This window comes from Nocardia sp. NPDC051929 (assembly GCF_044548645.1).
GTDB classification, from domain to species: Bacteria; Actinomycetota; Actinomycetes; order Mycobacteriales; family Mycobacteriaceae; genus Nocardia; species Nocardia sichangensis.
Genome location: NZ_JBIUCG010000018.1, coordinates 110,370 through 209,947, shown reverse-complemented (window position 1 = coordinate 209,947; position 99,578 = coordinate 110,370). Strand labels below are relative to the sequence as shown.

General features: G+C 68.9%; 87 protein-coding genes and 1 pseudogene (1 of these 88 only partly in view). 33 read left to right on the top strand and 55 right to left on the bottom strand.

What is annotated here, in order from left to right; all coding sequences use genetic code 11:
* Positions 1-418 precede the first annotated feature (418 nt).
* From ACIHAX_RS25325 to ACIHAX_RS25295, 7 genes are all read right to left on the bottom strand, one after another.
* Positions 419-1,654, bottom strand: coding sequence for a cytochrome P450 (locus tag ACIHAX_RS25325; protein WP_364433652.1), 1,236 nt, complete (start codon positions 1,652-1,654; stop codon positions 419-421).
* On the bottom strand, positions 1,651-2,922 hold the full coding sequence (locus ACIHAX_RS25320; RefSeq protein ID WP_364433649.1) for a cytochrome P450: 1,272 nt from the start codon (positions 2,920-2,922) through the stop codon (positions 1,651-1,653). The genes ACIHAX_RS25325 and ACIHAX_RS25320 overlap by 4 nt, the downstream gene beginning before the upstream one ends.
* On the bottom strand, positions 2,919-3,563 hold the full coding sequence (locus ACIHAX_RS25315) for a GTP-binding protein (RefSeq protein WP_397279920.1): 645 nt from the start codon (positions 3,561-3,563) through the stop codon (positions 2,919-2,921). Before ACIHAX_RS25315 ends, ACIHAX_RS25320 begins: the two co-directional genes overlap by 4 nt.
* Positions 3,544-3,909, bottom strand: coding sequence for a DUF742 domain-containing protein (locus ACIHAX_RS25310; protein WP_397279918.1), 366 nt, complete (start codon positions 3,907-3,909; stop codon positions 3,544-3,546). The genes ACIHAX_RS25315 and ACIHAX_RS25310 overlap by 20 nt, the downstream gene beginning before the upstream one ends.
* A complete protein-coding gene (locus ACIHAX_RS25305) occupies positions 3,906-4,322 on the bottom strand; it encodes a roadblock/LC7 domain-containing protein (protein WP_355076477.1) in 417 nt (138 codons plus the stop codon). The genes ACIHAX_RS25310 and ACIHAX_RS25305 overlap by 4 nt, the downstream gene beginning before the upstream one ends.
* Positions 4,319-5,701, bottom strand: a complete 1,383-nt coding sequence (locus ACIHAX_RS25300) for a sensor histidine kinase (RefSeq protein WP_397279916.1) — start codon at positions 5,699-5,701, stop codon at positions 4,319-4,321. Before ACIHAX_RS25300 ends, ACIHAX_RS25305 begins: the two co-directional genes overlap by 4 nt.
* Before the next feature lie 469 nt (positions 5,702-6,170).
* Complete coding sequence (locus ACIHAX_RS25295; RefSeq protein ID WP_355076474.1) at positions 6,171-6,587, bottom strand: hypothetical protein; 417 nt, start codon at positions 6,585-6,587, stop codon at positions 6,171-6,173.
* A gap of 175 nt (positions 6,588-6,762) precedes the next feature.
* Between ACIHAX_RS25295 and ACIHAX_RS25290 the strand changes: the two genes are divergently transcribed.
* Together ACIHAX_RS25290 and ACIHAX_RS25285 are read left to right on the top strand one after the other, a co-directional pair.
* On the top strand, positions 6,763-7,170 hold the full coding sequence (locus ACIHAX_RS25290; protein ID WP_355076705.1) for a TIGR03668 family PPOX class F420-dependent oxidoreductase: 408 nt from the start codon (positions 6,763-6,765) through the stop codon (positions 7,168-7,170).
* Positions 7,171-7,266: 96 nt separating this feature from the next.
* The gene (locus tag ACIHAX_RS25285; protein WP_379252734.1) at positions 7,267-7,698 is read left to right on the top strand and encodes a nitroreductase/quinone reductase family protein; all 432 of its coding nucleotides are present in this window, start codon (positions 7,267-7,269) and stop codon (positions 7,696-7,698) included.
* Positions 7,699-7,723: 25 nt separating this feature from the next.
* Here ACIHAX_RS25285 and ACIHAX_RS25280 read toward each other — a convergent pair whose 3' ends face one another.
* The 6 genes from ACIHAX_RS25280 to pruA all read right to left on the bottom strand — a co-directional run bounded on the left by ACIHAX_RS25280 (position 7,724) and on the right by pruA (position 15,593).
* Positions 7,724-8,941: an MFS transporter gene (locus tag ACIHAX_RS25280; protein ID WP_397279914.1), complete on the bottom strand. Its 1,218-nt coding sequence runs from the start codon at positions 8,939-8,941 to the stop codon at positions 7,724-7,726.
* Positions 8,941-9,582, bottom strand: coding sequence for a GntR family transcriptional regulator (locus ACIHAX_RS25275; RefSeq protein WP_397279912.1), 642 nt, complete (start codon positions 9,580-9,582; stop codon positions 8,941-8,943). Before ACIHAX_RS25275 ends, ACIHAX_RS25280 begins: the two co-directional genes overlap by 1 nt.
* A gap of 281 nt (positions 9,583-9,863) precedes the next feature.
* Positions 9,864-11,273: an amidase gene (locus tag ACIHAX_RS25270; RefSeq protein ID WP_397279910.1), complete on the bottom strand. Its 1,410-nt coding sequence runs from the start codon at positions 11,271-11,273 to the stop codon at positions 9,864-9,866.
* Positions 11,274-11,390: 117 nt separating this feature from the next.
* Complete coding sequence (locus ACIHAX_RS25265; protein WP_355076466.1) at positions 11,391-12,836, bottom strand: amino acid permease; 1,446 nt, start codon at positions 12,834-12,836, stop codon at positions 11,391-11,393.
* Positions 12,837-12,999: 163 nt separating this feature from the next.
* Positions 13,000-13,956 carry a proline dehydrogenase family protein gene (locus ACIHAX_RS25260; RefSeq protein WP_364433635.1) on the bottom strand — a complete coding sequence of 319 codons (957 nt, stop codon included), beginning with the start codon at positions 13,954-13,956 and terminating at the stop codon, positions 13,000-13,002.
* Positions 13,956-15,593, bottom strand: coding sequence for an L-glutamate gamma-semialdehyde dehydrogenase (pruA, locus tag ACIHAX_RS25255; RefSeq protein WP_397279907.1), 1,638 nt, complete (start codon positions 15,591-15,593; stop codon positions 13,956-13,958). The genes ACIHAX_RS25260 and pruA overlap by 1 nt, the downstream gene beginning before the upstream one ends.
* 125 nt (positions 15,594-15,718) lie before the next feature.
* Here pruA and ACIHAX_RS25250 point away from each other — a divergent pair, with 125 nt between their 5' ends.
* The 13 genes from ACIHAX_RS25250 (at position 15,719) to ACIHAX_RS25190 (ending at position 38,636) form a co-directional block, all read left to right on the top strand.
* Positions 15,719-16,966: a PucR family transcriptional regulator gene (locus tag ACIHAX_RS25250; protein WP_397279905.1), complete on the top strand. Its 1,248-nt coding sequence runs from the start codon at positions 15,719-15,721 to the stop codon at positions 16,964-16,966.
* 250 nt (positions 16,967-17,216) lie between these two features.
* Positions 17,217-19,214 carry a serine/threonine-protein kinase gene (locus ACIHAX_RS25245; RefSeq protein ID WP_397279903.1) on the top strand — a complete coding sequence of 666 codons (1,998 nt, stop codon included), beginning with the start codon at positions 17,217-17,219 and terminating at the stop codon, positions 19,212-19,214.
* Positions 19,215-19,458: 244 nt separating this feature from the next.
* Complete coding sequence (locus ACIHAX_RS25240; RefSeq protein ID WP_355076459.1) at positions 19,459-20,391, top strand: LysR substrate-binding domain-containing protein; 933 nt, start codon at positions 19,459-19,461, stop codon at positions 20,389-20,391.
* 97 nt (positions 20,392-20,488) lie between these two features.
* Positions 20,489-22,171: an AMP-dependent synthetase/ligase gene (locus ACIHAX_RS25235; protein WP_364433624.1), complete on the top strand. Its 1,683-nt coding sequence runs from the start codon at positions 20,489-20,491 to the stop codon at positions 22,169-22,171.
* A 95-nt stretch (positions 22,172-22,266) separates the two neighbouring features.
* Positions 22,267-23,526 (top strand): NAD(P)/FAD-dependent oxidoreductase, encoded by a 1,260-nt coding sequence (locus ACIHAX_RS25230; RefSeq protein ID WP_397279899.1) that lies wholly within the window; start codon positions 22,267-22,269, stop codon positions 23,524-23,526.
* Positions 23,523-24,128 carry an SGNH/GDSL hydrolase family protein gene (locus ACIHAX_RS25225; protein WP_364433618.1) on the top strand — a complete coding sequence of 202 codons (606 nt, stop codon included), beginning with the start codon at positions 23,523-23,525 and terminating at the stop codon, positions 24,126-24,128. The genes ACIHAX_RS25230 and ACIHAX_RS25225 overlap by 4 nt, the downstream gene beginning before the upstream one ends.
* A gap of 28 nt (positions 24,129-24,156) precedes the next feature.
* On the top strand, positions 24,157-30,717 hold the full coding sequence (locus ACIHAX_RS25220) for an SDR family NAD(P)-dependent oxidoreductase (protein ID WP_397279897.1): 6,561 nt from the start codon (positions 24,157-24,159) through the stop codon (positions 30,715-30,717).
* Positions 30,714-32,762, top strand: coding sequence for a beta-hydroxydecanoyl-ACP dehydratase (locus ACIHAX_RS25215; protein WP_397279895.1), 2,049 nt, complete (start codon positions 30,714-30,716; stop codon positions 32,760-32,762). Before ACIHAX_RS25220 ends, ACIHAX_RS25215 begins: the two co-directional genes overlap by 4 nt.
* Positions 32,762-34,330 (top strand): PfaD family polyunsaturated fatty acid/polyketide biosynthesis protein, encoded by a 1,569-nt coding sequence (locus ACIHAX_RS25210; RefSeq protein ID WP_397279893.1) that lies wholly within the window; start codon positions 32,762-32,764, stop codon positions 34,328-34,330. The genes ACIHAX_RS25215 and ACIHAX_RS25210 overlap by 1 nt, the downstream gene beginning before the upstream one ends.
* Positions 34,327-36,009, top strand: a complete 1,683-nt coding sequence (gene accA, locus ACIHAX_RS25205; protein WP_364433606.1) for an acetyl-CoA carboxylase carboxyl transferase subunit alpha — start codon at positions 34,327-34,329, stop codon at positions 36,007-36,009. Before ACIHAX_RS25210 ends, accA begins: the two co-directional genes overlap by 4 nt.
* Positions 36,009-36,527 carry a biotin/lipoyl-containing protein gene (locus ACIHAX_RS25200; RefSeq protein ID WP_355076446.1) on the top strand — a complete coding sequence of 173 codons (519 nt, stop codon included), beginning with the start codon at positions 36,009-36,011 and terminating at the stop codon, positions 36,525-36,527. Before accA ends, ACIHAX_RS25200 begins: the two co-directional genes overlap by 1 nt.
* On the top strand, positions 36,524-37,900 hold the full coding sequence (locus ACIHAX_RS25195) for an acetyl/propionyl/methylcrotonyl-CoA carboxylase subunit alpha (RefSeq protein WP_397279890.1): 1,377 nt from the start codon (positions 36,524-36,526) through the stop codon (positions 37,898-37,900). Before ACIHAX_RS25200 ends, ACIHAX_RS25195 begins: the two co-directional genes overlap by 4 nt.
* A 133-nt stretch (positions 37,901-38,033) precedes the next feature.
* Positions 38,034-38,636 (top strand): hypothetical protein, encoded by a 603-nt coding sequence (locus tag ACIHAX_RS25190; RefSeq protein ID WP_355076442.1) that lies wholly within the window; start codon positions 38,034-38,036, stop codon positions 38,634-38,636.
* 112 nt (positions 38,637-38,748) lie between these two features.
* On the opposite strand, the gene ACIHAX_RS25185 is transcribed toward ACIHAX_RS25190, so the two are convergent.
* From ACIHAX_RS25185 to ACIHAX_RS25150, 8 genes are read right to left on the bottom strand one after another with little or no spacing between them, the layout of a single operon-like run.
* The gene (locus tag ACIHAX_RS25185) at positions 38,749-39,561 is read right to left on the bottom strand and encodes a carbohydrate ABC transporter permease (protein WP_397279887.1); all 813 of its coding nucleotides are present in this window, start codon (positions 39,559-39,561) and stop codon (positions 38,749-38,751) included.
* Positions 39,551-40,501, bottom strand: coding sequence for a carbohydrate ABC transporter permease (locus ACIHAX_RS25180; RefSeq protein WP_397279885.1), 951 nt, complete (start codon positions 40,499-40,501; stop codon positions 39,551-39,553). The genes ACIHAX_RS25185 and ACIHAX_RS25180 overlap by 11 nt, the downstream gene beginning before the upstream one ends.
* Before the next feature lie 4 nt (positions 40,502-40,505).
* Positions 40,506-41,363: a metallophosphoesterase gene (locus ACIHAX_RS25175; RefSeq protein WP_364433592.1), complete on the bottom strand. Its 858-nt coding sequence runs from the start codon at positions 41,361-41,363 to the stop codon at positions 40,506-40,508.
* Positions 41,360-42,733 (bottom strand): ABC transporter substrate-binding protein, encoded by a 1,374-nt coding sequence (locus ACIHAX_RS25170; protein ID WP_397279883.1) that lies wholly within the window; start codon positions 42,731-42,733, stop codon positions 41,360-41,362. The genes ACIHAX_RS25175 and ACIHAX_RS25170 overlap by 4 nt, the downstream gene beginning before the upstream one ends.
* 34 nt (positions 42,734-42,767) lie before the next feature.
* Positions 42,768-43,901: an ABC transporter ATP-binding protein gene (locus tag ACIHAX_RS25165; RefSeq protein ID WP_397279881.1), complete on the bottom strand. Its 1,134-nt coding sequence runs from the start codon at positions 43,899-43,901 to the stop codon at positions 42,768-42,770.
* Positions 43,902-43,910: 9 nt separating this feature from the next.
* Positions 43,911-44,804 carry an alpha/beta fold hydrolase gene (locus ACIHAX_RS25160; RefSeq protein ID WP_364433583.1) on the bottom strand — a complete coding sequence of 298 codons (894 nt, stop codon included), beginning with the start codon at positions 44,802-44,804 and terminating at the stop codon, positions 43,911-43,913.
* The gene (locus ACIHAX_RS25155) at positions 44,801-45,325 is read right to left on the bottom strand and encodes a YiiD C-terminal domain-containing protein (RefSeq protein WP_364433580.1); all 525 of its coding nucleotides are present in this window, start codon (positions 45,323-45,325) and stop codon (positions 44,801-44,803) included. The genes ACIHAX_RS25160 and ACIHAX_RS25155 overlap by 4 nt, the downstream gene beginning before the upstream one ends.
* 10 nt (positions 45,326-45,335) lie before the next feature.
* Positions 45,336-46,496, bottom strand: a complete 1,161-nt coding sequence (locus ACIHAX_RS25150; RefSeq protein ID WP_364433577.1) for an acyl-CoA dehydrogenase family protein — start codon at positions 46,494-46,496, stop codon at positions 45,336-45,338.
* Positions 46,497-46,642: 146 nt separating this feature from the next.
* Between ACIHAX_RS25150 and ACIHAX_RS25145 the strand changes: the two genes are divergently transcribed.
* A complete protein-coding gene (locus tag ACIHAX_RS25145) occupies positions 46,643-47,575 on the top strand; it encodes a PDR/VanB family oxidoreductase (protein WP_397279878.1) in 933 nt (310 codons plus the stop codon).
* Between the two features lie 82 nt (positions 47,576-47,657).
* Positions 47,658-48,353: a hypothetical protein gene (locus tag ACIHAX_RS25140; RefSeq protein WP_397279876.1), complete on the top strand. Its 696-nt coding sequence runs from the start codon at positions 47,658-47,660 to the stop codon at positions 48,351-48,353.
* A gap of 154 nt (positions 48,354-48,507) precedes the next feature.
* On the opposite strand, the gene ACIHAX_RS25135 is transcribed toward ACIHAX_RS25140, so the two are convergent.
* On the bottom strand, positions 48,508-48,813 hold the full coding sequence (locus ACIHAX_RS25135) for a hypothetical protein (RefSeq protein WP_397279874.1): 306 nt from the start codon (positions 48,811-48,813) through the stop codon (positions 48,508-48,510).
* A gap of 427 nt (positions 48,814-49,240) precedes the next feature.
* On the opposite strand from ACIHAX_RS25135, the gene ACIHAX_RS25130 reads away from it, so the two are divergent.
* The gene (locus tag ACIHAX_RS25130; protein WP_397279872.1) at positions 49,241-50,200 is read left to right on the top strand and encodes an isochorismatase family protein; all 960 of its coding nucleotides are present in this window, start codon (positions 49,241-49,243) and stop codon (positions 50,198-50,200) included.
* A 142-nt stretch (positions 50,201-50,342) separates the two neighbouring features.
* Here the strand turns inward: ACIHAX_RS25130 and ACIHAX_RS25125 are convergent, their stop codons facing one another.
* The 3 genes from ACIHAX_RS25125 to ACIHAX_RS25115 all read right to left on the bottom strand — a co-directional run bounded on the left by ACIHAX_RS25125 (position 50,343) and on the right by ACIHAX_RS25115 (position 52,957).
* Positions 50,343-51,731: an MFS transporter gene (locus tag ACIHAX_RS25125; RefSeq protein WP_397279870.1), complete on the bottom strand. Its 1,389-nt coding sequence runs from the start codon at positions 51,729-51,731 to the stop codon at positions 50,343-50,345.
* Positions 51,732-51,811: 80 nt separating this feature from the next.
* Positions 51,812-52,483, bottom strand: a complete 672-nt coding sequence (locus ACIHAX_RS25120; RefSeq protein ID WP_397279868.1) for an SGNH/GDSL hydrolase family protein — start codon at positions 52,481-52,483, stop codon at positions 51,812-51,814.
* Between the two features lie 159 nt (positions 52,484-52,642).
* Complete coding sequence (locus ACIHAX_RS25115; RefSeq protein ID WP_364433556.1) at positions 52,643-52,957, bottom strand: hypothetical protein; 315 nt, start codon at positions 52,955-52,957, stop codon at positions 52,643-52,645.
* 749 nt (positions 52,958-53,706) lie between these two features.
* On the opposite strand from ACIHAX_RS25115, the gene ACIHAX_RS25110 reads away from it, so the two are divergent.
* The 3 genes from ACIHAX_RS25110 to ACIHAX_RS25100 all read left to right on the top strand — a co-directional run bounded on the left by ACIHAX_RS25110 (position 53,707) and on the right by ACIHAX_RS25100 (position 56,896).
* Entirely contained in the window at positions 53,707-54,924 is a 1,218-nt protein-coding gene (locus tag ACIHAX_RS25110) for a helix-turn-helix domain-containing protein (RefSeq protein WP_397279865.1), read from the top strand.
* 10 nt (positions 54,925-54,934) lie between these two features.
* Complete coding sequence (locus ACIHAX_RS25105) at positions 54,935-55,654, top strand: 5-formyltetrahydrofolate cyclo-ligase (protein WP_397279863.1); 720 nt, start codon at positions 54,935-54,937, stop codon at positions 55,652-55,654.
* A 111-nt stretch (positions 55,655-55,765) separates the two neighbouring features.
* On the top strand, positions 55,766-56,896 hold the full coding sequence (locus tag ACIHAX_RS25100; RefSeq protein WP_397279861.1) for a helix-turn-helix domain-containing protein: 1,131 nt from the start codon (positions 55,766-55,768) through the stop codon (positions 56,894-56,896).
* Between the two features lie 129 nt (positions 56,897-57,025).
* On the opposite strand, the gene ACIHAX_RS25095 is transcribed toward ACIHAX_RS25100, so the two are convergent.
* The 5 genes and pseudogenes from ACIHAX_RS25095 to ACIHAX_RS25075 form a co-directional block, all read right to left on the bottom strand.
* Positions 57,026-57,247 carry a hypothetical protein gene (locus tag ACIHAX_RS25095; protein WP_397279859.1) on the bottom strand — a complete coding sequence of 74 codons (222 nt, stop codon included), beginning with the start codon at positions 57,245-57,247 and terminating at the stop codon, positions 57,026-57,028.
* 204 nt (positions 57,248-57,451) lie between these two features.
* Positions 57,452-58,060: a hypothetical protein gene (locus ACIHAX_RS25090; protein ID WP_355076409.1), complete on the bottom strand. Its 609-nt coding sequence runs from the start codon at positions 58,058-58,060 to the stop codon at positions 57,452-57,454.
* Between the two features lie 346 nt (positions 58,061-58,406).
* On the bottom strand, positions 58,407-59,009 hold the full coding sequence (locus ACIHAX_RS25085; RefSeq protein WP_397279857.1) for a hypothetical protein: 603 nt from the start codon (positions 59,007-59,009) through the stop codon (positions 58,407-58,409).
* A gap of 182 nt (positions 59,010-59,191) precedes the next feature.
* Positions 59,192-59,626, bottom strand: a complete 435-nt coding sequence (locus ACIHAX_RS25080) for a VOC family protein (RefSeq protein ID WP_355076703.1) — start codon at positions 59,624-59,626, stop codon at positions 59,192-59,194.
* A gap of 161 nt (positions 59,627-59,787) precedes the next feature.
* A pseudogene (locus tag ACIHAX_RS25075) lies at positions 59,788-60,141 on the bottom strand (2-phosphosulfolactate phosphatase); the annotation flags it as partial.
* A gap of 198 nt (positions 60,142-60,339) precedes the next feature.
* Here ACIHAX_RS25075 and ACIHAX_RS25070 point away from each other — a divergent pair.
* Complete coding sequence (locus tag ACIHAX_RS25070; RefSeq protein ID WP_397279855.1) at positions 60,340-61,167, top strand: class I SAM-dependent methyltransferase; 828 nt, start codon at positions 60,340-60,342, stop codon at positions 61,165-61,167.
* 74 nt (positions 61,168-61,241) lie between these two features.
* On the opposite strand, the gene ACIHAX_RS25065 is transcribed toward ACIHAX_RS25070, so the two are convergent.
* Both ACIHAX_RS25065 and ACIHAX_RS25060 read right to left on the bottom strand, forming a co-directional pair.
* On the bottom strand, positions 61,242-61,886 hold the full coding sequence (locus ACIHAX_RS25065) for an alpha/beta fold hydrolase (protein ID WP_397279933.1): 645 nt from the start codon (positions 61,884-61,886) through the stop codon (positions 61,242-61,244).
* Positions 61,792-63,054: a YbfB/YjiJ family MFS transporter gene (locus ACIHAX_RS25060; protein ID WP_397279853.1), complete on the bottom strand. Its 1,263-nt coding sequence runs from the start codon at positions 63,052-63,054 to the stop codon at positions 61,792-61,794. Before ACIHAX_RS25060 ends, ACIHAX_RS25065 begins: the two co-directional genes overlap by 95 nt.
* A gap of 83 nt (positions 63,055-63,137) precedes the next feature.
* Here ACIHAX_RS25060 and ACIHAX_RS25055 point away from each other — a divergent pair, with 83 nt between their 5' ends.
* On the top strand, positions 63,138-63,719 hold the full coding sequence (locus ACIHAX_RS25055; RefSeq protein ID WP_397279851.1) for a TetR/AcrR family transcriptional regulator: 582 nt from the start codon (positions 63,138-63,140) through the stop codon (positions 63,717-63,719).
* 126 nt (positions 63,720-63,845) lie between these two features.
* On the opposite strand, the gene ACIHAX_RS25050 is transcribed toward ACIHAX_RS25055, so the two are convergent.
* Positions 63,846-64,805, bottom strand: coding sequence for a zinc-binding alcohol dehydrogenase family protein (locus ACIHAX_RS25050; RefSeq protein WP_397279849.1), 960 nt, complete (start codon positions 64,803-64,805; stop codon positions 63,846-63,848).
* A gap of 70 nt (positions 64,806-64,875) precedes the next feature.
* On the opposite strand from ACIHAX_RS25050, the gene ACIHAX_RS25045 reads away from it, so the two are divergent.
* Together ACIHAX_RS25045 and ACIHAX_RS25040 are read left to right on the top strand one after the other, a co-directional pair.
* Positions 64,876-65,511: a TetR/AcrR family transcriptional regulator C-terminal domain-containing protein gene (locus tag ACIHAX_RS25045; protein WP_397279847.1), complete on the top strand. Its 636-nt coding sequence runs from the start codon at positions 64,876-64,878 to the stop codon at positions 65,509-65,511.
* A 79-nt stretch (positions 65,512-65,590) separates the two neighbouring features.
* Positions 65,591-67,150, top strand: a complete 1,560-nt coding sequence (locus ACIHAX_RS25040; RefSeq protein WP_364433524.1) for an NAD(P)/FAD-dependent oxidoreductase — start codon at positions 65,591-65,593, stop codon at positions 67,148-67,150.
* On the opposite strand, the gene ACIHAX_RS25035 is transcribed toward ACIHAX_RS25040, so the two are convergent.
* The 5 genes from ACIHAX_RS25035 to ACIHAX_RS25015 all read right to left on the bottom strand — a co-directional run bounded on the left by ACIHAX_RS25035 (position 67,138) and on the right by ACIHAX_RS25015 (position 71,213).
* On the bottom strand, positions 67,138-68,124 hold the full coding sequence (locus tag ACIHAX_RS25035) for a zinc-binding dehydrogenase (protein ID WP_364433521.1): 987 nt from the start codon (positions 68,122-68,124) through the stop codon (positions 67,138-67,140). The two genes, ACIHAX_RS25040 and ACIHAX_RS25035, sit on opposite strands and share 13 nt — an antisense overlap.
* A 16-nt stretch (positions 68,125-68,140) precedes the next feature.
* Positions 68,141-68,563: an organic hydroperoxide resistance protein gene (locus tag ACIHAX_RS25030; protein ID WP_397279844.1), complete on the bottom strand. Its 423-nt coding sequence runs from the start codon at positions 68,561-68,563 to the stop codon at positions 68,141-68,143.
* Between the two features lie 2 nt (positions 68,564-68,565).
* Positions 68,566-69,012 carry a MarR family transcriptional regulator gene (locus tag ACIHAX_RS25025; protein WP_355076391.1) on the bottom strand — a complete coding sequence of 149 codons (447 nt, stop codon included), beginning with the start codon at positions 69,010-69,012 and terminating at the stop codon, positions 68,566-68,568.
* An 81-nt stretch (positions 69,013-69,093) separates the two neighbouring features.
* Complete coding sequence (locus tag ACIHAX_RS25020) at positions 69,094-70,203, bottom strand: PQQ-dependent sugar dehydrogenase (protein WP_355076389.1); 1,110 nt, start codon at positions 70,201-70,203, stop codon at positions 69,094-69,096.
* Between the two features lie 113 nt (positions 70,204-70,316).
* Entirely contained in the window at positions 70,317-71,213 is an 897-nt protein-coding gene (locus ACIHAX_RS25015; protein WP_397279841.1) for a dienelactone hydrolase family protein, read from the bottom strand.
* A gap of 245 nt (positions 71,214-71,458) precedes the next feature.
* Between ACIHAX_RS25015 and ACIHAX_RS25010 the strand changes: the two genes are divergently transcribed.
* Positions 71,459-73,432, top strand: coding sequence for a CocE/NonD family hydrolase (locus ACIHAX_RS25010; RefSeq protein WP_397279931.1), 1,974 nt, complete (start codon positions 71,459-71,461; stop codon positions 73,430-73,432).
* A gap of 3 nt (positions 73,433-73,435) precedes the next feature.
* On the opposite strand, the gene ACIHAX_RS25005 is transcribed toward ACIHAX_RS25010, so the two are convergent.
* Complete coding sequence (locus ACIHAX_RS25005; protein WP_355076384.1) at positions 73,436-74,359, bottom strand: LLM class F420-dependent oxidoreductase; 924 nt, start codon at positions 74,357-74,359, stop codon at positions 73,436-73,438.
* 112 nt (positions 74,360-74,471) lie between these two features.
* The gene (locus ACIHAX_RS25000) at positions 74,472-75,635 is read right to left on the bottom strand and encodes a PucR family transcriptional regulator (RefSeq protein ID WP_397279839.1); all 1,164 of its coding nucleotides are present in this window, start codon (positions 75,633-75,635) and stop codon (positions 74,472-74,474) included.
* 287 nt (positions 75,636-75,922) lie between these two features.
* On the opposite strand from ACIHAX_RS25000, the gene ACIHAX_RS24995 reads away from it, so the two are divergent.
* Positions 75,923-76,465, top strand: a complete 543-nt coding sequence (locus tag ACIHAX_RS24995; RefSeq protein ID WP_397279929.1) for a gluconokinase — start codon at positions 75,923-75,925, stop codon at positions 76,463-76,465.
* On the opposite strand, the gene ACIHAX_RS24990 is transcribed toward ACIHAX_RS24995, so the two are convergent.
* From ACIHAX_RS24990 to ACIHAX_RS24960, 7 genes are all read right to left on the bottom strand, one after another.
* Positions 76,466-77,389, bottom strand: a complete 924-nt coding sequence (locus ACIHAX_RS24990) for a DUF5995 family protein (RefSeq protein ID WP_397279837.1) — start codon at positions 77,387-77,389, stop codon at positions 76,466-76,468.
* A 146-nt stretch (positions 77,390-77,535) separates the two neighbouring features.
* On the bottom strand, positions 77,536-78,330 hold the full coding sequence (locus ACIHAX_RS24985; protein ID WP_355076378.1) for a M50 family metallopeptidase: 795 nt from the start codon (positions 78,328-78,330) through the stop codon (positions 77,536-77,538).
* 152 nt (positions 78,331-78,482) lie between these two features.
* On the bottom strand, positions 78,483-80,195 hold the full coding sequence (locus ACIHAX_RS24980) for a protein kinase (RefSeq protein ID WP_397279834.1): 1,713 nt from the start codon (positions 80,193-80,195) through the stop codon (positions 78,483-78,485).
* A gap of 85 nt (positions 80,196-80,280) precedes the next feature.
* Entirely contained in the window at positions 80,281-81,171 is an 891-nt protein-coding gene (locus tag ACIHAX_RS24975; RefSeq protein WP_364433495.1) for a bile acid:sodium symporter family protein, read from the bottom strand.
* 85 nt (positions 81,172-81,256) lie between these two features.
* On the bottom strand, positions 81,257-82,309 hold the full coding sequence (locus tag ACIHAX_RS24970; protein WP_364433492.1) for a Gfo/Idh/MocA family oxidoreductase: 1,053 nt from the start codon (positions 82,307-82,309) through the stop codon (positions 81,257-81,259).
* A 365-nt stretch (positions 82,310-82,674) separates the two neighbouring features.
* Positions 82,675-83,346 (bottom strand): response regulator, encoded by a 672-nt coding sequence (locus tag ACIHAX_RS24965; RefSeq protein ID WP_397279831.1) that lies wholly within the window; start codon positions 83,344-83,346, stop codon positions 82,675-82,677.
* Positions 83,328-85,010: a sensor histidine kinase gene (locus tag ACIHAX_RS24960; RefSeq protein ID WP_356965338.1), complete on the bottom strand. Its 1,683-nt coding sequence runs from the start codon at positions 85,008-85,010 to the stop codon at positions 83,328-83,330. Before ACIHAX_RS24960 ends, ACIHAX_RS24965 begins: the two co-directional genes overlap by 19 nt.
* A gap of 155 nt (positions 85,011-85,165) precedes the next feature.
* Between ACIHAX_RS24960 and ACIHAX_RS24955 the strand changes: the two genes are divergently transcribed.
* The 4 genes from ACIHAX_RS24955 to ACIHAX_RS24940 all read left to right on the top strand — a co-directional run bounded on the left by ACIHAX_RS24955 (position 85,166) and on the right by ACIHAX_RS24940 (position 89,279).
* A complete protein-coding gene (locus tag ACIHAX_RS24955) occupies positions 85,166-85,972 on the top strand; it encodes an ABC transporter ATP-binding protein (protein ID WP_355076366.1) in 807 nt (268 codons plus the stop codon).
* Positions 85,962-86,849, top strand: coding sequence for an ABC transporter permease (locus ACIHAX_RS24950; protein ID WP_356965336.1), 888 nt, complete (start codon positions 85,962-85,964; stop codon positions 86,847-86,849). The genes ACIHAX_RS24955 and ACIHAX_RS24950 overlap by 11 nt, the downstream gene beginning before the upstream one ends.
* A 2-nt stretch (positions 86,850-86,851) precedes the next feature.
* A complete protein-coding gene (locus tag ACIHAX_RS24945; RefSeq protein WP_356965335.1) occupies positions 86,852-87,901 on the top strand; it encodes an ABC transporter substrate-binding protein in 1,050 nt (349 codons plus the stop codon).
* Positions 87,902-88,067: 166 nt separating this feature from the next.
* On the top strand, positions 88,068-89,279 hold the full coding sequence (locus ACIHAX_RS24940) for a nucleoside transporter C-terminal domain-containing protein (RefSeq protein ID WP_364433478.1): 1,212 nt from the start codon (positions 88,068-88,070) through the stop codon (positions 89,277-89,279).
* Positions 89,280-89,283: 4 nt separating this feature from the next.
* On the opposite strand, the gene ACIHAX_RS24935 is transcribed toward ACIHAX_RS24940, so the two are convergent.
* Positions 89,284-90,039 (bottom strand): siderophore-interacting protein, encoded by a 756-nt coding sequence (locus ACIHAX_RS24935; protein ID WP_355076359.1) that lies wholly within the window; start codon positions 90,037-90,039, stop codon positions 89,284-89,286.
* Between the two features lie 110 nt (positions 90,040-90,149).
* Between ACIHAX_RS24935 and ACIHAX_RS24930 the strand changes: the two genes are divergently transcribed.
* The gene (locus tag ACIHAX_RS24930) at positions 90,150-90,977 is read left to right on the top strand and encodes an NADPH-dependent oxidoreductase (RefSeq protein ID WP_397279827.1); all 828 of its coding nucleotides are present in this window, start codon (positions 90,150-90,152) and stop codon (positions 90,975-90,977) included.
* A 6-nt stretch (positions 90,978-90,983) separates the two neighbouring features.
* Here the strand turns inward: ACIHAX_RS24930 and ACIHAX_RS24925 are convergent, their stop codons facing one another.
* The gene (locus ACIHAX_RS24925) at positions 90,984-91,976 is read right to left on the bottom strand and encodes an LLM class flavin-dependent oxidoreductase (protein ID WP_356965329.1); all 993 of its coding nucleotides are present in this window, start codon (positions 91,974-91,976) and stop codon (positions 90,984-90,986) included.
* A 67-nt stretch (positions 91,977-92,043) separates the two neighbouring features.
* Complete coding sequence (locus tag ACIHAX_RS24920) at positions 92,044-93,228, bottom strand: serine hydrolase (RefSeq protein ID WP_364433472.1); 1,185 nt, start codon at positions 93,226-93,228, stop codon at positions 92,044-92,046.
* A 209-nt stretch (positions 93,229-93,437) separates the two neighbouring features.
* Between ACIHAX_RS24920 and ACIHAX_RS24915 the strand changes: the two genes are divergently transcribed.
* Positions 93,438-94,874: an amino acid permease gene (locus ACIHAX_RS24915; protein WP_355076354.1), complete on the top strand. Its 1,437-nt coding sequence runs from the start codon at positions 93,438-93,440 to the stop codon at positions 94,872-94,874.
* 13 nt (positions 94,875-94,887) lie between these two features.
* Here the strand turns inward: ACIHAX_RS24915 and ACIHAX_RS24910 are convergent, their stop codons facing one another.
* The 5 genes from ACIHAX_RS24910 to ACIHAX_RS24890 all read right to left on the bottom strand — a co-directional run.
* Entirely contained in the window at positions 94,888-95,253 is a 366-nt protein-coding gene (locus ACIHAX_RS24910) for a DUF4345 family protein (RefSeq protein WP_356965325.1), read from the bottom strand.
* 84 nt (positions 95,254-95,337) lie between these two features.
* Positions 95,338-96,747, bottom strand: coding sequence for an MDR family MFS transporter (locus ACIHAX_RS24905; protein ID WP_355076351.1), 1,410 nt, complete (start codon positions 96,745-96,747; stop codon positions 95,338-95,340).
* A gap of 143 nt (positions 96,748-96,890) precedes the next feature.
* Entirely contained in the window at positions 96,891-97,292 is a 402-nt protein-coding gene (locus tag ACIHAX_RS24900) for a DUF779 domain-containing protein (RefSeq protein WP_356965322.1), read from the bottom strand.
* On the bottom strand, positions 97,292-98,809 hold the full coding sequence (locus ACIHAX_RS24895; protein ID WP_397279823.1) for an aldehyde dehydrogenase family protein: 1,518 nt from the start codon (positions 98,807-98,809) through the stop codon (positions 97,292-97,294). The genes ACIHAX_RS24900 and ACIHAX_RS24895 overlap by 1 nt, the downstream gene beginning before the upstream one ends.
* 106 nt (positions 98,810-98,915) lie before the next feature.
* Positions 98,916-99,578, bottom strand: the 3' portion of a protein-coding gene (locus ACIHAX_RS24890) for a transcriptional regulator (protein ID WP_397279821.1). 540 nt of this gene lie beyond the right edge of the window; only the last 663 of its 1,203 coding nucleotides appear in the window; the start codon falls outside the window, past its right edge; the stop codon is at positions 98,916-98,918.

Genomic DNA, 99,578 nt, shown 5'->3' with positions numbered 1-99,578 from the left:
GGTGATGACGCCGCCTGGTCGGGCACCCGGCGTTGTCCGTGGCGGCCCCGGACACGGACCGGAACGCACGCACGGAATAGCCGGCGACCGATAACTTTCCGTGTTCGACCGGGTCACAGCGTTGCCGGATCATCCTGGTTGAGGGTTGGCGATCGGGGTCGCACGCTGGGTTGCGCGGGCAGCAGTGCCCGCCCTTCACCTCCGCTCGTCCCAGTGTTGGGAGTGACTGCCCAAGGCGAGCATTAAGGAGTGCGTAGCAGAGATGTCACCCCGGCGAGTATTGCGACCTCTGCTCGCCGTAGGCCGGGCGACCGCCGCCGGCCCACTGTCGGCAGACCGACGTCCTTCGGCGTGATCCGGCCCTACGGGTGCGGAGTCGCACAGCTGGGCGCGCCGGTGCGAATTCGCCGGTCACGGATCAGTTCCCGAGATAGACCGGAAATGCTTCGAGGTCGTTCTGGGTGAGCACCGGCAGGTTGCGGATCTGTTCGACCGGCACGGCGAAGCGCAGGCCGGGGAAGCGGGCGAACAGGGCGGGCAGCGCGATGCCCGCTTCCATGCGGGCGAGCGCGGCGCCGGGGCAGATATGCGGGCCGTAGCCGAAAGCCAAGTGCCGGTTGGCCGTCGGGCGGGAGACGTCGAAGTCGTCGGCGTCGTCGCCGTGCACGGCGAAGTCCCGGCCGATCGCACGGTAGGACATGACCACACCCTCGCCCTTTTCGATGACGGTATCGCCGACGGCGATGTCCTCGGTGGCGAAACGCATGAGCAGATGGGTCACCGGGCTGTCCCAGCGCAGGGTCTCCTCCACCGTGGCGTCCCAGGTGTGGTCACCGGCGTGGACGGCGCTCAACTGCTCCGGCCGCGCCAGCAGGGCGCGCACGGTGTTGAGGATGAGGCCGATCGTGGTCTCGTGCCCGGCGGCCACCAGCGCCTTCAGGTTGCCGACCACTTCCTCTTCGGTCAACGGCTCGGTGTCGTCGCCGCCGACGATGAAGGCGCTGGTCAGGTCGTCGGTCGGGTCGGCGGTCTTCTTGCGCACCAATTCGGTGAAATACAGGTCCAATTCGTCGATCACCCGCAGCCGCTCGTCCTGCGGCGTCAGCAGCGAGAAGAACGCTTTGTACCAGTCGAGCAGCATCGGATGGTCGGCGCGGTCCACGCCCATCAGCTCACTGATGACCCGCATCGGCAGCGGATAGGCGAACACCGTCTTGAGGTCGACCGCCGCGCCGTCGCGTCCGGCCTCGGCCAGGTCGTCGAGCAGTTCGGCGGTCATCCGCTCGACCGCGGGACGCAGCGCGTCGAGCCTGCGCTTGGTCAGCGCCTGGGTGGTCTTGATCCGCAGCCTGCGGTGCTCGGGACCGTCGACGGTGAACATGGAACGGCCCGCGTCGACCATACCGATCAGCGGCCACTGCCTGGTCACCGCGCCGGACTGCCACAGCGACCAGGCGTTGATGTCCTTGACCAGCCTGGTGTCGACGAGCAGCTGCCTGGCCAGCGCGTGCCGGGTGACGGTCCAAGCGGGCACGCCGAGCAACTCGATCCGGGTGAGCGGACCCGCGGCGCGCAGCCTGCTGGTCTCTCCGCCCAGGTCGCCGACCATCGGATCGATGACAAGGGCTGCTGCGTGTGGGCATTCTCTGCTCACGGGGTACCTCCGACGGCGCGAACGGGTGTGAAGCGGACGGGCAGGGATGTCATGCCGCGCAGGAAGGCCGACGGTCGCCGGACCAGGTTCTGGGCGGGCACCGCGAGATCGAGGTCGGGCAGCCGGTCGAGCAGCACCTCGATGCCGGTGCGCGCGACGACCTCGGCGATCTCCTGCGCGGGAAACGGGCAGCGGTATTCGCCGTAGCTGAACGCGAAGTGCGCGCTGTTGCCCGAGTGCGCCGGCTCGGCGCCGTCGGAAACATGCTGGCGCACATGGGGATCGGCGTTGGCCGCGGCCAGGCCGAGCAGCAGCATGTCACCGGCCCGGATGACCTTGTCGCCGAGCCGCGTGTCGCGGGCTGCCCACCGTCCGGCGAGGATCTGGGTCGGCGTGTCCTCCCACAGCACTTCGTTCATCGCCTGTCCCACGCTGTGTCGCCCGCCGCCGAGCGCCGCGGCGAACCGGTCGTCGGTGAGCATCAGCCGCACCGAGTTCCCGATCCAGTCGGCCGTGGGCAGGTATCCGGCGGCGGTGACCGCCATCAGGTCCAGGACGTATTCCTCGTCGGAGAACGGACCGGGATGCGCCAGCATCCAGGACACCAAATCGGCGCCTCGCGCGACTTTCTTGGTCGCGAGCAACCGCCCCATGTGCTCGGCGAACTGCTGATGCGCGGCTTGGGCGTCGGCCCCGCCGTCGGCGAGCGTCTTCATCGTCCACGCCAGCCGCGGTCCGTCCGCGTCGGGGAAGCCGAGGATCCGCGCCAGGGCCAGCACCGGCAGCGGTTCGGCGAAATCGGCGACCAGCTCCGCTTCGCCCCTGCCGCAGAACGCGTCGATCAGGCGGTCGGCCAGGTCCTCGCAGGTGCGGCGCAATTCGAAGGTGTCGACCGTCTCCAACGCCGGTTCCACCATCGCCACGTGCCTGCGGTGCTCCGCGCCCGCGGTGAAATAGATCGACGGCATCGGCTGCCCGACCATCGGCAGCAAGGGCCAGTCCGGCGGGATGTTCGGCCACTGGTTCCACCGCCCGACATCGCGGGGGAACAACTCGGGATCGTTGGTCACCTGATGCAATTCGCGGTAGCCGATGACCAGCCACGCGGGGACGCCGCCGGGCAGCTCCACGGCGACCACCGGTCCGTGCTCCCGGCGCATCTCGTGATAGAGCTGATGCGGGTCGGTATGGAAACGCGGTCCGCTCAACGTGACCGGTGCGGTGCGGACGGGGCAGCTGTCGGTGGAACTCGGCGCGGGCGTGGTCATGACGCGGCCTCCGGAGTCGGGAACAAGGGGCGCCGGGCCGCCGGGGACGGCGCGCGGGAATAGAGGTGCTCGACGAGGGTGATGAGGACGCCCTTGCCGGACTCGCGGGAGCGGGCGTCGCAGTCGATCACCGGCACGTACCGATCCAGGTCGAGCGCGTCGCGGACCTCGTCGGGGCGGTGGCCCTCGCCGAAGTCGTTGCAGGCGACGACGAACGGCGTCTTCTGGTGTTCCAGCCGGTCGACCGCGTACCAGGAATCCGCGATCCGGTGCGGGTCGACCAGCACGATCGCGCCGAGCGCGCCGGTGAACAGCCGATCCCAGAGGAACCGGAACCGCTGTTGTCCCGGTGCGCCGAACAGGTACAGCACGTGCTCGTCGTCGATGGTGATGCGCCCGAAGTCGAAGGCGACGGTCGTCGTCGATTTGCCCGGCGCGCCACCGGGATCGTCGATCTCCAGCCCCTCGTCGGTCATGATCGCCTCGGTATCGAGCGGCCGGATCTCGCTGACCGCGCGGACCATCGTCGTCTTGCCGACGCCGAAACCGCCGACGATGACGACCTTCAGTCCCCGCGTGGTCGCACGGTGCAGGGGCGCGTCCGCGCGGGCGGGACGCGGATCAGAGCTTGCGGAGTCCAACGAGCACCTTCTCGAGCGTCGTGGTGTCGGGCAGGCAGTGCCATGGCGAGTCGGACGGACCGGCCTGCGGAGGACGCACGGTGATCTTGCCCACGTGCAGCAGGTCCGACAGCAGGATGGTCGCGATGCCGACCGGAATCCGCAGCTCGGCCGCGATTTCGACGACGGCGGTCGGAGCTCGGCACAGGTCGAGGATCGCCACGTGCTCGGACTGCATGCCCGGCGTCGGCGCGCACTCGCTGACCACCAGGGTGACCAGATCGAAGGTGTCGGAGTCCGGTTTGCTGCGCCCGCCGGTCAGCGTGTAGAGCCGATCGGGGTCGTCGTCGCGGCCTGGTCTGCTCACGACACGCCCGCTCCCGGGAAGCGCGGCGTGGCCGCCAAGTGTTCGCCGAGCTGTTCCACCAGCTCCCGCATATTGTGGCCGACCAGCCCGGCGTCCGCGTCCTCTGCGGCGACGACCGCGATGTGCGCGCCGAGCCCGGCTTCGACGATGAACAGGATGCCGCCGTAGAACTCCGTCATCGACTGGCGCACCCCGGGCCGGCCGTCGCCGAATTCCACCGACGCGCCGTGCGAGAGGCTCTGAATGCCCGCCGAGATGGCGGCGAGCTGGTCGGCTCCGTCCACGGTGAGTTCGGGCGTGTGGCAGATCTTCAACCCGTCGCTGGACAGCAGCAGAGCGTGCCTGGTGCGCGGTGTGCGGGTGAGCAGCTGTTCCAATAGCCAGCTCAGCTGGGCGGTCTCGGAGGTCGTCATCGTTCGTTCTCCATGGAGACGGAAGGGGCAGGGGGAGTGGTGGTGGCGCTGCCGGTCGTGGGCCCGGACACCGCGCGCTGGAACGCGCCGAGCGAGTCCGGTCGTGCCGGAGGAGGAGTCGGTGCGGCGGCCTCCGGTGCGCCGATGCCCTCGGGATGGACAGCGGCCAGCGTGCTGCCGCGACGCCGCTTGGGCAGCGCTCGGGGCGCGACGGCGGGAGCGTCCAGCGCGGGCGACGGACGCACGGCCTCCGGATCGGCGGATTCGTGGTCGAGCGGCGCGGCCGCGCGAGACCGCTCCCGCGCGACGGGCAGCGTGCCCGTGGTGGTGGACGGCTGCGGCCGTTCCGCGCGGGTGGTGAGGTCTCGCGGGATCACCACGACCACGGCGGTGCCGCCGATGGCGGAAGGCCGATAGGAGACGGTGAGTCCGTGCTTGCGCGCCAGATTGCCCACCACGGCGAGGCCGAGCCTGGTCCCGGTCAGCGAGGACAGGTCGGCTCCGGCCCCGCGGGCGTCCGGCGCGCCTGCCGAGACCGCCGCCTCGGCCCGGCGCAACGCCGACTCGCTCATGACCAATCCGCTGTCCTCGATGGTGATGATCACGCCTGCCGGAACCTCGGCGGCGTAGACGTGCACCTCGGTGGTGGGCGGGGAGAAGTTGCAGGCGTTGTCGAGCAGTTCCGCGAGCGCGTGCATGACGCCTTCCGCGGCGTGACCGGAGACCGCGATGTCGGCGATCGCGCGCAACCGGACTCGCTGATAGCCCGCCACACGTCCCATCGCGCCACGCAGAATCGATTCCATCGCAATGGGTTTGGCCCAGCGGCGGCCGGATCGCGCGCCGCTGAGCACGGCGATGCTGTCGGCGAGCCTGCCCGCCTGGGCGGTGCGGTGATCGAGCTGCAGCAGATCGGCGAGCACGGTGGGGTCGCCGTGGCGGTGCTCCATCTCGCGCAGCTCCGCGAGCATGCTGGTGGTCATCGCCTGCATGCGGCCCGCCGCGCCCGCGAAGGCCGCCATGGCCGCGGCGCGACGACTGTCACTGCTCTTCGCGCGCGCTTCGTATTCGGCGACCGCCGCGCTCGCGGCGGTGATCTCGGCCTCCGCGCCGCTGGCGACGAGCGCTCGGTCGTCCCTGGCCCGGCCCGCGTCCCGCCGGGCGTGCCGGGCCTGCCGACGGAAGTGGACGGCCGCCGTGGTGGCGGCGCACAGGGCGACGGCGGCGGCGGTGGCGCCTGCCGCGAGTGGGATCCGGAATTCGGCGGGCGCGTAGTACACCGCCGCCGTGACGACGGCAGCGGTCGCGACAACGCAGGCCCACAATGTCGCGTACGGCGGTTTCGGATGCCGGACGGCGCCTTCGCCGGGCTCACTCACCGCCGGATTCAACAACTCTGACAAGTTCCGTACTTCCGCACTCGCGCTTGCCGCCGGGAAACGGCACAGCTGCCCCCTTCTGCGTGCCGCGGCACCCCAAATATGCAGACCGACAAGCAGTTTCGAAATATCGCGGCCCGAGCATAGCGGGGTGGGCGGTGCGGCGCCACTCGGGCGTATTTCACGGGAAAGCGGCGCGGGCGGATATTCCGCTGCCGTGTCGATGCTCGGATTACGCTGACGACGCGGCGGAAAGTGCTACACGGCGACGCGCTCGGTGCGAAATGGGAAAATTAACGTTTGCCTAGAATTCACTATCGGTATGCCGGGGCGTCCTGTGTGCGGCCGTATTACCGATGCGATATTGCAAGCTTGGATTATCGACGCGTCATGCGATCGTGTCCGCGAGTGGCGGTGTGGCCGGCCCGCCGGGCTTCCCGGGGGCCGTAGCCGAGCCGCTGTCGTTCGATCAGAGTTGTGCGGTTTGCTCGCACGGGGGCAAGCCGTCGGCCTGGCGGAGCACTTCGGCGACGGACTCCAGGTACAGCAGGGTGCGCAGCGATACGCCGTTCACGGCCTGTCCGAGGCGGCGCAGGGCCGAATTGTCCAGGTGTGCGATCACTTCGGCGTCGCATGCCCGGTCGGGACCGGGATCGAACACGAAATAGTTGGGGTCGAGCCCGAACACGTGGGCCAGCCCGGCGCGGGTCTGCTCCGGGAGCGTGGCGACCTGACCGCGTCGAACTTTCGTCAGGTGACCTGGTTCCAGGTCGTACCCGGCTGCGGTCACCCATGTCTCGACCGTATCGTCGGCGAGCGGGCGCCCGTGCGCACGCTCCCACATCTCGAACGCTAGGTTCAGCCGGGCAGTGATATCGATTTCCACAACCGCCTCCACCTTCTGACGACATAGCCTCTTGACGGGTCACACATTGACTCGACCGTAGCGTGGTAGTAGTCGATCGCCGTGATTTCACGGCAAATGTCCGGTTGCATAGGGGGCGGAACATACTCGATCCCCGATTTCCGGGGACGGCGAGCTCGAGGAGGCGGGTGTGCGGCTGAGTTCCGAGGAGGCGCGCAAACGATTCGCGACCAGTCCGGTCGCACGGTTGGCAACGGTTTCGCCGCAACTGCGCCCGCATTTGGTGCCCATAGTCTTCGCAGTGGCGGGGGAGGTCGTCTACACCAGCGTCGACGCGAAACCGAAGACGACCACGGCGCTGCGCCGCCTGGACAATATCGCGGCCAACCCCGCGGTCGCCGTGCTCGTCGACCGGTACGGCGACGACTGGACCCAGCTGTGGTGGGCTCGCGCCGACGGTGCGGCCCGCATCGCGGACGGCGCCGAGGCGCAGGCGGCGATCGGTCACTTGACCGCGCGTTACTCCCAGTACGAACAGCAGCCGCCACCGGGCCCGGTGATAGCCATCGATGTGGCGCGGTGGTCGGGGTGGTCCGCCCGCTGAGCGAGCCGCGCCGATTCGGGTACAGTCACGATTCGTGATCTCCCGTTGCGGGGGTCGTCGAGCCGAACCACCCGTCGAGCCGATCGTGAGGATCGTATGCCCTCGAATTTCGCGCTGAAGGCCATGAATACGGCGCATCGCGTCCTACTGAAGATCAGCTTCGGGAAACTGGGCAACGACTTCTCCGGCATGCCGTCGCTCGAGCTCACCACCACCGGCCGCAAATCGGGCCGGCCGCACGCGGTGATGCTCACGGCGCCGATCGTCGACGGTGACACCTATGTCGTGGTCGCTTCGCGGGGCGGCGACCCCGTCCACCCGGCGTGGTTCCTGAACCTGCGCGACAACCCGGACGTCGTCGTGTCGGTGCGCAACGGGCCGAAGGTGCCGATGACGGCTCGAGTGGCCACCAGCGAGGAGCGGGCGGCGTTGTGGCCCCGGGTCACCTCCGCGCAGTCGGTCTACGCCGGTTATCAGACGAAGACCACGCGCGAGATTCCGCTCGTCCTGTTGACGCCGAAGAGTTGAGAGCGGCGCGGCGGATCGGTGACCGTCAGGCGCGATAGTCGCGCAGCACCGGACCGAGGCATCCGGCCGCCGCGAGCGCGCCCGCACCGAACATCGCTGGATAGCCGAGACCGAACGTGTCGTGCAGGAACGAAAGCAGGGCCGGGGTGCCGAATCCCAGGTAGCTCGCGGAGTAGAACACGGCTGTCAGCCCGGCCAGATCGTCCGGGCGGGCGATGCGTTCGATCTCCTGCAGCCCGGCCACCAGACCGATGCCGTAACCGGCTCCCAGCACCACGGCGGCGGCCACCGTCGCCCACAGGGTCAACAGACCGGAAGCCGTCGCGGCGAGCGCCATCCCGATCGTGACCGCGATCAGTGCCACCGCCGCCGCCCGCGCGGTGCCGGGCCGGTCGATCCGGCGCGCGACGGACTGGACGGCGAACCCGCAGCCGAGGGCGATGACACAGATCATGGCGGAGAACGCGATCGGCGCCGCGCCGACCCGAGGCGCCATCAGCGCGGGCAGCACCGCGTAGGCCGCCGCGGCGGAGGTGAACAGCCACAACGCGGCAGGCAATGCCACCGTGCGGAAGCGCCGGTGCCCCGCCGCGGGAATGCGCAGGTCGTCGCGGAGGCTCCCCGGATTTCGCCGCCCGGAGACGGTTTCCGGGGTACGCCGGACCCACACGGCGGCGATCAGGCACAGGCCTACGTTGATCAGATACGCCAAGGTGTTCGGCCACGGCGCCCATTGCGCGAGTACACCGGCGCAGCAAGCGCCGATGGCGAAGCCCGCGGTGAGGCTCATCGCGGAGCGGCGCGCGCCCGTGCCCGCGGGTAGCTGCGGACTATAGGGCGGTTGTGCCAGCTCTTTGAGCCAGCTGCCGCCGACCGCCATCGCCAGCCCGAGCGCGATGCCGCACAGCACCCGTCCCGCCGACAGGAGCGGCACCGAAGCGGACCCGACCGCGAGCAGCAGTGAACCTGCCGCGGCGATCAGCGGCGCCGGCCGCAGTAGGGCCCGGCGGCCGTGGCGATCCGACAGCGGGCCGCCGATCAGCAACGCGGGCACGATGCCGAGCACGTAATAGAAAAGCAGCAGGTCGACGGTCGTGGCCGCCAGCCCGTCGCTCTTGTACATCACCAGCAGCGGTGTGAATTCATTTCCGCCCCAAGCGATCGCGAACATCGCGGCGGCGACGCCCGGCCATCGGCTCGAGACGACCCGGTCGCGGGGCGCGGTGACGGTGAGTGTCGCCATCACCGGCCTCGTAGTTCCAGTTGGTGCACGCCGGACAGGTGCTCGACCAGCGCGTCGGCGAACCCGTCGACGTCCGAGGACGCGACGAGGTCGGCCAGCCGCGCGTGCTGCTCGATGATCCGGGTGATGTCGACCGGGCCGCGGTGCAGGGCGACGCTGTTCATCCGGCGCTGGCGTTCCCGCAGCGAGTCGTAGAAACCCGACAGCAGCGGATTGCCACCGGCCAGGACGTAGGTGCGGTGGAAGTCGGTGTCGGCGACCGCGAATCCGTCGAGATCGCCCGCGGCGGCCAGCTCGCGCTGCCGCCGGATCGAGGAACGCAACGCCTCGACCAGCATGCCGGGGTCGTTCGCGGTGGCGCCGCGGACCGCGGCGGTCTCCACCACGTACCTGGCGTGCGCGACGTGCTCGGCCTCGTCGGGCGGGATCGGCGCCACCAGCGCGCCGCGCTTCGGGTACAGCTTCATCCACCCCTCGGTCTCCAGCCGCAGGAACGCCTCGCGCACCGGCGTGCGGGAGGTGCCCAGGTCGGCGGCGATCTCACCCTCGCTGATCAGCTCCCCGCCCGCGAGCGCGCCGGACAGGATGCGCTCCTTCACGGCGCGATAGGCCTGCTCAGCGGATGAATACGTCTTAGACACAAGTTGTATCTTATCCTCGCGTTCGCCAGGAGTTCGCGAGGGGTGGACCGACCGGCCGCGTCCTACCAAGCAGCGATCGCGGAAGGTCCGTGGCGAGCATTGGCATGGCGTACCCGGGCACTGACCGCCCGGCAGGACGCGGCGGCCCCCGCGACAGGTGGCTCCGCTCACCGACCGGGGTGGTGCGGCGGATGTCACGTTCGGACCGGACCGCGCATTCGGGCGCGCCGACGCCGCTGCCGGGAACGGTGGGCCTTCCGGCTCTGGCGACGCCGTGCAGGCTAGCGGTGCGAAAGGGCGACCGGGCGGGGATGCGGGCGTGCCTGCTCGAGTTGCGCGGCGACCGGAAGAATCGTCGTCTCGCCGTTCGTGGGGCCCACCAGCTGCACCGACAGCGGAAGCCCGTCGTCGCCTACGCCCGCGGGCAGCGAGGCGGCGGGGTGACCGGTGACGTTCCACAGCTCGGTGTAGGCGACCATCGGAATCGAGGCGAGCTGGGCTCGTACCGTGTTCGCCCCGTCGAGCACGCCGAGCCGCGGCGGGCGGATCGCGATGGTGGGAGTCAGCAGCAGATCACATTCGGTGAAGACGCGGTCCATCTTGCGCGTCAACGCCTCACCGCGCCGGATCGCCCATTCGACGACCGGCCTGCGCGCCCAGGCGCCGACTGCCATCGTCTGCTTGGTGCGGCGTTCGAGCAGTTCCGGATGATCGATCTCGGCCAGTTCCGCGCGCACGCCGCCGAAGAACTGCGGGAAGAACGCGTGCATGGATTCGGGATAGTGCGGGTCGACCTCGGCCACCGTGTGGCCCAGTTCGGTGAGCAATTTCGCGGTGTCGCGGACGGCGCGCACATACTGCGGATCGAGTTTCACCATCAGGGCGTGCGGTTTGGTGCTGTAGCCGATGCGCAACGGACGGGCCGGTTCGCGCGCCGCCGCCTCGAACGAGGTCGGCGGTTCCGGAGCCCGGAATCGGTCGGTGGGGGTGCTGCCGCGGATGACGTCGTAGACGACGGCGGAGTCCAGCACGCCGCGGGTCAGCGGCCCGGCGGCACCCAACGCCCACCACAGGTGCTTGTTCGGGGACATCGGCACACGCCCGCGTTGCGGCTTGAGACCGAATAATCCGCAGCATGCCGCCGGGATCCGGATCGACCCGCCGCCATCGCCTGCGAGTGCGACGGGCACCAGCCCGGCCGCCACCGCGGCGGCCGACCCGCCGCTCGATCCGCCTGGAGAGCGGCTCGGGTCCCACGGATTGCGGGTGACGCCGAACGTGCTGGACTCGGTGAACGGCCACTGCCCGAATTCCGGCATCGCGGTCTTGCCGACGATGATCGCCCCGGCCGCGCGCAGCCTGCGCACGGCTTCGGCGTCCGCCACGGCGGGCGTGGCATTCGCCCTGGTGCCGAAGGTGGTCACCACACCGGCGACATCGAACTCGTCTTTCACCGCGACCGGCACCCCGTGCAACGGGCCGACCGGCTCGCCCGCCGCGCGCTCGCGATCCCGCTCGACGGCCGCCGCCTTGGCCTCATCCCGCAGGACATGGGTGAACGCGCCGAGATCCGCCGCGGCATCGATTTCGTCGAGCGTCGCCTCGACCAGTTGCTCCGCCGAAAGAGCGCCCTGGGCCAGTAACTCGCGCTGTTCGAGCACACCCGCCGACACGGCCTCGCGCAGGTCCATCCGCCACCGCTCCTTCCGAGCCGCGCGACGTCGCGGCTGTCGCCGATGCCGACGTTTTCGACCGTAAGCAGTCGAGCGACCTTTCCGCAATGGTGTACCCGCCGACGGCCCGCGTGGTCAGGAAGTCGCCGGGCCTTCCGCCGCGGCGGGCCGGGGCCGCTCGAGCCTGGAATGGGTGCGCGAGTAGGTGAAGTAGACGATCAGGCCGACGACCAGCCAGATCACGAAACGCGCCCAGGTCTCCCACGGCAGCGACCAAATCAGATACACCGAGAACCCGATGCCGATCAGCGGCACGACCGGCATGAACGGCAGGCGGAACTCGCGCGGCTCGTCGGGGCGGGTGCGCCGCAGCACGATCACGGCTACGGACACCACGATGAACGCCATCAGGATGCCGATATTGGTCAGTTCGGCCACCACGGTGATGTCCAGCAGACCGGCCATCAGCGCGGCTCCGATGCCGACGATCCAGGTCACTCTGGTGGGCACCTTCCGGACCGGATGGGTCTTGGCGAACCATTCCGGCAGCAGGCCGTCGCGGCTCATGGCGAACCACACGCGGGTGACGCCGAGCATGAAGGTGAGCACCACGGTGACGATGCCGATGATGGCGCCGATCGCGATGATGTTCGCGACGCCCGGCTGCCCGACCGATTCGAACGCGGTGGAGAACCCGCTGGTCGGGCTGATCTCGGTGTACTTCTGCATGCCGGTGAGCACCAGGGTTGCCAGGACGTAGAGGACCATGGCGATGGCCAGTGAATAGATGATCGCCTTCGGCAGATGCTTCTTGCCCTCGGTGGACTCCTCGGCGGCGGTGCTCATCGCGTCGTAGCCGAACACGGCGAAGAAGACGGTGGCCGCGCCCGTCCACACCGCGCCCGTGCCGAACGGGAAGTAGGGGGTGTAGTTCGAGCTGTCGATGTGGAACACGCCGAGCGCGATGATCAGCACGACGAGGGCCACCTTGATGCCGACGGCGACGGTCTCGAACCGGCCGACGCTGCGGATGCCGCGCGAGAGCAGCCAGGCCGTACCGAGGCAGAACAGCATGGCGAACACGTCGACGACGTGGCCGTCACCCGTTCCCGCCGCGCCCAGCATCCAATCCGGCACTGCGATGTCGACCTGTTCCAGCAGGAATTTGAAGTAGCCGGAGACGCCGATGGCCACCACCGCCGCGACCGCGACGTACTCCAGCAGCAGATCCCAGCCGATGAACCAGCCCGCGATCTCGCCGAGCGACACGTATCCGTAGGTGTAGGCGGACCCGGCCTTGGGCACCATCCCGGCGAACTCGGCGTAACACAGCGCGGCGGCGGCGCTGGCCACACCCGCGATGAGGAACGAGATCAACACCGAAGGCCCGGTGACCGAGTGCGCCACCGCGCCCGCCAAGGTGAAGATGCCCGCGCCGATGATGCCGCCGACACCGATCGCGGTGAGCTGCCACAGGCCGAGCGACCGCGACAACTGCTCGTCGGCCGCGGCGGCTTCGTCGTCGACCTCGCCGAGCGGCTTTCGGCGCGTCATCTGGGCGCGTAGGTGAGCGAGGACCATGCTGTTCCTTAAAGCTGTGTTCGTTTTCTCCAGCGCCGACGGCACGTACTCGGTCGAAACCGTGTGTTCCGCCAGTATGGTCGCGTGGCGCCGCAAGTGGCGGCGAAAAGCGCGCCAGTGCTGGTGACTCGGTTCAGTGGGCTTCGTCCGTCCGTGCTCCCGCTCAGCGGTCGCGGAAGGAGCGCAAAAAGAACGCGATGTTGGCGGGGCGCTCGGCCAGCCTGCGCATGAAGTAGCCGTACCACTGGTCTCCGTAGGGCACGTAGACGCGCAGTGTGTGGCCCACTCCGGCCAGGCGCCGCTGTTCGGTGTCGCGGATGCCGTGCAACATCTGGAACTCGAAATCGCCTGATTTCCGGCCGCTTTCCCGCACGTGGCGCAGCGCGGCATCGATCAGCGCCGGGTCGTGCGTGGCGATCATCGGATAGCCCTTGCCTTCCATCAGAACCCGCAGGCACCGGAGATAGGACTCGTCCACGGCGGAACGGCTCTGATAGGCCACCGACGCGGGTTCGCGATAGGCGCCCTTGCACAAGCGGATCCGCGATCCCGGGCCCGCGAAGGTGCGGCAGTCCTCCTCGGTGCGTTTGAGATAGGCCTGCAAGACCGTGCCGAGCCATGGGAAGTCCAAACGCAGCTCGCGCACGATCGCCAGCGTCGCGTCGGTAGTGGTGTGGTCTTCGGCGTCGACGGTCACCCAGACCCCGGCGGACTTCGCCGCCGTGCAGATCTCGTAGGCGTGCTCCCGGGCGATCGCGTATCCGTTCTGCGGGAGCGACTGGCCCAGCGCGGAAAGCTTGAGCGATACCTCCAGCTGCGGCACCGGAGCATCGTTCACGGCCCGCAGTTCCGCCAGCGCCGACAGCAGCCGCAGGTAGTGCACGACGGTGCCGCGGGCGCTGTCGAGATCGGTGGTGTCCTCGCCGAGGTAGTCGATGGTGACCGAGCGGCCGGAGCCGAGCAGCGCCGAGGTCGCGGCGACCGCGTCACCCTCGGTCTCGCCCGCGATGAAACGGTCGACCACCTTCTTGGTGGCCGGGATGCGGGTGATCGCGCGCTCCACGCGCGGGGAGCGGGAGGCCGCCAGCACGGCGGGCCGCAGCAGTCCGGAGAAGGCCATCACAACTCCTGGTGCGGGTAGCGGTGGTCGGTCGCGGGGACGAAGGTTTCCTTGATCGTGCGAGTGGAGGTCCAGCGCAGCAGGTTCTGTGCCGAGCCTGCCTTGTCGTTGGTGCCCGACGCGCGCGACCCGCCGAACGGCTGCTGGCCGACGACCGCGCCGGTGGGTTTGTCGTTGATGTAGAAGTTGCCTGCCGCGAAGCGCAACCGGTCGGCGGCCGTGGCGATCGCCGTGCGATCCCGGGCGATGACCGAGCCGGTCAGGCCGTAGGGCGAACCACGGTCGATCAGGTCGAGCACGGACTCGAACGAGCCACCGACCGAATCGTCGTACACGTGCACGGCCAGGATCGGGCCGAAGTACTCGGTGCGGAACGCCTCGTCGGCCGGGTCGTCGCCGAGCAGGACGGTCGGCTCGACGAAATAGCCGATGCTGTCGTCGGCGTGGCCGCCCGCGGCGATGGTCAGGCTCGGGGTCGCCTTGGCGCGCGCGAGGGCTTCGGTGTTCTTGTCGAAAGCCCGCCGATCGATGAGGGCGCCGCCGAAGTGACCGAAATCGGTGACGTCGCCGTAGCTGAGCCCGGCCACCCGGTCGATGAACTCGCGGCCCATCCGGTCCCACACCGATCGTGGCAGGAAAGCGCGCGAGGCGGCCGAGCACTTCTGGCCCTGGTAGTCGAACGCGCCGCGGATCAGGGCCGTACTCAGTACGTCCGGATCGGCGGAGCTGTGCGCGACGACGAAGTCTTTGCCGCCGGTCTCGCCGACCAGGCGCGGGTAGGAGTCGTAGCGGTCGAGATGCGCCGCGACGGTGCGCCAGAGGTGGCGGAAGGTCGCGGTGGATCCGGTGAAGTGGAGGCCGGCGAGCCGGTGGTCGGCCAGTGCCACCTCCGACACCTCGGGGCCCGCGCCGTGCACCATGTTGATCACGCCTGGCGGCAGCCCCGCCGCCTCGAGCAGCTTCATCGTCCAGTACGCCGCCACCGATTGGGTGAGAGCCGGTTTCCACACCACGGTGTTGCCCATCAGCGCGGGCGCGGTGGGCAGGTTGCCCGCGATGGCGGAGAAGTTGAACGGCGTGATCGCGTAGACGAATCCCTCGAGCGGCCGGTAGTCCATCCGATTCCACACCCCGGGCGCCGAGATCGGCTGATCCGCCAAGATCCGTTGAGCGAAGTGCACATTGAACCGCCAGAAGTCCACCAGCTCGCAGGGGGTGTCGATCTCGGCCTGGTAGGCCGTCTTCGACTGGCCCAGCATCGTTGCGGCGGCGATGGTTTCGCGCCACGGCCCGGCCAGCAGGTCCGCGGCGCGCAGGAAGATCGCGGCGCGCTCGGCGAACGGCAGCGCACGCCACCCCGGTGCCGCGGCGGCGGCCGCCGCGATGGCGTCGCGAACCTCGCCGGGCCCGGCCGTGGTGAGCGTGCCGAGCACGGCGGCGTGCCGGTGCGGCTGCGTCACCGTGACGCGTTCGCCCGAGCCGTGCCGATGCACACCGCCGATGACGTGGGTGACCTCCGTCGGGGTCGCGGCCAGATCGGCCAGCTTCGTCCGCAGGCGCTCGCGTTCCGCCGTGCCCGGCGCGAAGCTGCCCACCGGCTCGTTGACCGGCGGGGGCGGGGACACGACGGCGTCCATGGAACCTCCAGTTGTCAGATGAATTTTTGGTACTGGGAAGTCAACACCGGAAAACTGTCCGGACAATGAGCCTATTGGACAAAGATGAGGCAAATGCGTTGTCGAGTTGGCCGAAGGACGGGAACGTGGGCGGGGATGGTGAGGAAGTCGCCGCGGACATCGACCTGTTCGCGCTGGCGCAGATGATCGCGGACCACGCGGGCGGGATGGTGTCGATCGAGGACCCGCGGTCGCATGTGCTCGCGTACTCGGCGTCCGACGAGACCGCCGACGAGTTGCGTGTGCGATCGATCCTCGGCCGGGAAGGACCGCCGGAGTACCTGAGCCTGCTGCGGCAGTGGGGCGTGCTCGATCGGCTGCGCGACACAGACGAGATCGTCGACGTGCCCGCCCACGACGAGTTGAACATCAAGCGCAGGCTGGCGATCGGGATACGCCGACCCACCGACGCGCGGGCACGCGCTCCGCGCGTGCTCGGCGCGATCTGGCTGCAGCAGGGGGATCGGCCGTTCCATCCGGACGCGGCGGAGATCCTGCGCGGCGCGGCGGCCGTCGCGGGACGCCTGATCTCCCGGAGCCTGGACGCGCCCACCACCGAGGCGCTGCTGATCCGCCGGCTGTTCGGCGCGGGTGCGGCGGTCGACGCCGCGGCAGTGGCGAACGCGCTGCATCTGCCGTCGACCGGTCCGGCCGCGGTGATCGGCTTCGCGCTCGCGTCGGGCGAGCACGCGTCCGGCGCCGACCGGGCCGCGCTGGGTGGCGTACTCCGGTTGCGTGCCAGTTCCTTTCGCGGTGACTCGGTGAGCACCGCGATCGGTGACCGCGTCTACGTGCTGCTGCCGGGCTACCGATCCGAGCAGGCGGTGACGGCCTGGACACGTCAGTTGATCGAGCACTTCGACACCAAGGGGTCGCTGTCGCTGCGGGCCGCGATCGCTTGCCCGGTGCCCGATCTCGGCCGGGTGGCCGACGCGCGCGCCGAGGTCGATCGGGTCCTCGACCGCACCGCCGCGTCGCCCGCGAGCCGGGTGACCACCCTCGCCGAGGCGCGCACCGCGGTGCTGCTCGGCGAGGTGCTCGATCTGGTGGCAGCGCGGGCGGAACTGCGCGATCCGCGGCTCGGCGCACTGTTCGACTACGACCGCAAGCATTCCGCGAACCTGCGCGACAGCGTCGAGACCTATCTGCGCGAACATGGCGACGTGCGCGACGCCGCCGCGGCACTGTGCGTGCATCCGAACACGCTGCGCTACCGGCTGCGCCGGGTCGAGGACATCCTCGGCATGAATCTCGACGACCCCGCCGACCGCCTGCTGCTGGAGATCCAGCTCGCCCTGCACCGCCGCCCGCGTAAGCCAGAGGCATCCGGTTGACGACGGCTGCCGGTGGCGACCACCGCGACGGGTTCGCGTCGTCGCGATGATCGCCACGACCGTGGCGGCAACGGCATCGGTTCGCGGCATTGGAGGCCCCATCGCGCTGGGACCTGCGCTGATGGCTTCCGGCCGCTGACCGGCCCGCTGTGCGATACGTCCGCCGAAGGGGTTCGCCGGGCTCTACAGTTGAGCGCGGGAAGCCGGGGCACGACCCCCGGAAGTCCGGGTCCCCGTCACGGAGGACGAGATGACGACGCGACGTCAGACGCTCGAGGTGGGGTCGCGATTCGGGCCGTATCGCCTGGATCGCCTGATCGGTCGTGGCGGCATGGGGGAGGTGTTCGAGGCCTATGACACCGTCAAGGATCGCGTCATCGCGCTGAAGGTGTTGCCGGAGCGGTTGCACGACGACCCGGTGTTCCGGGAACGATTCCGGCGCGAATCGCACGTCGCGGCGCGGCTGCAGGAACCGCACATCATCCCGATCCACGACTACGGCGAGATCGACGGCCGGCTCTACATCGACATGCGCTTGGTCGGCGGCGACAGCTTGCGTGCGCTGTTGAAAGCGCAGGGGCCGCTGGAGCCGGAGCGGGCGGTCGCGATCATCCGGCAGATCGCCGCCGCGCTGGACGCCGCGCACGCCGACGGCCTGGTGCACCGCGACGTCAAACCGGACAACATCCTGCTCACCCCCGACGGCTTCGCCTATCTCGTGGACTTCGGGATCGCGCAGTCGGCGACCGGGGAAAGTCTCACCGGCACCGGCTCGGCGATCGGGTCGTTCCACTACATGGCGCCCGAGCGGTTCCACTCTCGCACGGTCACCCCCGCCGCCGATATCTATGCCCTGACCTGCGTGCTGTACGAGTGCCTGACCGGTTCGCGGCCGTACCCCCGCGACACCGAAGCGCAGATCATCTCCGCGCACCTGTTCGAGCCGCCGCCGCAGCCGCACTCGCACCGTCCCGGCCTGCCCCTCCGGCTGGACGACGTCGTCGCGCGCGGCATGGCCAAAGATCCGCAGGCGCGGTACGGCACCGCGGGTGATCTGGGGGCGGCGGCGCAGGCGGCGGTCGTGGTGGGCCCGGCTACGGGCCCGTCGGAGTCGCTGGGGACCGCGGACGCGCCTGCCGGTGCGGGTAGTCCGGAGGACCGGTCGGGGGCGGCGGGCCGCGGTCACCGCCCGAGGCGGCCACACCGCCGTCGGTTGTTGCGTGTGCTCGCCCTGCTGGGCGTCGTGCTGCTCGCCGCCACGCTCGGCTTCCTGGGCTGGGAGCTGGTCCGGCCTACCTCCGGCACCGCCGTGCCCGACGCGAGCGCGCCGAACGGCGCGGACGTCGAACTGCTCTCGCTGGTCGGCCCCTCCGGCTACAAACGCGCGAATTGTGTGCACGAGACTCCCGACGCTCCCACGGTCGCCGTCGTGTTCTGCGCCGCGAATCCGGCGGCGAGCGACCCCGTGGCGCGATTCCTGCGGTTTCGCACCGTCGACCAACTGCGCGGCTACACGTCGTCGTTGCTGACCGCGCTGCACGGACACAACTGCCCGGGAGATCCGCCGGGGCCGGACGGGCCGATGCTGCGCGACGGCGTGGAAGTCGGCCGCAAGTCGTGTTTCGAGAGCAAGATGGACGATCCCGCCGCGCCGCGGCCCGCGCTGCTGCTCACGGACGAGCGGGCTTCGGCGGCCGCGGTGTACATCTGGAACCCCGACGAGCAGCCGTACCGCGACTATGCCGCCGTGCGTAACCGCCTCGGGTTCCGCACCTCCGACGTCGCCCGCGATCCCGACTATTTCACGCAGGCCGATCATGCGGTGCTGAACCATCTGGCCGGTGATTTCGGGCCGGCCAACTGCCGCCACGCCGACCCGCCGCCCGGTCCGGTGGCCGCGGCGCTGGCCTGCGGGACGAAGGCCGGATTTCCGGCCGCGGAGTTCTTCGGCCTCTCGAACCCGGAGTCCGCGACGGCACTGTACGAGGCCGACCGCGCGCAGTTCTCCGGCCATGTCTGCGGTCGCGGCGACCAAGGTGACGATGTCTGGCGACAGGACGGCAAAGTCCTCGGCCGTTATTTCTGCTATCCGAACACCGACGCGGCGCTCGGCCCGAACTGTCTGCTGGTGATCCATCAGAAGTACGCGGTCATCGGGAATTTCTGCACGCTGCGCGCCGATCACCCGGAACCGGGGCCGAAGAGCGAAGCCGACCTGACGGCGTGGTTCCACCAGTATTTCGGCTAGTGCCCCGGCCCGCGCCGCGGTGGCAGCGCGGTTGCCCCACACCGGGTTTCCGTCTTTCGAGTTGCCCTCCGGCGGGGTTTCGGGGAAGCTGGATGGTCACGGGCGCGAGTAGCACACCCTCTCGCCCCTTCGGCGGCAGTTCACCGATCGGCTACGGTTTCGGTGTCGTTCGTCCGATCTCGGTTCATCCTCGGTTACTTGGTGGCGCTACCGTTTCCGGTACGCGGAAAAAGGAGCCGGCGGCATGGAGTTCCGACATCTGGTTTCGTTCATCACGATTGCCGAAGAGCTGCATTTCGGCCGCGCAGCGCAGCGCTTGCATCTCACGCAGCCCAGTCTCAGTGCCCAGCTGCAGAAGCTGGAGAAATCGCTCGGCGTGCAACTGGTCGCACGCAACTCGCACGAGGTCAAACTGACCCCGGCGGGCCGGGAGTTCGAGAGTCAGGCCCGGCTCATCGTGGCGCAGATGGACCGCGCGGCCCAGGCCGCGAAGGCGACCGCCGAAGGGCGGGCGGGCACCCTCAACATCGGGTACAACCTTCCGGCCAGCAGACACGTGCTGCCGGAGGCGCTCACCAGGATGACGGAGCGACATCCCGACATCGTGGTGTCGCTGTGGGAGAAGCGCACGGGCCCGCAGTTGGCGGCGCTCTCCGACGGGTCGCTGGACCTCGCCCTCGTGTACGGCCATCCCAGTACGACCGACTTCCGGTACCGGCGGCTGCTGCACCGGGTGCCACTGGTCGCCGTGGTCGGGCGCAGGCATCGGTGGGCCGACCGGCCCGGCGTTCCCTTCGCCGAACTGGAGGGCCAGGAATGTGTGCTCTTCGCCAGGGAACAGTGTCCGGCCATGTACGACTCGATCTTCCGGGCGGCGGCGGATTCCAGGATCTCCCTCGCCGTGGCGCAGACCGCCGACGACCCGGGTGCGACGGCGCACATGGTCTCGGTGCGCCCGCTGGTGGGCTTCGCCTCGCTGCCGCGGGCGATTTCGATGGGCATGGGCGGACCGGGAACGGCTTCGGTCGCGGTGAAACTGTTCGATCCGGTGCCGACGCTCGATTTGTACGCGGTGTGGCGTGCGGACGAGCCGAATCCGGCGGTCGGCTTTTTCCTGGATTGCATCGATTCTCCGGAACCGGCGCAAATCGATATTGCCCGCGCGGTATCGGCCTGACCACGTCGATAGGTGATGACATTCGCGCGGTAGGAACCGCGATGTCGGCGACGCGGTAATTCCGTGCCGCCGACCAGAATTCGACATTGTGAACACAGTGTCTGTCATCGCAGTGTCGGTCGGTGAGAATGGTTTCGATCTGCCGGACTCGGCGAGTTTGTACTCGGTGATTTCCGGCGCGGCTGCCGAGCACCCGGACCGGCTTTCGCTGTGCGACGCCGACGGAACGCGGCTCACCAGCGCCGAGGTGGACCACAGGGCCCGTGCCCTGGCCTCGGCTCTGGCCGAGCGCGGCGTCGCGGCGGGTGATCGGGTCGCGGTGCTCGGCCGCACGAATCTGTCGTGGGTGCTGCTGGATTGCGCGCTGCTGGCCCTGGGCGCGGTGGTGGTGCCGGTCTACCCCACCTCGTCACCGAGCCAGATCGAGCACATCCTGAGCGACAGCGGAAGCGCGTATTTCGCCGCCGAGAGCGCCGAGGACGCCGAGCGGCTGCGCGCGGCCGGCGCGGGTGAGGTCTGGGCCTTCGAGCAGATCGCGGACTGGGCCACCGGCGCGGTCGATCCGGGGCTGGCCGCGCGCATCGCCGCGGTCCGGCCGGACGACCTGGCGATGATCGTCTACACCAGCGGCACCACCGGCGTGTCGAAGGGCTGCCTGATCACCCATCGCAACATGTTCGTGTCCTCGTCGAACACCGTGCGCCGCACCGGTGCCATGTTCGACGGGACCACCGTGCTGGCCCTGCCGCTGTCGCACGTCTTCGGCCAGACCATCCTGTTCGCCTGCCTGTTCGGCGGCAGCCGCACGCATCTGCTGCCCGGCATTCCGGACCTGGTGCCCACGTTGCCCGCCGTGCGGCCGACCTTCCTCGCGATGATTCCCTACGGCTTGGAGAAGATTCGGAAGTATTGCCGCACCCTGCTCACCGAGACCGAGGAGCGGGAGGCGGTGGAGCGCGGTCTCGACCTGATGCGGGCGCGAGCCACGCCGGAGCCGTCGACGCACCCGGTGGCGGCAGCGCTCGGCGGTGAGCTGCGCTACGTCATCTCCGGCGGCGCCTCGCTGGACGATTCGACGGTCGGGTTCTACGCGGCCTTCGGCGTGGAGCTGCTCAACTGCTACGGCCTCACCGAAGCCGCCACCGCCGTGACGGTGAGCGCCCCCGAGACCAACCGGCTCGGCACGGTCGGCAGGCCGATTCCGGGGACCTCGGTGGCCATCGCCGCGGACGACGGCGAGGTGCTGGTCGGCGGACCGCACGTGTCGCCGGGGTACTGGGGCGCGGCGGCGAGCCAGTCGCCGGTGGACCCGGAGGGCTGGCTGCACACCGGCGACCTCGGCGAAATCGACGACGACGGATTCCTGCGGATCACCGGGCGTAAGAAGGAGATCCTGGTGACCTCCGGCGGCAAGAACGTGGCGCCCACGCCGCTGGAAGACCGGATCCGGCTGCATCCGCTGGTGTCCAACTGCATGGTGCTCGGCGACGGCCGCGATTTCGTGACCGCCCTGGTGACTCTGGATCAGGCGCAGGTGCGGCGCTGGCGCGCCACCGAGCCGGACGGCGATCTCACCGCCTCCGTGCAATCGGCGGTCGACGACGCGAATTCGCTCGTCTCGCGCGCGGAATCGATTCGGGCATTTCGAATCGTGGACGGAGATTTCACCGTCGAGGACGGATTGTCGACTTCGTCACGAAAACTGCGCCGCGCCGCGATCGCCGAAGCCTACGCGGCGGATATCGAACTGCTGTATTCCGCGCCACGGCCCGCACGATAGCCGCGGCCGATCGGCCGATGAATCAGGGCCCGGCGCGGTGGTCGAGCGCCAGGCACGGCCACAGACTCGAATCGGAATTCGACTACCGGAAAGTGATGCGAAACATGTACGACGTCATCGTTGTCGGAACCCGGGTCGCGGGCGCCCCGCTGGCCATGTTGCTGGCCAGGAAGGGCTACCGGGTGCTCGCCGTCGACCGCGCGAGTTTCCCCAGCGACACCCCCTCGACCCACTACATCCACCAGGCCGGGCTCGGCTTCCTGAAGTCGTGGGGCCTGCTGGACGAGGTCGTCGCCACCGGCGTTCCGGCGATCCGCCACCTGAACTTCTCCTACACCGACATCGTGATCAAGGGCTTCGCCGATACCGCCGCCGACGGCATCGACGCCGTCTACTGCCCGCGCCGCACGGTGCTGGACAAGATCCTGGTCGAGGCCGCGGGCAACTCCGGCGTCGAGGTGATCCAGGGCTTCACCGTCTCCGAACTGGTCTTCGACGGTGACCGCGTGGCCGGCATCCGCGGGGCGATCGGCGACGGCGCCGAGCAAGAGTTCCGCGCCACACTGGTGGTCGGCGCCGACGGCTCGAACTCGCTGGTGGCCAAGGCCGTCGGCGCACAGGAGTACGAGGGCTCGCCCGCGGCGTGCTTCGTCTACTACTCCTACTACGAGGGCGTCGACTGGGGCATGCAGCACCGCACCGGATTCGGCGAGCAGCAGTTCGCGTCCTGGCCGACCAACGACGATCTGGCCTTGGTCGCGGTCATGCGCAAGCGGGACCGGTTCCGCGAGTTCCGCGCCGACCCGGACGCCGCCGTGCAGGAGATCGTCGACCAGGTCGACCCGGAGATCGGCGCTCGCCTGCGCGACACCGGCAAGCGGGTGGAGCAGTTCCGCCCGATGCTGTACCCGGACAACTACCGCCGCGCGTCGCACGGCCCCGGCTGGGCGTTGGTCGGCGACGCCGCCTACCACAAGGATCCGTTCACCGGCTGGGGCATCACCGACGCGTTCAAGTACGCGCAGTTGCTCGCCGACCACGTGGACGAAGGCCTGTCCGGTGCGCGTCCGATGGACGAGGCGCTGGCGGAGTATCAGCGCGAGCGCGACGCGCAGAGCGCCAGCACCTACGAACTGACACTGAGCATCTCGGAGCTGTCGCTGACCCCGTACTACGACTCGGTGTTCCGCGCGACGTCGCTGGACGCGGACTACACCAAGCACTTCTTCGGGCTGATCGCGGGAATCTACTCGCCGGACAAGTACTTCGGCGAGCAAGAGCTGGCCGCACTGTACGAGAAGGTGAACTTCCCGGCGGCGGCCAGGCACGTCAGCAAGGACGGAGTGACCGCATGAGCGCGCCCGTGCTGACCGCGCTGGGTGACAGCTTCGTCGAAGGGCGCGGCGACGCCGCGCCCGGGGGCGGCTACCGTGGCTGGGTTCCGCGTCTCGGCGGCCAGCTCGGGCTGCGGCCCGCGGCGGTGCGCAATCTCGGCGAGCACGGCGCGACGACCACCGTCGTGCTGGAAAATCAACTGCGCGTGGCGCTTTCGGGCCGTTCCGGCCTGTTCGGCGTCGTGGTCGGCGTGAACGACCTGGTGAGCGATTTCGCCGAAGACCGCTTCGCCCGCAACCTCGCCGAGCTGTTCGGCGGCCTGCGGGCAGGCGGCGCGACCGTGTTCACGGCCAGCTACCCGGACATCCCGGCCCGGCTGCCCGTGCCCGACGGCTTCCGCGCGCTGCTGCGCGAGCGGTTCGCCTTCGCCAACGCGGTGCTCGCGCACGTCACCGCCGACACCGGCACGCTGCTGCTGGACATCGCCACCCAACCCGAATGGGAGCGGCCGGAGATGTGGACCGCCGACGGTCTGCACCCCAGTTCGCTGGGCCACCACCGGTTCGCCGCGAGCGTCGCCGAACTCGTCGCGTCGCGCACCGCGACGACCGTGGCCGCCTGACCATCCACCCGGTTCGAGAGGAATTTCCGTGACAGACGACAGACGCCTGGCGCGCAACCCGATCGCCATCGTCGGGATGTCCGGGCTGCTGCCCAACGCCCACAATCATCGAGAGTACTGGCAGAACATCGTCGACGGCGTCGACTGCACCACCGAGGTCCCCGGGTCGCGCTGGAGCCTCGACGACTACTTCGATCCCGACCCCGCGACGCCGGACAAGACCTACTCGCGCCGGGGCGCGTTCCTGCCCGACATCGAGTTCGACCCCTTGGAATTCGGGCTGCCGCCCAACCAGCTCGAAGTGACCAGCACGATGCAGACGCTCAGCCTCGGCGTCGCGCGTGACCTGCTGCGCGACGCGGGCGCGGTGGACTCCGCCTGGTACGACGCCGGCCGCACCGGCGTGGTCCTCGGCACCACCGGCCCGGTGCCGCTGATGCACCCGCTGGCCGCGCGGCTGTCCACGCCGGTGCTGAAGGAGGCGGCGCGCTCGGTCGGTCTGTCCGACGCGGACGCCGACGCCATCGCCGATCGGTTCGTCGCGGCTTTCGCGCCGTGGGAGGCGAATTCGTTCCCCGGCCTGCTGGCCAACATCACCGCGGGCCGGGTGGCCAACCGGCTCGGTCTCGGCGGCATCAACTGCACCGTGGACGCGGCGTGCGCGGCCTCGCTGGCCGCCTTGCGCACCGCCATCGCCGAACTGCAGGACGGCCGCGCGGACATGATGATCACCGGTGGCGTGGACACCGAGAACACCATCTTCATCTACCTGTGCTTCAGCAAGGTCGGGGCGCTGTCGTCCAGCGGGCAGATCAGTCCCTTCTCCGCCGACGCCAACGGCACGCTGCTCGGCGAGGGCATCACCATGCTCGCGCTGCGCAGACTGGAGGACGCGCGCCGCGACGGCAACCGGATCTACGCCGTCATCCGCGGACTCGGCTCCTCCAGCGACGGCCGCGCCAAGAGCATCTACGCCCCACGCGCGGGCGGCCAGCGCGTCGCGCTGGACCGGGCCTACGCCGACGCCGAGATCTCGCCCGCCGATGTCGCGCTCATCGAAGCGCACGCCACCGGCACGCCCGTCGGCGACAAGACCGAGCTCACCGCGCTGAAGGAGCTGCTGACCGACGCGACGCCGGAGCGGGCCTTCGCCGCACTCGGCAGCGTGAAGTCGCAGATCGGGCACACCAAGGGCGCCGCGGGCACCGCCAGCGTGATGAAACTGGCTCTGGCGCTGCACCAGAAGGTGCTGCCCGGCACCATCAACGTCTCGGCGCCCAACGCCGAGATCGCCGCCGTCGACGCGCCGTACTACGTGAACACCCGCACGCGTCCGTGGATCCGTGACCCGCAGCGCCCGGTGCGCCGCGCGGCTGCTTCGGCATTCGGCTTCGGCGGCACCAACTTCCACGTCGTGCTCGAGGAGGCGGACGCCGACCGCGCCGCGCACCCGGTGCTGCACCGCACCGCCCGCGCGCACCTGTGGCACGCGCCCGACGTGTCCGGACTGATCGATGCGGTGCGCAGCGTCGCGCCGTCCGACGGGGGCGAGATCCCGGAGGATCACGCGCGCATCGGGTTCGTCTCGGTGGACGAGGAGAACGCCGCGCATCTGCGTTCGCTCGCGGTGGACGAACTGGTCCGCAACCCCGACGCCGCCGACTGGGAGCACCCCGAGGGCGTGTACTTCCGCGCCGCCGCACTGCCGGATCGCAAGGCGGGCGCGCTGTTCGCCGGGCAGGGCAGCCAGTACGTCGACATGGGGCTGGACGCGGCGGTGAACAATCCCGCGGTCGGCGCGGCGTTCGACGCGGCCAACGAGGCGTTCGCGGGCGCGCCGGTGCGGTTGTCGTCGGTGGTCTTCCCGCCGCCCGCGTTCGATGACGACGTGGCGGCGGAGCAGGAAAGCGTCTTGCGCCGAACGGAATTCGCGCAGCCCGCGATCGGCGCGCTGTCCGCAGGGCAGTTCACGGCGCTGTCGGACTACGGCTTCCACGCCGACGGGTACCTCGGGCACAGCTTCGGTGAGCTGACCGCGCTGTGGGCCGCGGGTGCGCTCAGCACGGCCGATTTCTTCGCGCTGGCTCGCGCTCGCGGCGTGGCCATGACGCCTGAGCCGGGTGTCGAGGCGGGCACCATGGTGGCGCTCGGTGCGTCCCGGCAGACCGCCGAGGAACTGCTCGACGGTGTCGAGGACGTCTGGATCTGCAATCACAACGCGCCCGACCAGGTCGTGGTCGGCGGCGGTGCGGAGGGGATCGCGGCCGTCGTCGCGCGCTGCGGTGAGCGTGGCGTGGCGACCCGTTCGTTGCCGGTGTCCGGTGCGTTCCACACGCCCTATGTCGCTCACGCCACCGCGGCGTTCGGCGCCGCGATCACCGAGGTGCACATCGGCGCGCCGGACGCTCCGGTCTTCGCCAACACGCCGGACGCCCGCTACGGCGACGACGTGGCGGCCAACCGGGCCGTGCTGACCGAACAGCTCGGCAAGCCGGTCGAATTCGTGGCCGCGCTCACCGCGATGCGCGACGCGGGCTGCACCGTGTTCGTGGAGTTCGGGCCGAAGCAGGTGCTGACCTCGCTGGTGCGGCGCACCCTCGGCGACGACGTGGTCGTCATCGCGACCGACTCCGGCCCGATCGGCAACAGCGATCTCGCGCTGACCCGCGCGGCGGTGCGCCTGGCCGTGCTCGGGTTCGGCCTGCACGGCATCAACCGCCACACCGCGCCGGAGCCGGAGGCGGCGGTCACCGGGCGCGCCATGACGGTGACGATGTCGGCGCCGGAATACGTGCCCGACACCCGGCGCAAGTCCTACGCCGCCGCGCTCGACGCCGAATACCGGCTCAGCGTGCTCGCGGCGGCTCCCGCTCCGGTCGACAGCGTGGTCGATCACCAGCCCGCCGAGCAGCGGGCCGTGCCCACCGCTTCCACCGCAGCAACGGAGACACCCGTGTACCCCACACCGCAGCCCGCCGACACCGGTTCGGACGCGCTGGAGAGCGCGCTCGTCCAGCACCTGCACACGCACCGCCAGTTCCTGGACGGCCAGCTGGACATGGCCCGCGATCTGGCCGGCGCGCTCGGCGACGGCAGGCTCGACGCCGCCACCGTCCGCGCCATCGAAGCGGTCAAGGAACACGGTGTCGCGATCAGCCACAGCCACGCGCGGGCCAGCGAGGTGCTCGCCCAGCTGGTCGAGCTGGAGAGCGGCTTCGCGCCGGTGTCACGGTCATCGACGCAGGTCACGCGCCCCGCGCCCGCCCCGCGCGCGGCGATCGAGCCCGCGCCGGTACGACGGCCGCTGGCCACCGCCATGGTCGTGGACGAACACCGCGCTTCCGCCCCGGAACCCGGCGCGGCGCCCGCTCCGGCGACGAACGGGCACGCTGCTCCCGCCGACCAGGTGACCGGCGACACGTTGCGCAGCGCGCTGCGCGAGGTGGTCGCGGAGAAGACGGGCTATCCGGTGGAGATGGTGGATCCGTCGATGGATCTGGAAGCCGACCTGGGTGTGGACTCGATCAAGCGGGTGCAGGTGATCGGCGCTCTGCAGGAACGTTTCCCGCAACTGCCGAACCTCGGCCCCGAGCAATTGGGCACGGTGCGAACGCTGGACCAGATCGCCGAGCTGCTCGGCGCCACCGGCGCGCCGACCCCGGCCGCGCCGTCGGCGACATCGAACGGCACCGCTCACGTGGTCACCGACGACCAGGTCTCGGGTGCGGCGTTGCGGCGCGCGCTGCGTGAGGTGGTCGCGGAGAAGACCGGTTATCCGGTGGAGATGGTGGATCCGTCGATGGATCTGGAAGCCGATCTGGGTGTGGACTCGATCAAGCGGGTGCAGGTGATCGGCGCTCTGCAGGAACGCTTTCCGCAGTTGCCGAGTCTGGGTCCGGAGCAGTTGGGCACGCTTCGCACGTTGGATCAGATCGCCGAGCTGCTCGGCGCGCAGGACGCCGGATCGTCGGCGAACGGCGCGGTCGCCCCGGCCGACGCTGAGGTGACGGACGACGCGTTGCGGCGCGCGCTGCGCGAGGTGGTCGCGGAGAAGACCGGTTATCCGGTGGAGATGGTGGATCCGTCGATGGATCTGGAAGCCGACCTCGGCGTGGACTCGATCAAACGAGTGCAGGTGATCGGCGCGTTGCAAGAACGGTTTCCGAAGCTGCCGAGTCTGGGCCCGGAGCAGTTGGGCACACTCCGCACGCTGGATCAAATCGTGGTGGAACTCGCCGGGACGGCGGGAGGTGATGTCCACCCAAAAGCTGAGGCCGCGGCGGGAACGTCGCGGCACGCCGTCGAACTGGTCGCGCTGCCCGCGCCCGATCGGGCGTTAGCGCCCTACCGGGACGGGGCGCGGGCGGTGCTCGTCGACCTGACCGGCGAAGCGAACTCGGGATCGGACGCGCTCGCGGCAGCGTTGAGCGGGCTCGGTTGGACTGTGCGACAGATGGATTCGGTAGACGGGTTGGACGGCGAGCCGCTCGACCTCTGCCTGGTCCTGCTGGGCGGCACCGCCGACTGGGCATCGGCGCAACGCCGCCTGACCGACGGCATTCTCCTGGCCGGCCGTACTGTGCCGCTGCTGCGCGGCGGATCGGACCGAGCGGCCTTCGTGACGGTGACGCGGCTGGACGGCGCACTCGGTTTCCACGGCACCGAGCAGCCCGAACACGCGCTGCTCGGCGGGATCGGCGGTGTGGTGAAAACCCTGGCCGCCGAACAGCCGCAGCTGTTCTGCCGGGCGCTCGACGTCGACCCGGCCTGCTCCGCACGGCAACTGGCCGAGTTCGTCACCGCCGAGCTGTTCGATCCGGCTCGCGACACGCTCGAGGTCGGCATCGACGCGGCGGCGCGGCGATGGACTCCGGTGCCGAGCGGGCACGCGCCCGCGCGCACCGTTCTCCCGGTGCGAGCGGGCACGGAGCAGGATGCCACCGTGCTCACCGCCGAGGACGTCCTGTTGGTCACCGGCGGCGCGCGCGGCGTCACGGCGGCCTGCGTGCTGGCGCTGGCCGCGCGCAGCGAGGCGCGCTTCGTGCTGCTCGGGCGCTCCGAACCGGCCGCCGAACCGGATTGGGCGGCAGGGGTTTCCGATGCCGATCTGAAGGCCGCCGCGGTACGCGCGCTGGCCGGTTCCGGCGCGAAGCCGCGCGATATCGAGCGTGCCGTGTCCGGAATCCGCGCAACACGCGAGATCCGGGAGACGCTGACCGCGCTCGGCTCCCGCGCCGAGTACCTCGCGGTCGACGCCACGGACGAGCAGGCGGTCGCCGCCGCGCTCGCACCGTGGCGGGACTCGATCACCGGCGTCGTGCACGGAGCGGGAGTGCTGGCCGACTCCGTGATCACGGACAAGACCGCCGAATCGGTCGCGCGCGTGCTCGATCCCAAGATCGCCGGACTGGCGTCGGTGCTCGGCGCGCTCGGCGAACTGCGTCATCTGGTGCTGTTCACCTCCGTGGCCGGGCTGTTCGGCAATGCCGGTCAGGCCGATTACGCGGCAGCGAACGAGGCGCTCTCCCGATTCGCGGTGAGCCTGCGGGCGCAACGGCCGAATTGCCATGTCACCGCGATCGACTGGGGTGCGTGGGACGGCGGCATGGTGACTCCCGCCTTGCGGGAACACTTCCGGACGCGCGGTGTCGAATTGCTCGACCCGCAGGTGGGCGCGGCGGCGTTCACCGAGCAGTTCACCGAGGCGCGCTCCGCGGACACGGTCGTGCTCATCGGACCCGCGAAGTCGTTGTCGGACACCACGTCCGCCACCGGCACAGTCCGAGCGCGGCGGACGATCACCGGGATCACCGCGGACCCGATCATCGCGGCGCACCGGATCGGTGAGCACATCGTGCTGCCCGCGACCTTCGGGCTCGGCGCGATGATCAACTTCGCCGAACGCGGCCTGCCGGGCCGCACGGTGGTCGGCGTCCGGGACTTCGAAGTGCTCAAAGGCATCGTCTTCGAACGGCCGCTCGACGAGTTGGAACTGGAAATCGCGCCGGAAGAGGGCGCGTCCACTGTGCGGGCGACGGTGCGCGGCGAGAATGCCGTCCACTTCCGCGCAACCCTCGTGCTCGCCGAAACGCCGGATCGGCCACCGCGCAAGCCGGTGCCGGGTGGTTCTGTCGGCGAGGCGACCATCTACCCCGACGCCGTCCAGTTCCACGCGCCCGCGTTGCAGGGACTGCGCCGGGTCCGGGCGGTCTCGGACGACGCGATCGTCTTCGACTGCGAACTGCCCCCCGCCACCGTGGCGGGCGGCGCCTACGCCGGGCGGCTGCACGACCCGGTCCTGGCCGACCTGATCCTGCAGGGGCCGCCCGTGCTGGGCCACCGGCTGCTCGGCAGCGCCTGTCTGCCGCTCGGCGCCGGGCGGATCGACTACTTCCGGCCACTGCCCGCGAGCGAGCCGTTCGTGCTCACCGTGGACAACCCGCGCCCCGGTCGTGTCGACGCCCGGATCGACGCCACCGCCACAACGGCGGACGGCACTGTACTGCAACGTTTCTCGGACGTCACCGTGGTGACGACACCCGATCTGACGGAGAAGTTCCAGACCTCGGTGAGGCGGTGGATGGCATGACAGCCCTGGAATTCGACGGGATTCCGTTCGATCCGGTGACGGCGCTCGCGGAAACGGGGGAGGGCGTCGACGAGGCGCCGACGCTTCGGCCGGGCTCCGACGACACGGTCACGCCGGCGAGCCCGTCCGCCGGGTACGCGGAGACGGCCCCGGCCGCCGGTCTCGCGGTCACCGGAACACAACCCGAGGCGCGGGCGGCGCATGCCGACGGCTCCGCCTCGCGTGCGGCCGGTCCGCTCGCCGAAATCCGCACCGGCGTCGTCGCCGCGCATCGGGCGGCGTTGAGCGCGCAGCTGGCCATGCAGCGGGCGGTGTGGCAGCGAGCGCTGCGCCGTTCGTCGGTCACGGCCGAGGCGGCCGGTCACGTCCACGAAGGACTGGAGGCGTCCGGCGTCCGGCGCGAATTCACCGCCGCCGAGTCCGCCTTCAAGCCGCCTGCTCGCACCGACCGCACGCGCCTGGATCGAGCGGACCTGCTCCGTCTCGCCGAAGGTGAGCTGAGCGTCTTCGGCTCCGCGTACCGGCGCCCCGGCACTGTGGCGGCGGTCCGGCTGGGCGGTTCGACCCGGCTCGCGCTCACCGAGGTGACCCGCATCGAGTTGTACGGCGGCTCCGGCAAGGGCAGCGTCGAAGCACGATTCGAGGGCGACCCGCACGCGGCGGCGACGCAGGTCGCGGAGGTGTTCGCGCTGTATCTCGGCCTGCCGCTGGTGCTGTCGGGCAGCTCCCTGGTCGCCGAACGCGCGGGTACGGTCGCGGGTGCCGCGTCCGGCACGATCACGCTGACGGTGACCGCGCTCGACTTGGTGCCCCGGCCGTACGTCACCGGCACCGTCCGCGTCGCGGGCGCGGAAGGCGCGCTCGACGTCACGGTCACGGTGGTGGAGCGTCCGGGCAGCGGGGTCGGCCCCGGCCAGCTTTCGGAAAGCCTGCTGCTCAACGAGTTCCACATGGCCCACCTCGCCCGGGGTGACCAAGGAATCGCCATGGGACCGGAATTCGCGGAGTACACCGGGGTGCGGGCGACCCGTCTGCCGACCGGCGGCCTGCTGCTGGTCGACCGGGTGCTCGACTTCGACGGCAAGCGCGGGAACCTGGACGGCGCGTCCTACACCACCGAATACGACTCACCCGCCGACTCCTGGTACTACGGCGACACCGCGAACGACTCCATGCCGCACTTCGTCTACATGGAGACCTCGTTGCAGGCGGCGCTGCTGATGGGCTATTACGCGGGTCCCACGCTCACCCAGCCCGGCACCACCCTGAGCCTGCGCAACCTGGGCGGCACCGCCACCGTGCTGCGGCAAATCGACCTGCGGGACAAGACGATCAGCCAGTCCTCTCGGCTGCTGTCCACCACCATCCTGCCCGGTTCGTCGCTGCAAACCTTCGACTACACGCTCAGCGTGGACGGCGAGCCGTTCTACACCGGCGAGACCATGTTCGGCTACTTCAGCGACGAGGCCTTGGCCAACCAGACCGGACTCGACGCGGGACGCCCCGCGCCGAGCTGGCTGGCGGAGAACCCGGGCGCACGGGTGCGCACCATCGATGTCGCCGCCCGCCGCGCGAACCCGGCCGCCCGCCTGTGCTCGAGGCGCACCCTGGCGCTAATCGACCGGGTCGAGGTGGTCGACGGCGGCGGCAGCTACGACTCCGGATATCTGCATTCGCTGCGCGAGATCGATCCGTCCGACTGGTATTTCGCCCGGCACTTCCACCTCGACCCGGTGATCCCTGGCTCGCTCGGTGTGGAATCGGTGATCCACGCGATCCAAGAGTGGATGATCGACGCCGGATTCGCCGACACGATCGGCGATCCGGTCTTCCGCATCCCCGCAGGCCGGACGTTCAGCTGGCGCTACCGCGGGCAGTTCCTGCCCACCGACGGCACCGTAGAACTCGAGGCCCACATCAAGGAGATCCACCGCGGCCCGCGCGGGGTCACCGTCGTCGCCGACGGTTCGCTGTGGAAGCCGGGGCTGCGCATCTACGAGCTGACCGATCTCGCGGTCGAACTCGTCGAGCGGGAGGAGCGCTGATGACCACGTCCCGGGCCGGTATTCTCGCCGACACCGCCGACGGCATCACCGCCGTCCTGTCCGACCTGACGCGCCCGTGCTGGATCGTGCGCCACGACGGCCGGGTGGGCGCGACGTCCGACGAGCGCACCGCGGCACACGCGGAGGTGCTCGCGGCGGTGGCTCCGCTGCCGCCCGAGCAGCTCGGTGATCGGCGATTCGCCGCCGCCCACGGCGTGCGAGCGGCCTACGCGGCAGGCGCGATGGCGAACGGCATCGCCTCGCCCGCTCTGGTTTCGGCGATGGCGCGGGCGGGATACCTCGCCTCCTACGGCGCGGCGGGCGTTCCACCCGCCGCGGTGGACGCGGCACTGGCCGAGCTGAGCCGCACGCTGGTCGGAAAACCGTTCGCGTGCAATCTCATCCACAGCCCCTCCGAGCCCGCCTTGGAGCGCGCGATCGTCGACGCCTGCCTGCGGCACCAGGTTCGCTGCGTGGAGGCGTCGGCGTTCATGGGCCTCACCGGTGAGGTCGTGCGCTACCGGGCGGCGGGGCTGGCCGTCGACCGGCGAGGACGCGTCGAGGTGCGCCACCGCCTGATCGCGAAGGTCTCCCGGGTGGAGGTGGCCGAGCCGTTCCTGCGTCCGGCTCCCGCACGGCTGCTGCGCGCGCTGGTCGAAGCCGGTGACCTGACGCCCGAGCAGGCGCGGCTCGCCGAACAGGTGCCGATTGCCGACGACATCACGGCCGAAGCCGACTCCGGCGGTCACACCGACCGCAGACCACTGCTGGTACTGCTGCCCGAGCTCATCGCGGCACGGGATCGACTGGCCCGCACCGTGCCCGCCGCCGCGGCCGTCCGGGTCGGCGCGGCGGGCGGCATCGGCACCCCCGCAGCCGCGGCCGCCGCCTTCGCGCTGGGCGCCGCTTACGTGGTGACCGGTTCGGTGAATCAGGCCACCGTGGAAGCCGCCCAGTGCGACACCGCCAAACAGCTGCTCACTCAGGCGGATTTCGCCGACTGCGCCATGGCGCCGTCCTCGGACATGTTCGAGCTCGGCGTCCAGGTGCAGGTGCTGCGTCGCGGCACCATGTTCGCCACCCGCGCGCAGCGGCTCTACGACACCTACCGCGCCTATGACGGCATCGACGCGTTCCCGGCCGAGCTGCGCCGCGAGCTCGAGGCCACGCTGTTCCAGCGGCCCCTCGACGCCGTGTGGGAGGACTGCGTCAGCTACTTCACCGAACGCGATCCGGCCCAGCTGGCCGGCGCGGACGCGGACCCGAAACGCAAGATGGCGCTGGTGTTCCGGTGGTATCTGGGGCTGTCGTCGGGGTGGAGCATTCGCGGCGAGGCCGGTCGCGTCGCCGATTACCAGATCTGGTGCGGGCCCGCGATGGGCGGGTTCAACAACTGGGCGGCCGGAAGTTATCTGGCGGCGCTGCGCAACCGGCACGTCGCCGACATCGCCGACCAGATGATGCTGGGCGCGGCCTACCTCACCCGCGTCGCCCAGCTGCGCACCGCGGGCGTGCGGCTACCCGCCGACTGCGCCCGCTTCGTACCCCGACCGAGGGAGGAACGATGACCACACTGGAGACGGGTCCGGACACCCGGACCTCCTGGATGGTGTGCCCGTCCTGCGCCGCCATGCTCTACGCCAAACGCTACGAGCGCGCGGGCCGGGTCTGCCCGGATTGCGACGGGCACGGCATGCTGACCGCGGACCAGCGCACCGAGGCGCTGCTCGACCCGGGATCGGCGCGGCACATCCAGCCGTCCGCCACCGCGGTCGATCCGCTCGGCTTCACCGACTCCCGGCCCTATCCCGAGCGGCATGCCGAGGCGAGCCGTCGCACCGGGCTGCCCGACGCCATCCGTTGCGTGCGCGGCACGATCGGCGGCGCACCGCTGGTGCTGGCGGTCATGGACTTCCGCTTCCTCGGCGGCAGTCTCGGCGCGGCCGTCGGCGAAGCGGTCACCGGCGCTGCCGAGACCGCGCTCGCGGCGCGGGTGCCGCTGGTGCTGGTCACCGCGTCCGGCGGCGCCCGCATGCAGGAGGGCATCCTCGCGTTGATGCAGATGGCCAAGACCAGCCAGGCGCTGCGCGAACTCGACGACGAGGGCGTGCTGACCATCTCGGTGATCACCGATCCCACCTACGGCGGCGTGGCGGCCTCCTACGCCACGTCCACCGACATCATCATCGCCGAACCCGGCGCGCGTCTCGGCTTCGCCGGACCGCGGGTGATCCAGCAGACCATCGGCGAGACGCTGCCCGCGGGCTTCCAGACCGCGGAATTCCTGCTCGAACACGGTGTGGTGGACATGATCTGCCACCGCTCGGCCCTGCGGGACCGGCTGGCGCGCCTGCTCGCGCTGGCCGCCGACAGCTCGCGTCCCGTCGAGTTCGCCGACGACGAGAATCCGGTCCGCGCCGACGCGACCCAACTCGCCCCGCGCGACGCCTGGCAGAGTGTGCGCGCCGCGCGCGAACTCGCCAGGCCGACCACGCTGGACTACTTGGCCGCGTCGTTCGACGAATTCGTGGAGCTACACGGCGACCGTTTGTCGGCCGACTGCCCGGCCATGATCACCGCGCTGGCCCGCCTCGACGGCGCGCCGGTCGTGGTTATCGGCACCCAAAAGGGTCACACCGCAACCGAATTGGCGCAGCGCAATTACGGCATGCCCACCCCGGCCGGATACCGGAAGTCGGCCCGCGTGCTGCGCCTGGCCGCCAAGCTGGGCATTCCGGTGATCACCCTGGTCGACACCGCAGGCGCCTACCCCGGTGTGACCGCCGAGGAACAGGGGCAGGCCGTCGCCATCGCGGAATCACTCAAACTGCTCGCCGGGCTACCCGTGCCGGTGGTCACCGTGGTCACCGGCGAGGGCGGCAGCGGGGGAGCGCTCGCGCTGGCGGTGGCCGATCGAGTGATCGTCTGCGAGAACGCGGTCTATTCGGTGATCAGCCCGGAAGGGTGCGCCTCCATCCTGTGGAAGGACGCTACCGCCGCACCCCGCGCCGCAGCCGCCTTGCGGGTGGACTCGACCTCCTTGCTCGAACTCGGCGTCGCGGACGGCGTACTGCCCGAGCCGCCGGGCGGCGCGCATCGCGATCCCGCCGCGGCCGCCGTCGCCCTGCGTCAGGCGCTGCGCCACGCCGTGTCCGATCTGGCGCGACTCCAGGCGGCGCAACTGCTCGACCGGCGCCACCACCGTTTCCGTGTCTTCGGACTGTCCACGAACGATCAGGAGAAGTGATGACCGAGTCCGTGACCACCGAGCCCGCGGGCCGCGCGCTGAATCCGGTCGACGCCGACCAGGCGCTGACCGTGCTGTCGCGGCACGCGCTGTCCGTGCGGGCCGAGACCGCGCCGACCTCGGTGACCGTCGCCAACGGCCCGCTGGTGCTGCGGATCAGCTGGGATGGGCACAACGGCACCAGTGGGCCGGTCGCCGTCGCACCCACGGCGGCCGCCCCGGTCCCCGCGGCGCCCGCAGAGTCCGCACCGCAGGACACTCGTTCGGACGCGGATACTTTCACGCTGACGGCGGAAACCGTCGGCGTGTTCTATCGCGCGCCCGAACCCGGCGCGGCGCCGTTCGTCGCCGAGGGCGACCCGGTGCGGGCCGGTCAGCAGGTCGGCATCGTCGAGGCGATGAAGCTGATGATCCCGGTGACCGCGACCAGAGAGGGCCGGGTGGCGGAATTCCTGGTGGAGAACGGGGAAGCGGTCGAGCACGGCGCGCCGCTGCTGGTGCTCGAGGTGGTGCGATGACCGTGCGACCGATCCGCAAGGTGCTCGTCGCCAATCGCGGCGAGATCGCCGTGCGGGTCATCCGCACCTGCGCCGAACTCGGGATCGCCACCGTCGCGGCGTATTCCGCGGCCGACGCCGACTCGGCCGCCGTCCGGCTCGCCGACCAGGCGTTCCGGATCGGTCCCGGGCCCGCGAAGCGCAGCTACTCCTACATTCCCGCGATCATCGAGGCCGCCAGGGCCACCGGCGCCGACGCCATCCACCCCGGATACGGATTCCTCTCCGAGGACCCGGATTTCGCCGAGGTGTGCGAGGCGGAGGGGTTCGTGTTCGTCGGCACCCCCGCCGCGATCATGGCCGATCTCGGCGACAAGTCGACGGCACGGTCACTGATGGCCGCGGCGGGGCTGCCGCTGCTGCCGGGCAGCCGTGAGCCGCTCGACACGGTGGACGAGGCGCACACCCTCGCCGACGACATCGGCTACCCGGTGATCATCAAAGCGGTCGCGGGGGGCGGCGGCCGCGGGATGCGGGTCGTGCGTGACTCGGCGGACTTCGCCGCGGCCTGGCAGGAGACCCGCGCCAACGCCACCGCCGTGTTCGGCGACGGCCGCCTGTACGTGGAGCGCTACCTCGACTCGGCGCGGCACATCGAAGTCCAGATCCTGGCCGATCGGCACGGCACGGTGCGGCATCTCGGCGCGCGCGACTGCTCCTTGCAGCGGCGGCACCAGAAACTCGTCGAGGAGTCGCCCGCGCCGGGGCTGTCCGAGGAACTCGTCGCCCGGATCGGGGCAGCGGCCGTGCGCGGCGCCGAAGCCGTCGGCTACGTCGGGGCGGGAACCTTCGAATTCCTGTTGGATCAGCGGGGCGATTTCTACTTCATGGAGGTCAACTGCCGGCTACAGGTCGAGCATCCGGTCACCGAGATGGTCACCGGCATCGACCTCGTCGCCGAGCAGTTGCGCATCGCCTCCGGGCTGCCGCTGGCGTTGTCCGCCGACGTCGCCACGCCGCGCGGTGTGTCCATCGAATGCCGGATCAACGCCGAGGATCCGCAGCGCGAATTCGCGCCCGCCCCAGGCGCGCTCACCGAATGCACGCTACCCGGCGGACCGTTCGTCCGGATCGACACCCATGTCGGCCCCGGCTATGCCATTCCGCCGCACTACGATTCGCTGCTCGCCAAGATCATCGTGTGGGCTCCCGACCGTCCCGCGGCCATCGCGCGGATGCGCCGGGCTCTGGCCGAGACCAGAATCCATGGCAGGGGCGTGGCCACGACGACCGAATTCCTGCACGACATCCTCGATCACCCCCGATTCCGCGCCGCGGATCACGACACCGCCCTCATCGGGACCCTCACCACGGTGTCGCGCGTCGCCTCATGAAGCCGCCGCCATCGGACGCGGTGACGGCACGCGTCCGATGGCGGCGCCCTTGCCTCCGTCGCGTGAGAAACAGACACGGCCGCTCGTTCGATGAGACCATTGTGCTGCTCGGTGGGCGCAGGAGGAGGCGAGCATGATCGACGGAATGGCGATTGCCGCTTATTTGGCCGCAGCGGTAGGGGGAGCGAGCGGAAGGTGGCTGAACACCCAACTGGACGAGGCGTTCAGTGCCCTGACCGCGACAGTGACGCGGAGGCTCGGACGTCAGCCCGTCGAGATCCTTTCCCAGAACCCGGACAGCATCCAGGCGCGCCGCCGCGTCGCCACTGCGATCGAGCGCGAAGCCCTGATCGACGAGCAATTCGCCCGGGAACTGTCCGAAATACGCGCTCGGCTGGATCAGCTGGACGCGCCGAGTGTGGTGGCGCAGCTCGAACAGGGCGGTCAGGTCGTGGTGAACAACCGGGGCCAGGTGGTCGGGCGCGACTACATCAGCACCAACACCAACATCGACGTTCCCCGTCCTGATGACCTCTCGAGAGCCCCTGCTTGGGCGAAAGCGTGCATCTGGATCGGCGGGGCGATCGCGGCCGTCGGTTTCGCGCTCTTCATGTCGGCGCTCTTCCAGCACAACGCGGAACCCGGGACAGAGTTCGCGATCTTCGCGATCGGAGGCGGTGTCATGGCCGTCGGCCAGCTCGGCGCGAACACATCGACTCCCCGGCCGCGGCGTTGATCGGCGACCACCACCAGCAGTGCCCGTCCGGATGATGGGAATACCCGGTCGACGGCGGCATCGCCGACCGGGGTTCTCGAAGTTATCCGACCTCGAAAACCCCGTCGACGATCTATTTCAACCCCGACCGCACGAACGCGTTGACGATGTGCCGTTGCAGCAGTAGGTACATCAGCAGCACCGGCAGGCAGGCGAGGCTGGCCACCGCCATCATCGGACCCCACTGATCGCCCTCGGTGCCCATGAAACTGCGCAGACCGAGCTGCAACACGCTGTTGGACTGGCGCAGCACCACCGCGGGCCAGAAGTACTCGTTCCACGCGTTGATGAAAAGCAGGATTCCCAAGGCCGCCAGCGCGGGGCGCAGATTCGGCACGACCACCGTCCACAGGATCGACCAGGAGGAGCGGCCGTCGATCTTCGCCGCCGCCACCAGCTCCTTCGGGAAGCTCGCCATGTGCTGGCGCAGCAGCAGCACCGCGAGCGCCGAGCACAACGTCGGCAGCACCACGCCGACCAGGGAGTTGATCAGCCCGAGTTTGGTCAGCAGAACGTAGTTGGGCAGCATCGTCACCTGGAACGGCACCAGCCAGGTGCCGACGAACGCCAGGTACAGCACCTTCTGGAACGGGAAGGTGTACATCGCGAACGCGTAGGAGGCCAGCAGCGCGATGAGCAGTTGCCCCGCCGCCGAGAGCGCCGCGACGAAGAAGGTATTGCCGATCAGGGCCACCACGTCGACTTTGTCGGCCGCGTCGGCATAGTTGGCGAACGAGATCGGCCAGGGGATCGGCGACAGCGAGGTGACGTCCTCCGGCCGCCGCAGCGACGTCGCGAACAGCCAGTAGATCGGGAACGCGCACAGCACCGCGGTGACGGCCAGCAGCAGATGGCTGCACGCGGTGCGCAATCGGTCAATCATCATGGAAAGAAACCTTTTCCGAGACCCACACCAGCACACCCGCGATCACGCCGAACCCGGCGAACAGCAGCACACCGGCGGCGGCGCTGAGTCCGGCGTCGAAGCTGTGGAAGGCGTAGTCCCACAGCAGGTAGTAGATATTGGTGGTCGCTTGCGCCGGACCGCCCTGCGTCATCGAGTCGATGAGCGGGAAAGTCAATGTCGGACTGAGCAATACCGTGGTCAGCACCAGGAACAGCAGTGTGGGCGACAGCAGGGGCAGGGTGATCCACCGTCGGATCTGCCGGGCGCTCGCCCCGTCCACCCGGGCGGCCTCGTCGTAGTCACCGCTGATACCCGCCAGCCCGGCCCAGATCACCAGGACGGCGAAGCCGAGCAACTGCCATCCGGTGATCAGGATGATCACCCCGTGCGCGGTGTCCACGTCGTAGACCCAGTTGCGATGCGAGCGCAGAACCTGATCGACGAAGCCGCTGCCGGGATGCAGCAGCCAGCGCCACACCGCCGCCGCCGCGACCGGCGCGACGAGGAACGGCGCGAAGACGAACGCGTGGTAGACCGTCCGCGCCCGGCCGTGCACCCGTCGGCTGGCCAGCGCGATGAGCAGCGGGAGCAGCACCGTGAACGGCAGCATGCCCACGATCAGCACCCCGGTGCGGCCCACCGAATCCCAGAAGGCCGGGAGATCCAGCAACCGTTCGTAATTGCCGGTGCCGACCGGCTTCATCGGTGAGGTCGGCAGCAGGTTCCACGAATACGTGGACAGCTCGACCGCCTGGACCAGCGGCCGGTAGATCCACACGACCAGCAACGCCAGCGCGGGCGCCAGATACAGGTACGGCACGGCGAACCGCCCCGCCCGGCGGAACCGGGCGGGGCGATACGACGGGGTGACCGTTTCGGCCGCTTCCGTGGCAGGCAGCGGCGATTCGACGACGAACATCGAGTTACCCGGCCTCCGCGGCCAGCGCGGCGAGTTGATCGAGCACGTCCTGCTCGGGCCGGTCGTAGAGGGTCTCGGCGGGCGTCGCCTCGATCGCCGTGGCGACCATCGTCGAACCGAGCAGATCGATGCGGCTGTAGCCGAAGCCGATCAGTCCCCGATGACGTCCCGCCGGTGCGATCGTATCGATCCGGTAAGCCAGCGCCGGACCGATCCAGACCGGAATGCCCGCCAGCGCCGCCGCCCCGGTGAGATGGTTGTGCCCGCAGACGATCAACCGCACATCCGAACCGGCCAGCACCTCGGCCAGCAGCTGCGGCCGTTCCAGCCGCAGGTACTCGGTGGCCGCGACGGGCGAGGGGATCGGCGGGTGGTGCAGCACCAGCAGCGTGCCGCGCGCCGCCGGTTCGCGCAGTTGCTCGGCCAGCCAGTCCAGCTGGTGCTCCTCGAGCCGTCCGTCGTGCCGTCGCGGCGTCGTGCTGTCCAGCGCGATCACCCGCAGACCCGCCACGTCGGCCACCTGGTCGTGGGTGGTGTCCGGGTCCAGCGCGGCGGGGTCGGCCCCGAGCAATTCGCTGGCGAAGGCGGTGCGCTCGTCGTGATTGCCCATGACGTACACCGTCTGCGCGCCGAGTTCCTCGGCCACCGGCTCGACCGCGCCGCGCAGCCGCCGGTAGGCCTCGGGCGACCCGGTGTCGGTCAGATCGCCCGAGAGCACCAGCGCGTCGATGCGCTGCCGTGAGGCACGCAACTGCTGCAGCACGTGGGTGAGATTGGCGTAGGTGTCCACCATCCCGTGCACCCGTTCCCCGGCGGGCCGGATGTGGGTGTCGGTCAGCTGGACGATCGTCACCTCGCTCATGACGTCGGCAGGAGTTTGGCGCCCTGATCGCGGGCGGCGGTGAGAGTGGACTGCGGGTCCTTGCCCTGGAACACGATCGCCTCGACGGCGTCCATCATGCCGTCGCGGATCTGCAGGTAGTTGGTGCCGGGCATGGAGATCCACGGTTCCATGTTCGCCAGCTGGGCGACGTTCGGCCCCAGCAGCGGATTCTCCTTCGACCAGGTCTGCAACCCCTGTGGGTCGTCCATGAGGCCGGTGCGCAGCGGCAGGTAGCCGATGCCCTGCGAGATCTTGGTGTAGGCGGATTCGCTGGTGAGGAACTTGATCAGCTCCCACGCGGCGCGCTGCTTGGCCGGGTCGTTGGACAGGATGTGCAGCGAAGCGCCGGAATTCGTCGGCACGGTCGGCTTGCCCGCGAAGCTGGGCATCGGCGCCGAGCGCAGGTCCCATTTGTCCTTCGCGCCGGTCACGAAGGTGCCCTGGATCGCGCTGGTCTCCAGGATCATGCCGATCTCACCGCGGGCGAAGGCCTCGTAGCCCTGTTTCTGGTTGAGCTTCGGCATGCCGCCGGAGTTGACCAGTTGCCGGCTCATCGCGGCGACCTCGACCGCGGGAGCGTCGGCGAAGGTGAGCTTGGTGCGGTCCTCGGAGATCACCCGGCCGCCGTTGGAACGCACCATCGACTGGAAGCACCAGTCCTTGGCGGTCTTGGTCAGGCAGTCGACGTAGATGCCGCCCTTGCCGGTCTTCCCGGTGATCGCCGTCGCGGCCTCGGCGACCTGCTGCCAGGTGGCGGGCGGCTTCGCGGGATCCAGGCCGGCGTCGGCGAACAGCGAAGCGTTGTAATACAGCACGGGCGTGGAGAACACGAACGGCACGCCGTAGGTGTGACCGTCCCAGTCGGCGAGTGTGCGGGCCTTCGGCGCGAAGGGGTGCCGGGCCCCGTCGAAGTTGTGCTGCACTTCCTGCTTGCCGACCAACGTGTCCAGCGGCTTGGCGCCGAGCTGGTGGATGGTGAAGTCCAGGTCGCTGAAACCGAGCTGGGCGACGTCCGGCGGCGAGCCCGCGACCATCTGATTCTGGATGCTGGAGATGGTGTCCGTGGCCGGGTTCGGGCTGTTGCCCTGCGGCTTCTGCGCGGTCACCGTGATGTTCGGGAACTTCTTGCGGAAATCGGCGATCAAGGAGTTGAAGGTGTCGGTCCAGGCGCCGGCGAGTCCGTAGTTGTAGGACTCGAACACGATCGACACCTGCTGGTCCGGCTTCAGTTCCGGGATCCGCGCGCTGTCGGCGTTCGAGTCGGTAGTGGTGCTCCCGAGTCCGCCGCAAGCGCTGAGCGCGACGGTGGTTGCGAACACCAGGCCCAGAACGGGCGCGGTGCGTTTCACGGTGTTTCTCCTCATCGAGTAGGGGTGTTCGGGTTCAGGCGACGGCGACGGGTTCGCCCGCGCTGTCGACGTGGGCGTCCTGCCGCGTCTCCTGCCAGGTCAGGCGCAGCCCGGAGGTGGCATGGAACAGGTGGATGTGCTCCGCGGCGGCTCGCAGCGCGATGTTGTCGTCGACCGCGACGCCCGCGGGCCGCGGCGCTCGGGCGCACAGGACGCGATCACCGGTGGTGAAGTGGATCAGTTCCTCGCTGCCGAGGTTCTCCACCATCGTCACCCGGCCGCGGATGTCGGCGCCGGTCGGATCCAAGCGCAGCTGTTCCGGGCGGATGCCCGCGACCACTTCCAGGTCGTCGTCGAAACCCTCGACGCCGATGGCCAATTCGGTATCGATCCCATCGGCCACCACGCGCAGCGAGCCGTCGCGCTCGGTGACGACGGCGGGGAACAGGTTCATCGGCGGCGCGCCGAGGAATCCGGCGACGAAAGTCGAACGCGGACGGTCGTAGAGCTCGGTCGGTGTGCCGACCTGCTCCACCCGACCCTCGTTGAGCAGCGCGATCCGATCGGCCATGGTCATCGCCTCGACCTGGTCATGGGTCACGTACAGGAACGTCGCGCCCAGCCGCTGATGCAGCCCGATCAATTCGGCGCGCGTCGCGCTGCGCAGCTTCGCGTCCAGGTTCGACAGCGGCTCATCCATCAGGAACGCGCCGGGATCGCGCACCATGGCGCGCGCCAGGGCCACGCGTTGCCGCTGCCCGCCCGACAGCGCGGACGGCCTGCGGCGCAGCAGCTCGGTCAGCCCGAGCACCCCGGCGACCTCCGACACCCGCTCGGCGATCCTCGCGCGCGGTGTGCGCCGGGCGCGCAACGGGAATCCGATGTTCTTGGCGACGGTCAGGTGCGGGTAGAGCGCGTAACTCTGGAACACCATGGCCAAGTCCCGCTGTTGCGGCGCGTGATGGGTGATGTCCTTGTCGTCCAGCAGGATTCGCCCGTCGGACGGATCCTCCAGACCGGCGATCATGCGCAGCAGCGTGGATTTGCCGCAGCCGCTCGGGCCGAGCAGCACCATGAACTCGCCGTCGGCGATGTCGAGGCTCACCTCGCGCACCGCGTTGGCGGCGCCGAATCGCTTCGACACCGCTTCGATTCGCAGTCGTGCCACCGTCGCCCCTCAGCCCGGCAGCTCGCCCGCGACGATCCAGGTCGCCACCCGGGCCGCGATCGCGGGGGAGTCCTTGATCCACAGGAAGTGGTCGCGATTGGCCACCGGGGCGTTCTCGTCGATGTGCCAGTGGGTCACGCGGGCGTTCGGCATCCGGGAGACCAGGAAGTCGACGTTGGACTTCGGGCCGAGCACGTCGTCGGACAGCGAGATCGCCAGCACCGGCGCGGTCAGGTTCCGCAGCAGGGTGTTGTACCGGCGCTTGCTGCCCTTGGGGCGGTAGTAGCTGGTCAGCGAGTGCATCGACCAGTCACGCATGACGCCGCCCGGCATCGGGGCCGGGATGAGCACACCGCCGGGCCAGTGACCCTTCCACCGCGAGACCAGGCCGATCCACTGGATCTGGCTCAGCGCCTCCCACCAGCGGCGCGCGCCGAAGGCCCACCAGAAGACCGTGCCGGTGCCGATGACGGTGACGCCCGCGATCCGCTCCGGCTCGGCCGCGGTGAACAGCAACGCGAGCTGCCCGCCCAGGCTGTGCCCGAACAGGTGGATCGGCGCCTCGGGGAACCGCGCCCGCACCGCCGCGACGAGGGCGGGCAGGTCGGTCTCGATCATCTCGCGGTAGCCGAAATCGCGGTGCAGCCCGAGTCCGGGCTCGGCCTCGCCGTGCGCCCGCAGGTCGGTCAACGCCACCGAAAGACCTTGCGAATGCAGCTCTTTCGCGAGAAACAGATAGTTCTTCGCCTTCATCGCCATGGCGGGCAGGATCAGCACGACCGGTGCACCCGGCTTCTTCGACTCCAGGAAGCGGACGGTGAAGGTGACCCCGTCTCCGGTCGGCACCGTGGCCGATTCCAGGGTGGTGAACTCCGAACGGTTCTGCGGCGCCGCGGTGGTCATCGCTCGTCCTCCGCGAGGGTGATGTCGCAGACGTAGTCGAAGGTGAACTTCGCGACGACGACGTCGCCGTCATCGAGCAGGGCCGCCTTGCCGGACAGCTCGAAGCGCTGCGCGGCCGTCGCCGCGAGCACGTCGGCGAGTTCGCGCTGGTCGACGGTCGCGATGGCGCGGATGCGGCCGACGGCGGGTTTGCGGTAGGACGCGCTGCCGCCGCGCAGCACCAGCCGCTCGACGGTGCGCAGGCGGGTGGCCGCCGCGCCGACGAACGCGGCCGCTCCGCCGATGTCGGCGGCGGTGAACAGCGCCCCGGCGTGCACGGTGCCCATGTGGTTGCGGACCGAGCCGACGGCGGGGATTTCGACGACGGCGCGTTCCGGGCCGATCTCGGTGATCAGCGTGCCGACGTGGCGGCCGAACGGAACCATCTCCTGCGACACCGCCCGCAGGTACTCGTAATCGACAGCGTCGCAGTCGAGTTCGGGATAGGCCGCCGCGAAACCGGCGATCTCACGCGTGGTCATGACGTCTCCTTCAGCGTTTGGTGCGCAGGGCGCGGCGAGCGATGGACCAGCGCAGGACCTCCGAGGGTCCTTCGTAGATGCGGAAAGCCCTGGCCTCGACCAGGAATCGAGCGACGAGGTGGTCTTCGCAGACACCGAGCCCGCCGTGCAACTGGACCGCCCGGTCGAGCACCCGCCAGACCGCCTCGGAGACGAACGTCTTGGCGATCGACGCCTCGTGCCGCGCCTGCGAGGAGGTCGGCCCCTGCGCGTCGATGGTCTCGGCGACGGTGCGGATCACGCCGCGCGCGGCGGCGATGTCGATCTCGTTGTCCGCGACGAGGCCTTGGGCCATGCCGTGCTCGGCGATCGGGACCCCGAACGACGTGCGCGTGCCGATGTGCTCGATGGTCAGCTGGTGCGCCCGCACCGCGAGCCCGAGCCAGTTCATACAGAACACCAGCCGCGAGGGCGCGAGCCGGACCTGCGCGAGCGCCAGCCCCTGGCCGACCTGGCCCAGCACGGCGGAATCGGGCACCTCGCAGTCGTCGAAGGTCACCTCGCAGTGGCCGCCGGGCGCGCTGGTGTGGTCGAGCGTCGGCATCCGGCGACCCACCCGCAATCCGGGGTTGTCCTGGTCGACCAGGAACATGGTCGGGCCGTCACCCGTGCGCGCCACGCAGATGGTGAACGCCGCCCCCTGCGCGCCCGTGGTGAAATGCTTGGCGCCGTTGATGACCCAGCCGGACTCGGTCTCCTCGGCGACGGTCCGCAGCATCCCGGGGTCGGATCCGGCGCCGGGGGCGGGTTCGGTCATCGCGATCGCGGAACGGACGTCGCCCGCGGCCAGCGGCGCGAGGTAGCGCTGCTGCTGCTCCTCGTTCGCGACGTGCGCGAGCAGGTGGATGTTGCCGTCGTCGGGCGCCCACGCGTTCACCGCGATCGGGCCGAGCAGGCTCGCCCCCGCGGCTTCGAGCACCTGCGCCTGGGCTCGGGTGTCCAGGCCGAGGCCGCCGTATCGCGGATCCGACAGCGGTCCGAAGACGCCGGCCTCCTTGGCCTTCTTCTGCAGCTCGAGCCGCAGCGCGTCGTCCATCACCCGCCCGTCCACGACGACCTCGCGTTCCACCGGAACGACCTGGTCCCGAATGAACTGGGTGGTCTTGTCCACCAATTGCGCCACAGTGGTCATGGCGTCAGTCTCGGCGCGCCGCGTGTGCGGGCGAGGGGGCGATAGTCAACGTCGATTGCGCGAATCGACTGCCCATTCGTCCGGTGCGTGGGCGGCACATCTCGGCGACGGTGATCGCGGAGACGTTGCCGGGCTAGGGGACGGATATGACTGACACAGCGGTGCGAGTATGGCGCCGCCGCGACGAGGCCGCGGGCGTGTTCGCGCTCGACCTGGCCCCGGTCGACGGCGGCGAACTGCCGTCGTGGACACCGGGCGCCCACATCGATGTCGCGGTCGGCGCGGCGGGCGTGCGGCAGTACTCACTGTGCGGCGACCCGGCCGACCGGGCGCGCTGGCGCATCGCGGTGCTGCACGAACCGGACGGGCGCGGCGGCTCGGCCTATCTGCACCGCGCCGCGCAACCCGGCTCGGTGCTGCGAGTGTCCGCGCCGCGCAACAACTTCGAACTCGTGAGCGGCGACAGCTATGTCTTCCTCGCCGGCGGCATCGGGATCACGCCGATCCTGCCCATGGTCGCCGCCGCGGAAGCCTCGGGTGCTCGCTGGTCGCTGTACTACGGCGGCCGCACCCGAGGACACATGGCGTTCGCCGACGCCATCGCCGAGCGTTATCCGCTGGCGAACTTGCTGCCGCAGGACGAGCACGGCCTGCTGCCGCTGCGCGAGATCTTCGCCGATCTCTCCGACACCCCCGTGTACTGCTGCGGACCCGAGCCGCTGCTGGCGGCGGCGGAGGCCGAAGGCGCGCGCGCCGGGGTGCCGGTGCACGCGGAGCGCTTCGTGCCGCGGCAGTTGGAGTTCGCCCCGAACGAGCCGTTCGAGGTGCGCCTGGCGGCCAGCGGCAAGACCTTCCGGATCGGGGCGAACCAATCCATCGCCGACGTCTTGGAATCCGCCGGAATCGGCATCGTCACCTCGTGCCGCGAAGGCACCTGCGGCAGCTGCGAGACCGCGGTGTTGTCCGGCGACATCGAGCATCGGGACGAGCTGCTCACCGACGAGGAACGGGCGCGCGGCGACACCATGATGCTGTGCGTCTCGCGGGCCAGGTCGGGCCCGCTCGTCCTCGACCTCTGACCTGCCCGCTGCGACCGCGGTGGGTGTGCGGCGCGCTCCTCGCGACCGCTTCCTGTGAGAAACCGAGAGGAAAGAACCAAGGATGAGGAAAATCGTTGCGGTGGCCGCTGGTCTGGTCGCCGCAGTCGGGATCGCCGCCGGCTCGGCCGGTGCGCAGCCCGGCAGCGAGGACGCCGTCGACTTCACCGCCTACGCCACCGACACCCAGTCCATCGTCACGACCGATGCCGGTTCCATGGTCGTCGAGGACGGGCTGTTCAAGATCAAGGCCGCCAACGGCGCCGTGCTCACCGGCATGCCGCTGAAGTTCCGGGTCGATGACTTCGAGTTCCCGATCGTGGCCGACATCTCCGATCGCACCGCGACGCTGACCCCGCAGTTCGACATGGCGCACGCGGCCTACAAGCCGGTCGCCCTGCCGTTCGAGGACAAGGCCCCGTGGAAGAACGAATACGACCGTGAGCAGGCCGCCTGGTCCCGCATGACCAGCACCATCACCATGGGCGCCACCCTCGGCACCCTGATCGGCGGCATCGGCGGCGGCGCCGTGGGCTGCGTGCTCGGCGGCATCGCCGGCGCGACCGTCGCCTCCGCGGCGATCGTCGGCCTGTTCGGCGCGTTCATCCCGGCCGCGGCCATCGGCTGCCTCGGCGGCATCATCGCGATCGGCGCCCTGGGCACCATCGCGGGCCAGATCCTGGTCACCGCCCCGGTGGCGATCGGCGCCGCCATCCAGTACTTCTCCACTATCAACCAGCCTCCCGTCCAGGCGAAGTAGATAGCGGCGAAGAACCCGACGTCTCGTTCGTTGGGGGACACCCGACCCCGTCCGGCTGCACCGCCGGGCGGGGTCTTTTCCGTTCGGTGGGGATCCGATCAGGGTGCGTCCCGAATCCGCCGCGGCGCACCGGCGCGGAGACGCCACCGGGGGTTCACCTCGGTGTGGCGCACGGACTCGGAAGCGCCGACCCGGTGGCCAGATCGCAGACGCCACTGGTGAATATCTGCAAGGGCGCGGTGACCAAGAGCACGAGAATCCCGATGACGTCGCCACGCTGGAGGAAGTACACGGCCGATTGGGCCGCCGCCGCCCCGGAATCCACCGCCGACGAGCCGGTTCCGGCCGCGACAGCGGTCGCCGGGGCGGAGCTGATCGGTTCGGCCGTCGCACCGGCCGCGGTGACGACGAGGGTCGCCGCCGCGACCGAGGCGGCGGCGAGGCGAAGGGGGGTACGCATCATTGCGCTCCTATGTTGAAGAATATTGGTTCACATAGTAGCTAGGCTGTGCACTGTTGTACGCGAGATCGCGGAGCAAGTTACGCTGCCTGCGGGCGATATCTTGCTGTGGACTCGCCGCTTTGGCTTCGGGATAGGTACTTTCACCTGCGTATTTCATGCGCGGAAGTCCATAAGGTGACAGGGGGAAGTCCTCCGGCCGCATCGCATCCGTTGAGTGACGGTGGGCTCATAGTGTATGAATGCTGCATCACTTATTGTGACGGTTCCGCGTGCTCGTCGGGCTCGTCAGAGTGAGCGCGAACAAGCGGAACCCGCGCCGAGCTACTGAGCGGCTGGGGCGGGGCGCGAGTGTCCCCATGAAGTTCGTCGAGCTCGGCGAGGAGTTTCAGTTGAGACGGCCGGGTCGTTCGTCGAGGATGGCGTGATGTCGGGTGTGAAGTTCGTGCGGCGGGTGGACGGGTTGACCTATGAGTTCGCCCGCGAGGGGGAGATGCATGGATTCCCGTCGTACAAGCGTGTCGACCTCGACATCTGGTGCCGGCGATTGCCCGGCTTCGGATGGGTGGTGTGCTCGGAGTCGGGTGAGGTGTCCAGCCGCCCGTTCGACGACGCGGGGCGAGGCGACCTGCCGCCCGAGGGCGTGTGGGTGAGCCGGAAGGGCGACCGTTCGTATGTGTACGACCTGATTCGCGACGACGGCGACGCCACACCGACGCTCCCGACGCACGACTGGCATATCGAGGCCCGTGAGTACGCTCGCCACGAATCCCGCCGCGGACGCCGGTTCGCGTATCCGGACCTCGATCCCGAGCGCACCGCCTTGGCCGTGATCGACATGGTGCCGCTCCACGTCTCCGGCAATGCCTACTGCCGCGCGATCGTGCCCAACATCAACCGCCTGGCCGACGCGTTGCGGACAGCGGGCGGAACCGTCGCGTGGGTGGTGCCCGCGAGTGGGGAACCGGCCGAGCGAGCGAGCGAGTTCTTCGGCCCGAAGATCGCCGAAACCTACAGCGACGCGGTGACTTCCGGACCGCTACCCACTCGACTGTGGCCCGATCTGGCCACCCACGACGATGACCTGTTCGTCGACAAATCCGGGTTCAGCGCCTTCTTCCCTGGTCGTTGCGTCCTGCCGCAACTACTCGAACAGCGACACATAGATACCGTCCTGATCACGGGAACCGTCACCAACGTGTGCTGCGAGTCCTCGGCGCGCGACGCCGCCACCCTCGACTTCCGAGTGATCATGGTCGCCGACGCCAACGCCGCCCGCCGCGACCGCGACCACAACGCCGCACTCCACACCATCTACAGATCATTCGGCGACGTTCGTCCGGCCTCGGATGTGCTCACCATGCTCGACATCGCGACCCAGATCTGATGGATTGTCATGGCCCGCCGACATACGCTCGACAGTGGCGCGGCGCCAATGTTTTCGCTGGTGGAGGTACGGGCCATCGATCTGCCCGGACGTCGCTATAGCTGGACCACTTCGTCCGCAGCCCCCGACCGTGTCCTCGCATTCACACCTGGACCGTCGGCCGCTTCGGAAGAAGGAAGACGACAACGCCCGCTACGACAGCGATGACGAACGTCCCGAAGGACGCGACCGCGAAGGCGTGGCCTGCGGCGGCGACCCTGCCGACTTCAGCCGGGTGGAACGAGCTGAAGTAGACCGCTCCGATGACGGCGACGCCGAGCGCTCCGCCGCACTGCTGGGCCGTGGACAAGGCCCCTGACGCGACACCGGCCGACTCGGGCCGGACACGGCTCAGCACCGTGTTGAGCGCCTGCGTAATAACCAGTCCGCCACCGACACTCTGCAGAATCAGGGTGGGGATCACGAGCAGCGGTGTGATCCTAGGGCCGGACACCAGCAAGAGACCGGTCGCCAGGTAACCGGTCGCCAGTATGATCGCCCCGACCTCGAGGACGCGTCGTCCATACTTCGGAACCATCCGGCTCGCTACCATGCTGAACACGAAAAACGTTATGGCGGCGGGCGTGTAGACCAGACCCGCGCCGAGCGCCGACATGTCGAGGCCTTGCTGCATCGTTACCGACAAGGCCAGATAATACGAGTAGATCAGCGCATACAGGGCGAGCACGAGAACGATCCCGAGCGAGAACGAGCGCTGTCCGAACAATTTCAGCGGTACCAGCGGATCCCCGCCGCGCCGTTCCAGGCGCCGCTCGATCGCGACGAACAGGCCGAACGCGACCGCGCTGCCCGCGAAACAAGCCCAGACCCACCCCGGCCAACCCGTCTCCTGCCCCTGGATGAGCGGCAGCACCAAGAGGAACAATGCCGTGCTGAGCACCAGGACGCCGGACATGTCCAGCTTGCGGTCGGCGGCCGAGCCTGTCTCCGGCACGAATCGCACGGCGAGCAGGAGCATGACGACTCCGATCGGCGCGTTCACCCAGAACACCAGGCGCCAGCCGGAGTCGAACAGGTTTGCGCCGATCAGCAGTCCGCCGATGACCTGTCCGCCGATGGTGGCCATGCCCATGACGATGCCGAGCGCGCCGTAGACGCTGTGCCGCCTCGCCGCGGGCACCAGCACCGTGACGTACGCGAACACATGGGGAACCATGAGGGCGGCTCCCAGACCCTGGACGACACGCGCGGCGATCAGGCTGCCCGCGTTCGGTGACAGCGCGCAAGCGACCGACGACAGCGTGAACAGGACCACCCCGAGAAGGAAGATCCGCTTGCGGCCGTACATGTCGGCCAGGCGCGTAGCGGTGATGATGAAGACCGCGTAACTCAGCTGATAGCCCGCCAGCACCCACTGGACATCGCCGTCGGACGCGTGCAGGTCCGCCGCGATCGAGGGGTCGGCGACCACGACGATGAACGAGTCGAGAACCGCCATGAACAGGGCGGTCAGAAGAATCGATACCGTCATCCACGGAATCGCGTCCGCTTCCGCGACTGCTACCGGCCGGCTGGCTGCTTGTTGACTACTTGCCACGATGAGAGACCTCTTCATTTGTCGGTGCCAAAGGATTCGGCCAGCTTCTTGACCATCTCGGCCGCCATGACGGCCTGACCCGAGGTCGAGAAGTGGATTCCGTCCGCGCTGAGCAGGTTGTCGCGGTCGTTGATCGGGTGGTCCCACATGTCCACCACGAGGGCGCCGTATTCCGCAGCCAGCCCCCGCACGATCTCGTTGACCGTGGCGATCCGCTCCGGCCAGTCCGGGAAGACCGGGACGACATACGCCCTGCCGAGCGTGAAAGTGGTCAGCAGGGCCCCGGTTCCCTTCGCCAGGTCGTACATCTGCCGCAGCGTTCGCTCTATCTCGCCGAAATTTGGCCTGCGCCGCACGATGTCGTTGGCCCCGCCGGGCAGGTGGAGCAGGTCCGGGGAGAACTCGAGCATGCGGGCCGCCTGCTTCTCGAGCGTCTGGGCGGTTGTCGCCCCGTTCTCGGAGACGTTGAGGTAATCCAGATCCGGCCGGACGGACCGCAAGACACCCGCAACTCGGTCCGACCAGCCCTGATCTCGGTAGCCCAGGGTGGGCTCGCCGGTTCCCGCCGAAAGACTGTCGCCGACAACGGCATACCTGCCCCACGGGGCTCCGGCCAGCAAGGCCACGGCGTCCGCCTGGTCCAGGCAGAACGGGTCGGTCTCCTCGGTGAAGACATTGTGCTCCATGCAGGAGAATATACGGTCGACCGTATGTTTTCATCAAGTCGTCGTCGTACCGGCGCGCGGTCACGGTTGCAGATACAAGCGCTCGTTCGGCAGGCGCGGATAGGACGCTTGTGCTCCTTCCGGAGAGGAGCGCAGCGTGCGAGAGGCGGTCAGTTCCGTTCAGATACCGCCGACGTGCTGGCCGATGAGCGCGGGTATCAGCAGATCCAGCAAGGTGATCTCGTCAGCGGCTGAGGTGTTCTCGATGATCGGATCGAGCACCGCGGCGGCATACAGCCTCCCGGTGTGGGGCGCTGCGGCGGTGCGGGCGCTGGTGATCAGGACATAGATCACCTTCGCCATCACATGGGCGCGGGCGGCCTCGGTCATCCCGTCGCGTACCGCATCCGTGGTGGTGGTCACCAGCGTGCCGATCACCTCGGTGAGTACATCGAGTTCGGCGGCGGAGCGCTCGGCCTCCTGATCGCCGCTCACCGGGAGAGCCGCGGTGGTCGATCCGGCACGAGAACCCCACTTGCGGCGCTGATGTCGTCAGGCATGTGCCACCCCACCCGCTGACGCCGCCGCGTGTGCTCAGCAGCGCATCCCCGTATCGCTTCGACCACGATCCGGCCGGTGGGCCGGTAGGCGTCGCACGGCGAGTGCACCCATGCTCGGAACAGGCCGGGACGCTGACCGGGACCGGGCAACGCGATGGTTCCACCGCTCACAATGGACACACTGAACCGCGACATCTCCGCGAACAACCGAATGTCCTCGGGCAGGTCGGGCCCGGTCAAAAATGTCCAGCGCTGGGACCGAGGATGCGTCAACACCGGCCCAGCCCGGTGACCAGCGCGGTGCATCCAAGCTTTGACTTCCGAACCGATGAACGCGGGCATCATCAACCCGCGCACCCGACCTACCCGTAGGACGATGCGCCCTAAATGAGGCGGATCCACCTCGGCAGGCAAGTCACACACTTCGCGGTAGAAGTGGCACACCGCCAACGGCGTATCCCCGAACCGATCCGGCGCATACACAAGCGTCTCCCCTCGCTCGAACGATTGGTGTGCACCCGACGCCGAGGTCGAACCGCCGCTGGCTCTCGGCAGTCGGCGGGCCGGGATAAAACCGGCGGCACCCGGCGTCGGGGCTGTCCCCAAGCGTTGTTGACCGCGAACGTGTTTGGAACCGGACGACTGCTACGGAGCCGCTACGCTCATGTCCACAAGGACCGGTGTGTGCACGATTGGACGGATGCGATGATCGTGACCAGGTGGACGGGTGTCGAGGTGCGCCTTCTGCGTACCGAAGCGCTCCGTCGCACACAAAAGGAGTTCGCGGCAATCTCCGGGTTCTCTCTGGCTGCCGTTTGCAAGTGGGAACGTCGCGGACCGACTATCACCCTTGCCAGTGAGTTCGCTGCGGGTATGGATACGTTATTGCAACGGCTCGATGACCGGCAGCGTGCACGCTTTCAGTCCGCACTCGCCAACGTGAGAGATGGATCTCGTCCTGGGACGCCTGGGGGCGATGACAGCGGTCGAGTCCAGCGCAGCGTCCAACGAGTCGATGCGGCGACGATCGACCGAATTCGAAGTCACGTATGCGATCTCAACGCATCCTATGAGATGGAACCGTCGACATCTCTTCTCGGGCAGGCTGGACAGTATCTTGGCCAAGTGCGCTTTTTGCAGAAGCATGCGGAGAATGAGCTGATCAGGAGCAAGTTGCTTGCCGTCGAGGCAAAGGCTGCAACACTGATGAGTCGACTGGTTTGGGATGCTTCGCAGCGGCGGGACAACTCGACGGCGAACTACTATATCGATCAATCGATCTCGGCCGCACGGGCGTTGGGTGATCCGGTAGCTGAAGGGCATGCACTCCTACGAAAGATATACGTTTCGCTCTACGGAGAAAAGAATCCAGATTCCGCTTTGAGTTCGACTGTTCGTCTACTGGCCACAGTGCAGAGCGTCAGTCGAGAGTTGGCGTTCGTAGCGCTGCTCCATCAAGCCGAAGCATTCGCGATGATGGGTAGACAGTTCGAGTGCGAGAAGGCGTTGCGTGACGCTGACGGTCTGCGTGGAAGACTTACTGATGGCGAGATTGTCATGGGAGTAGATGCCGAGTTGGAATACAATCGGCTCGCTGGGTCGTGCTATCTCTTTCTTGGGCAGGATAAGCGTGCTCAGGCAATCTTGGCGGAGGTGTCGGGGAGAACTGGCGGAAAGACTGATGCGATCGTCATGGGTAATCTGAGCCTGGCTCAAATCCGGCAGCATAGATTCGAAGAAGGCGCGTTCGTTCTGAACAAAGCGATTGATACAGTGGAGCAAACACGTGGCGGCGCTGGGCTGAACATTGTATTCAATGTGTGTCGCGAGGCACGGTCTTACCGAAACGTTGCGGCTTTGCGGGATGTATACGACCGCGTTCTCGAGTTGATGGCGCGATAGGAGACGCGAAGTGAGTATTGACCGTCGGAAGCAAGAGATTCGCGAAGGCATATGGGACACACTGGAGAATGAGAAGGTCACGCGCCCGGGTGCGCCGCGTCATATCCCGACATTCGCGGGTACTGAGGTCGCAGCTGAGCGGTTGGCCGAGCTGAGCCAGTGGAAGCGCGCTCGGGTTGTCAAGACTGTTCCGGACACCGCGCAATTGCCGGTCAGGGTCCGCGCCCTCGCGGAAGGAAAGATCGTCTATATGGCGGTTCCGCGCTTGGCCGCGCCGAAGCCCTTCTATCTTCTGGATCCTGCCGCGTTGGCCGAGCCACCCGAACGCGCTGCCCAAAAGGACGTTGCGGCCGCGATCGGACGAAACGTCGAAGTGGACGAGATAGATCCGGTCGACATGGTTGTCATTGGAAGCGTTGCAGTCAACCGCAATGGTGCTCGATTGGGCAAGGGCGCAGGATATTCGGACATTGAGCTCGCGCTGCTGCAAGAGGGCGGAAGAATCGGTCCGGACACGGTGATCGCGACAACCGTCCACCGACTCCAGGTGGTCGACGAGCCGCTACCAGAGGGGAGGCACGACTTTCGCGTTGACTTGATCGTCACGCCGGAGGATGTGATCTGGTGCGATGAGCGCCGCCGACCGGCAGGGATTGTCTGGGATTCGTTGACGCCGGAGAAGATCGAGTCGATACCGGCTCTCGCCGCTCGCCAGTTGACTACCGACTGAGTACGGGAGGAAGCACGCGCAGCGGGGAGTCCTGACGAAGGACCGTCAGCTTGACTCGCGCCTTCGCGCGTGGTGCTACTCCTCTACGTCGAACCACGAGATGATCGGCCTATGGGTGTAGGCGAGTTGATCCGTGAACTTCGGAAGGCACGGGGATGGTCGCGGGGACGGCTGTCCGACGAATTGGCGGCTCACTCAGGGTCGAGTATTTCCCGGCAGTACATCTCGAGGCGTTGGGAGAACGCTGACACGGTACCCAGCCGGTTCTGGCTGCGCCATCTGTCGGCGGTGCTGGACGTGCCTTTAGCTGTGTTCGAGGACGAAGGCCTGAACAGACGGCATCTTCTGGCTCAGGTGGCGGCGACCAGCGTCGCGCCGATAGTGGCGTCCGATCTGCTGGCTGCCGGTTTCTCGGCGCGGCTGGACCATGCCGGGCCGAGCATCGAGGCGTGGCAGGAGAAGCTCAGCGTTTACAGCACCGACTACATGTCACTCGGTGCGTCGGATATTCAGCGGCGTTTGGCCGTTGACTTGGCGATCCTGCAACAGCAGTTGGACAGTCCGCAGATGTGGGGAGCTGCAGCCCGGCTCATGACGCTGTACGCGAAAACTTTTCCAGGGTCGGACGGCACGAAGGCGGTCACCTGGTATCGAATGGCCGCCCAAGCCGCAGACCGCTCCGAGGATGAGCAGACCCGCGTGTGGGTGCGGGGGCGTGCGGCCATCGCCCTCGGCTACGAGGGTGCGGCGTTGGGAGTCGCCGATCTTTTCGCCGACCAGGCGCTGGCGTTGTCGGACAAGCCGAGCTTGGGTCGGCTCAATGCGATCATGGGCAAGGCACATGCGGCAGTGTTGCGAGGCGATGGCGAGACGGGGCGCGCTCTCGTCGAAGAGGGACGCCGGGTGTTCGACAAATCGGGGTCCTACGAGCAGACCTCCGACTACGCCGTTCCGTGGTGGCGCATGAACGTGTTCCTGTCCCTGCTCGCCGCGCGCCTCGGCGATGAGAAATTGGCGGTCGCCGCACAAGAGCAGGCCCGAAGGGAACTTCCGGCCGAGTTGCCGCGCTTCGCAACGCATCTGGAGATGCATCGCGGTCTGATGCTGGTCAGAGCGGGTGATCGAGCCGAAGGAATTCGGGCCGCACGCAGCGCGATGGATGCCCTTCCGCCCGAGAAACACTCCCTGACCCTGCGGATGCTGATGGACGAGATCGCCGGGTCGAGCAATGATCCAGTCTGAACCTACGCACAGGGAGCGCTCCGCGTGCTCTCGACGTGTCGCCTCCCGTTCGTAGATTGCATTGATGAAGCGGCACTTTCGGGAGAATCCGAAAGTGCCGCCTCAACTGACAACCGTGGTCGTGAGTGCCTACGAGCAGTCGACCTGGTTTGTCCGACCGTACTTATCGCTCAGGATGTATCCTGCGCCGTTGCCTCGTTCGCCTTCGATCTTCCACTGCTGGCCGTGGATATCGACTTTCTGGCCGTAGTGATACCCGTGGCCGCATACCGCATCACGCCATACGTCGGCCTGGGCTGGTCCGGCGATCACGACGGAGCCGATGCCTGCCGCGACGGCGACGATGCCCATGCGAAATACTGATTTCATTACCCCCACCTCGAATGCGTTGTCGGAACTTGATCTTCGACGGCCGCGAGTCCCAACATAGCACAGCCGAACGCAATGCCGCATCAGCGTTGGTCGTGGCCTCCGCGTGTATCCGCTCTATCGTCCGTGGCCCGCGGTGAGGGGGTGGCCGCGTCCATCATTCGGAGGTGGGGCGATGGGCTGGCGTCACCGCCGCCGTCGAGGTGTCGACGTGCTTGCGCCGTATTGACCCACCAGCGCGATACCGACTCCGATCATGAAGACCACGAATCCGTTTGTGGCATCGTTCATGTGCCCCGGTGTGTGCTGGGCAATCGCGATTCCGGCGATCGCCCAGCCGATCACTCCGATTGTCGTGCCGATCCAGATCAGGACCCTGCTCCACAGAGGTGCCCCCGACAGATCCCCGGGGGCCGGAGAATCGTAGGTGGTGTTATGGATGTCGTCTCCAGCGGTCATGCCGTCCCCGCCGGTGACGATCCGGCTGCCGTGAGTGGCGGTGTTGATGATGGTCGGGCCGTTCATCCGGTCGAGTCTGTCTCGGAGTTCGGCGAGCTCGCGGGCGAATTCCGCGTCGGCGGCTGCCGCGCGTTCGATCTCATCGGCGAGTTGGCGGCGTGCCGCCATGCTGGCCGGGTTTCGGTCCAGGTCGTCGAGCGCGCGCCGTCCCAGCCTGCGTGTGACCGCGCCGGTGAGCGCGGTCAGTCCTTGATCCAGCGATCGGTCGACCAACCGTCCACCGGCTGCCCCCAGCGCCGCGGCCACATATGCGGCGACGACCATTCCATCGATCATGTCAGTCTCCTCCACAGCCGCCCCGGCAGCATAACCATCTCATCGAACGAGCCACCGGCGTTGTTTCACACATTCCGACTGAAAATTCATCTCACTGATTTCTGGTACGACCCTCGAGGTAGCGGTCTGCGTGCCAGGAGTTGGCACGATCGCGCGACGTGGATATTGAAAGCCCATAACCGCAGCATGTTTTCATTCGACGAGCGGAAGAGGCCTTGATCCAGCTGTTTTCCAGTAAACCGCCGCACATCCGACAAGCTCTGAATTCTCCTGCGGATCTCACTCGTCGGGGTGACGACCTGGCTGTACCACCGCAAGGCGACCGAGCGGGCGAACTGCTTCCGACCTACCGGCGGCGTCGAGGTGTCGACGTTCTCGCGCCGAGCTCGGCGAAGGTCATGAGGACACCGCCGATGAGGAAGAACGGCAGCAAGTTGAACTGCCCCGACACCGACGCGCCTCGAGACATGCCGATCAGGCCACCGACGAAGCCGATACCGACGAACACCAAGCCGATCCACAACAGTGCCTTCGTCCAGACCGGAGCTCGGGACAGATCCTCATCCGACGCGATGTCGTATGTGGTGTTGTGAATGCTGCCACCAGCCGTGATGCCTTTGCTGCCGGTGACGATCCGGCTGCCGTGGGTCGCGGTGTTGATCACGGTTCCGCCGTTCAGCCTGCCGAGCGTGGCCTGCAGGGCGGCGAGTTCGCGGGCGAATTCCGTGTCGGCGGCTGCCGCGCGTTCGATCTCGGCGGCGAGTTGGCGGCGTGCTGCCATGCTGTGCGGGTTCTGGTCGAGGTCATCTAGTGCGCGTCGTCCGAGCCCGCGTGTGACCACACCGGTGAGCGCGGTCAATCCTTGATCCACCGATCGGTCCACGGGCCGTCCGCCCGTTGCCCCCAGTGCCGCAGCCAGGTGAGTGGCAACGGCCATTCCGTCGATCATGTCAGCTTCCTCCGCGGCCGCCCCGGCAACATAATCGTCTCATCGAACGAACCACCTGCGGTGTTTCAAAATTCCGCGCCCAAAGTCGTTCGTAAGCAAAGCTAATGCGCTTGGGTGCCTTGCCAAAGCGTGGAGAATGCAACAGCGGCGAAGCTGGAGGCGGGTAGTACCGGGATCGCGTCTCAGTCGAGACAGAACTCGTTGCCCTCGATGTCTTGCATCACGATGCACGACTCGTTGTGGTCATCGGCGGAAAGTAGCCGCACGCGTATCGCGCCGAGGGCGATAAGTCGTGCGCACTCGGCTTCGAGTGTGGCGAGGCGCTGTTCACCCACGAGGCCGGTGCCGACCCGCACATCGAGATGCACTCGATTCTTGACGACCTTCCCTTCGGGAACGCGCTGGAAGTACAGCCGAGGGCCCACTCCCGAGGGATCGACGCAGGCGAACGACGAACCCTGAAGCTGAGGCGGCCGCGAGCGATCGAAATCCTCCCACGTAGCGAACCCCTCTGGTGGCGGCGGTACAACGTAGCCCAACACCTCGCACCAGAAGCGAGCGACGCGCTCGGGTTCTGCGCAGTCGAAGGTGACCTGGACCTGCTTGACCGATGCCATCGGTCCACCATAAGGGCGTATCCCTTGTCCACGCCTTCCATCAGCTGCCTCGCGGCGGTCGAGTGCAGGGCTCGTTTTGTGAACGGACGCGGATCGACGTCGTCGGCCGTGAGCAACGCGGCGATGTATTGCGCGCACGCCGAATCTTCCTCGGCGCTTCCGTTGTCTCCGGTGATCACGAAGACGACGTGCTCGGGTGCCAGCTTCCGCAGGTGTCTCGCGGTCGCCTGCGCGACAACGAAACTCGCGCACAGAACCACGTCGGCGTCGGCGACGCCCAGCGCGCCCGCGGTACCCGCGGTGGTCTTCATCACCAGGGTGCGGCCTCGCAGATCCTGTGTGCTGAGCTGTCGGGGCGAGTTCGACAGATCGAACCCCGGCGCCGGTGCGCCGTCACGCACAGCGAGCCAATCCGGGTGGCGCGCCTTCAGTTGCAATGCCGCGTCGTCGGTGTCGGCGAAGACGATCCGGTCGGAACCCGCAAGGGCGTACGCCGCTGTGGTGAACGCGCGCATCACATCGATGACGACAGCTACTCGGGGCACGGCACTCAACTGCGCCACGCCGGTGAAAGTGAAACGCACGCACACATCGTGCATGAGAAGGATCGGTCACCGACGTGAGCGCGCGTTGGCCAGGAACGACGTAACGCGTCATCGGCTGCCGGTAAACCGGTGGCGACGGGGTGGGCGAGCCTCGTAGCTTGTCCGTTCGTGACCGACGATCGGAAGACGGACCCGAATCGACACGGCCTCGGCCGAGTGTTCAACGAGGTGCCGCAGCTCTATGACCGAGTCCGGCCGGGATACCCTGACGAGCTGTTCGCGGACCTCTGCGACATCACCGGCGTGACCGGAAGGTCGGCGGTGCTGGAGGTGGGCTGCGGTACCGGTCAGGCGACGCGCTCGCTGGCAGCGCTCGGCTGCTCGGTGACCGCGATCGAGCCGGGCCAGGACATGGCCGCATTCGCTCGGCGGCGGATCGCTGGTTTGCACAACATCGAAGTCGAGACGTCGACGTTCGAGGAGTGGGACGACCGTGGCCGACGCTTCGACGTCCTCGTGGCCGCGTCGTCGTGGCATTGGGTGGACCCGTCGATCGGCTGGCGGCGAGCCCACGACGTGCTCTGTCCCGGAGGCTGGATGGCGCTGCTCGGCAACGTCGTCGTCCGCAGGCCGGGCGAGCCGGAGGTCTACGCCGAGACCGCCGATCTGCACGAGCGGTTCTGCCCCGGCAACCCCGGCTGGGGTCATCCGCCACTGGAGGATGACGTGCGCGCCACCGGCGAGGGTTGGGGCCTGGTGGAGGATCCGGGAGCATTGTTCGGCCCGACGATCGTGCGTTGGTACCCAACCGTTCAGTGGTTCGACGGGGACGGCTTCGCCGATCTCCTTCGCTCGACGTCGCTGTATCGCAGGCTTGCCCGCGACGTCCGTGAGCCCCTGCTCGATGCCGTCGCCGAGCGCGTCCGTACACGGATGGGCGACCGGGCGTCACGCCGTTATCTGAGTGTCCTGCGTGTCGGACAGCGCCTCGAGTGAGGTCGGGGACCGGTCGGGGGCGGTCCGGCGGGGGATGGCGCATGTCGAGGCCGACTGATCGGATCGCTTGGACGTCAGTGCGATTCGGCGACGTCGAGCAGTATGCGCAGCAGGTCTTCGGGAGCGTCGCGCATCAGGTTGTGCCCGCCGTCGAGCGCGTGAGTCGTCCACCCGGCGTCGTCCCGCAATCGCTGGTAGGTGGCGGTGAACGGTGAGGGTGTTTCCCATCCGGCCGCGTAGACGTAATCCCTGCGCCGGATGTGGCCGAGATCCCCGGTGAGCGTGAGTGGTTGGAGAACCGACGCGAGCGGGTGCGCTGTGGCTCGCGGATCGAAGAAGGGCAGCGGGCGGACCGCGTCGCCGGTGTCGACCACGTCGAGGTACCACCGCCGCTCTTCCTCGGAAACCAGTGTGAAGCAGGAGTCCCCGTGCCCGGGAACCACGGCGTCGAGGTACACCAGCGCGCTCACCCGGGCCGCCGCGCGATCGGCGGCGCCGGTGATCACCATGCCGCCGTAGCTGTGTCCCACCAGGACGGCGTCGGTGATGTGCTCGGCCGCCAGCACCGCGGTGACGTCCTGGATGTGAGTGTCCAGATTCACGCCGTGGCGCAGATGAACGCGCTCACCGACCCCGGCGAGGGTCAGCGGAAACACGCGATGGCCGCGCGTGCGCAGCTGCTCGGTGAGCTGCTCGAAGCACCAGCCGCCGTGGCACATGCCGGGAATCAGGACGAAATTCGTCATTGTCGTTCTCCTTCTGGTCGGGGGAGTGAGGGGGTGGGATGGCGGCGCTACCTGACGCGGCGATGCATGCGATCGCTGTGCAGGCGAGTGCGGCGTCGGTGGACGTGTGATCCGCGACGATCCCGGCGATCCAAGGTCCTGCGGTCTGCCCGACGGCGAACACCGTCGTGAGGGCTGCCAGCGTCGCGGTCCAATCCACCGGTACGGTGTTGTTCTTGACCAAGGCCGTGACCGCGGCGGGGACACTCATGAAGGTTGCCCCGTAGACGACTGTGGAGGCGAGCAGGACAGGTGGTGCGGGAGTGACCAGCGCCAGTGCCGCGCCCGCGCCCAAGACGGCGAGCAGGACGCACAGCGCTCTGCTTCCGGGCCAGCGGCTGATGGGGCGGCTCCACAGAACAGGTGCCGCGATGACGGCGAGTCCCATCGCGGTCCAGGCCGACATCACCTCGAGCGTCGAGGCGTGCCGATCGGCCAGGTACGCGGACAGGAAAGTGATGTAGGTGATGTATCCACCCGCGAACAGCAGATACGCGAGCGCTGTCGGCCACAGTGGCCGCAAGTGCGCGTGTCCGGCCACTTTCGGAGCCGGTGAGTCGACGCGGGTGGCGGTCCAACTCGCCAGGGCCGCAAGGCCTGCGGCGACACCCAGGCCGACCCACGCCATCCGCCAGTGATCCCCCGCCAGCGGCACGGTTGTGCCGCTGAGCACTATGCCGACCCCCGTGCCCGCGAAGTAGACGGCGATGGGCGTGCCGGATGACGCGTGCGTGGCGATATGCGAGGCGATGACGCCGCCGGTGATGAAGACGACCGCACCCGCCGCCCCGGCCACGGCTCTGGTCGCGAGCAGGAAGAGATGGTCGTTGCCGACGGCGGTGGACGTCAACGCCGTTGCGGTCAGCGTCATCCCGGTGCGGAACGCGGCTGCCGTGCCAAGGCGGCGAACCACTGCGGGTGTCGCCACGGCGCCGACGAGATAGCCCAGTCCGTTTGCGGTGCTGAGCATTCCGGCACCGGCCAGGTTCCAGCCGAGGTCGCTTCGCATAGCGGGTAACAGCAAGCCGTATGCGAACCGTCCGAAACCCAATGCCGACGCGGTGCCGAGGGCGAGGCGCGCGGCTTGCCATATCGGGGTCATGAACGCGGGCCTTTCCAAGGTCGAACCGATCGGTACGACCTTGGATGCTAGCAGGTGATCGAACCAGCCGTTACCATCTATGTATGCCCGTGGCCAAAGGCTCGACGATAGACCCGGCGCGCACTCGCGCCGCCATCCTCGAAGCGGCGGAACCGCTGCTGTACCAGCGCGGCCTCGACGGAATCGGTGTCGCCGAACTGTGCGCGCGGCTCGGGGTGTCCAAGGAGACCTTGTATCGCCACTTCGGCACCAAAGACGGGCTCGTGCGAGCGATGCTGGAGTCGCGCAGTGAAAAGGTGGGTGGGTGGCTGGCGAGTGCGGTGGAGTCGGCCGGCGACGACCCCGCCGAGCAGTTGGCCGCGGTCTTCGACGCGCTCGGCGAGTGGTACGCACAACCGGCCTTTCGGGGCTGCGCCATGGTGAACGCGTCGGCCCAGCACTACGACGACGAGGTGCGGGCCATCACCGCGCGGCACCTGCAGCGCTATCTCGACCTCTTCACCGGCATCGCCGCCCGCGCCGGAGCAGAGGATCCCGCCGTGCTGGGCCGTCAGCTGCTCATGCTGGTGGAGGGCGCGACCGTCGTCGCGGCGATGCATGATCCGGCCGGTGTAGGCGGGCATGCTCGCGCGGCCGCGGTGGCCCTGCTCACCGCGGCTACCTGACCGAGCCCTGTTCTCGGCCTATAGCCGAAGACCGCAAGGCATTCCCGCAGTCGAGCGACATCCCGGCGGCCAACCGCGACATCGAAGCCGTATCTGCCCGTTTCCTCCCTTCTCGCGCCGGTCCGGTCAGTCCGGGACGACGACGGCGCGGGTGCGCCCTTGATGCGCCCAGGCCTCGGCGACGCGGCTGAGTGGGTAGTCGGTGTACGGCGCGTCGAAGGTGCCGTCGGCGAACCTGGCGAGGACCTCGGGCAGCTCGGCGATCATCGCGGCCTTCGAAACCGAGCCCGCGCCGCTGCCGCTGATCCGGATCCGCCTGCTGCGCAACAGAGCCGCGGGCAACGCCGCCTCGGCTCCGGCGAGCGAGCCGATCTGCACGTAGTCGATCGCCGTGCCGTCGTCGTCCATGCCGCCCTTCGCCAGTGCGGCGAAGGTGGCCTCGGCGACGGGACCCCACACGAAGTCGAGCACCAGCGTGGGCTGCGCCTCGGCGACAACGGCGGCGAAGGTTGCCGCCCCGGCGTCGGGTGTGGCGGCCGCGAGCGGAACGGTGACGGCGCCGAGGCCTCGCAGTCGTTCCAGCGCCTCGTGATCGCGCCCGGCCGCGATGACCTGTTTCGCGCCGAGAGACATCGCCGCTCGCACGGCCAGGCTGCCGGACATGCCGGTGGCCCCGAGTACCAGCACGGTGCCGAGTTCGCCTGTCTCCTTGCGGTGGGTGGTCAGGGGCATCCAGCCCGACAAGGCGGGATTCACGCCTGCGGCGGTCGCGAGCGGATCGGCCCCGGCGGGCAGCTCCACCTCGAACGGGGTGACCAGCCATTCGGCCATCGTTCCCCACGGCGACCGGGCGAGGCCCGTGTAGACCAGCCGCCCGTCGTCGGTCAGGGCCACGGCGTCGACGCCCGGCACGAGGGGGTAGGCATGGTCGCTGCCGTAATGCCGGCCGGATGCCAGCCCGCGGACGACGTGGTGCAGGCCCGCGCCGACGAGTCTCAGCGGCGCCCGGCCCGGCCGCTGTTCCGGGTCGGGGAAGTCCGCGCAGACCGGTGTCGCTCCTGCGGTGTCGACGACTGCAGCACGCATGACAAGCTCCTTAACTAAGTTAAATCAATCGCATCACCCACCTTTCCTGAACTTTGTTAAGGTGTCAACCGTGGCAAAGGGCATCACCCGGGAACGGATCGTGGCGGCGGCACTCGAACTGCTCGACGAGAAGGGCATGGATGCGCTCACCGTCCGTGCGCTCGCTTCCCGGCTCCAGGTGAAGGCCCCAGCGCTGTATTGGCACGTCCGTGACAAGCAGGAACTGCTCGACGAGATGAGCACGTTCGTGATGCGCCGCGTCACCGACGCCCTCTCGGCGATCGCTTCCGGCGCCGACTGGCGCGACGACGTCGCCGCCTACGCCCGCGTCTTGCGCGCGGAATACCTGCGCCACCGGGACGGCGCGCGCATCTTCAGCGGCACGCGCTTCTCCGACCCCGAAGTGGTGCGGGCGAAGGAATCCTGGCTCGCGCGCTTGACCGCGGCCGGGTTCGCACTGGCGGAGGCGGACGATGCGCTCGACCTGGTCACCGCGTACGTCGTCGGCTTCGTTATCGAGGAACAGGAGCGCAACCAGTCGGCCGACGTCGACCCGGCGCGGTACTCGCTCGCCGAACGTGATGAGTGGCTGGGTGAAGGCGCCGAACTGGTCAAGGCCGCCGGGCACCTCCGCGACGACGGTGACAGCAGGTTCGAACGGCAACTCGGCGTCGTCCTCGACGGGCTCGCGGCCCGACTGCGCTGACGGCCCCGGCCGGATCGCCACGCTGTGGCGGTAGGCGTGGACGCTGTCGCCCGACGCCGATTCGTGCTATCGAGAATCCATGACGCCGACGCGCTCTTCCTACGATGTCGTGATCGTCGGTGGCGGGCACAACGGGTTGGTGGCCGCCGCGTATCTGGCTCGGGCCGGGCGGTCGGTGCTGGTGCTCGAACGGCAGCCGCATACCGGCGGGGCGGCGGTATCGGAGCGGGTGTTCGCGGGCGTCGACGCGCGGTTGTCGCGGTACTCGTATTTGGTGAGCCTGTTGCCGTGGTCGATCGTGACGGACTTGGGCTTGCGGTTCGAGACGCGGCGGCGGGAGGTCTCGTCCTACACGCCGGTACGGGAGGGCGGTCTGCTGGTCTCGTCGGCGCAGGCCAGGACGGAGGCGAGTTTCACGCGGCTGACCGGCTCGGATACGGAATTCCGCGCATGGCAGCGGTTCTACGCGAATATGGGGGAGTTGGCCCGGCGGGTCTTTCCGACGCTGACCATGCCACTGGTGTCGAAGGAGGCGTTACGGCACATCGTGGACGACGCGGCCACCTGGGAAGCGCTGTTCGAGCGGCCGCTCGGTGAGACGATCGAGTCGACCTTCGCCGACGACACGGTGCGCGGCGTGGTGCTCACCGATGCGCTGATCGGCACGTTCACCCATGCGCACGATCCGTCGCTGCGGCAGAATCGCTGCTTCCTGTACCACGTGATCGGCGGCGGCACCGGCGACTGGGACGTGCCGATCGGCGGCATGGGCGCGCTCACCGACGCACTGGCCACGGCCGCGCGCGAAGCGGGCGCGGAGATCGTCACCGACTGCACGGTGACGAGCATCGAAACCGACGGCGACACAGCGGAAGTCGGATACGAAGAAGGAAAGATCGGAGCGCGCCACGTCCTGGCGAACGTCGCGCCGTATACGCTCGCCGGGCTGCTCGGCGAGCCGCTGCCACCGAAGCCCGAGGGTGCGCAGTTGAAGATCAATATGCTGCTGCGCCGCCTCCCGCGATTGCGCGACGCCGAAGTCGAGCCACGGGAAGCATTCGCCGGTACTTTCCACATCGGCGAGTCGTACGCCCAACTCGACCGCGCCTACGGCGAGGCCGCGATCGGCCGCATTCCGTCCGCGCCGCCCGCCGAAATCTATTGCCACACATTGACCGATCCGACGATTCTGGCACCGGACCTGGCTGAGCAGGGTGCGCATACGCTCACCCTGTTCGGACTGCACGCTCGCGCGAAACTCTTCGCCGCCGACCACGCGTCGGCGAAAGAAGAGTTCGTGAAAGCGACCTTGGCGCAACTCGATTCGGTGCTCGCCGAACCGATCGCGGACTGCTTGGCGAGAGACGAGAACGGCGCGCCCTGCCTGGAGGCGAAGACGCCGATCGAACTCGAGGGTGAGGTCGGCCTGCCCGGTGGACACATCTTCCACCGGGACCTGGCCTTCCCCTACCTCCCCGAGGACGCCGACCCGGCCGACCCCGGCGCCCGGTGGGGCGTGGCGACCGGCCACCGCAACGTGTTCCTGTGCGGTGCGGGCGCCATCCGGGGCGGCGGCGTCAGCGGCATTCCCGGGCACAATGCCGCGATGGCCGTGCTGAACGCCGGTCAGGCGGGCTGACCCCGCAGCGCGATCTTGGCGGCGCGGCCCGGCGTCTCGGTGGCGACGGCGGCGTCCGCCGCGGCCTCGAGCGGGTAGGCGGCTTCGATGTCCAGCCGCAGCTCACCGCGAGCGGCGAGATCGATCAGTTCGCTGATCAGCCGTCCGCGCTGGTCCGCGCCGATCTCCTCGATCCGCTTGGAGCCCCAGAAGCCCTTGACCACGGCCTGGCCGAAGATGAGACTGCCCGGATCGAGCGTCAGCGGCTTGCCCGAGAGCGCGCCGAAGGAGATCAGCTGACCGCCGGGCGCGAGCAATGCCAGTTCGTCGGCCGCGGCGCGACCGCCCACTTGATCGACGGCCCGGACGATCGGCGCACCGGAGGTGGCGGCGTCCACCTGGTCACGCCAGCCCTCGCTCTCGGTGTCGAGCACCGGCTCGTAGCCGAGTTCCCGCAGCGCCGCGACGGAGCCTGGGCCGCGAACGAGATTCAGCACGCGCAGACCGCGCTGCCGGGCGAAGACGTTGACGAGCCTGCCGACCGCGCCGTTGGCGGCGTTGATCGCCAGCCACTCGCCGGACCGCAGCCCGAGGTCCTCGATGAGCATCAGCGCGCTCAACGGCATGGCCAGCAGTTGGGCCGCGGTCTCGTCGGAGACCGTGTCGGGCAACGGGACGACCTGGCGGGCCGGGACCACGAAGTAGTCGGCCCACACATTGATCGCACCGGACACCGTCACGCGCCGTCCGACCGACATGTCGGTGACGCCGGGACCCACCGCGTCTACCCGCGCGACCGCCTCGCTACCCGGGATGGCGGGCAGCTCGGGCCGGTAGCCGTACACGCCACGCACGATGGCCAGATCGTGATTGTGGATCGGTGACAGGATCAGCGCGAGTCGCACCTCGCCCGGGCCGGGCTCGGGGACCGGGCGTTCGGCGGTGGTCAGTACATCCTTCGGTTCACCGAACCGTTCGATGACTACGGCACGCATATCCGCTCCTTCTCGATCAGTCCTCGGCTACGAGGACCTGGACGTCGATGTTGCCGCGGGTCGCGTCGGAATACGGGCAGACCTGGTGTGCTTTGTCAGCGAGCGCTTGCGCGTCCTCCCTGGACAGATGGGGGAGCGATACCTCCAGGGTAACCGCAAGGCCGAAGCCGCCCGCGTCGTTCGGCCCGATCCCGACCTTGGCGCCGACCGCGGAGTCGTCGATGTTCGCCTTCACCTGCTTGCCGACCAGGCGCAGCGCCGAATGGAAGCAGGCCGCGTACCCGGCCGCGAACAGCTGCTCGGGATTGGTGCCCTCGCCGTCGCCGCCCAGTTCCTTGGGAGCCGACAGATTCAGGTCGAGCTTGCCGTCGGTGGTGCGTGCGCGGCCGTTGCGTCCGTCGCCGCTGGCCAGGGCCTCGGCGGTGTAGAGGATCGGCATGTCTATTCTCCTTCGTTCAGCTGAGATTTCAGCGAATCGGTCAGTCGGCGCAGGATGTCGCGCAATGCGGCGATGTCGTCCATGGACAAGCCGCTGGCCTCGCCCATCTGGGCCGGGATGTCGCCCGCCTCGGCGCGCAGGGCGCGTCCTCGGTCGGTGAGCCGGATGTCGACGCGGCGTTCGTCGGACGCCGACCGCCGCCGCTCCACGAGGCCCCCGGCCTCCAGCCGCTTGAGCAGCGGGGAAAGCGTGCCGGAATCCAGGTCGAGCGCATGGCAGACGTCGCCGACGCTGCGTTCGTCGCGCTCCCACAGCGCGAGCATCACCAGGTACTGCGGGTAGGTGAGCCCGAGCCGTTCCAGCTTCGGGCGGTAGACCGCGGTCATCGCCCGGGACGCCGCGTAGAGCGGGAAGCAGAGCTGCTCGTCGAGGGTGAGGTGATCGGTCATGAGCAATAATGTAGTGAGCAATTCGGTTGTGCACAACATAAGTGTCCGTGGTGCTCGTCACACCGCGACCGTCGGCGAAGCTCAGCGGGCCGGGAAGCGAAGGGCGCGGTCGTCACCGCTGACCGGTTCGCCCCGACCGTCGGTGTTGGAGGTGGTGAGCCACAACGCTCCGTCCGGCGCGACCGCCACCGTGCGCAACCGGCCGTACCGGTCGCGCAATTCGGCACGGGGTGCACCGGTGCGGCCGTCCGCGAGCGGCACGGTCCACAGCCGACGGCCGCGCAGCGCGGCGACGTACAGGGTGTCCCCGGCGATGGCGATCCCCGACGGTGAGGCTTCCGCGGTGGTCCAGGTCAGCAGCGGATCGGTGAAGCCGCGGTCGGCGCCACCCGACCCCTCGACCTCGGGCCAGCCGTAGTTGTGGCCGGGCTCGATCAGATTGATCTCGTCGAACCGGTCTTGCCCGAATTCCGCCGCGAACAATCGCCCGTCGCGGTCCCATGCCAGACCCTGCACGTTGCGGTGGCCGAGACTGTAGACCGGCGAGCCCGGATACGGATTGCCCGGAGCCGGGCGGCCTTCGGGCGTCACACGGAGGATCTTCCCGTTGAGATTCGCCGGATCCTGCGATCGTCCTGATTGCCCGGCGTCGCCGGTCCCGGCGTAGAGCATGCCGTCCGGCCCGAACGCGATTCGCCCGCCGTTGTGATTCCCGGCCTTCGCGATCCCGGCCACCAGCACCTCCGGTGGGCCGTCGAGCCGGAACCGGACGATCCGGTTGTCCGTATCGGCGGTGAAATAGGCATAGACATAACGACTTTCGGCGTAGTCCGGCGCGACGGCGAGCCCCAGCAGTCCGCCTTCGCCCCGGGCGGTCACGCCGGGCACCTGATACACCTGTTGCGGCGCACTGCCGGTACCGATACGCAGGATCCGTCCGGAGTCCCGCTCGGCGACCAGCGCCGCGCCGTCGGGCAGGAAGGCCAGCCCCCACGGCACGTCGAGGTTACCGGCGATTTCCTCGGCGGCGTCGAGGTCGGGTCGTCCGGCGGGATTGCTCGGCGCGGCGGTGCGCGTCGCCGGAGGCGTGCTCCTCGGTGCGGTCGAGCTGTCGTTTCCGCAGGCAGTCAGCGCCGCGCCGAGCAGGAGTGCGGCGATGGTCGTGCGGGTATGGCACCGTCTCGGTGCCACAAGCCTCCTGTCGCAAGCGTGCGCGTGCCGGGCGGACCAGCGGAACCGCCGGTCGGAATCCGGGCCTGTGAAGAGGCTCCGGACGCCGAGAGAACGGCCCGATCCGGTTCGCATCAGCCGAGATACGTTCCGTACCAGTCAAATACGCGCCGCCAAGCCTCGGTGGCGGCCGTCGCGTTGTACCGCTGACCGGTGTCGTTGAAGAAGGCGTGGTCGGCATCGGGGGCGGTGAAGATCTGATGCGGGTTGCCCGAACGGGCCAGTGCCGCTTCCGCGGCGGCCCGGGAGGCGTTCACGCGGGCGTCGGCCGCCGCGTAGATGCCGAGCACCGCGGCTTTCGACGCGGTCAGATCGCCGTTGTCCGGGAACGGCCCGTAGAACGGTGTCGCCGCGGCCAACTGAGACGGGCCCGAGGCCAGCAGCAACCAGGTCAGGCCGCCGCCGAAGCAGAAACCGGTGGCGCCGAGCTTCTTTTCCTCGACCCGCCGCTGCAGTTCGTCCAGTCCGGCGCGCAAGTCGGCGACGAGCTGGTCCTGCGGGATCCGGCTCAGCTCGGCGGTCGCCTCGGCGGGATCGGCGAACGTCGCGGTTCCGCCTCGTGCGGACAGCAGGTCGACCGCGAGCGCGGAATATCCGGCCCCCGCGAAACGCCCTGTCACCGAACGGATGTGGTCGGTGAGACCTTTGTTCTCGTGGACCACCAGCACACCGCCCCGTGGTTGCGGCGCCGCCGCCCACGCGGCTTGCAGCGTCCCGCGGGGACCGGCGAAGGTGACGGCGCTCGTCGGAAGAGCGGTGGCGGATCCCGGTGGCGTCGGGGGCGACGTGGGCGAGGGCGAGTAATCGGTGATACCGGTGTCGGAGTTCGAGCAGGCGGCCAGCAGGGTGGCGGCGGCCGTGGCGCCGAGCCCGAGCAGCCCCAGCCTGCGCACCGCCTCTCGCCGGGTGAGCAGCCCGTCGGCGTGATCGGCCGCGATCTCCTCCGCGATGTAGCGCTGCAGCGGCGTCATGTGTCCCACCCTAAGCCGCATCGTCGGTGGCGACGCGGCATTCACCGTCTGTTCGCTCGCGACAAACCGGCCCGACCGCACCTCCCGCGTTATTCGCCGGAAGATTGCTACGTTGTCGCCCAATCGGGCGATCGATGGTCGGTCCGCACACCGGTCGAGGGAGCGAGATGGCAGCGGGGCGTGGCGTGAGACGAACGACGATCAGGGCGATCCGGACGATGGCCATGGTCGCGGTAACGGCGACCATGGGATTCGTGTCGGTGCCCGCGGCCGCGGAGCCGTCGGTCGATGCCCACAGTGTGCGGTGGACGGCGTTACACGACGGTCCCCAGCCGTATGCCGACGTGCACATCGACTGGGATGTGCCGATCCGGATGAGCGACGGTGTCGTGTTGAAGGCCAACGTCTACCGGCCGGTGAAGGAGGGCGGCGAGGTAGAGCGGCAGCCGCTGCCGACCATCGTCAATCTCACGCCGTACACCAAGCTCATGACCAACCTGATCGACACGGCGCTCGCGGTGCCCGGGTTGCAGCCGTTGACCGTGCGGCTGGTCAATCGCGTGAATCTGTCACGCACGCCGGTCAGTGGTTTCGGCGATCTGCTGCACGCGGTCGACGGCGGCACCGTGCAGACGGTGCTCGGTCTGGATCGCGATCTGATCCGCGCCGGATACACGCAGGTCGTCGCCGACGTGCGAGGTACTGGTTTCTCCCAGGGAGCATGGGACACCCTCGGCGAGCGGGAACAGCTCGACACCCGCGAGGTGATCGAGTGGGCGGCGGCCCAGCCTTGGTCGAACGGCCGGGTCGGGATGAGCGGCGGCTCCTATTCGGGAATCAACCAGCTGCGCGCCGCCGAGAACGCCCCCGCGCCGTTGCGGGCGATCTTCCCGGTGGAGCCGGGCAGCGACCTCATGCGCGACGTCGTCGCGCCGGGCGGCGGCGTGGGGACGACGTTCCTTCCGATGTGGCTCAGCACGGTCAACCAGCTGAAGCTGATTCCCGACGTGCAGTCGATGTTGAAGGGCACCTTCGACTGGGGGTGGCTGCAGGAACGGATGTCCGATCCGGCCAGCAACGTGGACCTGCTGGCCCAGGCGCTGCTAACACCGTCGCTCGATCACGTGCCGCCCGCGCTGGCCGACGCGCTGGACGAGAACAGTTATTTCCGGCGCGGCATCGAGGGTCATCCCGAGCGCATCACGGTGCCCACCTTCGTCTACGGCGGCTGGCACGACATCTTCGCCAACAGCGCGACGAAGCTGTACAACGCGATTCCGCTGCCCGCGGGACAGAAACAATTGGTCGTCGGCGACACCTATCACGCGAATCCCGGTGCGGGAACCGGTATTCCGGGGGCGCCGCCGCGGCTGGACGTGTTGCAGCGCATCTGGTTCGACAAGTGGTTGAAGGACACCGACCACGGCTTGGGCGATTTCGGGCCGATCACCGTGTGGGAACAAGGCGGCGGCTGGATCTCCCTCGGCCAGTTCCCGCAGAAAGATCTGAACCACCGCCGCGTGTATCTGTCGGCCGAGCCGAGCGGCACCGCCGGAAAGGCCGTGTACGACGGATCGTTGACGATGACCGCTCCCGGCGAACGGCAGACGCTGACGGTGGCGCCGGGCGTCGCCTCGGCGTGTTCCCGCGATACCGCGCAGGGCTCGGCCGGGATGGCGGCGGTGCTGGACGTATGCGCGAAGGACTCACGCATCGCCGAGCGCAACGCGCTGACCTTCACCAGCGCGCCGACGACCGAGCCCACCGTCATCTCGGGGCCGGTGAACGTGCATCTGAACGCGGTGCACGACGCCACCGACGGCTATTGGAGCGTCACCATGAACGACGTCGCGCCCGACGGGAGCTCGAAGGTGCTGTCCACCGGGCAGCTGACCGCATCGCTGCGCGCCGTCGACGAGCAGAAGAGCAGCCGCACACCGACCGGCGACCTGACCGAACCGTTCAATCCGATCACCTTGGACAGCGTGCGGCCGGTCGTGCCCGGTGAGCCGGTGGCGCTGGACATCGCGGTGATTCCCACCCAAGCGGTGCTGCAACCCGGCCACCGGCTGCGGATCGACGTCTTCGCGGGTAACTCGCCGAAGGCGCTGGCCTTCCGGCCGATGCTCAACAACACCGAGCTGAAGCCGCAACACCTGAAGCTCGACCCGTCGGCGCCGAGCTTCGTCGTGGTGCCGACCAACCGTCCGCTGGACTGAGCGCTACGACAACTGCGACTGCACCTGCGCGGAGATCAGCTCGAGGTGCTCGAGATCGCTCAGGTCCAGTACCTGCAAGTAGATGCGGCTGGTGCCGATCTCGGCGTACCGGCCGATCTTGTCCACCACCTCGGCGGGTGAGCCGGCCAAGCCGTTGGTCTTCAGCTCGTCCACCTCGCGGCCGATCGCCTCGGCCCGGCGCGCCACGTCGGCGTCGTTCGCACCCACGCAGGCCACCAGCGCGTTGGAGTAGACCAGGTCGTCGGCGGCGCGGCCGTATGCCTCGGCGGCGGCGCGCACCCGGTCGAACTGCCGCGTGCTGTCCTCGATGGAGGAGAACGGCATGTTGAACTCGGAGGCGTATTGCGCGGCCAGCCGCGGGGTGCGGGTGGCGCCTTGCCCGCCGATCACCACCGGGATCGGGTCCTGCACCGGCTTGGGCAGGGCGGGGGAGTCGGTGAGCTGGAAGTGCTTTCCGTCATAGCTGAAGGTGTCGCCGGGTTTGGTCGCCCAGAGCCCGGTGATGATGGCCAGCTGTTCTTCCAGCCGGGCGAACTTGTCGGCGGGGAACGGGATGCCGTACGCGGCGTGCTCCTCGGCGAACCAGCCGCTGCCCAAACCGAATTCGACTCGGCCGCCGGACATTTGGTCCACCTGCGCCACTTGGATCGCCAGCGGGCCAGGCAGCCGGAAGGTGGCGGCGGTGACCAGTGTGCCCAGCCGGATCCGCTTGGTCTCCCTGGCCAGACCGGCAAGCGTGATCCAGGCGTCGGTGGGGCCGGGCAGCCCGTCGGCGCCGCCCATGCTCAGGTAGTGGTCGGAGCGGAAGAACGCGTCGAAGCCCAGGTCCTCGGTGGCCTTGGCGACGGTGAGCAGGGTGTCGTAGCTCGCACCCTGCTGCGGCTCGGTGAAGATGCGTAGTTCCATGTCGATGACCCTAGTCGGTCGGCCGGAATCCGAATCGGGGCGTTCGCGGCTCCCCGTTCGAGCTGCGCAGCAGCTCGAGTGCGGTCGGCCCGGTGATGCGGTCGCTGAAAGATCATCGCGCGGACTGTTCGGGCCCCGGCGGTTGCGTGTAGGTCCGTGCGATGAGCGCGGCGCGCAATCGGTAGAGCGCGTGCGGAACGGCGGTGTCCAAGCCGGTGAGGCGGCCGATGCGCTTGAGCCGATGGTCGACGGTGTTCGGGTGCAGATACATCGTCCGGGAGGTGCGCCTGCGGTTGAAGTCGTTGCGGATGTGTTCGCGCAGGGTTTCGACCAACTCCGGATGCCCCTCCAGCGGATCGAGCAGGGCGGCCAGCCGGTCGCGTCCCGGGCCCGGCCGGGTGAGCTGGTATTCGAGGGCCAGATCCTCGAAGCGATACAGGCCGGGTGGGCTCTGCAGGCGACGAACCATGTCGAGCAGTTCGTGCGCCTGGTCGGCGGCGCCGGGAATCTGCTCGGCCTCGGCGGCGATGGCGGCGGCGGTGAGTGGCGCGGGCACCACCGCGGCCAGCGCGGCGACCAAGTCGGTGAGGCGGTCCGCGGCGACCGGCGCCGCCGGTACCAGGATCGTTCCGCCGATCGCGCTGAGCAGGCTGGGCACGTGCCTGCCGCAGTGCACCGCGAGGCAGAGTTGCATGCGTTGCCGGATGCTGTGCCCTTCCGCGGGGCGGCCGGGATTCTCCTCGGTGGGCCGGTCGACCGCCACGGCGAGCACGGTGTAACGGTCGGCGACCGGAATGCCGTACTCCCGGTAGACCTTCGCAGGGTGGTGCCCGCGCAGCAGTGCGGCGGCGACGGCGTGCGGAGCGGTCTGCTCGTCGGCGGGGGCGACGGACAGGTAGGCGAGCGAGACGGTCGTGGTGACCGCGTGGAGGGCGTCGAAGAGCCTGCGTATGTCGTTGTGCCGCGGCGTGTTCGAATCACGCAGGTACTCGTCGAGATACAGGCGGAAACCTTCGTGGACCAGATGCTGGACGGTGTCCATGCGCACCCCGACGCCCGCCCACCGGGTGGCGGCCGCGAAGATGCCGACCGTGCGGGCCGGTTGTGCGGGGGCGAGGGAAGTGGCCAGGTCGAGGCAGTGGGCGACGGTGGCGCGGATCTCCTCCCGCAGCAGATTCCCCTGTTCGACGTGCCGGCGGGGAATGATGCCGAGCAGGTGTCGCACGATGTGTTCGGTGGCCGGGACGGGCTCGGCGGTGCCGCGTGTGGGTGGCATGCCGGTCCCTCAGCGACCGCCTCCGCCGCCGACCATCCGTGGGTCGAGCGCGCGGTCGCGGTTCGGATGTCGGACCAGGCCGGTGCCTTGCGTCGTCGCAAACATTCGGTACTTCCCATCCAGTCGTCCGCACGTTTTCACGAAATGGCGTGATACGAAGCAGAATTCGAATTCACGGAAGTTCGTGACATCGCACGGTCTCGGTCCTTGAAATGTATCGGCGGCGGCGCGAATCGTCACTGCACGGGCCGACGAAGCAATCAGCCGCTACGTTGTTGCGGATGACAATGCCGCACGAAGATCCGTCACCATCAGGGAAGAAGGTTCGAGTGCGCGATGTGCCGATGATTGTCGTGATGGGGGTGTCGGGTTCGGGAAAGACGACGGTCGGTACCCGCTTGGCCGACATATTGGGGGTCGAGTACGCCGACGGCGACGATTTCCACCCGCCCGCGAACGTCGCGAAAATGGCGGCGGGGACGCCGCTGGACGATGCCGACCGCGCACCGTGGCTCGATGCCCTGGCCGCCTGGATGGCCGGGCGATCAGGGAAGGGAGCCGTCGTCACGTGTTCCGCGCTGAAACGGATCTATCGCGACCGGCTTCGCGTCTCGGCCCCCCACGCGTTCTTCCTGCATCTGGACGTGCCACGGCAGGAACTCGAGCGCCGTATGGCGGGCCGCGGGGGGCACTTCATGCCGCCGAGCCTGCTGGATTCCCAGCTGGCCACGCTGGAGCGGCTCGCGGCCGACGAGCGCGGCGACACCCTCGACGCGACACGACCGCCCGAGGACCTGATCCGGGACGCCGTGGCGGCGCTGAAGAGGTAGTCAGAGGCCGCCGAGGCCGGACAGGAGATCGAAACCGAGATCGAGCCCGCGCCACAAAGCGTCGATCTCGGCGGTGACGGCGGGTGCCGCCGCCGGGTCCTGCAAGGCGATCCCGTTCGCGAAGATGACGACGTTGGCGCCCGCGTCGGCCAGCCGGAGCAACGGACCGGTCGCCACGCCTCGGCCGAGCACCGCGTCCAAGCCCTCCCCGACGAAGTAGAAGCGCCACAGCGGTCCCAGGTCACCGCCGTAGAACGCCTTGGTCTCGTCGACGATCAGCGCGCCCTGCTGGGCGATCGAGTCGACGATGCGGAAATAGTCGCGCGCGTTGGCGGCGGTGCCGCCGACCGCCGCGACGGAATAGGACAGGTCGACGGTCAGATGCGCGTCGTAACCGGCCATCGCCACTCGGGCCGGGGGCAACTCGCAGCGACGGGTCAGCTCGAAGTAGTGCGCCCAGTGCGGTTCGGCGGGTGCGCCGGTGAATTCCGCGTGCAACGCGCGCAGGAAACGCGACAGCAGCTCGAGACTGATCCGGTGCGCCCATTCGGGGTCGTCGAACGACGCGGGATCGCGCTGGAGCGGCAGGACGGCGGCCTGCTCGACCGCGTCGAGCCCCAAGGCGAACACACCGCGCAGGTCGCGGTGGCGGACCAGGATTTCGGTGATCTGCCGGTGGCGGTCGATGGCCTGCTCCAGCTGCCACAACGAGGAACCAGCCGGTGCCTCGGTATCGGACAGCCGCGCGATCGCGGCTGTCTCCTCTGGTGTCAACGGTGTGCCGCAGGCGGTGTCGGCCGTCGCGGCGAGGCCTGTGGCCGGATGGAGCGCAATCGTGGCGAGCAGCGCGGTGACGGCCATGGCCAGTATCGGAAATCGTTGTCGCGCAGTGCTGATCGGTGTGCGCGCGAGGAGGCTCGCCATGCTGGCTCCGGAGGTCGTGAATCGCGAACTTGCGTCGGACGGCCGAAGCGGGTGCGCATCGGCGATGCGCCATCGCCGTAGGTGAGGCGTTGGCACAGGGCGAGTTCGAAGCCTAACCGAGCCGACCGGACCGCGCAGCGCCGCGATCAGTGAGCGGCGAAGCAGGACCCGGAGGGCGCGCCCGGCAGGCAGACTTCGGCGATGGCGGAGACGAGCAGCCACGCGCCGAGCGACAACGCACCCACGGCGATCGCGCCGAACACGAAAACCCACAGCAGGCCGGGCAGCCGGGTGAGCCTGGCGAGTTGATCGGCGTCGGAGTCGACCTCGTGATAGCGGGCACGTTGCTGCCGGGAGCGGCTTCGTTGCAGCTCCAGCACCGGCCGTGCCCCGGCGAACAGCAGGAACCAGGCCCCCAGGTAGGCGAACCCCGCTTGCAGCGTGTCGGTGCCGAACCAGGAGACCACGAAGACCACCGCGCCGAGGCCGAGCACGGTGATGGCGCCGTAGACGTTCCTGATCTTGATCAGCAGCGCGGCGAGCAGAACGATGGCGGTCCAGAGCATCAGCGTGATCCGGCTCGCGCCCAGCAGCGCGGCGAATCCGAGACCGAGCAGCGGCGGTGCGGGGTAACCGGCCATGGTGGTGAGGATCATCCCGAGGCCGTAGGGTTTCCCGCTCGACACGGTGAGCCCCGAAGTGTCGGAATGCAGTCGGATGCTGTTGAGCTTGCGGCCGGTCAGCAGGGCGACCAGGGCGTGCCCGCCTTCGTGCGCGATGGTGACGATATTGCGGGTCAACCGCCAGATCGGGGTGTAACCCACCAGCACGAGCGCCGCCACCGCGGCCGCCACCACCAGCCACCACGGCGGCTGCGCTTGCGTCGTCGTCAGACGATCGGCGATGGAAGCGCCGCGCTCGAAGAATTCCGCTCTTTCCACCGCCGCACCTTAACCGCCCGCGGACGACAGCGCTCGGGGCATGGGTTCGACGCTGGGACGTCGGAGCCGAACGCGTGCGGCTCGCCTCGCCGCGTCCTCTCGTGGAGGGCCGGTGCGCCGCTCGTCGCCCCTGAATCAGTCGCCCGCGCCGTTCAGCCGGTGCGATTGAGGGTGCCGGTCATATCCCCTGCCACACCCTGGGTTCGGTACGAGAGCGTCCCGTCAGGTCGCAACTTCAACCGGGACGTCGCGCCGTCATCGTTGCAGCCGCCGGGATCCTTGGTGAGTCTGGCGGTCAGCACCACACCGTTGGCCGTTGCGGACGTGAGCGTTTCGGACCGGCCGCATTGCAGATGCGCGAATCTGCCGGTATTGGTCGATTCTCCGACCTGCTCGCCGACGTTCCCAGGATTGATCCGCACGACGATGTCGTAGCTGCCCAGAATGTCCCGCGCGACACCCTGCCATTCGCCGACAAGTGCGTTCGGAACGCTCGTGCCCGACGGGCCTGCGCTGGTCGGCGTCCCGTCACCGGCTTGCGTGGCGGTAGCCGTCGGAGCGTCGCCGCCGGCTCGGGTGGTGGACGTCGGAGAATCACTGTCGGTCGGCGTCGCGGTCCGCGCGATCGAGTTCGCGGTATCGCGCCGTAGTTGCGCGCCGACCACGAACGCCGCCACGGCGACCGCGATGCCGACGACGAGGGCTCCCGCGACCAGCAGGACGCGGTTCGGACTGTGTGCGCGAGGTGCCGGGGTGGTGACCGGACCACCGGGCGAATCGTATTGCGCGGGTGGTTGAATCCGTTGCCCCATGGACGTGGCGGCCGCCTGCGGCGAGCCGGGATAGTGCGTCGGTCTGTGTGCCGACCGTCCGGGATCGCCCTGCGCGTACCGCGGATCGGTAGGTGGCGCGGGGCGGACCACGGTGTCGGCCGTACGCGCCCGATCCGTGGGCGCGGAGAACTGGCTGCGGTCGAATGCGCCGGAGTCCAGGTCCAATAGCTCGACCGCGCGTCGGCCGACCTCCTCGAGCACCGGCGCGGGCAGCCAGCCGCCGCGGTCGGGGATGCCCAGTGCGGTGAGCTGGGCGAACAGCTCGTCCGGAGTCGGGCGAGCCGCGGCGTCCTTGATCAGGCAGGCGGCCACCAGCGGGCGCAGCCGCTCCGGCACGTCATCCAGCTGCGGCTGCTCGTACACCACCCGCCACAGCATCTGCACCGTCTCGCCGACGCCGAACGGTCCGTGGCCGGTCGCCGCGAACACCAGGACGCCGCCCAGCGCGAAGACGTCCGCGGGTGGGCCGACCGGATCGCCGGTCACCTGCTCCGGGCACATGAATCCCGGTGAGCCGATGACTTTTCCGGTCGTGGTGAGCTTGCTGTCGTCGACGGCGCGGGCGATGCCGAAATCGATCACCTTGGGACCGTCGAGGGCCAGCAGAACGTTGGACGGTTTGAGGTCGCGGTGCACCACACCGGCCCGGTGGACGGCGGTCACTGCCTCGATCAGCCCGTGCGCCAGCACGAGCAGCGCGTTCTCGGTGAACGGTCCGTACCGGTCGACCGCGTCGGCCAGCGAGAATCCCGCCACGTAACCGGTGGCCAGCCACGGGGGATCGGCGTCGACGTCCGCGTCGAGCACCGGCGCGGTGAACTGTCCGCCGACCCGGCGCGCGGCGGCCACCTCGCGCCGGAAGCGCTGCCGGAATTCGGCGTCGATCATGTCCGGGCGGATGACTTTGACCGCGACGGTGCGCCCTCCTGGGTTCCGGCCGAGGTAGACCCGGCCCATACCACCCGCACCGAGGACGCCGAGCAGGCGATAGTCCCCGATCCGGGCCGGATCGTTCGTGCCGAGCGGTTGCATCGCGCAGCTGGCTCCCTTCGTGGCGTCGACCCTCCGAGAGGCTACCCACCGGGACCGCCCATGTCCGCGCGGCGAACTGCCCGGGCTAACCCGCCATGCTCGGCGCGGGCGCGGGCTGCTCTCGTCGCGCCCGCCTGGCCAGCAGATACGCGGCGATCGCCGCCGGGATGTTCATCAGAACCCCGTACACCGCGCCCGGAACGGCCATGGTGTCGTTGTCCAATACCGAAGCGGCGACGGCGATCGCGAGCGCCGCGTTGTGCACGCCGATCTCCATGGCCGATGCGATCGCCTGATCGGCTTCCACCCGCAACAGCCGGGGCAGGAAATAGCCCACGGCCAGACTGATCACGGCGAAGGTCAGGCAGATCGCGGACAGCTCTCCGATGTGCTCGGTCAGGATGTCCAGGTTCGAGCCCACTCCGGCCGCGATCACCAGCGCGAGGACCACGACGGACAGGATCTTGACCGCACCGCGCATCCGCCGCGACCACTCCGGGAACCGCCGGTGCACCACCATGCCGATCGCGACCGGCACCAGCACGATGGCGAAGACCTGCGCGAATTTGTCCGGCCGCAGTCCGACCGAACCCTCGCCGTCCAGGAACAAGGCGTAGGACAGCGCCACTACCACGGGCAGGGTGAATACCGCGAGCACCGAATTGATCGCGGTGAGTGTGATGTTCAGCGCCACGTTCCCCCCGGCGACGTGACTGAACAGGTTGGCCGACGCTCCGCCCGGCGACGCCGCGAGCAGCAGCATGCCCGCCGCGAGCGCGCCTTCCAGTCCGAACAGGCGGATCAGGCCGAGGCACACCGCGGGCAGCAGGACCATCTGGCACGCCAGCGCGATCACCGCCGCTTTCGGATACCGCAGCACGCGCGCGAAATCGTCGGTCGTCAAGGTCAATCCGAGCCCGAACATCACCAAGGCCAGCGCCAACGGCAGCAGCACGGCGAAAACCGTTGTACCCATTCGGGTCTCCTCTCACAGGGCGGCCCGGACCGGCCGATCCCGGGGACCGACGTTATCGAGTCGCGGCGAAGGTGGCCAGCCCCGATCAAGCGGTGACGGTCACACCCAGCGCCGCCGACTCGCGTGCTTTCGTCAGCAGGCGCAGGGTGGTGACGGCGTCGCGCGGGTCGACGGGCACCGGAGCGCCGTCGAGCAGCGCGGCGGCCATGGCGGAGTAGAAATCGGGGTATGCGCCGGGTGCGGTCGGCACAGGGGCGAAGTCCGGTTCCGCGCCCAGCACGCCCCAGCGCTCGGCATCGACTGTGCCCCAAGGGGAATCGTTTCCCGGGCGGCGACCGGATCGGAGTGCTTCCTCCTGCGGGTCCAGCCCGTAGGTCACATACCCGGCTTCCGATCCGAGCACCCGGAAACGCGGGCCGAGTTGCGCGGCGACGGCGCTCATCCAGAGGTGGGAGCGGACACCGCCGGTGTGGGTGAGCGCGACGAACGCGTCGTCGTCGGTGGTGATCCCTTCCCGCCGCCGGTCCAGCTCGCAGTACACCGAAGCCACCGGGCCGAACAGGGTCACGGCTTGGTCCACCAAGTGGCTGCCGAGGTCGAGCAGGATGCCCGCGCCCTCCTCGTCCGTGCCGACCTCCCGCCAGCCGCCCTTCGGCACCGGACGCCACCGTTCGAACCGGGACTCGAAACGCCGCACCCGGCCCAGTCTTCCGGTCTCGACGAGTTCACGCACCGTCCGGAAGTCGCCGTCCCAGCGCCGGTTCTGGAAGACCGACAACGCGAGGCCGGACCGCTCCGCGCGCCGGACGAGATCTTCGGCGTCGTCCACCGCGACCGCGAACGGCTTGTCGACCACGACGGGCAGCCCGGCCTCCAGCGCCTGCCCGGCCAGCGGCGCGTGCGTCTGGTTCGGTGTCGCGATCACAGCCAGATCGATGCCGTCCGGCGTGGCGAACAACTCCTCGGCGTGCGGCACCACACGCACACCGGGGTGTTCGGCGCGCGCCCGCTCGGCACGCTCCTCCGAGGAGGTCACCACGGCAGCGACCCGCATCCGCGGTTGCGCGGCGATCAGCGGAGCGTGAAAAACCGACCCGGCCAGGCCGTAGCCGACAACGGCGACCTCGATGATGCTCATACCCCGACGCTACCGCCGCTGAAGACCGCATCAGGCTTCACCACGTAGGCGCTGGTCGGCCGAGGAGCGCCACCTCGAGCGGCGTGCCACCGAAGTGGATCGGACCGTTCGCTCTTGTGCTGCCGCAACCGGTGGTCCGGTGACGATCGGATCGTATGTCCGGCAGACGGAGACGCATCGGCCCGGCCGTGTAGGTGCCGCGTCGTGCGCCGGTCGAGCGGATGTCGGCCGCCGATGGTCCGGCTGTCGACCTGCGACGTTCTGGCGCGTGCGGCGATGGTGGCCGGTGGACACTGCGCGAGGTTCGGGACGACCCGCCGGACCGGCCGCGCGCGGGCCGGTTCTTCCCGCCCCGCGCGGTCGGCTCAACGCTCCGGCGCGGCGGAGTACTCCTGTTCGGGCCGCCCGGTGCTGCCGTAGCGCAGGCTCATGCGCACCGCGCCGCCGGCGACGAGTGCGGCGAGATAGCGCTGGGCGGTGGCCCTGGAGATGCCGATGGCGCTCGCTACCTCTCCTGCGGACAGGGGCGTGCCCGCATCGAGAATTGCTTGCAGGACAGCGTCTTTGGTGGGAGAGGCCACGGTCGCCGCCGGGCTCGCGGTGACCGAAGGACGCAGCGCGTGCAGCGCCGCGGCGACCCGGGCGTTGTCGACCTGTGGCACGGCGAGAATGCGCCGGTAGCGGGCGTAGGCGGCGAGCCGGGCGGCGAGTTCGGTATGCGGGAAGGGCTTGACGAGGTAGGACACCGCACCTGCCGCGACGGCGGCGCGCACCGACTCGCTCTCGGTCGACGCGGTGAGCACCATGGCGTCGCAGTGCAGCTCGCGGACGAAATCGATACCGGATCCGTCGGGCAGGTAGACGTCCACCAGCGCCAGGTCGATCGGCCGCGCCGCGACGAGTTCCCGCGCGGCGGCGAGGGTATTGGCGGTGCCCGCCACCGTGAAACCCGGGATTGCCTGCACGATCCCGGCGTGCAGATTCGCCACCCGGAAGTCGTCGTCGACGATCAGGACGGTCAGGGACGGCGGGGCCATGACACCTCGCTCTGCGCGAGCACCCCGGGGATGCGTGCGATGAACTCCGCGCCGGTCAGTGGCGGCTCGCCGCCGCCGGGACTCGACAGGCGCACGTCGCCGCCGTGGGCGCGGACGATCTGGCGGATCAGGGCGAGGCCCACCCCGCGCCCACCGGGGACGCCGAGGTCGTCGCGGGTCGAGATCCCTTCGGTGAACAGCGTGTCCACCAGGTCGGGCGCGACACCGTCGCCGCTGTCGGCGACGGTGATGTGCAGCGTCGAATCCTCTTGCACCAGTTCCACTTCCACCTGCCGCACGGGTCGCTCCCGAGCGCGCACGGCCTCCATGGCGTTGTCCAGCAGATTGCCGAGCACGGTGGTCACGTCCACCGGATCGGCGAGATCGCCCTCGACCCAGGTGTTGGGCCCGAGCACGAGTTCCACCCCGTTCTCCCTGGCGTGCGCGGCCTTGGCGGCCAGGAAGGCCTGTAGATACGTGTCGTGGATGGCATCGATGCCCGGCGTCGCCGGACCGAGCGGACCCGCCCCGATCAGCTCGTCGACCGACCGCGCGGCCTCCTCGACATGCCCGCTGTGCAGCAGCCCGCTGACCAGGTGCATCTTGTTGGAGAACTCGTGGCGCTGCGCGCGCAGCACCGTGCTCATCGACTGCACCGCGTCCAGCTGCCTGGTCAGCGATTCCACGTCGGTGCGGTCGCGCACGGTGAGCACCGCGCCGAGATCACGGCCGTCCCGGCTGACTCGCCGCGCCGAGACGATGACGACGTTCGCACCGACCGTCGCCGAGGCGGGTTGCCGATCGAGGTCGCGGAACACCTCCAGCACTCGCGGGGTGAGCCCGATCTCGTCGACCGGGCGCCCGATGTCCGGCGCGATGCCGAGCAGCCTGGCCGCCTCGTCGCTGACGAAGGTCGTGCGCCACGACGCGTCGACGGCGAGCACGCCGCCGCCGATGCCGTGCAGCACCGCGGCCTGCCCCCGGACCAGTTCGGCCAGCTCGTCGGGTTCCAGCCCGAGCGTCAGCCCGCGCCAGCGGCGGGCGAGCAGGATCGATCCGGCGATGCCGACCGCGAGCGCCACCGCGACCAGGCCGCCCGCTGTGCGCAGGTCGCCGAGCAGTTGCTCGTGCACCGCGTCGGTGGCGATGCCGACGCTGACCGCGCCGACCACACGATCGGAGCCGGGCGCCGTGACGGGGACCTTCGCGCGCACCGAGTCGCCGAGCGTGCCGCGTTCCTCGGTGATCGACTCGCGGCCCGCGAGCGCCTCGGATGGATCGGTGCTGACGTGCTCGGCGAGCCGTGCGGCGTCCGGATGCGCCAGGCGGATGCCCGCGTCATCGGTGATCACCACGAACAGGGCGTTGTTGCGCTGGGTCGCGTCCACCGCGAGCCGCTCCAGCGGGCCGGTGGCCAGCTCCTGGCGCACGCCCGGATCGACCGCGCCCGGCGCGTACCTGGCCACCTCGGCGCGCACCACCGGGTCGGCGGCGACGGTGCGCGCGACGGCGAGCGCGCGCTGACCGTAGGCGTCGCGCAGCCGCTGATCACTGAGATAGCCGAACACCGCGAACGCGACACCGAGCGTCAGCGCGACGACCAGGATCTGCGACAGCAGAACCTGGGTCCGCAACCGCACGGCCCGCGCGCCCTCAGTGGCCATGGCCGCAGCATAGGCGCAGACCACCGCGCGCCGCGCATGAGCAGAATGCGCAAAACCCGCATATCCCGCGTTTGTGGCGGTTGTGCGCACAAGCTCCGGCGTGTGACCGGGGCCACGTACGTTCGCCCTACCCGATCTCGCAGAAGTAGGAAGCAATGACGCAATCCCTCATCGAGCTGCGGAACGCGACCAAGCGTTTCCCCGGCACCGGCGGTGGCATCCACACCGCCGTGCGCAATCTGAACCTCACGGTGCGCCCCGGCGAATTCGTCGCCGTCGTCGGCCCCACCGGATGCGGCAAGTCCACCACGTTGTCGCTGGTGTCCGGGCTGGAACCGGCCTCGGCCGGGCGAACGCTGGTACGCGGCAAGGACGTCGACGGCATCCCCGAAGGCATCGGCTACATGTTCCAGCAGGACGCGGTGCTGCCGTGGAAGAGCGTGCTGGACAACGTCGCGCTCGGCCCGCGCCTGCGCGGCGCGTCGAAGGCCGAGGCGCGGGCGAAGGCGTCCGGATGGGTGCGCAAGGTCGGTCTGGCCGGGTTCGAGAGCTACTACCCGCACCAGTTGTCCGGCGGCATGCGCAAGCGCGTGGCGCTGGCACAGACACTGGTCAACGAGCCGGAGATCCTGCTGATGGACGAGCCGTTCAGCGCGCTGGACGTGCAGACCCGGCAGCTCATGCAGGACGAATTGCTGCGCGTCTGGGCGGGCACCAACGCGGCGGTCGTCTTCGTCACCCACGATCTGGAGGAGGCGATCGTGCTCGCCGACCGGGTGGTCGTGATGACCGCGAGCCCGGCCACCGTCTGCGGAGACTTCACCGTGGGCCTGACACGGCCGCGCAGTGTCGAGGACGTGCGGCTGACCGCCGAGTTCCGCGACATCTACAAGGAGATCTGGGAGACCCTGCGCGATCAGGTCGAGGCCGCTCGGGCGAAGGGAGCCTCCCGTGTCGCATGACGTGCTGGTGCAGGACGCCGTCGACGAGCCCGCGGTGGAGAACGAGACCGAGGCACAGATCCTGGCCCGGGTGCGTACCGCCGCGCGGCGCGCCCGGATCCGGACTTGGGGCCTACGCGTCGCGCTGGTAGCGCTGTGGCTGGGTGCGTGGGAGCTCACCGCCACGGTGTGGATCGATCCGTTCTTCTACTCGAAGCCGTCGCTGATCTGGGCACGGTTGGTCGAATGGTTCACCGAGGGGACGCAATTCGGCTCGATCTGGCTGCAGATCTACACCACCGTGCAGGAGGCCGTGCTCGGTTTCGTGATCGGCACGGTGGCCGGCGTCGTGCTGGGCGTGCTGCTCGGCCGCAGCCGGTACTGGGCCGAGGTGCTCGCGCCGTTCATCAAGGCGCTCAACGCGGTTCCGCGCATCGTGCTGGCGTCGCTGTTCATCATCTGGTTCGGTCTCGGCCTGAGTTCGAAGGTCGCGACCGTGGTGGTGCTGGTGTTCTTCGCGGTGTTCTTCAACGCGTTCACCGGTGCGCGGGAAGTGGACGGCAATGTGATCGACAACGCCCGTATCCTGGGCGCGAGCCGCAGGCAAGTGCTGGTGTCGATCGTGCTGCCGAGCGCGACCACTTGGATCCTCTCCAGCCTGCACACCGCCTTCGGTTTCGCGCTGATCGGCGCGGTGGTGGGCGAGTACGCGGGCGCGAGCAAGGGCCTGGGTCTGCTGATCAGCAACGCGCAGGGCACCTTCGACTCGGCGGGCATCTACGCGGGCATGATCATCGTCACCGTGGCCGCGCTGATCGCCGAGTGGGGGATCGGCATGGCGGAGAACCGGTTGCTGAAATGGCGGCCATCACAGGCGACCTCGAACCACGGGATCTGACCATGAGGCATCGCAAGCAACTCGCGCTCGTCGCCGTCGTGATCGCGGCACTGTTGGCGGCCACCGGATGCCGGGACTCCCGCGCCATTCCGACGGCCGACGGCCGACCGCAGATCACCATCATGGTGGGCGGGCTGGAGAAGGTGATCTACCTGCCCGCCGTGCTGACCCGGCAACTCGGCTTCTTCGAGCGCAACGACATCGACGTGAAACTGCTCGGCGAGCAGTCCGGAGCCACGGCCGAGACGGCGTTGCTCACCGGCGACGTGCAGGGCGTGGTCGGCTTCTACGACCACACCATCGATCTGCAGGCCAAGGACCAATGCATCCGCTCGGTGGTGCAGATGTCCGACGTGCCCGGTGAGGTCGAACTGGTGTCGAAGGCGGACGCGGACATCACCTCGGTCGCCGATCTGCGCGGCAAGAAGCTCGGCGTGACCTCGCTCGGCTCGTCGACCGACTTCCTCACCCAGGCGCTCACCGGCCAGGCCGGGATGAGCACCGCCGATTACACCCGGGTGAAAGTGGGTGCGGGGCAGACGTTCATCGCGGGCATGAACCACGACGGCATCGACGCAGGCATGACCACCGATCCCACGGTGGCGCAGATGGTGAACTCCGGCGATGCGCGCGTCCTCGTCGACCTGCGCACCGAGGCGGGCACCAGGGCCGCGCTCGGCGGGCTGTATCCGGCGACGTCGCTCTACATGAGCTGCGCGACGATCGATGCCCACCCGGACATCGTGCGCAAGCTCGCCGCCGCGTTCGTGCAGACGCTGCAGTGGATCCGGACGCACACGCCCGAGGAGATCGCCGAGAAGATGCCGCCGCAGTACGCGAGCGCGGGCAAGGACCTCTACGTCCAGTCGATCCGCGATTCCATCGGCATGTTCAACGGCGACGGGTTGATGAAACCCGAAGGCGCGCAGAACGTTCTGGAGATCCTCGGCAAGTACTCGAAGAACGTGCGTCCCGTGCGCGATCGGATCGACCTGTCCGAGACCTACACCACGCAGTTCGTGGAGGAGGCGTTGCGCGCGCCGCGACAGTAGCGGCCGGTGAACCATGCCCGGTCGCCCGGAATCGTCCCGGGCGGCCGGTCGGCGGCCGGTGCGCCGACAGCCGCGCCGAGCTTCTCAACTGTGGAGACACCGCACCATAAACCGACATGAGAGGTGCTCCCATAAGCCGAAGTACGTCACGGCAGCCGAGGTGCGCGTGCATCATCTGATCGGATTCGCCGGGCTGATGTGCTTCCTGCTGCTGGCCTGGCTGCCCAGTACCGACCGCCGCGCCGCCGCCGCTCGGCTGCCGCGGATCGCCGTCCTTTTGATCGTGCAACTCGCGCTCGGTTTCCTGTTGCTGAAGACCGGGATCGGAGGCACGGTGATCCGCGCGGTCAGCGACGCCTTCGCCCACATCCTCGGCTACGCCGCCCAGGGCACCGCGTTCGTATTCGGCGACCTGCCCGCCGTCGGCAGCGGCGGGCCCGCGTTCCTGTTCGCGGTGCTGATGCCGATCGTGCTCGTGTCCGCGCTGATCGGCATCCTGCAACACCTGCGGGTCCTGCCGTTGATCATCAAGTACCTCGGCCTGCTGCTGGCCTGGGTGAGCGGCTTCGGCAGGATCGAATCGTTCAACGCGGTCGCCTCCGCCATCCTCGGCCAATCAGAGGTGTTCATCTCGCTGCGGGCCATGCTCGACGACATTCCGCCGCAGCGGATGTACACCCTGGCGGCCTCGGCGATGTCGACGGTCTCGGCGGGCATCCTCGGCGCCTATATGGTGCTCATCGACCCGAAGTACGTGATCGCGGCCATCGTGCTGAATATGCTGGGCGCCTTCGTGGTGTGCTCGCTGATCAACCCCTACAAGGTCGGCGCCGCCGACGATGCCCGGCTGATCGGCGAGGAGATCGCCGACAGCCGTAAGCGGCAATCGTTCTTCGAGATGCTCACCGAATACATCCTGGTCGGCTTCAAGGTCGCGTTCACCGTCGCGGCCATGCTGATCGGATTCATCGCCTTGCTCGCCATGGTCAACGGAATCTTCGCGGCGCTGTTCCACGGCACCACGTTCCAGGACCTGATGGGCCACGTCTTCGCCCCGCTGGCCTGGTTGACCGGCATCCCGTGGGACGAGGCGGCGGCCGCGGGCCGGTTCATGGGCACCAAGCTGGTGTCCAACGAAGTGGTCGCCATGCAGGAACTGAACCGGCAACACGCCGGACTGTCGGACCACACCGTCGCGATCGTCTCCACCTATCTGGTGTCGTTCGCGAACTTCTCCACCATCGCCATCGTCACCGGCGCGGTCCGCAGCCTCAGCGAGAAACAAGGCACCGTCATCGCCCGCAACGGGCTTCGCCTGCTCTACGGCGCCACCTTGGTCAGCTTCCTGTCCGCCACCATCGTCGGACTGCTGAGTTGACGGTTCAGCCGTTGGCCCCCTCGACCGCCCGCAGTTCGGCCTTCCACTCCCGGAAGCCCTCCTCGGTGCGGCCGCGGCGCCAATATCCGGAGATCGACGCCGCCCACTCGGCGGAAACGCCGCGATCCTTGCGGATGTAGCGGCGCAGGTCTTTCATGACCGCTTCGGCTTCGCCGTGGATGAACACCTGGACCTGCCCCGGCGTCCACGGCGCGGAGCGAACGGTCTCGGCGAGCACCTCGCCAGGGGGCCGCGCGCCGCGGTGCAGCCAGGTCAGCTCGATGCCGTCCGGCTTCTTCACCGGCAGTTCGTCGTCCGGACCGGCGACTTCGACGAACGCCAGCCCCGTCGCCTCGCCGGGCATCGCCTCGAGCGCGGCGGCGATGGCGGGCAGCGCCGCCTCGTCACCGGCCAGCAGATACCAGTCGGCGTCCGGGCGCGGGGCGTAGGCGCCGTTGGGGCCATGGAAATCGATGGTCTCGCCGGGCTGGACCGCGGCAGCCCACGGTCCCGCGATGCCCTCCGCGCCGTGGTAGACGAAGTCGACCGCGATCTCTCCGGCGACGGGGTCGACGGACCGGACGGTGTAGGTGCGCAGCACCTCGTTCCCGTCCTGCGGGAAAATGAATTTCACGTACGAGTCGGTGAACTCGCTGGGACGGAACGCGGCGAAGCCGGGACCGCCGAGGTACACCCGGATCAAGTGCGGGGTGAGCCATTCGGTGCGCTGCACCGTGAGGGTGGTGCGGGGACGTGCCAAGAGAACCTCCGATATAAATAATTAGGATTGCCTTACTTACCCTACCTGTGTTCCGCTCAGGCTGCGGCCAACCGCTGACGGCGCGCCGTCCTGGCGAAAGGATGATGCCCATGACGCAGTCCGTGCCGACCCCGACCCACGCCGTGCAACAGCGCTACCGCGACCCGCAACCGGTCGAACCCGCGCAGTGGAACCAGGTCCTGCAGGTGCTGCACGAGCATCGCTCGGTGCGCCGCTACCTGTCCGACCCGGTGCCGGACGCCACACTGCGGCTGCTGATCTCCGCGGCGCAGTCCGCGCCGACCTCGTCGAATCTGCAGGTCTGGAGCGTCATCGCGGTGCGTGACCCGCAACGCAAGGCGCGCCTGGCCGCGCTCGCGGGCGATCAGGCCCACATCGTGCAAGCGCCGGTGCTGCTGGTCTGGACGGCCGATTTCGCGCGCCTGCGCCAGCTCGCCGAAGACCGGAGCGCGCCGCTGGAGGGTGCGGACTACCTGGAATCGAGCTACGTCGGATTCATCGACGCCGCGCTCGCGGCGCAGAACGCGGTGGTGGCGGCGGAATCGCTCGGGCTCGGCACCGTCTACATCGGCGCGCTGCGCAACAAGCCGGAGGAAGTCGCCGCCGAGCTGGGATTGCCGCCGCAGGTCTTCGCCGCCTTCGGCTTGCTGGTCGGTCACCCGGATCCCGCCGAGGACGCGCGGGTGAAGCCGCGCCTGCCGCAGGACGCCGTCCTGCATCGGGAGACCTACGACTTGGACGCGCAGCGGGTGCACGTGGCCGAGTACGAGACCCGGATCGCGGAATTCTATGCCGAACAACGGCTCTCGCATTCCTGGACCGAACGTGTGCTGGCCCGGCTCGCCTCCGCGGCGGCACTCAACGGCAGGCATCGGTTGCGGGAATCGCTGGCCAACCACGGCTTCCGCTTGCACTGACCCGCCTCAGGCCGCGACCTTCTCGGTGAGCAGTTCGAACGATCGGGCGCGGTCGTCGATGTCGTAGACCAGCGTGTTGATCATCAGCTCGTCGGCCTGGGTGCGGCGCAGCAGATCCTCGAGCTGACCGCGCACCGTCTCCGGGGAGCCGAGCAACTGCCCGGCCCGGCGCTGCCGGATGAACGTGCGCTCCTGTTCCGACGGACGGAACGCGGCCGCTTCCTCCGGCGTGGCCAGTGCCTGCGGTGTGCCGCGCACCAGGTTCAGGAAGGCCAGGTCGCGCGGGCCGGCCAGGATTTCGGCGCGCTCGTCGGTGTCCGCGCAGATCGCCGCGACCGCGACCATCGCATGCGGGCGCTCCAGGCGCTCCGAAGGCCGGAAGTGCTCGCGGTAGAGCGCGAGCGCGGGCTCGGTGTTGTCGGGGGCGATGTGGTGTGCGAAGGCGAACGGGACCCCGAGCAGCGCCGCGACCTGGGCGCTGTAGCCGCTGGAGCCGAGCAGCCAGACCTCCGGTTCCTCACCGCGCCCGGGCGTGGCGGCGATCCCGCCGGGGTCGGACCCGCGGAAGTAGCCCAGCAACGCGGCCAGTTCCTGGGGGAACGACTCCGCCGACAGTCCGTCCGCGGTCCGCCGCAGCGCCCGTGCGGTCGCCTGGTCGGTGCCCGGCGCGCGTCCGATGCCCAGGTCGATCCGTCCGGGATGCAGCGCGTGCAAGGTGCCGAACTGCTCGGCGACGACCAGCGGCGCGTGGTTGGGCAACATCACCCCGCCGGAGCCGACGCGGATGGTCGAGGTGGCCGCGGCCAGGTGGGCCAGCAGCACGCTCGGCGCCGAACTGGCGATGCCGGGCATATTATGATGCTCGGCGACCCAGAAGCGGTGGTAGCCCAAAGCCTCGGTGCGCCGGGCCAATTCGGTGGTCGCGTCGAGCCCCTCGCCGACGGTGCGGCCGGACTGCACCGGCGCGAGATCCAGTACGGACAGCGGGACGTCGATCATGGGTCTCCTCACAGTGGCGATCTCCACTGCCAACGTCGCGGGTCCCCGGTGTATTTCGCCGGCCGGCTCAGCCGCGCGCGATCGCGCGGAACACCTCGATGGTCTCCTGCTCGTCCTGGGTGGTGCCGTAGTCGCTGAGTTTGACGATGACGGTGCCGCTGGGCGGGTCGACGTAGACGTACTGGCCGTAGACGCCGACGGCGGTGAGATCGGCGCCGTCCCCACCGGTCGGGTGCCACCACTGCGCGCCGTAGGGCCAGTCGCCCACCCGGTGGACCGGGGTGCGGATGCGTTCGATCCAGGCCGGCGGCACGATCTGCGCATCGCCGACGCGCCCGCCGTCCAAGACGATCTGGCCTATCTTGGCGAAGTCGCGGGCCGTCGCGTTCAGGCAGCAGAACGCTTTCTCCTGACCGCCCGCGCGATCGAGATTCCACAGCGCGGCGTCCTCGGCGCCGATCGGAGCCCACAGGTCGCGTTCCAGCAGTTCACTCAGTGGCAGGCCCTCGGCCCGCGCCAGCGCCATGCCCAGCAGCTGGGTGTCCACGCTGCGGTACTCGCCCGCGCTGCCCGGCGGAAACCGCAGGCCCTGATGCTCGCGGACGAACCCGGCGAGGTCCTCGGTGAGGTACATCCGGGCGGTGCCGGTCAGCGGCATGTACTTGTTGTAGTTCTCGTCGACGTCGACGCCGGAGGCCATGTCCAGCAAGTCGCGGATGGTCACGGTGTCGTACGGGCCGCCGGTGGTCAGCTCGGGCAGGATTCGCACCAGCCGGTCGTCTTCGTTGAGCCGCCCCGCCGCGATGGCGCGGCCGGTCAGCAGTGACACGACGGACTTCGCTACCGACCACGAGGACTGGCGGGTGGTGGCCGTGACGCCGTCGCGATACCACTCGTGGGTGAGAGCGCCGCCGCGCAGAACGAGGAACGAATTGGTGTGCGTGGCGCCGAGGAAGTCGGCGACCGAGATCTGCGAGCCCTTCCACGGCACCCCGTCGGGCAGCGGCCGCGGTGCGACCGGCAGCGGACGCGGCGTGGGGGAGGCGGCCACCGTGCGGCTCTCGAACAGTTCGCCCTGTGTCGAAGGCGGGTCGGTCAGCAGTCGCAGCAGCGTCGGCGGGGCCGGGATGTGCAGGACCGCGGTCGTCGCGAACGCCGCGCCGGCCAAGACTGCGACGACAGCGAGCAGGACGACGGCGGTGCGGAGCGCGTAGCGGCGCGTTCGCGTGCGCCGGGACGGCGATTCGGTCATGACGGGAACCCATCGTCGGGGAATCCGATGATGGCATGCGGGACGCCCGTCCGGTAACCGCGCACCACCGCCGCGGTCGGCCCGGAGACGACGCGCGCGCGGGCGGGGCGGTAGCGTGACCACGTGCTCCGGACCGGACGTGCGATGATCCGACGTCGCGTGTTCGGCGACCGGATCGTCGCATCGCTGCCCAGCGAAAGGACCGCAGTATGACAGCCTCCGACCGTCACCTCCAGGACGCGGGACCATCGGTTCCGGCGGACACCGGCGACTCGGAGGGTTATGCCCGGGGCCTGAGCCCGCGCACCATCCAGATGATCGCCATCGGCGGCGCGATCGGCACGGGCCTGTTCTACGGCGCGGGCGGCGCGATCGAGCAGGCCGGGCCCGGCCTGATCCTGGCCTACCTGGCGGCGGGCCTGGCCATCTTCGTGATCATGCGGGCGCTCGGCGAACTGCTGACCTACCGGCCGATCTCGGGGAGTTTCGCCGAGTACGCGCACGAGTTCCTCGGCCGCTTCGCCGGCTTCGTCACCGGCTGGTCGTACTGGGCGGTGTGGGTGGCCACCTGCATGGCCGAGATCACCGTGGCGGGCAAGTACGTGGAGTACTGGTTCGACATCGCCCCGTGGGTCACCGCGCTGGTCGTGCTCGCGGTGATGTTCTGCGCGAATCTGATCTCGGTGCGGCTGTTCGGCGAGGGCGAGTTCTGGTTCTCCACCATCAAGGTCACCGCGATCGTCGGCATGATCCTGCTCGGCATCGGCGTGCTGCTGTTCGGCTTCGGGCACGCGACGAACCCCACCGTCACCAATCTGTGGGCCGACGGGGGCGTGTTCCCCAACGGCATCGGTCAGTCGCTGCTCGTTTTGCAGATCGTGCTGTTCGCCTACGTCGGCGTGGAGTTGGTCGGCGTCACCGCCGGGGAGGCGCGCGAGCCGCGCAAGACTCTGCGCAAGGCGATCAACACGCTCCCCTTCCGGATCGGCCTGTTCTATGTCGGTGCGCTCGTTGTGATCATGTCGGTGTCCAGCTGGCGCAATTTCCACGCGGGCAAGAGCCCGTTCGTGGAGGTCTTCGAGCTGATCGGCATCCCGGGCGCGGCGGGCATCGTCAACTTCGTGCTGCTCACCGCGGCGCTGTCGTCGTGTAACTCGGGGATCTACTCCACCGGCCGGATGCTGCGCACCTTGTCGCTGCACGGCGAGGCGCCCGCCCGGCTGAACAAACTGAGCGCGAACGCGGTGCCTTATGTGGGGATCTCCGTGTCGGCGGCGGCGATGGTGATCGGCGTGATCGTCAATGTCATCTCCCCGGACAAGGCCTTCGCCTACATCACCTCGGTGTCGACCATCGGCATCATCTTCGTCTGGGGCGTCATCCTGGTCTGTCACCTGCTCTACCGGGCCAAGGTCGCCCGCGGCGAACTGCCCGCCAGCGACTACCGGCTGCCCGCCGCGCCCTACACCACCGTGCTCGCGCTGGCGTTCCTCGGTTTGGTGGTCGTGCTGCTGTTGTTCACCGACAGCGGGCGCACGGCCCTCGTCGTCGGCGCGGTGTGGGCGGTGCTGGTGTCGGCCGGATACTTCGTGCTGCGCAAACTCGGCAGTTCCAGCACGCCGACCGACGTTACGCACACCAGCTGACGGCCCGTTTCCGCTAGACGGCGAGGAAGAGCGCGGCGGCGCCGATCGCCTCCACCGCGCCGTAGAACCAGGTGGGATAGAACGCGGTTCGCTCATCGAGCACGGCCGAGAGCACCCGGCCGAGGGCCATGCCCGCCAGTGCCGCGCCGATCGCGACCATGATCCCGCCGCGCAGCCCTGCGAGGTCGATGGCGGCCACCGCGAGCACGGCCGCCATCGCCAGTCCGAAGCCGCCGTAGACGGCGCGCACCTCGTAGCGCGCGCTCGGTTCGGTGAGCCGGATGCCGAACGGCTGAATCAGAGCGGCGGGCGCGGCGAGCGCGTAGCTACCCATACCCAGGAAGAACACCCCGACTATTACGCATACGGCCTGCGCCACTGCGACCTCCAGAATCTCGTTCGGCTGGAACGCCAGCTTGCGCCGGCCGCGGTGCGAACGCTTCCGAAAACCCGCTGTCTCGCCTCAGGCGTTCGCCGAACGCCGGGGCATCATGGCCGAGGCGACGAGCAGGACGACGGCCATCGCCGCGATCGTGACGAAGACCAGATGCACCGCCGAGGCCAGTGTGGCGGGCTCCGGATGATCGGTGTGGCCGACGCGCGAGTTCACGATGGCGCCGAACACCGCGACGCCCACCGCACTGCCGATCGAGCGTGCGAACATGTTGGCCGAGGTGACCACACCCCGCTCGGTCCATTCGGCGCTGGTCTGCGCGGCGATCAAGGTGGGGGTGGCGACCAGTCCCATCCCGGTGCCGATCACGAAGCAGGACGCCGCGACCTGCCACAGGGTGGAATGCTGCGTGATGAACAACGTGCTGGTGGCGCCGAGGGCGGCCAATCCGCTACCGATCAAGGCAGTGGTGCGAAAGCCGAAGCGCAGGTACACCTTTCCCGCTTGGGACGCGGCCAGCGGCCACCCCAGCGTGAGTGCGCCCACCGTCAGACCCGCGACCAGCGCCCCGGTGCCCAGCACGCCCTGGGTGAAGGTGGGGACATAGGAGGTCGCGCCGAGCACGACGGCGCCGACCAGCACCGACGCCAAGCTGCTCGCGATCACGACGCGCCGGGTGAACACCCACAGCGGCAGGATCGGATTCCGCGCTCCGCGTTCCACCAGCCCGAACAGCACGAGCACGACCGCGCCGCCCGCGAAGATCCCGATGCTCGACGGAGACGACCACGCCCAGGCTTGCCCGCCTTCGAGCAGTCCGAGGATCAACGCGCCCGCGCCGAACGTCAGCAGTGCCGCGCCCAGATAGTCGACGCTCTGCCGCTGCCGGGGCGCGCTCTCGGCGAAATTACGCACCAGCATCCATCCGGCGAGCGCGGAGAGCGGAAGGTTGATCAGGAAGATCCAGCGCCAGCTGACGTACTCGGCGAACAGGCCGCCCAGCAGCGGGCCCGCCACACTCGACATGGCCCACACGCTGGCCAGATAGCCCTGGACCTTGGCACGCTCGGACAGCGTGTACAAGTCGCCCGCGATCGTCATCGTCATCGGCTGGATCGCTCCCGCGCCGATACCCTGGACGGCGCGGAAGACGATCAGTCCGAGCATGCTGGTCGCGACGCCGCACAGCAGCGAACCCAGCGCGAACATCGCGATGCCGAACAGGATCACCGGTTTACGGCCCACGGTGTCGGCGAGTTTGCCGTAGATCGGCACCGTCACCGCCTGCGCCAGCAGATAGATGGAGAACAACCAGGGGAACTGCGCGAAGCCGCCGAGACTGTCGGTGATGGTGAGCACCGCCGTGGCGATGACCGTCGAGTCGAGCGCGACCAGCGCGGTCGCCAGCATCAGCGAGCCGAGAATGGCACCGCGCTCGGATCGGAAACCCACGGACACCGTCGCGGTCTCGGTCGCCACCCGCGGCCCCTCTCGTTCGCCTGTCTAACCACCTCGAACGACCGTATCCGGTTGCGGACTATTCCCGCATGGAATTTTTTTCCGCCCTGTGAACCGGGAAGGGCTGCTCACCGGAGCATCGGTGAGCAGCCCGTGCTCCGATCTCAGTGGGACAGATCCGCCCCGGTGGGTGGCGGTTCGGCTTCGAGTACGGCGAGTTCCTCGTCGGTGAGCAGCCGCGAGCGGATCAGGAAGCGCACGCCTTCGGGCGCTTCGAGAGAGAACCCGCTACCTCGGCCGGGCACCACGTCCACGGTGAGATGGGTGTGCCGCCAGTAGTCGTACTGGTCGGCGCTCATCCAGAACGGGGTGTCCGCCGCCGGATACCCGAGCAGCACGTCCGACCCGCCGACCCGGAACTCGCCGCGCGGGTAGCACATCGGTGCGCTGCCGTCGCAGCAGCCGCCGGACTGATGGAACATCACCGGACCGTGCTGTTCGATCAGTCGGCGCAGCAGCGCTTCCGCGGGTCCGGTGAACTCGACGCGGCGGACCGGCTGCGGCATCAGAAGAATCCGAGCTTGTCCGGCGAGTAGCTGACCAGCAGGTTCTTGGTCTGCTGGTAGTGGTCGAGCATCATGCGGTGGTTCTCGCGTCCGATGCCGGACTTCTTGTACCCGCCGAAGGCCGCGTGCGCGGGGTAGGCGTGGTAGCAGTTGGTCCACACCCGGCCCGCCTTGATCTGGCGGCCCAAGCGGTAGGCGGCGTTGATGTCGCGGGTCCACACACCCGCGCCGAGTCCGTAGAGGGTGTCGTTGGCGATCTTCAGCGCCTCGTCCACGGAGTCGAACGTGGTCACCGACACGACCGGTCCGAAGATCTCTTCTTGGAAGATCCGCATGTCGTTGCGGCCGGAGAAGATCGTGGGCTCGACGTAGAAGCCGCCGGGGAACTCGTCGACCTTGCGCGGGCCGCCGCCGGTGAGCACCTCGGCGCCTTCCTGGCGGCCGATGTCGATGTAGGACAGGATCTTCTCGAACTGGTCGTTGCTGGCCTGCGCGCCGATCATGGTGGCCTCGTCGAGCGGATTGCCGCTGCGGATGGCTTTGGTCCGCTCGATGCACCGGGCGATGAACTCGTCGTAGATCGAGGAGTGGATCAGCGCGCGGGACGGACAAGTGCACACCTCACCCTGATTGAGCGCGAACATCACGAAGCCCTCCACGGCCTTGTCCAGGAAGGCGTCGTCGGCGGCCATGATGTCGGGCAGGAAGATGTTGGGACTCTTGCCGCCCAGTTCGAGCGTGACCGGGATGATGTTCTCGCTGGCGTACTGCATGATCAGCCTGCCGGTGGTGGTCTCGCCGGTGAAGGCGACCTTGGCCACGCGCGGGCTGGCCGCCAGCGGCTTGCCCGCTTCGACGCCGAAGCCGTTGACCACGTTGAGGACTCCCGGCGGCAGCAGATCGGCGATCAGTTCGACGACCTTCAGGATCGAGGCCGGGGTCTGCTCGGCGGGCTTGAGCACCACCGCGTTGCCCGCGGCGAGGGCGGGCGCGAGCTTCCAGGTGGCCATGAGGATCGGGAAGTTCCAGGGGATGATCTGGCCGACGACGCCGAGCGGCTCGTGGAAGTGGTAGGCGATGGTGTCGGCGTCGATTTCGCTGATCCCGCCTTCCTGGGCGCGGACCGCCCCGGCGAAGTAGCGGAAGTGGTCGACCGCCAGCGGCAGGTCGGCGGCCAGCGTCTCCCGTACCGGTTTGCCGTTCTCCCACGTTTCGGCCACCGCCAGCGTCTCGAGGTTGTCCTCGATCCGGTCGGCGATCTTGTTGAGGATGTTGGCCCGTTCGGTCGTCGACGTCGCGCCCCACGCGTCGGCCGCCTGATGCGCGGCGTCCAGGGCCAGGTCGATGTCGGCGGCCGAGGACCGCGCGACCTCGCAGAACGTCTGGCCGTCCACCGGCGACGGGTTCTCGAAGTAGCGGCCTTCGACCGGCGCGGTCCACTCACCGCCGATGAAGTTGTCGTAGCGCGTGGCGAATTCGACGACGCTGCCCTCGGTTCCCGGCTTCGCGTAGCTCATGGCGGGTGACTCCTCGCTGGTTGCGGACGTGATGCACACGGCGGGTCGGCCGTGATGCGGGTCACTATGCCCCGCGAGGGTTGACGAAACGTTGAGGCGCGCGAGCTCAGTCGCGCAGCGCGCCGTGCAAACGGGCGACCGCGAGCGCCCGGCGCCCGTCGCCCCGGGGAAGCAAGCGCAACGCGTGTTCGTGGATCTCGATGTCGTGCGGTGCGCGCTCCCCGTAGCGCAGCGCGTGCTCGACGTTTCCGCTGGACAGCACCGCGGTGCGCACACCGACTTCCAGGTACTCGCGCCACTGCACGATGCCCGGCGTGTCCGAATCCGGCAGCAAGGGGCCGCGATACAACTCGGCCGCCGTCGCGGTGTCGCCCGCTTCGAGCGCCGCGAGCACGTCCACGGCGTCACAGGACAGGGGGCTCACCAGACGATAGACCCGGCTGGTGATGTCTCCGCCGGTGGCGCGACGCAGATAGGACATCTCCGATTTGAGCGTGCTCGTGCCGACCGGCCGGTCGCCGTACACCGCGAAGTGCAGGCGTTCGTGGGTGAAGCCCTCGGGCTCGAGCGCCAACAGCGTCAGTAGCTCCAGGTGCCTCGGGCGTAGCCGGACGGGTGCGCCGTCCCGGATCAAGCGGGCCGCGCCGAGGCAGGTCAGTCGGACCCCGGGCGCGGCCATCCGGTGGTGCAGCTTGGTCTCGATGGCGGTGACCAGGGTGCGGGCGGTGGACATGGCCAGCGGGTGGGCGCGGTCCCAGGTGGTGGACAG

Excerpts from the sequence above, each read along its gene's own strand:
- ACIHAX_RS25320 (WP_364433649.1), bottom strand. The coding sequence starts at position 2,922 with ATGACCACGCCCGCGCCGAGTTCCACCGACAGCTGCCCCGTCCGCACC.
- ACIHAX_RS25305 (WP_355076477.1), bottom strand. The coding sequence starts at position 4,322 with ATGACGACCTCCGAGACCGCCCAGCTGAGCTGGCTATTGGAACAGCTG.
- ACIHAX_RS25285 (WP_379252734.1), top strand. The coding sequence starts at position 7,267 with ATGCCCTCGAATTTCGCGCTGAAGGCCATGAATACGGCGCATCGCGTC.
- ACIHAX_RS25280 (WP_397279914.1), bottom strand. The coding sequence starts at position 8,941 with ATGGCGACACTCACCGTCACCGCGCCCCGCGACCGGGTCGTCTCGAGC.
- ACIHAX_RS25270 (WP_397279910.1), bottom strand. The coding sequence starts at position 11,273 with ATGGACCTGCGCGAGGCCGTGTCGGCGGGTGTGCTCGAACAGCGCGAG.
- ACIHAX_RS25265 (WP_355076466.1), bottom strand. The coding sequence starts at position 12,836 with ATGGTCCTCGCTCACCTACGCGCCCAGATGACGCGCCGAAAGCCGCTC.
- ACIHAX_RS25260 (WP_364433635.1), bottom strand. The coding sequence starts at position 13,956 with ATGGCCTTCTCCGGACTGCTGCGGCCCGCCGTGCTGGCGGCCTCCCGC.
- pruA (WP_397279907.1), bottom strand. The coding sequence starts at position 15,593 with ATGGACGCCGTCGTGTCCCCGCCCCCGCCGGTCAACGAGCCGGTGGGC.
- ACIHAX_RS25245 (WP_397279903.1), top strand. The coding sequence starts at position 17,217 with ATGACGACGCGACGTCAGACGCTCGAGGTGGGGTCGCGATTCGGGCCG.
- ACIHAX_RS25240 (WP_355076459.1), top strand. The coding sequence starts at position 19,459 with ATGGAGTTCCGACATCTGGTTTCGTTCATCACGATTGCCGAAGAGCTG.
- ACIHAX_RS25230 (WP_397279899.1), top strand. The coding sequence starts at position 22,267 with ATGCGAAACATGTACGACGTCATCGTTGTCGGAACCCGGGTCGCGGGC.
- ACIHAX_RS25225 (WP_364433618.1), top strand. The coding sequence starts at position 23,523 with ATGAGCGCGCCCGTGCTGACCGCGCTGGGTGACAGCTTCGTCGAAGGG.
- ACIHAX_RS25215 (WP_397279895.1), top strand. The coding sequence starts at position 30,714 with ATGACAGCCCTGGAATTCGACGGGATTCCGTTCGATCCGGTGACGGCG.
- ACIHAX_RS25210 (WP_397279893.1), top strand. The coding sequence starts at position 32,762 with ATGACCACGTCCCGGGCCGGTATTCTCGCCGACACCGCCGACGGCATC.
- accA (WP_364433606.1), top strand. The coding sequence starts at position 34,327 with ATGACCACACTGGAGACGGGTCCGGACACCCGGACCTCCTGGATGGTG.
- ACIHAX_RS25200 (WP_355076446.1), top strand. The coding sequence starts at position 36,009 with ATGACCGAGTCCGTGACCACCGAGCCCGCGGGCCGCGCGCTGAATCCG.
- ACIHAX_RS25195 (WP_397279890.1), top strand. The coding sequence starts at position 36,524 with ATGACCGTGCGACCGATCCGCAAGGTGCTCGTCGCCAATCGCGGCGAG.
- ACIHAX_RS25190 (WP_355076442.1), top strand. The coding sequence starts at position 38,034 with ATGATCGACGGAATGGCGATTGCCGCTTATTTGGCCGCAGCGGTAGGG.
- ACIHAX_RS25185 (WP_397279887.1), bottom strand. The coding sequence starts at position 39,561 with ATGATGATTGACCGATTGCGCACCGCGTGCAGCCATCTGCTGCTGGCC.
- ACIHAX_RS25180 (WP_397279885.1), bottom strand. The coding sequence starts at position 40,501 with ATGTTCGTCGTCGAATCGCCGCTGCCTGCCACGGAAGCGGCCGAAACG.
- ACIHAX_RS25175 (WP_364433592.1), bottom strand. The coding sequence starts at position 41,363 with ATGAGCGAGGTGACGATCGTCCAGCTGACCGACACCCACATCCGGCCC.
- ACIHAX_RS25160 (WP_364433583.1), bottom strand. The coding sequence starts at position 44,804 with ATGACCACCGCGGCGCCGCAGAACCGTTCGGAGTTCACCACCCTGGAA.
- ACIHAX_RS25155 (WP_364433580.1), bottom strand. The coding sequence starts at position 45,325 with ATGACCACGCGTGAGATCGCCGGTTTCGCGGCGGCCTATCCCGAACTC.
- ACIHAX_RS25150 (WP_364433577.1), bottom strand. The coding sequence starts at position 46,496 with ATGACCACTGTGGCGCAATTGGTGGACAAGACCACCCAGTTCATTCGG.
- ACIHAX_RS25145 (WP_397279878.1), top strand. The coding sequence starts at position 46,643 with ATGACTGACACAGCGGTGCGAGTATGGCGCCGCCGCGACGAGGCCGCG.
- ACIHAX_RS25140 (WP_397279876.1), top strand. The coding sequence starts at position 47,658 with ATGAGGAAAATCGTTGCGGTGGCCGCTGGTCTGGTCGCCGCAGTCGGG.
- ACIHAX_RS25135 (WP_397279874.1), bottom strand. The coding sequence starts at position 48,813 with ATGCGTACCCCCCTTCGCCTCGCCGCCGCCTCGGTCGCGGCGGCGACC.
- ACIHAX_RS25130 (WP_397279872.1), top strand. The coding sequence starts at position 49,241 with ATGTCGGGTGTGAAGTTCGTGCGGCGGGTGGACGGGTTGACCTATGAG.
- ACIHAX_RS25125 (WP_397279870.1), bottom strand. The coding sequence starts at position 51,731 with ATGACGGTATCGATTCTTCTGACCGCCCTGTTCATGGCGGTTCTCGAC.
- ACIHAX_RS25120 (WP_397279868.1), bottom strand. The coding sequence starts at position 52,483 with ATGGAGCACAATGTCTTCACCGAGGAGACCGACCCGTTCTGCCTGGAC.
- ACIHAX_RS25100 (WP_397279861.1), top strand. The coding sequence starts at position 55,766 with ATGGGTGTAGGCGAGTTGATCCGTGAACTTCGGAAGGCACGGGGATGG.
- ACIHAX_RS25095 (WP_397279859.1), bottom strand. The coding sequence starts at position 57,247 with ATGGGCATCGTCGCCGTCGCGGCAGGCATCGGCTCCGTCGTGATCGCC.
- ACIHAX_RS25090 (WP_355076409.1), bottom strand. The coding sequence starts at position 58,060 with ATGATCGATGGAATGGTCGTCGCCGCATATGTGGCCGCGGCGCTGGGG.
- ACIHAX_RS25085 (WP_397279857.1), bottom strand. The coding sequence starts at position 59,009 with ATGATCGACGGAATGGCCGTTGCCACTCACCTGGCTGCGGCACTGGGG.
- ACIHAX_RS25080 (WP_355076703.1), bottom strand. The coding sequence starts at position 59,626 with ATGGCATCGGTCAAGCAGGTCCAGGTCACCTTCGACTGCGCAGAACCC.
- ACIHAX_RS25065 (WP_397279933.1), bottom strand. The coding sequence starts at position 61,886 with ATGTGCCACGGCGGCTGGTGCTTCGAGCAGCTCACCGAGCAGCTGCGC.
- ACIHAX_RS25060 (WP_397279853.1), bottom strand. The coding sequence starts at position 63,054 with ATGACCCCGATATGGCAAGCCGCGCGCCTCGCCCTCGGCACCGCGTCG.
- ACIHAX_RS25055 (WP_397279851.1), top strand. The coding sequence starts at position 63,138 with ATGCCCGTGGCCAAAGGCTCGACGATAGACCCGGCGCGCACTCGCGCC.
- ACIHAX_RS25050 (WP_397279849.1), bottom strand. The coding sequence starts at position 64,805 with ATGCGTGCTGCAGTCGTCGACACCGCAGGAGCGACACCGGTCTGCGCG.
- ACIHAX_RS25040 (WP_364433524.1), top strand. The coding sequence starts at position 65,591 with ATGACGCCGACGCGCTCTTCCTACGATGTCGTGATCGTCGGTGGCGGG.
- ACIHAX_RS25035 (WP_364433521.1), bottom strand. The coding sequence starts at position 68,124 with ATGCGTGCCGTAGTCATCGAACGGTTCGGTGAACCGAAGGATGTACTG.
- ACIHAX_RS25030 (WP_397279844.1), bottom strand. The coding sequence starts at position 68,563 with ATGCCGATCCTCTACACCGCCGAGGCCCTGGCCAGCGGCGACGGACGC.
- ACIHAX_RS25025 (WP_355076391.1), bottom strand. The coding sequence starts at position 69,012 with ATGACCGATCACCTCACCCTCGACGAGCAGCTCTGCTTCCCGCTCTAC.
- ACIHAX_RS25015 (WP_397279841.1), bottom strand. The coding sequence starts at position 71,213 with ATGACGCCGCTGCAGCGCTACATCGCGGAGGAGATCGCGGCCGATCAC.
- ACIHAX_RS25010 (WP_397279931.1), top strand. The coding sequence starts at position 71,459 with ATGGGATTCGTGTCGGTGCCCGCGGCCGCGGAGCCGTCGGTCGATGCC.
- ACIHAX_RS25005 (WP_355076384.1), bottom strand. The coding sequence starts at position 74,359 with ATGGAACTACGCATCTTCACCGAGCCGCAGCAGGGTGCGAGCTACGAC.
- ACIHAX_RS25000 (WP_397279839.1), bottom strand. The coding sequence starts at position 75,635 with ATGCCACCCACACGCGGCACCGCCGAGCCCGTCCCGGCCACCGAACAC.
- ACIHAX_RS24995 (WP_397279929.1), top strand. The coding sequence starts at position 75,923 with ATGCCGCACGAAGATCCGTCACCATCAGGGAAGAAGGTTCGAGTGCGC.
- ACIHAX_RS24990 (WP_397279837.1), bottom strand. The coding sequence starts at position 77,389 with ATGGCGAGCCTCCTCGCGCGCACACCGATCAGCACTGCGCGACAACGA.
- ACIHAX_RS24980 (WP_397279834.1), bottom strand. The coding sequence starts at position 80,195 with ATGCAACCGCTCGGCACGAACGATCCGGCCCGGATCGGGGACTATCGC.
- ACIHAX_RS24975 (WP_364433495.1), bottom strand. The coding sequence starts at position 81,171 with ATGGGTACAACGGTTTTCGCCGTGCTGCTGCCGTTGGCGCTGGCCTTG.
- ACIHAX_RS24970 (WP_364433492.1), bottom strand. The coding sequence starts at position 82,309 with ATGAGCATCATCGAGGTCGCCGTTGTCGGCTACGGCCTGGCCGGGTCG.
- ACIHAX_RS24965 (WP_397279831.1), bottom strand. The coding sequence starts at position 83,346 with ATGGCCCCGCCGTCCCTGACCGTCCTGATCGTCGACGACGACTTCCGG.
- ACIHAX_RS24960 (WP_356965338.1), bottom strand. The coding sequence starts at position 85,010 with ATGGCCACTGAGGGCGCGCGGGCCGTGCGGTTGCGGACCCAGGTTCTG.
- ACIHAX_RS24955 (WP_355076366.1), top strand. The coding sequence starts at position 85,166 with ATGACGCAATCCCTCATCGAGCTGCGGAACGCGACCAAGCGTTTCCCC.
- ACIHAX_RS24945 (WP_356965335.1), top strand. The coding sequence starts at position 86,852 with ATGAGGCATCGCAAGCAACTCGCGCTCGTCGCCGTCGTGATCGCGGCA.
- ACIHAX_RS24930 (WP_397279827.1), top strand. The coding sequence starts at position 90,150 with ATGACGCAGTCCGTGCCGACCCCGACCCACGCCGTGCAACAGCGCTAC.
- ACIHAX_RS24925 (WP_356965329.1), bottom strand. The coding sequence starts at position 91,976 with ATGATCGACGTCCCGCTGTCCGTACTGGATCTCGCGCCGGTGCAGTCC.
- ACIHAX_RS24920 (WP_364433472.1), bottom strand. The coding sequence starts at position 93,228 with ATGACCGAATCGCCGTCCCGGCGCACGCGAACGCGCCGCTACGCGCTC.
- ACIHAX_RS24915 (WP_355076354.1), top strand. The coding sequence starts at position 93,438 with ATGACAGCCTCCGACCGTCACCTCCAGGACGCGGGACCATCGGTTCCG.
- ACIHAX_RS24900 (WP_356965322.1), bottom strand. The coding sequence starts at position 97,292 with ATGCCGCAGCCGGTCCGCCGCGTCGAGTTCACCGGACCCGCGGAAGCG.
- ACIHAX_RS24895 (WP_397279823.1), bottom strand. The coding sequence starts at position 98,809 with ATGAGCTACGCGAAGCCGGGAACCGAGGGCAGCGTCGTCGAATTCGCC.